The sequence below is a fragment of the Thermoanaerobacter sp. X514 genome, assembly GCF_000019065.1.
Classification (GTDB): Bacteria; Bacillota; Thermoanaerobacteria; order Thermoanaerobacterales; family Thermoanaerobacteraceae; genus Thermoanaerobacter; species Thermoanaerobacter pseudethanolicus.
On sequence record NC_010320.1, the window covers coordinates 1,377,672 to 1,493,014 of the forward strand.

Consider the following 115,343-nt stretch of genomic DNA (forward strand, 5'->3'; position numbering starts at 1 on the left):
TAATGAAAATATTGCAAAAGAATCTTATCTTAAGCTAGTTGATTTTTTTAATAAATTAAGAGAGGTGCGCAAATCCTCAGAAGCAGAAGAAAAGAAATTGAAAGACTTTAAAGCTGTAAGTCCCATAGGTTTAGAAGATAATGACGTGGCTTTGCTTTTAAAAATAGATGATAATACCCTTATAAACATGGAATCGGTTGTGTTGTCGACTGAAAAAGCGATTATGGCAAGGCAGATTACGGAAGATGCTTTGCCTACTGTTTTAAACGATGCCAAGAGTGTTGTAGAAAGTTCTGATATTTCTGAAGAAGTAAAACCAGTAGCTGTTAAGATTTTATCTTCTGTTATTGTTCCTAATATGATATATAATGCCTATGAGACAAACCTTGCTAAAAAAGAAGCAGAGGAAAGAGTACAGCCGGTTATGTATAAAAAAGGACAAAATATCGTAGTCAGTGGAGAAGTGGTGACACAACAACAAATTGAGGTTTTGAAATCTTTAGGTCTCTTAAAAGGTAGCAGTAAGATTGACTATGGAATGATAATAGGCTTATTTTTGATTTTAGGCTTGTCACTTTTTTTATCAGTGTATTATATTATAAAATTGGACAAAAAGATTACTACAAAAAAAATGTACATTGAATTGTTGTGCTTAACAGGTATTTTTTATCTTTTATTAGCTGTTGCCTTTAAAGAGATTGAACCGCTTTTAATTCCTGCTGCTACTTTGCCTATGCTAATTTCTGTTTTAATAGATCCTTATATTGCTATTATGATTGACATAATTTATTCTCTTTTAGTAGGCTTAATGGTGGGTTTTAACCAAGAATTTATTTTTATGTCATTGCTGGGAGGATTGATTGGTGCAGTAAAACTTTCTCATTCTAAGCAACGTTTAGATTTTGTAAAAGCGGGTCTTTACGTCAGTGGGGTAAATCTTGTAAGTATTGTAGGAATAGGGCTTTTAAATAGCAATGATATAATTTCTGTATTAAAAAGTAGTTTATGGGGAATTGTCAGTGGAACTTTTAGTATAATTTTGGTTATTGGTACTTTGCCTTTTTGGGAAGCAGCTTTTGATATCTTAACTCCTTTAAAACTTTTAGAGCTATCAAATCCCAATAATCCGCTTCTTAAAAAACTTATGATGGATGCTCCTGGTACTTATCACCACAGCATAGTAGTAGCAAATCTCGCAGAAGCTGCTTCTGATGCTATTGGAGCAAACAGTTTGTTAGTTAGAGTGGGGGCTTATTACCATGATATAGGTAAAATTAAAAGACCTTATTTTTTCAAAGAGAACCAGCTTTCAGGAGAAAATTTGCATGACAAAATTTCTCCTGATTTAAGTACATTAGTAATAATTTCCCATGTAAAAGATGGTATAGAATTAGCTAAAAAGTATAAACTTCCTCAACAAGTCATCGATTTGATAAAAGAACACCATGGTACTTCCTTAGTGAAATACTTTTATACTAAGGCTTTACAGAATGAAGAGGAATCTTGCGAAGAAGAATCTTTCAGATATCCAGGTCCAAAGCCTTCTACCAAAGAGTCTGCCATTTTGATGTTGGCAGATTCTGTAGAAGCAGCTGTGAGATCTATCCCGGAACCTACTGAGGAAAATATAAAAAATATGATTGATAAAATCGTCGCAGATAGATTAAATGATGGTCAGTTGGAAGATAGCGATTTAACTTTAAAAGATATTAAAACTATAAAAAATTCTTTTTTGACTGCTTTAACTGGTATGTTTCATAAAAGAATTGAGTATCCTGATATTGAACCAAATCAAAATAAAGAGGTGTTAGAATGAACATTTTGATAGACAACAGACAAGATAAAGTTGATGCAATAAATTTGGAAGAATTGGTGGAAAAAGTTATAAAAACAGTATTAGAGGTAGAAGAGGTTATTGATAATGTTGAAGTAAGTGTGTCTTTTGTGGATAATGAGGAAATTAGAAAATTAAATAAATATTATAGAGGTATAGATAAGCCGACGGATGTTTTGTCATTTCCTTTAGCAGAGTTTGAAGATACTTATGGGGAAGTTGAGGAAATAGAGGAAGATTCAGAAGAGGTACAGCCAATAGGAGATATAGTTATTTCTTTAGAAAAAGCTTTAGAGCAGTCAATGGAATATGGACATTCCTTTGAAAGAGAAGTAGCTTATTTAACAGCTCACAGCATGCTGCATCTTTTGGGTTATGACCATGAAACTGAAGAAGAAAGAAAAATTATGAGGGAAAAAGAAGAGGAAGTTATGGCAAGGCTTAATATTGGGCGGTGATTTTGTGAAATCGAGAAATTTAATTGACAGCTTTAATTATGCGATAGAGGGCATTTTACATGCTTTTAAGACCCAAAGAAACATGAAGGTTCACTTTGCCATAGCGATATTGGTATTATTCTTTTGCCTTTTTTTTGACCTTTCAAGAGTAGAATTTGTGGTAATTTTATTTACAATTTCTTTAGTTTTAATTTCTGAAATGATAAATACGGCTATTGAAACCACAATTGACATGATGGTTAAAAATTATAATCCTTTGGCTAAGGTCGCGAAAAATGTAGCTGCAGGGGCAGTTCTTATATCCGCAATAAATGCCATTCTTGTAGCTTATTTAATATTTTTTGATAGGGTAAATCCTTGGACAAAAATAATTTTATTAAAGCTTAGAGAGTCACCCATTCATATCACAGTTATAAATCTTTTAGTTGTAGTGTTTTTGACTGTAATTTTAAAGGTACATTTTAAAGAAGGAACTCCTATGAGGGGAGGAATGCCCAGCGCTCATAGTGCTATTGCTTTTGCTACTGCGACAGCTATAACTTTTATGACAGCAAATGCTTTTATTGCCACTTTAGGTTTTTTACTTGCTCTTATGGTGGCTGAAAGCAGAGTAGAAGGTAAAATCCACTCTTTTTCTCAGGTATTTTTTGGAGGTTTATTTGGGATATTGATTACAGTGTTGATTTTTCAAATAATCAAATAAGGAGTGATGATATGGGCCATAAAGCTGGTTTTGTAGCATTAGTTGGTAGAACTAATGTAGGTAAATCTACTCTTTTAAATGCAATTTTACAAGAGAAGATTGCTATTACTTCTCCCAAACCCCAAACTACTCGAAATACCATTCGTGGGATTTTGACAACAGATGAATACCAGGTTATTTTTGTTGACACTCCTGGCATTCATAAACCTAAATCTAAATTAAGCGAATTTATGATTGAGGTAGCTAAAAGAACATTGAAGGAAGTTGACCTTATTTTGTATATGATAGAACCAGATACGGAAGTAGGACCTGGAGATAGATACATAATCGAACATTTAAAAGAAGTAGATACACCTGTCATACTTGTAGTCAACAAAATAGATTTGGTGCCTGAGAAAAGAGTAGAAGAGACTATAAAAATTTTTAAAGAGCAATATGAGTTTAAAGATGTAGTAGCTATTTCTGCTATTGAAAATAAAAATATAGATTTGTTAAAAGAAAAAATTGTATCACTTTTGCCAGAAGGCCCCAAATATTATTTGGATGATTATATAACAGATCAGCCCGAAAAATTAATAGTGGCAGAAATAATTCGAGAGAAGATGTTACACTTTTTAGAGGAAGAAGTACCTCACGGTGTTTATGTGGAAGTAGAATCTATTAAAGAGAGGGAAGATAAAGATATAATAGACATTGAAGCATATATTTACTGTGAGAAAGAGTCCCACAAAGGAATTATTATAGGCAAAAATGGGCAAATGCTAAAAAAGATAGGTCAAAGTGCGCGACTTGATTTAGAAGAATTTTATGGAAAACAGGTTTTTCTTGACCTATGGGTAAAGACGAGGAAGGGGTGGAGAGACAATACAACGTTACTTAAAAAATTAGGATATGCCATTGACAAGAAAACTTACGAATAGTAAAGTATTTAGTGAAAACAAAAGGAGGTTATGTCATGAACATAGCAAAAATGATTGACCACACTCTACTGAAGCCAAATGCGACAAAAAGTGAAATAGAAAAACTTTGTAATGAGGCAAAAGAGTATGGATTTGCTTCTGTCTGCATAAACCCCTGCTTTGTAGACCTTGCCTATAGTATGTTGAAAGATACAGATGTTAAAGTTTGCACAGTGATAGGTTTTCCATTAGGTGCAAATACTATCGAAACCAAAGTATTTGAAGCAGTTGAAGCGGTTAAAAAAGGTGCGACAGAAGTTGACATGGTATTAAATATAAGCATGTTGAAGAGTGGAGATTACGACTATGTAAAAAAAGAAATTGAAGAAGTTGTGAAAGCGGTAAAATCCTATGGAGATATAGTTGTAAAAGTAATTTTAGAAACCTGTTATCTCACTGTTGAAGAAAAAGTAAAAGCATGTCAGCTCACAAAAGAAGCAGGTGCTGATTTTGTTAAGACTTCTACTGGTTTTGGGCCAGGTGGAGCGACGGTAGAGGATGTAAAATTAATGAGACAGGCAGTTGGTGAAAACTTTGGTGTTAAAGCTTCTGGCGGTGTAAGAACTGCTGAAGATGCTAAGGCGATGATTGAAGCAGGAGCCAATCGGATTGGGGCAAGTGCAGGCGTTAAGATTGTGGAGGAATGGAATAAACTAAAAATGAGTTGATAAAAATGCGCTTGTTAAAAACAGAAGCAATAGTATTAAAAAACAATTTAATAGGTGAAACAGACAAAATAGCCACCCTTTTTACTAAAAGCTATGGTAAACTTCAGGCAGTGGCAAAAGGGGCAAGGCGCTCAAAGAGCCGATTTGTGAATGCAATAAGGCCTTTTGTTGTTGCCAATTATGTTATTTTTGAGGGGCAAAATTATTACTATATTGACCAATGGGAGTTAATCGAAGCTCATAAAAATATAGAAAAAGACTTAGCTAAATTTTCTGTAGCTTCGTATATTGCCGAAACTATAAACAAAATTTTAGAGGAAAATCAAAAAAGCGAGAGGCTGTATCTGTTTTTAAAACATTCTTTAAAAGCAGTTGACGAGCTACAAATAGACCCTTTAATTTTTATTTCTTCTTATAACTTAAAATTAGTTTCTTTATTGGGATATATGCCTCAACTTGATAATTGTGTTGTCTGTGGAAAAAGAGAGAATTTAAAATATTTTTCTAATTCCTGCGGGGGTGCAGTGTGTATAAACTGCAAAAATAAATGTTTTGACGCCAAGCCATTACATGAAGTAACATTAAAAGCTATAAAGTATTTTCTTAAAGGAGATTATGACAAGCTTCAAAATATTAAAGTTTCAGGAGTTATAAAAGAAGAAGTGGATAAAATAATAACAGCCTATATGAAAGAACATCTTGAAATAGAGTTTAAATCAAAAGATTTTATTAACAATTTACAAAATATGTGAAAGGAGGGTTTAACGTGTTAGATGAAGAATTAGAAAAAATAGATATGATAGTAGAGAGAATGGGAGTAAGTTATAAAGAAGCAAAAGAAGCATTAGAGAAGTCAGGTGGCAGTGTTGTAGACGCATTGATATATATAGAAGAGAATAGAAAAAGTTGGACTGAGACCTTTACAGTCGCAGGTTCAGAAGTTATGGATAAAATAAAAGAATTAATTAAAAAAGGTAATGTTACAAAAATAAGAATAAAAAAAGACGATAAAGTTCTTTTGGAGATTCCTGTAACGGCAGGGGCTATTTCTGCAGTTATCATTCCTCAGTTGACATTAGTAGGAGCGGCAGTAGCGCTTTTAGCTAATTGCACAATTGAAGTTGAAAAACATGATAAAAGCGTAACCGTATTAAAAGAAGAAAAGAAAAAAGATTGACAGAAACTTGTCTCTTTGGTATTCTTAAATAAGTAAAGTTAAAAACCTTTCTTCCCAAAAGGGATGAAGGGTTTTTGCATAATTGCGAGAGAAAAAGGAGTGTTATTAAATGCCACAAGCAGTTACAATGGATAAAATAGTTGCCCTTGCAAAAAACAGAGGATTTGTTTTTCCAGGGTCTGAAATATACGGAGGACTTGCTAATACTTGGGATTATGGACCTCTGGGAGTAGAACTTAAAAACAATATTAAAAGGATGTGGTGGAAAAGATTTATTCAACAAAGTCCTTATAACGTAGGGATTGATTCTGCAATTTTGATGAATCCAGAAGTGTGGGTTGCATCAGGTCATGTTAGCAGTTTTAGCGATCCTTTAATGGACTGTAAAGAGTGTAAATCAAGATTTAGAGCTGACCAATTGATTGAAGACTACATTAAAGAAAAGGGATTAAATATTTCTATTGAAGGTTGGACAAATGAACAAATGATGGAATTTATAAAAGAACATAAAGTATCTTGTCCAAAATGTGGTGCCCATAATTTTACTGATATTAGGAAGTTTAATCTCATGTTTAAAACCTATCAAGGTGTTACAGAAGACTCTAAATCAGAAGTGTATTTGCGACCTGAAACCGCACAAGGAATTTTTGTGAACTTTAAAAATGTTCAAAGGACAACTCGTAAGAAAATACCTTTTGGAATAGGACAAATTGGTAAATCTTTTAGAAATGAAATTACTCCTGGTAATTTCATATTCAGAACGAGAGAATTTGAACAGATGGAATTAGAATTTTTCTGTAAACCGGGAGAAGATATGGAATGGTTTAGTTACTGGAGAAAATATTGCATGGATTGGCTTTTAGAATTCGGCTTAAAAGAAGAAAATTTAAGATTTAGAGACCATAAAAAAGAAGAACTATCTCACTATAGTACTGCCACCACAGACATAGAATATAATTTTCCCTTTGGATGGGGAGAGTTGTGGGGAATAGCTAATAGAACAGATTTTGATTTAAGGCAACATATGGAACATTCGGGAGTTGACCTGTCTTATATGGACCCTGTAACAGGAGAAAAGTACATACCATATTGCATTGAGCCTTCTGTTGGGGTAGATAGGTTAATGTTGGCATTTTTAATAGATGCCTATGAAGAAGAAGAGTTAGAAGATGGAGAAACTAGAGTGGTTTTAAGGCTTCATCCTGCTCTTGCTCCCATTAAGGCAGCAGTGCTTCCATTATCCAAGAAATTATCAGAAAATGCCTATAAGCTTTATGACCAGTTGAGAAATAAATTCGTAGTAGATTACGATGAGACAGGAAGCATAGGTAAAAGGTATAGAAGACAGGATGAGATAGGCACGCCTTTCTGTATTACTTATGACTTTGATTCGGAAAATGATCACTGTGTAACCATAAGAGATAGAGATACTATGCAACAAGTGAGAATAAAAATTGAAGAAGTAGAGAAATATCTTGAAGAAAGGTTAAATTTTTAAGGGAATCAGGATTTTTAACTGATTTCCTTGTTTTTTTATGTTACAATAATTTGTGATATAATAGGAAGGAAACGAAAAAGAAAGTTGGTTATCTTATAAACTTGTGATATAATTATACTAAAGTAATAAACCGATAGAAAACGTTTATGAAACGACAGAGGAAAGTATAAATTGTCAAAAACTTTAAAGGGGTGATAAAGATTCAACTGACAAACCGCCAGCATATAATTATTGACATTGTCAAGAAACATCAACCCATTACAGGGGAACAAATAGCTGAGAAATTAAATGTCACAAGAGCGACTTTAAGACCGGATTTGGCAATATTAACTATGTCTGGGATCTTAGAGGCGAGGCCAAAAGTGGGATATTTTTATACAGGAAAATCACCCCTCAGTTTAGTAGAAGATTATATAAAGAGCATAAAAGTAAAAGATATCAAGTCTTTACCTGTAGTGGTAGAGGAAAGTACATCAGTGTATGATGCCATTGTAACACTTTTTTTAAAAGACGTCGGGACAATTTTTGTACAGGATGGAGGATTTTTAACGGGCGCTGTTTCAAGAAAAGACTTTTTAAAAATCGCAATAGGCAACACTGATATTTATAAGGTCCCGGTGGGAATAATTATGACCCGTATGCCTAACATAGTTACAACTTATGATGATGAGCCTGTGTATAATGCTGCTGTTAAAATTATAGAGCACGAAGTAGACAGTCTTCCTGTAGTTGAACCTGTAGTGGGAAGTGATGGAAAACAAGGATACAAAGTGACAGGAAGAATTTCGAAAACTAATATAACTAAATTGTTTGTAAAGCTTGGGGAAGGTTAGGGGGATTTCTTGAATGGAAGAAGGAGTATCAATTTACTTGGTTTCAGATTCTAATGTAGATACAGCAGAAAACATTGCGAGTATTGCTGCTGCTCACTTTGATACTTTTATAGAAAAAATAAAAAAATATCCGTATGTAGGTGATAAAAATCAAATAGAAGAAATTATTATGGAAGCAGCTAATGATGCAAATAGCATAATAATCCATACTATGGTGGTCCCGGAATTAAAAGATTATCTTCTTAAAAAAGCACAGAAATTTGGCATAAAAATAGTAGATGTAATGGGACCAGTGATAAATGCTATTGAAGATAGTACTGGTATATCCCCCCATACCAATTTAGCAAAAAATAATAAAGAAGATTATTTGAAAAAAATCGAAGTAATAGAATTTGCCGTAAAATATGATGATGGTAAAGATGCAATGGGTATACTATTGGCAGATGTAGTTGTTATAGGGGTTTCTAGAACATCCAAAACACCTTTGTGCATGTACCTTGCTCATAAATATATAAAAGCTGCTAATTTACCTTTAGTGCCAGAAATTGAACCACCTCAAGAATTATTTGAAATCAACCCTAAAAAAATATTTGGGTTGACTATAGATCCTGAAGTTTTGGTAAAAATAAGGAAAGAGAGATTAAAATCTCTTGGCCTTGATGCTAATGCTATATACGCTACTGAAGAAAGAGTTAAAAAAGAGATAAAATATGCTGAGGAGGTGATGAAGAGATTAGGGTGTACTGTAATCGATGTTACAAATAAAGCTGTAGAAGAAACAGCTAATGTGATATTAAACGTATTAAAAGGAGGAGAGATTTCATGAGTAAAAAGTATGTGTATTTATTTAGTGAAGGCGATGCTTCAATGAGAGAACTCTTAGGAGGAAAAGGCGCAAATCTTGCTGAAATGACAAAGTTGGGTTTACCTGTTCCCCAAGGATTTACAGTCACCACTGAGGCTTGTACAAGGTATTATCAAGATGGTAAGACTATAGCTCCAGAAATTGTTGAACAAATCTATGAATATATGGCTAAATTAGAAGAAATTACAGGTAAAAAATTTGGAGACCCAACAAATCCTTTATTAGTATCTGTAAGGTCTGGCGCGAGAGTTTCAATGCCAGGTATGATGGATACTATTTTAAACCTTGGTTTAAACGACGAGACAGTAGAAGGCCTTGCTAAAGCTACAAACAATGAAAGATTTGCCTATGACAGCTATAGAAGATTTATTCAAATGTTCTCAGATGTTGTAATGGGAATTGACAAGAATAAATTTGAAGCTATTTTAGATGAAATAAAAGAGGAAAATGGTGCAAAATTTGATACAGATTTAACAGCTGAAAACCTCAAAGAGGTAGTAAAAAGATTTAAAGAACTTTATAAAAAAGAAATGGGAGTAGACTTCCCACAAGATCCAAAAGATCAACTTCTAGAAGCTGTAAAAGCAGTATTTAGGTCTTGGGATAATCCAAGGGCTATAGTGTACAGAAGACTTAACGACATACCAAGTGATTGGGGTACAGCAGTAAATGTCCAATCAATGGTATTTGGCAACATGGGCAATGACTCAGGTACAGGTGTTGCTTTCACAAGAAATCCTGCAACTGGTGAAAAAGCTTTATTTGGCGAATTCTTGATGAATGCTCAAGGTGAAGACGTTGTTGCAGGTATTAGAACGCCTCAGCCAATTTCAACTTTGAAAGAGACTATGCCAGAAGTATATAACCAATTCGTAGAAATTGCTGAGAAATTGGAGAAACACTACAAAGACATGCAGGACATAGAGTTTACTATAGAAAGAGGTAAACTCTACATGCTACAGACAAGAAACGGAAAGAGAACTGCTCAAGCAGCTTTGAAAGTAGCTGTAGACTTAGTGGCTGAAGGCTTAATAGATGAAAAGACAGCAGTCTTAAGAGTAGATCCGAAACAATTGGACCAGTTATTGCATCCAACCTTTGAGCCAAATGCGTTGAAAGCTGCTAAGCCTGTTGCAAAAGGTTTACCTGCTTCTCCTGGTGCTGCATCAGGAAAAGTATATTTTACTGCTGATGAGGCAATAGAAGCTGCAAAATCAAGAGGAGAAAAAGTAATTCTTGTAAGAACAGAGACATCTCCAGATGACATTGAAGGTATGTCTGTAGCACAAGGAATACTTACAACTCGTGGCGGTATGACATCTCATGCAGCTGTTGTGGCAAGAGGTATGGGTACAGCTTGCGTAGTAGGTTGTGGCGATGCAAAGATAGACGAGCAAGCAAAAGTAATGAGAATTGGCGATATAGAAGTTCATGAGGGAGACTACATATCTATAGATGGTAGCACAGGTAATGTGTACATTGGTGAAATAAAGACTGTTACACCTGAGCTAACTGGAGATTTTGCAACTCTCATGAGCTGGGCAGACAAATATAGAAAATTAAAAGTAAAAACTAATGCAGATATACCAAGAGATGCAAAAGTTGCAGTTCAGTTTGGTGCTGAAGGAATAGGCCTTTGCAGGACAGAGCATATGTTCTTTGATGAAGATAGAATTCCTGCTATGAGAGAAATGATTGTCTCAAAGACAGAAGAACAAAGAAGAAAAGCTTTAGAAAAACTATTGCCTATGCAAAGGTCAGACTTTGAAGGTTTGTTTGAAGTTATGGGTGAATTCCCTGTTACTATACGCCTTTTAGATCCACCACTGCATGAATTCTTACCTCATACAGATGAAGAAATTAAAGAACTTGCAGAAAACATGGGTATAACTTTTGAAGAGCTAAAAGCAACAGTAGAAAGCTTAAAAGAGTTTAACCCAATGTTAGGTCATAGAGGCTGTAGATTAGCTATAACCTATCCAGAAATTGCTGAAATGCAGACAAGAGCTATTATAGAAGCTGCTATAAACGTAAAGAAGAAAACAGGCAAAGACGTAAAACCGCAAATTATGATACCACTTGTAGGTGAACTTAAAGAGCTTAAATACCTCAAAGACATAATAGTAAAAGTAGCTGACGAAGTTATAAAAGAAAACAATGTTGAGATAAAATACCTTGTAGGAACAATGATAGAGGTACCAAGAGCAGCTCTTACAGCTGACCAAATTGCTAAGGAAGCAGAATTCTTCTCCTTTGGTACTAATGACTTGACTCAGATGACTTTCGGTTTCTCAAGGGATGATGCTGGCAAGTTCCTTGAAACCTATTATGAAAAGAAGATATATGAATTTGATCCATTTGCTAAGCTTGACCAAGAGGGTGTTGGCAAGTTAGTAGAAATGGGTACTAAACTTGGAAGACAGACAAGACCTGACCTTGAAGTAGGTATATGTGGTGAGCACGGTGGAGACCCATCTTCTATTGAGTTCTGCCACAAAGTAGGTCTTGATTATGTCTCTGCTTCACCTTACAGAGTACCTATTGCAAGACTGGCTGCTGCTCAGGCGGCAATAAAATACGATAATAAATAATTAATTTCAAAGGCAGCAAATCAAAATTTGCTGCCTTTGAGCATTGTTTAAGGTTATTGTTTTTTGACCATTCATGTTATAATATTAAGTAAAATTGGTAACTTTAATAGTAGGAGGAGAGTTAAATGGATAGAAACACGGCCTTAGCGCTTGTCAAAGAATATGTATCAGATGAGACTTTAATAAATCACATGATAGCGACAGGTGCTATAATGGGAGGGTTAGCTGAAAGATTAGGGCAAGATGTTGAAAGATGGGTAGTTACAGGGATATTACATGACATAGACTACCAAGAAACTAAGGACAATCCAGAGTTGCACAGTATAAGGGGTGGAGAAATTTTAAGAGAACATGGTCTTGATGAGGAAATAGTACATGCAGTTATGGCACATAATGAAATTCATGGCATTGAGAGGATAACTCTTCTTGACAAAGCCCTTTTTGCTGTAGATCCTTTATCGGGTTTAATTACTGCAACAGCTTATGTGATGCCTTCTAAGAAGTTAGAGGAAGTCCAATTAAAATCATTAAAGAAGAAGTTTAAAGACAAGACTTTTGCTAAAGGAGCAAACCGTGACCAAATCAAAACTTGTGAAGAATTTGGAATTTCTTTAGACGAATTTTTAGAGATTGCTCTTAATGAAATGAAAAAAATCGCACCACAGATAGGATTGTGAGGAATGGGAATGAGCGTAAAAGAAAGACTTTTAGAATTAATGAGAGAAGAGAATTATAAACCTTCTAAAATAGAAGAAATAATGAAAATATTAGGGATAGACTATAGTCAAAAAAGCATTTTAGAAAAAATATTAAAAGAGATGGAAAAAGAAGGCCTTGTTTTTAAAACAAAACGAGGTAAATATGCTCTTCCTGAAAGATTAGATTTAGTAAAAGGTAAGATTGAATTTCATTCAAGAGGCTATGGCTTTTTAATTCCCGAAGATAGCAATATAAAGGACATATTCATACCTGTAAGTGGCATGAACGGTGCAATGCATGACGATACTGTTTTAGTGAGAGTTACAAAAAGGGTGGATGGAAAGAGCGAAGAAGGAGAAGTTGTAAAAATTCTCAAAAGGGCAAATACAACTATTGTTGGAACTTACGAAAAAAGCAAAAATTTTGGCTTTGTAGTGCCAGACAACAAAAAGATCCATCAAGATATATTTATTCCTAAAGGAGAAGATAAAGGCGCTAAAACAGGCATGAAAGTTGTAGCCAGAATTACTAAATGGCCTGAAGGAAGGCGAAGTCCTGAAGGGGAGATTATAGAAGTATTAGGATACAAAGGTGACCCTGGCATAGATGTAATGTCTATAATACGGGCGTATGATATTCCTGAAGTTTTTCCTAAAGAGGTTTTAAAAGAAGCAGAAGAGATACCGACAGAAATTCCTGAAGAAGAGAAAAAGAGAAGAGTTGATTTGACTGATTTAGATTTTGTCACAATTGATGGAGAAGATGCAAAAGATTTGGACGATGCAGTATGTGTACAAAAACTTCAAGATGGCAATTATCTTCTGTATGTGAGTATTGCAGATGTGAGCCATTATGTGAAAGAAGGTTTGAATTTAGATAAAGAAGCATTAAAAAGAGGTTGTAGTGTATATTTCATTGATAGAGTAATACCAATGTTGCCACCTAAGTTATCTAATGGTATTTGCAGTCTAAATCCGCAGGAAGAAAGACTGACTCTCACTGTTAAAATGAAAATAAACTCTCAAGGAGAAGTTGTAGACCATGAAATTTTTGAAAGCATTATAAAAAGCAAAGAGAGAATGACATATACAAATGTTTACAAACTTTTAGAAGAAAATGATGAAGAATTAAAAAAGAGGTATCAGTACCTATTGGAAGATTTTAAACTAATGAAAGAGCTAGCTCTTGTTTTGCTAGAGAAAAGGAAAAGAAGAGGCAGTGTAGATTTTGATTTTCCTGAAGCTAAAGTAATAGTAGACGAGAAAGGTAAACCAATAGATGTTGTAAAAGTCGAAAGGAATATAGCTCATAGGATAATTGAAGAATTTATGTTAGTAGCTAATGAAACGGTAGCTGAGCATATGCATTGGGTAAATGTACCATTTGTTTATAGAATACACGAACATCCGGATATAGAGAAATTAATTGCTTTCAATAAATTTATTCACAATTTGGGATACCATATAAAAGGAATTGAAGGAGGACAAATACATCCAAAGTCTTTGCAAGAGTTAATAAGACAAGTGAGAGGAAAGAGTGAGCAAAGAGTTGTAGAAACTTTGCTTTTAAGGTCTTTAAAAAGAGCAAGATACAGTCCAGAAGACATTGGCCATTATGCTTTGGCGACCCAATATTATACTCACTTTACTTCCCCCATAAGGCGATATCCTGACCTTATAATTCATAGGATAATCAAAGAATACATAAATGGAAAATTAACAAAAAAAAGGCAACGCCATTACAACAGAATTTTAAATGACATTGCTTTAAAATCTTCTGAGAGAGAAAGAGCAGCAGAAGCTGCAGAAAGAGAAATAGAAGAATTAAAGAAAGTAGAGTACATGGCAGATAGAATAGGGAATGTTTATAAAGGGATAATTTCCAACGTGACAAATTACGGATTTTTTGTAGAACTTGACAACACTGTGGAAGGGTTAGTAGATGTTGCTTCATTGGAGGATGACTATTACCATTTTGATCCAGAAAGATATGTTTTAATTGGTGAAAAGAGCAAAAAAGTTTACTCTATAGGTAAAGAGGTTTATGTAAAAGTTGTTCATGTAGATGTGGATAGGAGAGAAATAGACTTTGTTTTAGCAGAAGAAGAAAAAGATAATTTAGAGATTGGCTTAACCGAGCATAAAAGCTGAAACATATATTGACACTATTTAAAAATGTGTTATAATATAATAGCGATGAGGGTGCCCTATTTGTGACACACAAGTAGGGCAATTTTCTCCTAAAGAGGGTGTTTAAAATTTGGCGAAGGAAGAAATTAAAATAATCGCTCAAAACAAAAAAGCTTACCATGATTACTTCATTGAAGAAACTTATGAAGCAGGAATAGTGCTTAGTGGAACTGAAGTTAAATCTATTAGGATGGGGAAAGTCAATTTAAAAGATAGCTTTGCAAGAGTTGAAAACAACGAAGTTTATCTTTATAATATGCATATAAGTCCTTATGAAAAAGGCAATATATTTAATAAAGACCCCTTAAGGACTAGAAAATTACTTCTCAATAGACATGAGATTAATAAACTAATTGGTTATGTGACAAGGAAGGGTTACACTTTAATTCCTACAAAGCTTTATTTAAAGCGAGGCCTTGTCAAAGTCGAATTAGCTGTAGCGAGAGGTAAAAAACTCTACGATAAGAGAGAAGATATTGCGAGAAGAGATGCAAAAAGAGAATTAGAAAAACACTTTAAAGAAAAACAATTAGGCATATAACATGGGGGTGTACTGGTTTCGACGGGGGCAGTCGAGGTAAAAGTAGCGAGCCGAGTTGTCCGCCAGCTCGTAAAAACGGTGGAGTAAAAATAAACGCAGACAGAGAATTAGCTTACGCTGCCTAATTTAAGGTAGCCGTCCAACCTGAAATGCCCACGTTTCAGGATTGGGCGTCAAAAGAGTGGGGAACTGGTTTTGCTCAGGCTTCGGGGCAAAACCGGAACTTATGAAGCTACCGAGGCGGTTATCCTGTCGCTGGGAGAACCGCTGAGGGAAAATTAAAACAGCGACTGCGCTCGGAGAAGCTTTTACTGTGATGCCTTCGGACCGGGGTTCGACTCCCCGCACCTCCACCAAAAATAAATATGGGGCTGTAACTCAGTTGGGAGAGCGCCACAATGGCATTGTGGAAGTCGTGGGTTCAAGTCCCATCAGCTCCACCAGAAAAATCAAGGGTTCTAGGTATCCGGCAAGGTACCAGAACCCTTTTTTGGTGCTCAATTGGTGCCCGTATGGAGGTGTCAAGATTATGATAGACCTGGGAAAGGCCAGACTACGTTTTGAAGAACTAGGGCTTCTGAGCGCAGATTCTTTACTTGATTCACTCCTTGAAAGAGTGCAACTTTAGTTGGTGTAATTCCATTTGAAAATCCTCCTGTGTGGATAAGTTAACGGACCTAATATAAGCGATACTCAGCAGATGTTAGTACATGCTGCGATGTATACGAAACTTAACTAGTTACAATTGTGGTGGTAGGTAAAGTAATATGGCTAAAAGTATCAAGGTTGCTAACAGAAATTAATATTTCTGACATAAGCTTTTTCAAAATCTAGGGCCTTAAAACTAAATTTATCTTTCTGATTCAATCCTTAATCTATAGACAGCCTTTTATATCATGTAAAAAATGAACATATTTATATTCACATTCAAATAAAGTTTGAATTTTCAGACAATTTATTTTAAACAGCCCTTTTTCAGTCCTATAATAGTTAATTTTACTGGCCCTGAAACTATTATCCCTTAGTTCATTGCTAAAAGCTTCTAAATCGTAATAAAATCCATCCATTTTTTAACACACCACCCAGAATCAATTCGGGTTGAAATTGTTTAACTTACCATATATTATATAGGTAAGAAAAGGAAAAGTAAAGGGAGGCAAGGGGAGGTATGAGGAGAAAAATTATTAGTTATTTTTTCTATAGTTACTCTTTTAGTATATTCATGGTGTATTAGTGTGCTAGGAAATGATGGAAGTATGGGACCATGTGGAGAAAAGGATGCGATATATTATCATTCTGTAGTTGTAGATAAGTAAAAAAGTAAAGCAAAAATGTATTTCAAAAAGGCTAGAAGCACATCTTAAAACTTTTATGTAAAAAGTTTTGAGATGTGCTCAACATAAAAATTGCTTAGGAGGAGGTGAAAATATGCAGAAGATAACATTTTCTTCTGTTACCCCGATGGGATGGTGCCTTGGATTTTTCGAATGTGGGGTAATAGACAAGTAAACAAAATTACCTCCAAGGGGCTGTTTTGCCCTTTGGAGGAAAAATCCAATTATAATTAGTTAGTAATTATAAACTGTAATAATTTAGTAATTATAAACCGTAATAATGACGATATTAATGAGGATCTAAAAACGTATCTATATCTACTTGTTATTATTTAAATTGCTTTTTGCTTAGCTTCACTTTTTTGTCAATAATATCGTGGTAAATAGCTCAATAAAGTATTTGAGAAAATATTGCAAAAAATTATTCAAAAGACTTTGGTTAATGAGTAATAAAGAATTCACTAAACAATGTTTACTATTCCAAGGAGGTAATATGAATGAAGACGATAAAGAAGTATATCTTAAAGTACAAATTTTTGATTCTAGTAAACGCTGTACTTGTAATTTTTGTATCAGCCCTTAAAGCCTTGCAGGCAATACTTTTTAAAACAATTGTTGATACTTCCGTTGGAAATTTAAGTTACAGCATTTCTACATTAATATGGTATTCGGTGGGGTTTTTGGTAGCTGTATTTACGGCTGAGACCTTATCAAAAGCAGCTTCTGCAGCTTTTAACAAAAAAGTGATGATAGACTACAAACAATCCATTATAGAAAGCTTTATCAATTCCAAGAGAAGAGGAAAAATTACAAGTTCTGAATTAATATCCTTGCTTAGCAATGACGTGAGAATGATAGAGAATAATTATCTCACAAGTTTGATTAGCATTATGGAGGATATTTTGCTATTTGTCGTGTCTTTATATCTATTATTGCGTATAAACGTTTATCTCACTATAATCATTTTTATTTTTGGATGGGTTCCAGTGATTATACCTCAACTTTTCACAAAGATAAATCAAGAGCTAAAAGCAGAGTACCTCAAAAAACTTGAGAGATTCACCAACAGGATAAAAGAGATGGCTCAAGGATTTGAAGTAATAAAAGCCTTCAACATAGAGGGTAAAATACTCGATATGGCATCAAAAGATAACAAAGAAGCAGAAATGGCAGGGTATAAATCTGATGCATTTCAAGGATTTCAAGGGGCATTGTCTATTGTTTCAGGATTTGCAATGTTTTTTGTGAATATTCTTCTAGCGACCTATTTAGTCATAAAAGGTTACATAACAGTAGGTTCTATGATTGCTGCTGTACAGCTTATGAACTATATAGTAAATCCTTTGATTTCCGCATCTGTATATGCAACAAAAATAAAGTCTGTTGAAAAAATAGCAGATAAGATTCAAAAAGAAATAATAGATGCCAGCAAAGAGGAAATTTCACAAGGGGATAAGCAGTTTGAATTCAAAAATTCCATAGAAATTAAAAGCTTAACCTATTCTTATGATGGAAAGAGGAATGCTCTATCAAACATAAATATCAAATTAGATAAAGGGAAAAAGTACACTCTAGTTGGAGAAAGCGGATGTGGGAAAACTACTTTACTAAAAGTCTTATTAAACCACATTACTGATTATGAGGGGCAAGTACTTATTGACGGAGTAGATATAAGGTCCTTTGACCCGGCCTCTTATTACAAAAAAGTTAGTATTATACAGCAAAAGGTTTTTATGTTTAAAGACACATTAAGGAATAATATTTGCCTGTACAGCGACTGTACGGAGGAAGAGCTAAATGAGGCATTAAGACAATCTGGTCTAGTTCAGGTTGTTGAAAAACTTCCAAATGGACTTAATACAGTAATAGGTGAAGGCGAAGTAGAATTATCCGGAGGGGAGATGCAGAGAATAGCTATTGCAAGAGCTCTTATCAAAAAAGCGGAACTATTGCTCATAGATGAGGCTACAGTAGCTTTAGACAAAGTTACCGCGAGTGATATAGAGAGGACGCTTATAAATTTAGATGCGACAGTACTTGCTGTAACCCATAAATTAGACCCGGATATACTGAAAAGGTATGATGAAATATTTGTGATGAAAGATGGAGAAATCATTGAAAGAGGTACATTAGATTGAGCTATTAGAAAAGAGAGGATATTTCTATTATATGTATAATTATGGGATTGATGAAAAAGAGGAAATGGAGACCATAGAAGAAGCTGTATGAAATAATCAAGTTGTAGAGATGACTTCTCTTGTCTAAAAGAAAAAAGTCCTCCACAAAAAGGAGGGCTTTTTATCTATTGTCTGTTAAAAAATATTGTTTCACTGTTATCATAAACAGAAGTGTGAAAAGTTTTTGTAATTATAACTATATCTCCTCTTAGGATGCATGGAGATCGAAGAAAAGAAATATTTCTAAATATTCCAATTTCATTCACGACTTTTTATTACAAGCATGTTATTTTCCTTAGAAATTTCTAAATTATAAAATTTCCTGCACGACTCTATAGTTGTTTCTATAAGTTTTTCCTGACCAGTCATTTCAAATAAATGTATAGATTTAACCAGAAAGTCTTTGTATTCTTCTTTGCCAAGATTGTACTCTGCAATTGCTTTTCTAAAGTATAAAAGCCCCAAGCCACTTAAAGTGTTATTTTTTATACAGGTTTCTATGCCTAGATTTGAATAATGTAAAGATTCTTTGTAAAGAGAAAGAATATGGTAATTGTAAGATATGTTGTAATAAATTTTTATTTTTGTTTCCCATTCTTCTGGAGATAAATTTTCTAAGCAGAATAAAAGCATTTCAAGGCTTTTTTGCACATTCTCTGTTTTTTTGATAATTAAAGACATATTCATTAAAATTCTAATTTCCATGTCACTGTAGACAAAATCGGTATAATTAGAAAGAGAAAAATTAGGAATAGTAACTTCCATTGCTTTTTGAAGTTTTTCCATGGCTTTTTCATGATCTTTGTTAATTGTTTTTTCAAAAACAGATTCAGCAAGGAGTAAAAGTTGATTTAATAATTTAGAGTAATATAAACTCATATTGCCTTTTTCAAGTAGTTTCTTTAACCTATCAACATCTTCTTTCAAGCTCTCAAAATTTCCGCTTTCAAGCTTATTTTCAAGAGAGCATTTTATGTCAAAGAAAGTAGGAAAATCTTTTAATCTGTATTTCAAGAGCAACTCATTTAAATCTTTTTTATAAAGGTGTGATAATAATTCTAAAGTTTCCTGTTTGGGTAGAACCTTACCGTTTTCAATTTTTCTAAGAGTATCTCTATTAATAAAGCCATGCTTAGAAACATCGATTTGAGAAAGACCTAGAGATTTGCGGATATTTTTAAGTTCCTCACCAAAAGCTTCTAAATCATAATAAAACCCATCCATTTTTTAACACCCCATGCCGATTCAAATCGGCTTGAAATTATCCTGGTTATTATCTATTATATAGTTAAAAGAAGGAAATGTAAAGGGCAGGTGAAGATGGAATGAAGAAGAAATTGCTGGTTATTTTCTTTATTGTTAATATCTTATTTACATCTTGTTTCTTGAGTTCCTTAGGAGATAGAGGGGTAGTACCATTAGGAGAAGAGGATGCAATAGACTTACATTATATAGTTTTTCATAATACAGTATAACTCCATGAAATACGAATTTCAAAAAAATTAGATGTTAATCTGTGAATCTGACAATTTTTAAAATTTTACACAATTTTGTTCAATATATACACAAAAAAGGAAGAGGACTATCAAAAGGTATAGACCAAATAAAAAATTGTGATAAATGTGTATAACTCATAATTTAAATTCGTGATTAGTTCATTAAAAGCCCCCCTGAATTTTATAATATTTCAGAAGGAGATGAATGGTGATGAACAAGAAAATAACATGCCTGTTTGTAATTCTTTTGATAGTTACTTTTACTACTTCTGCATATGCGGCAATTACTACGATTGTATATCAGTCAGGTCCAAATCTAGTTAAGTCTACGGAGTACTATCAATACAAATACGTTGGTTACATTCAATTGACCTCAGCTTATAATGATAATGGTTGGAGTAGATTACGAGGCTATATAAGGTATTATATTCCTAATACAGATAAAGATACTGGTAGATGTTATACTGACTGGTCACTAAATGGAGAACTCGTCAGTAGAGAGATTACTTTTTATGATACCTTAAATCCCTTTGCTGAAAAAGTACGGTTTGAATATGGATTTGACTCTGTACCATATGGTAGCGGAATTTTACCATTTACTATATCTACACCAATGGTGGAAGTTTTTGAAATAAAAATTGGTAAATAAGACAAACCACTTGTTTATTACACTTGGCAGATAAGAGTGTTTTAAAAGGGGGGCTTTTTATAGGGCTTTCCGGTTCGGAGAAGACAACATTGTATATGTTGTAGTTCATATAATGAGAGGAGAATTAAAAAATGAAAAACAAATTTATACTTTTCACACTGACTTTTATTTTTTCTGTAGCATTTATCATTTTTTCTTTGTTTACATATTTCAGAGCAGATACGATTTTAAAAAATCCTTTGGGGCTTAGTGAGAATTTTGTCGAACTTCAAATTTCTCCTCCTTTTGACCCTCAACTGGCCTTAGACGTTGAAATAGCCCATAAAGTCAAAGAGGAAATGTATAAAATTGTTAAAAATAAAAATATCGTAATGGTATATTGGGACATAGAGGATGTTGGACTTGGTTTATATGATCCAATAAACTTTTATAAGTCAAACTTATTGAAAGAAGGGGACATGTTTTCTGCTGTGTCTGTTAAAGACATAATCATAAAGGAAGATTCTTATTCTTATGATTACAATGTAAAAAGATTAGGTAGAAATTATATTGAAGACATGATAGAAGGCAAAAAACTAAACATATTAGGAGTATACGACTCAAGACATCCCCTGTATGACAAAACTCATGAGTATATATACAACTATTTTAGCAAGGCTAATAATATTTTTGGCTTTTATTATTTTGATTCTAATTCAAAAGAAGAAGTAAATCAAATTGTTAGTGATATTCAAAAAATGCTGCAAAAATACGGGTATTTATATGACATTACTGATGAAGGGTTTTACAGGGGCAATCTTAAAAATATTATCTCTTCAATGCTGCTTTCTAAAATTTATTTGCCTGTGTTTATAGCCTTTATTTTCGTATGCGTAAATTTGTATTTTTTCTATTATATACTTTTACGTAATCAGAAAAAAGTTATGATTATACATTCAATATTTGGAGCAACAAATGTAAAGCTTTTGGTAAGGTATACAAGAGAAATATTGAAGTACTTATTTTTAAGCTCTGTGCTAGTCACAATTTTTTACAAACTATTTTTTGCCAGTACTGTTTATGATGTTTCGATCAAAACACTATCAATTGTCGTATTGGCAAATGTCTTGTTGGGATATGCAATATGGTTTTTGGCTTTTTTAACTGTTGACTACAGGTTAAACCGAAAGGATGGAGTATATGATTACGCAATTTAAATTGGCTTTTAAAGATATTAGGAAAAATAAGTGGAAAATTCTTTTATTTATTTTCCAAATGACAATTTTTTTGTTTTTTACAATTATAATTTTAGAGCAGTCTGTACAGTTAAGTCACTACAGCAAGATGCTAAAGATTATAAAAAATAACAATATAATCTTTTTTAAAGATTACTTAAACAACTGGGAACCTCCTTTTATTGACAAGGAGATATATTATTTTTTTGAAAATCTTTTTGATAGGAGTGGTAATGCGTACTCCGTAATGGAAAATGCAGGTACTGTAGAATTTTCACAAGAACATCCCGATGCAAAAATAGTTATAGGGGTGGGGAATTTTGATAAAATTTTTGGAATTGATAAATACAAAGATACAGAAAAACCCTCATACGTTTTTATAGGTTCTGATGTAAAAAGCATCAGGATTGGAGATGAAATTAAATTGGGAATTTTTAATAGGCAAACGTACAAGGTTGATGGCAGATTAGAAAAGGGAGAGGGTTATATAAATAAAGGCAGATATAGAAGTTTAGACGACAAAGTGCTTGTTTTGACTTCATCAAGAGAAGTAGCAACATTGTACCAAGTAGGAGGGTTTCTTGAGTTAATACAAAATATTCATATTACAAAATCGGAGGAAGGCGAGATTGATAAAATTGTAGAAATGGCAAATAAGACCAAAAAAATTACTTTAATTCCTGAAAAATTGAATTTAAGAAATATAGTTGAAAAGGGCTATAATGAGGATTTCATAAATTTTATATTTTTTTCAAGCTTTCTTATAAGCATGGGGATATTCATAATAGTTGGATTGGTTTCTTTCCTTTATATAATGATAAATCGCAACTTTACAGAATATGTTGTTCATCAAATATACGGAGCTACTAAAAAAGATTTGTATTTGCGCATAACTATTTTTGTGGTTTTGGTTGTCATTTTGCCATTAGCTATGTTTTTAGCTATACCTAATATGCTTTTATTGCCAAGCACTAAGTGGGTATGGTGGTTTGTCTTTACGTTTTATTTTATAACAATATTATTTGTATCCATTTTGTCTGTTGGGAGATTGAACAAAAAAGACTTAACAGCATTTTTAAGGAGGGATAATTAAGCATGCTCATAAAAACAGAAAATGTAAAAAAAGAATACATGAGTGGAAAGAAGAAGAATCTGGTTTTAAAGGGAGTAAACTTAGAAATAAATGCGGGAGAAAAGATTGCTATAGTAGGACCTTCAGGCTCTGGCAAAACAACAGTTCTTAATATAATAGGATTATTACTTCCCGCAACAGAAGGGGAGGTTTACTTAGCTGGGAAAAGAGCATCAACTTTAAAGGAAAAAGAAAGGGCAAAACTCAGAAATAAATTTTTTGGTTATGTATTCCAGGAATTTCTTTTGGTAGAAGAAGACACGGTATTTCAAAATATAGAAATACCTCTTTTGTACTCTTTGACAAAGAAAACAAAATCGGAGAAAAGAAAAATGGTTGAAGAAGTTTTGGAAAAAGTGGGTTTGGAAGTTAAAATAAACGAAAAGGTCAGGAACTTATCAGGAGGAGAAAGGCAAAGGGTGGCAATAGCAAGAGCTATAATAAATGACCCTGAGGTAATCCTTGCAGATGAACCGACAGGTTCGTTAGATGCAGAAAACGGGGAAAAAATCATGGACATTCTGGAAAGTTTGGTAGACAAGGGTAAAACTTTATTGATTGTAACACATAATGAAGCTATTGCAAAAAGATGTGACAGGATATTCAGAATAAAGGATGGATATGTGGAGATAGAAGAGTAACACAGTTTTGGTTATTTTTAATACCCATGCCAATTCAAATCGGCTTGTAATTGTTTCCTTTACCATGTATTATATAGATAAGGAAAGGAAAAGTAAAGCTACTTTTATATTCATATTTTCGGATGTTTCTTTTTTATCAATAGATAAAAATGGTTTAAGAGAAAAAACAGTTTTATTATTTAAAGGGTATCGAAGTTAGATTCAATAAGAGGAAGATTTAAATAAATGCAAAATTTAAAGGGTAATATACAATTTTTCTTGGCAGTACCATTATTTTCAAATCTTTTTACCTCTTTAATGGCGCCTTTTTGGGTAGTATATTTTAACAGAATTAATTTGGATTTTGCACAAATTTCACTGCTCATAATTATAAATCATGTAGCGGTTACATTATTTGAAATACCAACTGGTGCTCTTGCTGATACATAATCAAACAGGAGGGACGGTTCCTTCTGTCTGATTTTTTCAGATAAAAGGAACCGTCCCCCTTGTTTGACTGTGGGAAGAAGATGCAATTGACTTGCACTCATAGAGATGGGACAAAAGATCTAAAGTTTCCTGTTTGGGTATGACTTTACCGTTTTCAAATTTTCTAAGTGTATCCCTGCTGATGAAAACTTGTTCAGTAACATCGCTTTGGGAAAGCCCCAGAGATTTGCGAATATTTTTAAGTTCTTCACCAAATGCTTCTAAATCGGAATAGAAACCATCCATTTTTTAACACCCCATGCCGATTCAAATCGGCTTGAAATTATGTTGGTTATTATCTATTATATAGTTAAAAGAAGGAAATGTAAAGAGCAGGTGAAGATGGAATGAAGAAGAAGATATTAATTATGTTCTTTGTTGTAAACATTTTATTTACATCTTGCTTTTTTAGTCCAGTAGGAGAAGGGAAAGTAGTTCCACTGTGGGAAGAAGATGCAATTGACTTGCACTCCTATGACTCCATTGGGATGAAATGATGGGGTGAATCGATTTAGTTTTCTTTTTAAAGTACATAAAACGCCAGAGACAAATGCAGGTGACAGTTCCTTTTATCCGATTTCTAGATTCCAAACAAAAAGAACCGCCTTCTTTGTTTGGATTATTTGTGTTAAAGTCCAAATTTTCGGATAATTTATTTTAAAAATCCCTTTTCAAATCTTATACCACTGTATTTTACTCTCTTAGAAGCCATTTTACAAATTTAGCCTATTGTAACTTACAGTTACAAAATTAAAAATTTTCACTGGTGATATAGTTTTTTTGCTTGGAATATTGACGTACATTAGTGTAACTCCAGCTTATGTGAATGATAAAAAAGAGGTGCTCCAATATCTAGTAGCAGAAGAAAGAGAACCAAGGATACATGGAGATATAAATAATCCATGGGGTGGATAGAAGCTTAGAAATTGAAAAGTATTTTTCATATCCAATGCTTACTATCGTAGAAGATACTATTATAAATAGAAAAGATGCAAAGCAAAAGTAGATTTCAGGCAGGTTGAATGCACATCTTAGAACTGTGATATAAATACAAATAAAAAGTTTTAAGATGTGCTCAGCATAAAAATTGTTTAGGGGGAGGTGTCAATGGTGAGAAAGATAAATTTCGACCCCATCGTTAATCCAGCATTTTGTGGTTTAGCGAAAATATGCGGCGTTGAAATTAAGTAAAAATTAGGTGAGATGTGTAGTTTGAAAGACTACATATCTCACCCTCCTTTTTTCCTTGATCATAATTGGATTATAAGAAGGAGCGTGTTTTCGATGTATTATGAAAAGGCTAATGTTTATATTACTAATGACAAGAAAATATTATTTGATTTGAATAAATATGATATATACGAGATTGATGATGAAACTTTCAACTTATTTGAAGAAATATATTTTGAGGTAGAAAAAGGAGTTTTATTTGATGAAAACATTAATGAAAGCACTCCTAAAAAGAAAGAAATATATGAACTGTTGTTTAGATTTCGGAATTATAACAGTAGTGGAGAAAGAGAGACTACCCAGATAAGGATCCACACGAGCAATGAGTGTAACCTTAAGTGCAAGTACTGTTATGCAAACCATGGGGACTATAACCAAGGGCAAGCTATAATGACAGAAGAAATAGCGGAAAAAGTAGCTGATTTTATAAAGTTAAATTTTCCAAAAGTTAAAGTTATAGTATTTTTTGGAGGAGAACCTTTACTTGGATTTAAAGCTATAGGAAAGATATGTGAAAAAATGGGAAAAGAAACACATTACATTGTTAACACTAATCTTACGATTTTAAATGAAGAAATAATAAAACTAATTAACGAGTATAGTATAAATGTTACAGGAAGCATAGATGGTCCAAAGGAAATACATGATCTTAATAGGGTATATAAAAGGAACGGAAGAGGAAGCTTTGATATTGTTAGGCACAATGCTAGGAAACTTATGGAGGAAACAGAATATTTCGATACGGTGGATGCCGTATATACTCTTCCAGCTCAAAAAAAGTATTCTAAACATCAGATCGCAGAGTACCTTTACAAAGAATTTAAAGTAAAATATATTGCTATTGGCGATGTGATTACAGAAGATGAAACGCTTAAAGTAGAAAAGGAAAAGGTCCAAGATATAGAAAAAGAAGTTGAATATGTGTTTGACAATATAATCGCTGATAGGTTTATTTATCTAAATGAATACTCTCTTCCATTAATATCATTTTTCTCCAAATCATATAATGATAATTTTTGTACTACAGGTATCTCAAATATTACGATAACAGCCAGCGGGGATATATGGCCATGCCAATTGTTCATTGGGAGAAATGAATATCATATGGGGAAAATAGATTTTAACGACATTACAAACTTCGATTTTAAAAAATTCAATAAGGTGTCAGATAATTTTTACAAAATAAAGAAATCTAGATTTTCAGAATGTCAGAAATGTATTGCTAGATATTGGTGTGTAAAGTGCTTGGGAGCTATACAAAAAAATAACTTAGAAGAAAATATCATAACAAGTGAGTGTATAAATATACGGAAAATAACAGAAATAGTCTTAGAAAAATTAGGATATTACATTTTAAATGGCAATTTTGAAAAACTATACGGCAACCTAAGGAAAACAACAAAAGGAATTGAGGATAAATTTTTAAATGTTGTGTGAAAAGGAGTGAAAGACCTGTATGAGAGAATTTCTATTCAAGTATAAAAAAGAGTTTGTGCTTGCAGTATTTTTCTTAGTAGCTTCTGTATTGATAAATATTTACTTTGCTTTTATTTATAAAAAACTCATAGATGTAGCAACTACACGTGATTTGGTGAAATTTTATTCTGTTGTCAAATTCGCAGTAATGTTTACCATATTGGAAGCAGTAGTTGGATGGTTAAATAGAACAACTCGATTTCATTACATGAAAAAAACTTTGATATACCTAAAAGACAGGTTATTTAGAGCAATCATTAAAAAGGATGTGGAACATTTTAATGAAGTTAATACAGGTAAGTACATTTCAATTATTTCAAATGATGTAAAGATTGTAGAAGAGGATTATTTTAACAATTTCTTTAGGCTTTTAGGCAGTGCAGTAGGATTTGTGGCTGCATTAATTTCTCTATTTATATTAAGTTACAAAATAACTGTGATGATAATACTCATGGCAATTCTTAGTGTAATAATTCCTCGCATTTTTGATGATAAGATTGCTAAAATGAGAAACGATTATTCTGAGAGCTTAGAACTTTTTACTATAGAATCTAAAGATACTCTTACAGGACTTGAAGTGATAAAGAGCTTCGGGATAGAGGATAAAGTACATGAGAAGTTTTCAAAAGTTAATGAAGATGTGGAAGATAAAAAGCTTAAATACAGCGTGCTTTTAAATACCTCTGACACCATGTCAGAAATTTTAAGTAGCTTTATTTTCCTCTCTGTATTTGCAGTAGGTTTATACTTTAATATAAAAGGAGAGATGACTTTAGGAACGATGATTGCCTGTGTACAGCTTACCAATAACATAATTATGCCAATATACAGTATGGGTCAAAATCTCAACAGGATACTCTCATTAAAGAGCATATCACAGAAGATAAATGAAGTATTACAGGAAAAGGAAGAGAGGAATGATTATATACCAGTAAAATCTTTTAACGACTCAATAGAATTTAAAAACGTATCTTTTAGCTACACAGGGGAGACAAAAGCTTTGGATAATATAAACTTTACAATCAAAAAAGGAGGAAAGTACGCATTAGTAGGGACAAGTGGAGCAGGGAAATCCACAATACTCAAGTTATTGTTAAAACAATATGAAAACTATGAAGGAGAAATAAAATTAGATGGGATAGAATTAAGAAGAATAGACAAGAAAGACTTATTCAAGATAATAACCCTATTACATCAGAATGTATTCATATTTGACGGGACAGTAAAAGACAACATAACCCTATTTAATGACAGATACACGGATGAAGAAGTAGTAAGAGCGGCGAAGATAGCAGGATTAGGGCCGTTATTAGAGAAATTGCCAGAGGGGATATTAAGTGATGTAGGAGAAGGGGGAAAACTTTTATCGGGAGGGGAGAGGCAGAGGATAGCGATAGCTAGGTCAATAATAACAAATGCGTCAATACTGGCACTGGATGAAGCGACAGCGGCGTTAGACAATGAGACGGCGTATATGATAGAGAAGACGATACTAGATATGGACATAACAGCGATAGTTGTAACACACAGGTTGTGGAGTGAGCTACTCAAAAGGTATGACGAGATAATAGTATTAAGGGATGGAAGGATTGTGGAGAAAGGAAGGTTTGATGATTTAATGAAGATGAAAGGGTATTTTTACAGTTTGTTTAATATAGAGAAGCTGGATAAAGTAGAGGAGCGTATAGAAGAAGAGGGAATATATGTGGTGTAAGGTAAAGTGTTTTATAGAGGAGGATGAGCCAAAGTGAAGGCATTTTTGTTAAAATATAAAAAAGAATTTGTAATTGTAGTATTTTTTGCAATTCTTGCTGCTCTGATGAATGTTTTTGTAGCATTTATCTTAAAAATGTTTTTTGATGTAGCTACAATAGGCAGATTAGAGAATTTTTATACTGCCGTTGAAATAGCATTGGTTTTTGTGATTTTCAACAGCCTTGTACTCTGGTTGGCTCAAATATCTAAATTCGACTATATCAAAAAGAGCTTAATACATTTAAAAAATGTACTCTTTGAGAAAATTATAGGAAAAGATTTAAATCAATTTGATGAAGTAAATACCGGTAAATATATTTCAATTGTTTCCAACGATATAAACATGATAGAAGAAAATTATTTCAACAACTTTTTTGAACTGGTAAGCAGTGGAGTGGGATTTTTAGCAGCACTAATTGTTTTATTCATACTTAGTTATAAAATTACCTTTATAATAATTGGTTTGACAGTTTTAAGCATGTTAATACCGAGAGTTCTGGATAGAAAGATAAGCGATTTAAGATGAATTTTCTCACACAGTTTAGAAGAATATACGAGTATGGCAAAAGATATCCTCGCGGGGTTTGAGGTAATAAAAAGCTTTGGCATAGAAGGAAAGGCAAAAGAGAATTTTGAAAATGTAAATGAAGAAGTAGAGAAAAATAAGCTCAAATTCAATTTAGTACTGAATATGGCAGATGTAATTGGGTATTTTTTAGCTTTGGGTTTAATGTTAGTAGTGTTTAGATTAGGTATGTGGGAAGAAGATGCAATAGAACTACACTCCTATAATTCCATTGGGATGAAGTAATGAGTGAATCGATTTAGTTTCCTCTTTAAAGTACATCAAACGCCGGGGATGGTTCCTTTTGTCCGATTTTTAGGTTTCAAACAAAGAGAACCGTCCCCTTTGTTTGGATGATTTATGTTAAAATCCAAATTTTCAGATAATTTATTTTAAAAATCCCTTTTTAAATCCTGTACCACTGTATTTCACTGTTTTTGAAGCCATTTTACAAATTTAACCTGTTGTAACTTACAGTTACAAAATTAAACTTGAATTCGGCAAGTAGCAAGCAAATTAAAAATTCAATTTCCATGAATGTAAAAAAAACGGTGTTTTGTTATAAGTTTTGCACTTTGATAACTGCATATTTACATTGAAAGAATAAAAGCTATATCCTTTTTTACAGTTAATTTACTCTTTTAAGGTATAGCAAAGCTAACCGTCTACTTGATATGGCGGTTTCTATCATTTGGTATATTTTTTGGTATATTCTATGTGTTTACTATGTTAAGCAAAATACCATTAGTGCTTTTCGTATATACGTTATCACAGTTTTAAGAAACGGATTATTAGGATAACGTATATGCCTATAACGTCCTTTCCCAACAAGATTACCAGGTACATTATATAATATTCGCCTTATTGTGGTTATCTCATGATGACTCATAAACTCTGGCAAGATAGTCCTTTTGAACCAATTATGGAGATTGTAAGCGATCATTTTGATAAGCAAAAATATTTCGTTGCAAAATTTGTTTCTTTGACTGTTTTTTGAAAAAGCAAATCCTTCTTTTAGTTCATCTATTTTGTTTTCAATGTCGCAGCGTTGGTTGTATTCATGAAATATTTCTTCAGGTGTCATGTACTCAATATTTGTTACTATAGCTTGATATTCATATTTGAATTCGTCTATATCCATACAAATCTGCCCTGTTTTGGGCTGTGGCAGTTTTTTGCGTATAATCACAATTCTGCGTACTTTATCCCATTTAGGCATTTTTGCATATATTTCATTTACACTAAAGGTTTTATCTATTTCAGTCCAAGGATAAAGGTGTTCTCTTTGATTGACATAGTCTATAAAGCATCTGATCCATGCCTGATTTTTAGCTTTCATTACATATTCATAACCTTTAGATTCAAAATACAGCATATTATCGTAGTCAAATGCTCCACGGTCAACGCGTACTCGCTTAATTATCCAATTTTCAGGAAGCTGTTCTTCGCAAGATTTTACAAAATCTAAGAAACCATGATTTGTGTGATGTTTACCTTCTTCAAGAGTAACATTAACAAGTTCATCAGTATTAGCAATAATGCCGATTTTCTCTTTGAAAGATGGTCGACCATGGTACCTTGGATTATAACCTACTGAAGCACCTTCCTGCTCTCCAAATATAGTACAAACTGTATCATCAAAATTCATAATGACTTCACGTTTCGTTCCTTTAGATTGCAAGGAAAGCAAAGTCTTGTTAATAAGTCTTAATTCTTCAAGAGAACTTTCAGGCAAAGCTTTAATTAAGTCTCTGCATACTTTTTCGCTGGGAACTTTATGCCCTTTAATTTCTGTGTATGCATTATCATATCTTAGTTGGTCCATGTGAAGAAAGCGGGTATTCCCTTGAATTACAGAATCAATCATAAAGTCAATAATCTCGGCTGGTTGAAAAACAGCATTTGGTGCTTTTTTAAAGGATAATATGCTTGAAAGAATTTTATTAAAGCCGATTTTTTCTTTAAATGCTTGGATATAGGTGAAAGTTACATTGTTTGATACTGTAAAATTATCAAAAGTTGCTGGCAAAATATATTTTGAAAACCCCTTTTCTTTTGTAAGATTAAGTGTTAAACTCATATTATGGAGATTCTCCTTTCTGTTAATGTTTTTGTTTGACACTTAAATTTTATCAGAAAAAGGGGAATCTCCATATATTTTTTGTAAAAAATTTTTCACTTAATTTAGCCCTCAAATGGCTCTATTTGGGCATTTCGTAAATTCACTTGCCGAATCCAAGTTTAAATTTAAATAATTAGGGTATATTCAAAAGTAGCTAAAAAGGTAGGTTTTCTTCTTTCTTAAAAATATTTCTATGTTGTATATAAAAGAATAATTCGACAAATATGAGGGGAAATTCTACATAAAAGATAAAGAATTCAAGAGTGATAGGAAAAAGTATGTCTCCAGAATCGCTTAAATGAAGGCTTTTGAATTTTGCACAAGTCTATTTCAAAAAGCAAGGAGGTGAAAAATAAATGAAGGTACTTTCACCAGCAAAGTTAGAACAAAATGGATTAAAGGTAATTCCACCACTTTGTGGACCTTGTTCCCATTTGGGTGGATGTAGAAGTATTGAGATATACTAAAATAAAAGATACAAACTATTCTTGAATAAAAAATGCTGTGCTCATAAGAGAGTAACCAATATGTGCCTTATGAGCACAGCAAGGATTTCTTTTTTGTGGGTTTTGGTTTTGATAATTACTGCTTTTGACACGAAGCAAGAAGCTTTCTCTTTTCTCAAATCCTTCTCTATAATCTTTTCCCTACCAAGTATTGTAAGGTTTAATATACCTCAAAATTAGAGGTTTATCTGACATAATTTATAGACTTTAGGGGTGTGAAAAATGAAATTTACAAAATTTTACTCTTTTTTAGATGTAAACCAACATCATTATTTGTTAAATACCATAAATTCTGCGTTGATAGAGCTGGATGATGAACACTACGAGAAACTTAAAAAAGCTTTTTATCTAAATAATCCAGATGTCATTGAAACCGATGAAAAAAATGTACTAGCAGACAATGGTTTTTTAATTGAAGACACAATAGATGAGTACTTGAGTATTCGAAACAAGTATCTTTTCTCTAAGTATAACGTTTCTTATAATTTGAAGTTAGATATTGCTGTTACTAATAAATGTAATTTTTCTTGTGTATATTGTTACGAAAATTTTTCTGATAGTAAGATGTCATTTGAACTTAATGATGAAATAAAAAGCAAATTCTGTAATAATTTGAGAAAATATTTAAATCATATGATAATGAATTATAAAGTAAAATCGCTTCAAGTAACTTGGTATGGTGGTGAACCTTCACTTGAATGGTCCTTAATCTTTACATTAAATAATGAGTTTATAAAATTAGGAAATGAACATCATATACGATATAAAAATGTGATTGTTACTAACGGTTTTTTAATTGACGAAAGTATAGCTACTAAATTATCGCAACAAAACACAGAATATGTACAAATAACTGTTGATGGACCCGAAATAATTCATGATAAGAGAAGATATCTTGCTAATAAAAAAGGGACCTATTCAAAGATTTTAGATGGGATATACAATCTTCTGAAAAACGGAGTAAATACAGTTGTAAGAGTAAATATTGATAAAGGTAATATAGATTATATTGAGATATTAATAGAGGAATTATATAGTAGATTTCAAACGTTTGTAGGAAAAGGTTTGCTTTCACTTGATTTAGCAAGAGTATTTGGGCATCGAGATTCTTTTTCACTTTCGGAGTTTTATAGCAAACGTAAAATTATTATGAAAAAAGCAGTAAAATTAGGATTTATTAACCCATCACTTGAAAGTGGTGGTGTAAGAGCATATTGTAATGCAGAAACTGATGTACTTAGTAATCTTACTATTGATGTTTTTGGGAATATATACAAATGTTGGAATTATGTTTTTGTCAAGGATTCTAGCTATTGTACTTTAGATGAGCTTATTGAAAATAATTTTGAAATATTACCTCAAAACAAAAATAGATTGGATTACGTGGAAAAAGTGTCACTTCTAAATGCTAACAATGGGCAATGCTTAAAATGTAAATATATTACATACTGTGCTGGTCTATGTCCAGATGTGAGAAAAAAAATAGCAAACGGAGAAGAAGAAAATATTTATAAAAATGAAAAATGCAAATCAATAGTAGAAGATTTAATAAAAGAGCAGATTAAATTAATTTATAATACAGACTAAATAAAGGGGTTTTATTATGGAAGCAATAAAAAAGTTTAAAGTTTTGTGGGAGATAATTCCTAAAAAAGATAAAATTTATTATATTGCTTACACCATAATTTCAATAATTCATTCATTATTGTTTGTTCTTTTGCCTTTCTTGTATAGAGATATTATAAACGCAGTTACTACAAGAGTTTATCCTGAAGAAAAAGTGTTTTTTTACATCGCTCTCACGATACTTGGGTATGCATCAATAAGATTGTGGAGTTTGATGAATGTATACATAAAAGAAAAAATGACTAAAAATCTTTTAGATAAGCTTTTTTCCTCTATACTTAAGATGGATTTAAAATTTTTTATAAGAAAAGATGCAGGTTACTGGGCGAGTATATTTTCAAATGATGTGAGATTTGCCTCACAGCTTTACAGCGATTTTCTTTACACTCTTCCGGCAGAATTTATCGTGTTTATTGCTATACTGGCAATTTTATTTGTCTACTGCAAACCGCTTTTAATTATAGTTACTGTTATTCTTTTTGCAGTAACCCTTATAAGTTTATTGAGAGAAAAATATGTAATTCCTCATTATGACAGAGCGCAAGAGAATTTAAGGATAACAAGTGACCATATAAATGCGTACTTAAAGGGGATAGAGGACCTCATACACTACAGAGGGGAGTCTTTTTTGAAGAAGAAATTTTTAGAGGATTTCAGCTCTTATATTGACAATATCAAAAACTATCTCTTAAGAGATTTTCTAAATGGATATTCTATAAACCTTTTTAATGAATTTGGGAAACTTGCAGCTATAGGTATGTCTTTACTGTTTTTTGTAAGGGGAGACTTTAGTTTTGGCACAGCAGTAATGCTAATAACGTTTTCTACAATGTCTTATGATAAAGCTAATTATATTGTTGAAAACTTGAAATGGCTTCAGAATTTTCCACCTCATATAGAAAAAATACAAGAGGCAATTGAATTACCGGAAGTAGAGATGGAAGATAAAGGCACAGGTAATTTTGAAGAATTGATTTTAAATAATGTTAGTTTTAGCTATGATGGAAAGCTTGTTTTAAAAAACTTTAGTATGCAGGTGAAAAAAGGTGAGATAGTTGCTTTAATTGGCAGGAGCGGGATAGGAAAATCGACTGTTTTAAAGATTATAACGGGATTTTTAAAACCTCAAAAGGGAGAAGTAATTTTTTTACAGGGGAAGCCTAAAATAGGCATGTTATTTCAAGGAGGGCGATTATTTAACCGCACTCTTAGAGAAAACTTGCTTATAGCAAAACCAAATGCCTCTGAAGAAGAATTGGTAGAAGCCTTGAAAAAGGCAGGACTGTTGGAGTGGTTTGAGAAACTGCCAAAAGGGTTTGATACACAAATAGGACAGACAGGAAAGCTTATTTCAGGAGGAGAACGGTCGAGATTGTCACTAGCAAGGACGATTTTGTTTGATCCGGAAATTCTTTTACTTGATGAGCCTTTGGTAGGTGTAGACCAAGATAGAAAAGAAGAAATACTTGATACACTAAAAGAACTGCTAAAAGGCAAAACCTGCATTTTAGTTACTCATGATAAGAGTTTATTGAGAATTGCTGACAGGACAATATATATAATGGAAGAGGAAGATGCAGTATGACTAATATAAAATGGGTGTTTCGTTCAATAAATAAAACTCTTTTGATAAGCTTTTTTGCTGTTTTTTCCGTATATTTGCTATCTGAAACAGGACTTTTAATATTGCCATTACTTTATGGGCAGATTTTAAATACAGTTGAAAGCACAAGGATTTTTCCATTACATCTTTTTATGATGCTCTTAGGCTTTACTGTTTTGCTTCTGACACTTAGGTCTTATACAAGTTTTATAAACAGCAGGCAGCAGGCTAAAATTCACGAAAACCTCTGTTTAGTTGCAATCAAAAAAATATTTAATCTTCCTCCTTCCAAAGTTGCGGAAAAAGGGTCAAAATATTATACAGACACGGTTTTGGAAAGGACGAGAGAGGTTTCTACTCTTTTTGACATTAAAGCTATGACAGGAATTATTAATCTCATAAAGCTTTTTGTAATAACAGTAATAATATTTTTTATAGATAAAATTGTGGGAGTTGTCTCAGTTGTCCTTATCCTCATATCTATCTGCATCTATAAATATGGAAATGAATATTTTATGAAACACAATAAAGAATTGATAGAGAAGAAAATGGAGTATCTGAGCAACGTAGAAGACACTATAAAAAACAAAGAGGAGATACATGTATTGAATGCTTTTTCCTATGAGTTAAAAAGAAATGATATTTTTACAGAAGAATTAAGGAAAATGGCGTCTAAAATTTTTGCTAGAGATTTTATTCACTTTTTTATAGAGCTTGATTTTGTAAGGATTTTTTATGAACTATTGGTCTTTACATGGGGCCTTTATCAGGTGTACATTGGAAGCTATCAAATAGGTGCAGGAATAGTGCTTATTGGGTACAGTACAATGATTACAGGGCCAATCGTATATTTAAATTCAATTCTTTTAAATATAAAAAACAGCCTAAATGCAGTTGATATTCTAAAGGAATTAGAGGTAAAAGAAGAAGGGGTAATTGTACCTGAAGGAGAAATTGAAGAAATCATTTTTGACAAAGTTAACTATACAGTAAATGGTAGAGATATTTTTAAAGATTTTTCTTTTAGTATTAAAAAAGGTGAAAGGATTGCCATTTTAGGACCTTCTGGTAAAGGGAAAAGCACGCTTGTTACACTTATTTTAAAAGACATCAAGCCTACATCAGGTAAGATACTCATAAATGGGAAGGACATAAACTTTATTTCTAAGGACTGGCTCTATCAGCAGATTGCAGTGCTTTCTCAGAATTCTACTTTGTTTCCGGCAACAATTGAAGAAAATATAAAATTAGGGGAGGACTTTTACAGGAGGGAGGAGTTAGAGGGGATTTTAAGAATAGTGAAACTTCCTTTTGATTTGGATTATACAATTGAAGAAAATGTTTCAAATGTTTCTCAAGGTGAAAAAGAGAGAATTTTACTGGCAAGGCTTATAGCTCACGACAAAAACTTTATTATTCTTGATGAACCTCTTGAGGGAGTGGACATTGAGACTAAAAAAGAAATCATAAGCTTTTTAAAGGAGTATCTTAAAGATAGGACAGCTTTAGTGATAACACATAGAGATGAAATTGCACAAAACCTATGTGAGAGGGAAGTAAGGATAGATGAGAGATAATAGCAATTTTTTTATTGTCTAAACCTTATAAAAAATGGCATTCACAAGGTCGGGGGTTCAAGTACCCTTGGCTCCACCAAAAAAGTACTGAAAAATGGGAGCACTTAGGGTTCATTTGCCTAAGTGCTTTTCTTTTTTACTACAAAATTGTTGTAATGGCCTAAAAAGATATAAAAGTTTATGCATAAGTGTCATGGTAAAAATAGGATTTGCAGGATTTATAAATAATTATGACTAAAAATTTATAAAATTGTAGCCGTGGCCACAGTTTTATTTATGTATTGTGATATAATTACAAAAAATAAATCCATTTTAAAGGGGGATAGTTTATGATTAAGTTAATTGGTATTTTAATCATTATTGTGGGATTTGTCTTGAAGCTCGATACTTTAGCAGTGGTTTTAATTGCTGGTATTGTGACTGGCCTGGTGGCAGGGGTACCTTTTCATAAAATTGTAGAAATTTTAGGAAAAGCTTTTGTAGACAATAGATATATGTCTATATTTATTATCTCATTGCCTGTAATTGGAATACTTGAAAGGTATGGTCTCCGTGAAAGGGCTGCATATGTAATAGGAAAGATAAAAGCAGCTACAGTGGGAAAAGTAACTTCTTTATATTTAGCACTTAGGACATTGGCAGCGATGTTCGGCTTAAGGCTTGGCGGACATGTACAATTTATACGACCTTTGATATTACCTATGGCAGAAGGGGCAGCAATGAATAGATATGGCGAAATAAAAAGCGAAGACCATGAAACAATTAAGGGGTTAGAAGCTGCAGTAGAAAACTATGGTAATTTCTTTGGGCAGAATGCTTTTGTTGCAGCAGGAGGTGTTTTGCTAATTGTTGGTGTATTAAAAGAATTAAACTATACTGTAGAAGCTTTAGATATCGCAAAAGCGTCAATACCTATCGCGTTAATAATAATGGTAGTTGGTACTTTGCAGTTTTTCTATTATGACAGAAAATTTGACCAAAAGTATGGGATAAGAACGAGGTCCAAAAAAGAAAATAGGTAAAATGCTTAGGAAGGAGGAGTATTGAATGCTTAAGGATTCTTTAACTGAAATCCTATACATTATGATGGGCATAGTTTCTTTTTACTCAGCGTATGCTACACTAAAAGAAAAAAATCATCCTTCAAAAATCCCTACTGCTTTATTTTGGGGGTTATTAGGAATAATTTTTACATTTAGTCGAATAGGCTTATTGTGGGGTAATAAAAACATTTATATACCTGATATATATACAGGATACATGGTTATTGTATTGACTCTATTATCTGCATTTCGATTAGTCAAAATTGGAAAATTTGACGAATCAACCTCAGAATTTAAAGAACAAATGTCACAAAAAATTGGCAATCTAATTTTTGTTCCAGCTTTGGCTCTTGGCATAGTTACATTTATTGTTGCTCAAATATGGACAAAACAACTTGGCTCTCTTGTTGCATTTTGGATATCGACTGTAGTTGCAGCAATTTTAGCATTGGTGATTACAAAAGGGAAAGTTAAAGAAATGGCTGATGATGGTAGAAGATTACTTGAAGTAGTAGGACCTATAAGCATTTTACCGCAACTTCTTGCTGCTTTAGGAGCTGTTTTTACAGTTGCAGGTGTAGGTGAAGTAATAGCAAGTGGGATAAAGACAATTATTCCTCAGGGTAATATACTTTTAGGGGTAATTGCTTATTGTGTAGGAATGGCTCTATTTACAATGATAATGGGCAATGCTTTTGCAGCATTTGCGGTTATTACAGCAGGAATTGGAATCCCTTTTGTAATAGCTCAAGGAGGGAATCCGGTGATAGTAGCGGCTTTAGGTATGACAGCAGGATATTGTGGAACTTTAATGACACCAATGGCGGCGAATTTTAATATAGTTCCGACTGCAATATTGGAAATGGAAGATAAGAAATATGGAGTTATAAAATATCAAGTTCCTGTAGCTATTGCCATGCTCATTATTCACATAATACTAATGTATTTTTGGGCGTTTTAATATTTTTATGAAAGGGTGATATGATAATGAAAATACTAGTAACAGCTTTTGATCCTTTTGGGGGGGAAAATATTAACCCTTCTTATGAAGTATTAAAAAACTTGAAAGATAATATAGAAGGTGCGGAGATAATTAAGATTCAGGTTCCTACTGTTTTTTATCTTTCTGTTGAGAAAGTAATAGAAAAAATAAAGGAAGTTAAGCCGGATGCAGTTCTAAGTATTGGACAGGCTGGCGGGCGATATGATATAACTGTTGAAAGAATAGCGATTAATATTGATGATGCTAGAATTCCAGATAATATAGGGCAACAACCAATTGATACCCCGATTGACCCTGAAGGTGCTCCAGCTTATTTTGCTACTATTCCCATAAAAGAGATAGTAGAAGAGATAAAAAAAGAAAATATACCGGCATCAATTTCTAATACAGCAGGTACGTTTGTGTGCAATCATTTAATGTATGGAATTCTCAATTATGTTCACAAAAACGGATTAAATATTAAAGCAGGCTTTATTCACATACCTTATTTGCCAGTGCAAGTTTTGAATAAGCCTTATACTCCTTCCATGTCTTTAGGGGATATGGTTAAAGCTATAGAAACTGCTATAAAAGTAATTGCAAAAAAAAGTAGATAGCAGTTATTTAGGAGAAACAAAAAAATTATTTGTATATGGGGAGAGATTATTACTTTCTATGATGATGGCAGCGTTTTGCCAAGTATTGATGAATTAGAGTTGTATTTTGGAGATAATCATGAAATTATGTATCTGAGAGAAAAAAGATAAGTGTTTTATGAGGATGGCAAGAAAGAATATGTAGATATTTATGTATATAAAAAGGACATAAAAAACGAGCCTCATATTTATATTGCAACGTGTGATTGGAGGGTATTTTTACTAAATAGATGAAACTATTTTAGGCATGGGGATTTTATGCTCCATGCTTTTTTGATATAAAAGATCAAAATATAGAAATATAATTTTGAAAATAGTATAATAAATTTTAAGGTTGACTTTTTTAATTAAACATATTGTAAAAATAGTAAAATTGTTGGTGCAATTTTTATTGTTTCAAACAGGAGAGAAGTGGGGAGCTGAAAGGGGATGACTATAAGTTCGGTATATAATGAAATGTTTGATATAAATCGACAGAAAGATATGAGAAAATTTTTCCTTAATATAGCTATACAGGGATATAAAAAGAGTTTTTTGAAAAATGAAACTATAACAATTAATTATAACAAACCATATATTGCCATAATAACGAAAGGGTTGATAAAGCAATTTATTTCAAATAAAAATGGAAAGATAAAAGTCCTTTATTTGTTGCAACCAGGGGAAATATTTGGAGAATTTTCCTATTTAGGAGGAGGATTTGATTTAATTGAAGGTCAAGCTATAAAAGATAGTGAAATATCTATTATTTTTGAAGATAAATTAAGTTCTATTCTGGAAACAAATCCTGATATGTATAAATATATTGCTCATAGCATGAGCAGAAAATTTAGAATTGTTACTATGCAGATGAGCGATTTAATTTTCAAAGATTCAATGGGAAGACTGTGCGATTTTCTAATTAGATTATTCTATCAACAAGGCAAGAAGATAAAAAAAGGTTATATAATAGATATTCCTTTAACCCATGAGAATATTGCCAATTTAATAGGATGTGATAGAGTAACGGTTACAAAAGGACTAAATAAGTTAAAAAAAGAAGGTTTAATTGAGATAGATGGAAAAAAGATTATAATAAAAGACCTTCGCTACCTTGAAAAGTATATAGATTCATAACATTTAATCGTGAAATAATAAGTTGCGAGCCCCGTCACTTATTAGGGGGTTCGCAATAAAAAGTATAATTATTTAACCGTTTCAATTATAGCTTTTACAAAAGCTACTAAATCGTTAGGAGTTCTGGAGGTTATTAAATTTCCATCTACAACTACTTCTTCATCTACATACTGGGCTCCTGCATTTATTAAATCATCTTTTATTGAGAAAAAGCTTGTAACTTTTTTTCCTTTTAAATTGCAGGCGGAAGCCATAATCCATGGTCCATGGCAAATAGCTGCTATGGTTTTTTGCAGTTTGTCCATTTCTTTGACAAAATTAATAGTGTCATTACATCTTCTCATATGATCAGGTGAATAACCGCCGGGGATTATTACCGCATCGTAATCTTCGGCTTTTACATCTTTAGAAGCATGGGTGCTTTTCATTGGATATCCATGTTTTCCTGTATATACTTTGTCTTTTTCTGGACCTATTAAATGTACTTCATATCCCTCTTCTTTGAGCCTATAGTATGGATATAGTAGTTCTGGCTCTTCATACATATTCTCAATTAAGATAGCAATTTTTTTCATAAGAATTCACCTCTTAGAATTTTTATAGTTAACATTATTATAACATTTATGGCAACCTATGTCAAGAATTAAAATTGTAAACAAAATTCTCTATTGTTTCAAAAACCTCTCGAGTACTGCTTCATCTTCTCGAGAGCTTCATCTAATAATGAGGAGATTCTTTTAGCATATTCTTTTAAAACTTTTCCTGCATAAGTTAATGAGTTTTTTATTTATTCTTTCAAATAATTTTATGTTATGGACGATGAGTCATGCAAAGTTTTTTGGCGGCTTTTGACATACTTCCTTCTTGGCAGACAGTTAAAAAAATTTTTAATTGGCGTAAGTTCACATTATCACCTCATAAGTTTGTACTTATGGGTATTATAAAATTATACTATTTTACTTATAATGATACAAGAGGTACAATATTAATTATGAAAGAGGTGATAAATATGCTATTGAAAGAAGGTAAAATAGGAAAGATTAAGTTAAAAAACAGACTAATTATGTTACCGACTGTTACAAATTTATCAAACGAAGGCTTTGTAAGCGAAAGAGAAGTGGAATATTATAAAAGAAGGTCAAAAGGTGTTTCATTGGTCATTGTAGGTGCGAGTTACGTAAACAAATTAGGAAAATTTTTCATAAATCAAATTGGAATAGATGACGATGATAAAATAGAAGGCCTTAAAAGATTATCGGAAGTCATACGTCAAAACGGTGCAAAAGCTGGTATTCAACTTGCAATGCACAATCCAAAATACAAACCTTCAGATTTTACAAAAGAGCAGCTTCAAGATTTTGTACAAAATTTTGTAGAGGCAGCAATAAGGGCGGAAAAATCTGGTTTTGATGCTGTGGAGTTGCATTTTGCTCACGGATGGTTTGTAAATCAATTTTTATCTCCTGATACAAACAAAAGGACTGACGAATACGGAGGAAATTTTGAAGGAAGGACAAAGTTTGCACTTGATATATTGCGAGAAGTTAAAAAAACTATTCCGGAGATGACGGTAATTTGCAGGATTAATGGCAGTGATTTTACAGATAGAGGCTTTACAATTGAAGAGAGTGTAAGATTCGCAAAACTGTTAGAATACCATGGTGCTGATGCTTTAGATATATCCTCAGGTGTATCTTCCACATCGGAGTACCATATCTCTCCTATGGGAATTGGAGATAAGCCTTTGATTGGAATTGTAAAGAGGATAAAAGAAAATGTAACTATACCTGTTATAGCGATTGATAAGCTCGGCAGTGTTTATGATTGGGAAAAAGTTTTAGAGGATGGCATAGCTGATTTTATAGGGATAGCTCGTGGTTTCATAGGAGATCCGGATTTGGCGGAAAAATTGATAAAAGGACACGAAGAAGATATAAGGTATTGCATTCACTGCAATCAGGCGTGTATTGCATACATTCAAAAAGGACTTTCTGTTTCTTGCATGATTAATCCAGAGGTAGGAAGAGAAAAAGAATTTGAAGTAAAGACCGATAAACCATTAAATATAGCTGTAATTGGCGGCGGGCCAGCGGGCATGTCTGCGGCCAAATATCTCGCAAAAAAAGGCCATAACGTTACTTTGTTTGAAAAAGAAAATAAACTTGGTGGACAACTAAATGTAGCAAAAGTGCCTCCTCATAAACAAGAGATAGGAAAAGTTATTGAATATCTGGAAAATGATTTAAAGAAATACAATGTCAAAGTACATTTAAATAAAAAAATAAGTTTACAGGAAATAAAAGAAATGCCTTATGATAAAATTGTCATTGCTACAGGCTCAAAGCCAGCTAAAATCAATTTGGATGCGGATATAAATCCCTACATGGCTATTGAAGTATTGGAGGGAAATATTCCAAAAGGAAGAGATATTGCAATAATTGGTGGAGGCCTTACTGGACTTGAAACAGCCGAATACCTTGCTGAAAAAGGGAAAAAAGTGACAGTTTTAGAAATGAAAGAAGAAGTTGGCGAAGGGATATACCCAATGGTTAAAAAACTGATTTTAAATAGATTAAAAGAACTTAAAGTTGATATAATCACAAATGCTTTAATAAAAGAAATATCTGGGGGGAAACTCATGTATACTTCCAAGGACACATATAAAGTAGTCAAAGTGGAGGATGTAGTTTTAGCAGTTGGAAATTTACCTGATACTGAATTTGAGGAACTAAAAAATGAGAACAGATATTATTTCATTGGTGACTGCAAAACTGTTGCTTCTGCAGTAGAAGCGATAAGGGATGGAGCAGAGCTTTCACTCATTATATAGAGGGAGGATATGAGGTTTATTAAGCTTACCCATTTAATGGTTAGATAAGTAAGAAATGGTAATATAAGCCATGAGATGCTCTTGTTGTGATGAGAAAATTAAAGAAAAACTAAGATATTAAGAGAAAATAAAAGATAATAGAGGGAGCATTCCTGTAATGAATAAAAAATAAGGGAGAATGGACTTTGAAAAAATAAGTACCTCCTGATAAAATACAAAGTATGATATTTATTAAAAGATATGTAGTGGAGTTTGGATATGGAGTAGATTTACATGGACAGGATGTCAATAAAGCTGCTCAAAAAGCAGTAAAGGATGCTATATCTCATAAGGCATGGTCATTTAATAGCAAAAGGTGGAAACCTTAAGTACATGATGGCTGAACTGTTTGGAAAAGAAACGGGTATGAAAAAGTTAATATTGTTGAAAGGGTAATAGCAGCTGCGCAATATATCAATATATCTAATAAAATTCAATAGGGGGGTGGTTTCTTGTGTTTGGGTATGCCGGCAAGATATTGAGAGTTAACTTAACAGAAAGGAAATTCAAATTTGAAGATCTTAATTTAGAACTTGCAAAGAAATACATAGGCGGAAGAGGGCTTGCAAGCAAGATATTTATGGATGAAGTTGATCCAAATGTTGAACCCCTAAGTCCAGAAAATAAGTTAATAATTGCAACAGGACCACTTACAGGAACACCAGTTCCAACTGGTGGAAGATACATGGTAATCACTAAATCACCGTTAACAGGAACTATTGCATGTTCAAATTCAGGTGGATATTTTGGTGCAGAATTAAAGGCAGCAGGGCTTGATATGATTATTTTTGAAGGAAAGGCAGAAAGCCCAGTTTATGTTGCAATTGAAGATGATAAAGTTGAAATCAGAGATGCATCACATCTATGGGGAAAGCTTGTTTCTGAAACAACCGATGAACTTAAAAAAGAATATGGTGATAAATCAAAGGTTCTTTGCATAGGACCTGCGGGTGAAAAGCTTTCTAGGATTGCAGCGGTTATGAATGACTATGATAGAGCAGCAGGACGTTCTGGTGTTGGTGCTGTTATGGGGTCTAAGAACGTGAAGGCGATAGTTGTAAAGGGTTCCAAAGGGATTAAATTATACGATAAAGAGAAGGTTAGAGAAGTTGCTAGAAATAAAACAAAGATGCTTCGCGAAAATGGAGTTACGGGTGAAGGGCTACCAACTTATGGAACGGCAGTTCTTGTCAATATAATCAATGAACACGGAATTTTTCCAGTTGCTAATTTCCAAAGGGCCTATACAGAACATGCTGATAAAATAAGCGGAGAAACTATGACAAGGGAAATACTTGTGAGAAAGAATCCTTGTTATGGGTGTCCAATAGCTTGTGGAAGATGGATAAGATTAAAGGATGGCCGTGAGGTAGGAGGTCCTGAATACGAAACTCTCTGGGCATTTGGTGCAGACTGTGAGGTTTATGATATAAACGCTATAGCTGAAGCAAATTATTGGTGCAATGAATATGGTCTTGATACTATTTCAACTGGAGCTACTATTGCAGCTGCTATGGAATTATATGAAAAGGGATATATAAAGGATGATGAAATAGAAAAAGATGGATATTCCTTAAAATTTGGTGATGCAGAAGCTGTTGTTGGATGGGTTAAAAAGATAGGTGCAAGGGAAGGATTTGGAGATAAGATGGCAGAAGGTTCATATAGACTTTGCGAAAGCTATGGTGTGCCAGAACTTTCGATGTCAGTTAAAAAACAAGAACTTCCCGCTTACGACCCAAGAGGAGCTCAAGGACATGGACTTGAATATGCGACTTCTAACAGAGGTGGTTGTCATGTAAGAGGATATATGATATCTCCTGAAATATTAGGTATACCTCAAAAGCTTGATAGATTTTCTCTTGAGGGAAAAGCTGAATGGGTTAAAACATTCCAAGATTTAACTGCTGTTATAGATTCGCTGGGACTGTGCCTATTTACATCTTTTGCCCTTGGTGCTCAAGATTACGTTGACCTTGTAAATGCAGTTTGCGGAACTGATTATACTGCAGAAACATTATTAGAGGTAGGCTCAAGGATATACACATTAGAAAGGCTGTTTAATTTGAAGGCAGGAATCGATCCAAAAGAGGATAAACTGCCAAAGAGACTTTTAGAAGAGCCTATTCCTGAAGGCCCATCTAAAGGACATGTTCATAAATTATCAGAACTGTTACCAAAGTATTATGAGGTAAGAGGATGGGACGATAATGGATATCCAACGAAAGAAACTTTACAAAAATTGGGAATTTGAAAAATTATTAAGGCCCGTAAAAGGCTAATGCCTTTTAGGGCCCTTGTATATATATTAAAAATCAATAGCATGGAGGATAATATGTGAGCTTCAAAAAATTATACATTGAGTTGACAGATAAGTGCAATTTAAACTGCAAGATGTGTTATAGACGCTCATGGGCTGAAAAACCAAAGGATATGGAGAAAAAGGTTCTATATAAGATACATAGTGAAGTTGTAAATAAAAAATTAAATGAAATCGTCCTTGGTGGCATTGGCGAACCAACGTATTCACCCCTTATATATGATGCTATCTCATTATTTTCAAGCTTTAATTTAACAATTACAACTAACGGAACGCTTCTTGATGATAAGTTAAAAAGTCTTATTGTTGATAATGTAAATAAAATCGTTGTTTCTATTGATGGACTTGAGGATAAATATAAAGATATTAGAGGATTTAATTTAAAAGAAGTTTTAGAGAACTTGAAGGATATATATTTGATAAAAAGAAAGAATAATAAAGAATATCCGCACGTTGTAATTCAATTTGTTGCATCAAAAGATAATATAGAAGATATTTTTAGTGTATTGGATATAGCAGAGACGGTAAGTGCATACCAAGTTATTATTTCAAATGTCATTCCTCAAACTGAAGATTATAAAGATAAAATATTATATACGAGGTATGAAAATAAATTTTTAAAGGATTTATTTGAAAGACTAAGAATACATTCGTTTAGAAAAGGCATAAATCTTACTCTGCCGAATATTGAACTAAAAACGGAACGATATTGTAATTTTATTGAGGAAGAAGCAGTAGTTGTTGGCTCTGATGGATATGTTTATCCGTGCTATAGGTTTTCCCATACTACTACTGAGTATGTTTTCGGAAGAAAAAAGAAGGTTTTTAAACACTCATTTGGAAATATATTGGAAAAAAGCTTAGATGATATTTATGAAAGCAATGAATATAAAAATTTTAGAGCGAGAGTTTATAATAATAGATATCCTTCGTGCCTCGATTGCGATCTCGTTGATGGGTGTGATTTCGTTAGAACTTCCGAATATGACTGTTATGCTATAAAACCTTCATGTGCAGATTGCCTTTGGAGTAGAAGGTTTGCTATATGTCCTTAATTGAAGGGGTGATATATTGATTAAAGTAAAATTATTTGCAACCTTTAGAGAAGGAAGACAAAAGGAAGTAAATTTTGATTACTTTGAAGGAATTACCGGAAGGTTTATAATAAACAAACTTAACATAAAAGAAAAGGATGTAGCAATATTTTTAGTAAATGGACTTGATGGGAAGCTTGATGATCCTCTTAGTGATGGAGATGTGATTTCCCTTTTTCCACCTGTTGGTGGTGGTTGAGGGAAAGGAGTGTCTTTATGGGAAGATACGACAGAAATATGAATATGCTATCTAAGGAAGAAAATGAAAAACTAAAGGACTTCAGGGTTTGTGTATTGGGATGTGGAGGATTGGGTGGGTATGCTATTGAAATGCTTGGTAGATTAGGTATAGGATATATAACTGCAGTTGATAAGGATGTTTTTGAGGAAACGAATTTAAACCGCCAGATTTTAAGTGATATGAATTCATTGGGTAAAAGTAAAGCATTAATGGCGGTGGAAAGAATGAAACTTGTCAACCCAGAAGTTTTTGTAAATGCTATTGTAGATGAATTTAATTTTGAAAATGGAAAAGATATCATAAAAGGACATGATATTGTAATCGATGCTCTTGATAATATTGAGGGAAAGCTTACTTTACAGGATATCTGCGAGGAGCTTGGCATTCCATTTGTTCATGGTGCTATTGCGGGCTGGTATGGGCAGGTTACTACAGTTTTTCCTGGCGATAAGACGCTTAAGTTTTTGTATAAAAAAGAAATGAGGAAGGGAATTGAAAAAGAACTTGGCAATCCTTCGTTCACTCCTGCTCTTGTTGCTTCCATTCAAGTTAGTGAAGCACTAAAAGTTTTGATAGGAAGAGGAGAAGTATTAAGACGTAAGGTGTTATTTATAAATACCTTTGAGCAAGAATATGAGATTATAGTTCTTTGAAATTGGTGTACTATTGTAACGAAAGGACGAAATAAACTTAATATTTTATTACTTATTCTCCGAGTCTATAATCCTAAGGCAAGAGCTATGGATTATAGGCCGATAGGGTAGTGCTGGAAACGGTGCTGCCTCCCGCCTGGAAAGGAGAATAGGAAGGCTGCTATTCTCCTTTCGCATACTAAAACGAAAGGAGTTTTTTTATGAAGGTTCTTTGTCAATAGTTGGGGTGGGTATTTTTTCTGAATGTTGTTATTGTAGGTCCTAAGAGTGATCCTGCAAAGGTACATCAAGCGGGTTCCCGCGGCGAGGGCTAAAGGTGGCTTGTTTCCGAAGGTAATATGAGGTTTCAAATGCTTGTAGAAGAGCTGTGAGAAACCTGAACTTGCGAGAATGTTTTATAATAGTAAAAGTGGCTTTCTACAGATTTAGAGCATAGTCGCAGAAAGGGCAACGATAAGTATGATGATTTTTTAGGAGAGGGCTTTTCAGGTGCCCACTTATGTTTATACACTTTACGTTGTAGCTTCTGGTAGTCCTCAAGGTCTTTGCCGAAACTGCGCAAAAAGAGAGGAGGAGTGCTGCATACAGGACATTCATCGACATCTACTTCAGGAGGCTTAATGTGCCTGACATTCGACAACTACCAACTTCGACTCCAAGGGGAGGGAATCTTTCTTTTTTCTCAAATTTTCTCAAATCTTTTGGTATCAAATGTTGTAAGGTTTGATAGCCCTTAAAGGAGGAAGCATATCTGACAAACTGTCAATACCCTAGGAGGTATTAAAATTGAAGATAATAGGTGTTATAGGAACAAAAGATACAGGTAAAACCACTCTTGTAACAAAAATTGTTAGAAAATTAGTGGATGAGGGGTACAGGGTTGCCACCCTGAAACACACCCATACAGGCTTTGATTTTGCAGATAAAGACACTGGTAAACACAGAGAAGCAGGGGCAGAGCTTGTAGTCGGTAGTGGAGAAGAAACCTTTTTTCTTCTTGGTAGGAAAATGGTGCTTGATGAACTTGTAGGTACTATCCAGCTTCTTGGGGATTTCGATTTCCTGGTTATCGAGGGTTTTAAAGAGATGCCCCATGCAAACATTTCTACTTCCACTGAAAATGAATTCACGATAAGAAAGGTGGATCCATTCTCCCTTAAGGAGGAAGAATTGGATGAACTCATTGAAGTCATAAAGAACAGAAGTTACTGTTTGCTGCAGGGGCTTAACTGTAAAAAGTGTGGTTTTGAATCATGCAGGGACTTTGCAATGGCAAAGGTCCAGGGAGCTGCAGATGATATAAACTGTAAGAGCCAGCCAAAAAGGGCTCTTCTGAGAATAAATGGTCACCCGGTACCTATGAATCCATTTGTACAGGAATTTATATCAAAAACAGTTCTTGGTATGATCGATGCACTTGACATGAAAAACCACGAAATTGAGAAGGTTGAGTTAATTATAAGAAATAATTATGAATAATGCACCATAAACGCATAGATGAATTGAAATTATTAGTTTAGGATAATTACCACAGACTTAAGGATCTTATGACAGGAAGAGTAATGTGAAGTGTTATTAGTCTTTTTAACCAATGCTGGTGTTCTTACTATAAATAATGTTGGGGTGGACAAAAATTATGTATCTAAGATCGCTTGACGAAGCTAATTAATCGAGATAAAAAAATTATTAAAGTAAGGAGAATAACTCTCCGAGCCTTTATGTCTAAGGGGCGAAGAGCCCTATGAGATAAAGGCCGATAGGGTATTGATGGAAACATCAATGCCTCCCGTGTTGGAAAGGAGAGGCAATGCATTTGCATTTATGCAAAGCAAGAATGCGTAAGGTAAAGTAATTGTGTCCTTGCTTTGCGAAAACGATGCAGTGCCTTCTCCGGAAGGCATTTTTTTGTACCTTTGTTAGGGACTAATTTCAATGGTAAAAGCTAAAGAATGGAATCTTTCCAGTTTTAATGGGTAAGGTTTAAACAAAAACTAATAGTGATGATGGAGGATGAATACCATGGCAAGAATATCAAAGAAGTTTTTGATGATCCTTTTATATTCTATTTTGTTGTTTAGTTTATTTTCTCTGAACGGTTGTACAGGTTCTAAAACTTCAGAGAAGATTTCCCCAGGTAATCGAGATGTAATTTTGGCGACAACAACAAGCACGCAGGATAGTGGGCTTTTGGATTACCTTTTACCGATCTTTGAGAAAGAAACAGGATACAAAGTAAAAGTGGTTGCCGTGGGGACAGGACAGGCTTTGGAGATGGGAAAAAGGGGGGAAGCAGATGTTCTTCTTACACATGCTCCTGCGGCAGAGAAAGAACTTGTGGACAACAAGGATGTTATAAACTATCAGTTGGTAATGCACAATGATTTCATTGTGGTTGGTCCTTCAGAGGATCCAGCGCAAGTTAAGAATGCGGTTTCAGTAGAAGCAGCCTTTCAGGCGATTGCTGAAAAAGGTGTACCGTTTGTTTCGAGGGGTGATGATTCGGGTACACACAAAAAGGAATTGAGTTTATGGAAAGCAGCAGGGATTGATCCCAAGGGAAAGTCGTGGTATATAGAAAGCGGCACAGGAATGGGACAAACGCTCCTTATTGCTAACGAAAAACGGGCGTATACACTAACTGATCGGGGAACATACCTTGCATACCGCGATAAATTAGATCTTACCATTGTTCGAGAAGGAGATAAGGGTCTTCTTAATATTTATCACGTCATGCAGGTTAACCCCGAGAAACATCCTGGGAAACACATAAACAGCGATGGAGCCAAAGCTTTTGTGGAGTTTATGATTTCGCCCAGAACGCAGGAACTTATTGGCAAATTTGGGGTAGACAAATACGGAGTGCCGCTCTTTTTCCCCGATGCCCAAAAAGGGGAAGTAGAATAAGGAGTTGAATAAAAGTGGAACTTATTTGGGAAGGCCTGAAAGGAGCATTCAAATTTCTTTTTCATGGGGATCCAGAAATCAGAGAAATTACTCTTCTTTCTCTTAGGATTGCTGCGTGGGCTATAGGGATAAGTTCAGCCATTGGCCTTCCACTTGGGATTGCACTTGGAGTAAGCACGTTCCGTGGCAGGGATTTTCTTCTGACTTTAGCCAATACCGGCATGGGACTTCCACCGACAGTTGTGGGGCTTTGGGTAGCTATTGTGCTATGGCGTACCGGCCCTTTAGGAGGACTAAAGCTGATTTATACTCCTACTGCCATCATCATTGCTGAAGTAATTCTTACCGTGCCTATTATTATAGCTTTGGTAGCTGCAGCTGCGTCGGATAAAAAAGCTAAATTACACGATTTTTTTCTTTCTTTAGGGTTGAACCCTCTTCAATATATGTGGCTTTTACTTCGGGAAATTCGTAGCTCAGTTTTAACAGCAATCATTGCCGGTTTTGGACGTGCAATTTCGGAGGTAGGAGCAGCAATGATGGTAGGAGGGAACATCGCTGGGGAAACCCGCACGCTTACCACCGCTATTGTTCTTGAAGTATCTAAGGGTGAGTTTGACCGCGCGTTAGCGATAAGTTTTGTACTTCTTGCCTTATCGTTTTCTATTACTGCCTTTATTACCCATCTTCAGTATCAACAAAACTTAAAGTAGAAGCGGGAAAAACAAGAAATAATTAGATTAAAGAAAGGAGGTAGAGGAGTATGAATTATATGTTTGAACGCAAAGCTACCGATTTTCGGGATATAGAGAATCAAACGCCGGTTATTATAGCCGAAGATATTAGTGTACGGCGCAATGAACGCTTTATCCTGCGAAACATAAGCCTCGTTTTGCATCAAGGGGAACGTTTGGGACTTGCGGGTCCCAATGGTTCAGGAAAAAGTACGCTCCTTAAAGTCTTATCCTTACTAATTCCACCGTCTTCTGGGAGGCTTACAGTTCTTGGCTTTATAGGAGACGGGCGGTCTTCAGTGACTGTTCGCCGAAAGATGTCTATCGTCTTTCAACAACCGACGACGCTCACAGGGAGTGTTTTGCAAAACGTGAGTATTCCCCTGCGCATGCGAGGACTTTCTGCCCGAGAGGCAACCAAGCGGGCATATGAGTGGCTTAAGTGTTTTGATTTAGAAAAGCTTGCTTTTCAGCGGATACATACACTTTCTGGGGGAGAACTTGCACGTCTTCAGCTAGCAAGGGCGTTTGCTATGGAACCGGAAATTTTGTTCCTTGATGAACCTTTTGCAGCAGTGGATGCTACTTCACGGAGTCCACTAAAGGCCCTTCTTCGGGAGATTCTGGCAAAAAACAAGGTTTCACTGCTTCTTATTAGTCATGATTTTCGTGACCTTCTCGATCTTACTGAGCGCACGCTGGTTCTTTTGGATGGGCACATTGTTGCACAAGGTAAAACCCAAACTTTGCGCATACAATCTCCACTCGTGCGTGAGATTTTTCCGGAGTAAAGTTTTTCGGGATACAAAGGTTGCTCAATATGTCTCTACTCTATACCATACTTATTTAAGCAGTTTGCGAAAAAAGTTTTTTATTTCAAGTAGAAGGAATACTAATTACTATACTTTTATTATAAATGAAGGCAGGATAAAAAAATAAATTAGTGGGGGAAAGCAAGAAAGGGGATGATAAATTAATGATTAAAGTTGCTATTTTGACTGTTAGTGACAAGGGTTTTAGAGGAGAGAGAATTGACACAACATCATCTGCTATAAAAGAAGTTTTAGATCCAGCGATATATTCTATTGAAGAAATAAGAATCGTTCCAGATGAAATAGAAGATATAAAACGTGAACTAGTAAGATTTTGTGATGAATTAAAAGTTGACCTTGTTTTGACAAATGGAGGAACTGGATTTTCAAAGAGGGACGTAACACCAGAAGCAACGATGGCTGTGGTTGAGAAATTGGTTCCTGGAATTCCAGAAGCAATGAGGGCAAAGTCTTTAGAAATAACTCCACATGCTATGCTATCCCGCGCTGTTGCAGGAATTAGAAAGAGCACTTTAATCATAAATCTTCCAGGAAGCCCTAAGGGGGCTGTTGAAAACTTAAATGTTGTTTTACCTGCTCTTAAGCATGGAATTGAGATTTTAAAGGGTGAAGCTTCAGAATGTGCAAGAAAGGACGATTAAAATGGAACTTTTAAAACTTGTTACAGTAAAAGAGGCAAAGGAGATAATAGAAAAAAATATTAGTTTTAAACCTGGCATAGAGAAAATAAGTATTTTAAATTCGTTAGGAAGAATTTTAGCAGAAGACATATATGCACCGGAAAATGTTCCCGATTTTAGAAAATCAACCGTTGATGGATATGCTGTGATTTCGAGTGATGTTTTTGGAGCGAGTGAGAGTTTACCTGCAATTTTAAAGCTTGTTGGAGAAGTCAAGATAGGAACGGAACCAACCCTGGATATAATGCCAGGAGAGTGCATGTATGTTCCAACAGGGGGTATGCTTCCTAAAAGTGCCGATACTGTTGTTATGATTGAATACACAGAAAAACTTGATGATGAAACTATTTTAGTCAATAAACCAGCTGCGCCCTTTCAAAACATAATTGAAATTGGAGAAGATGTAAAAAAAGGTGAACTCATTTTAAAAAAAGGCACAAAATTGAGACCCTACGAAATAGGGGTTTTATCAAGTCTTGGAATATTAGAGGTGGAGGTTTATAAAAAAGTAAAGGTTGGAATTATTTCCACAGGCGATGAGATAGTGGACCCTAAGGAGAAAATTAATAAAGGACAGGTCAGGGACATAAATAGCTATCTGTTATACTCTCTGTGTCTTGAAGAAGGAGCAGAGCCTATTCTATACGGCATTGTTAAAGATGATTATGAAAAATTAAGAGAGAAATTGCAAGCGGCAATAAGTGAATGCGATTTGGTTTTGATGTCGGGTGGCAGTTCAGCCGGCAACAAAGATGAAACTCTCAGGGTTATAAGTTCATTTGAAAATTCGAATATTTTTATTCATGGAGTTGCTATACGACCTGGGAAACCTACGATTGTTGGAAAAGTAGGTGATAAATTCATATTTGGACTTCCAGGGCATCCACTGGCCTGTGCGGTAATATTTAAAACCCTTGTTATTCACTATTTGGACAGGATAAGGAATTTTGAAAGAGAAGAATATCCGGTTGAGTGCAGGTTTGCCGTAAACTATCATAAGGCTGAGGGTAGAGCAGAATTTTTACCTGTTAGTATAAAAGAAGTGGAAGGAAAATTAATTGCGTATCCCACTTATTATGAATCAGGACTTATATCTCGTTTTGCAAAATCCTTTGGATATGTTTACATCGAAAAAGAATTAGAGGGCATATCTGAAGGACAAATAGTTAAAGTTTATAAATTTTAGGAGGGTGCTATGAGGCAAAATATCTATCTTTCAAATATAAGCTTGAATGAGGCAATAAATATTTTTCTTGAAAAAATAAAAGATTTTAAGGTTGAAACAGAATATGTAAAAACTTATGAAGCAAATGGTAGAATTACAGCAAAACCTATATTTGCCAAAATTTCATCGCCCTTTTACAACAGTTCTGCTGTTGACGGGATTGCAACAGTAGCAAAAAAGACATTTACTGCAACAGACAAAAATCCTGTAAGGCTTAAAGAAGGAGTTGATTATGTAGTTATTGATACAGGTGATCCTATTCCAGATGAATATGATTGCGTAATTATGGTTGAAGATTTAATTTGGGTATCTCAAGATGAGGTTGAGATAATAAAGCCTGCTATTCCATGGCAAAATATACGACAAATTGGTGAGGATATAGTAGAAGGACAACTTATACTTCCTCAAAGCCATAGAATAAGACCTGTTGATATTGGTGCTTTGATTGCAGGAGGAGTATTTGAAGTTGAAGTTTATAAAAAGCCTAAAGTTGCAATCATTCCAACAGGAACAGAGCTAGTAGAACCAGGGGAAGAACTTAAAGTTGGAGATATAATAGAATTTAACTCGAGAGTTTTTGCCGCGCAGGTTGAAGAATACGGCGGAATTCCAACAAGATTTGATATTGCAAAAGATGATTTTGAGAAATTGAAAGCTGCTGTTGATAAAGCTTCAAAGGAATACGACATTATCCTATTAAATGCTGGTTCATCTGCAGGACGTGAGGATTATTCTAAAAAGGTTATTGAAACCTTAGGTGAAGTCTATATTCATGGAATTGCTATAAAACCTGGAAAGCCAGTTATACTAGGAAAGGTAAACAATAAGCCTATTGTTGGAATACCAGGTTTTCCTGTTTCAGCTTATTTTATAATGGAAAACATAGTTAAGAAGCTTATCAACTTTGTTCAAGGATATGATATAAAGGATAAGAGATATATAGAAGCAACTCTTTCAAAAAGAATTATGTCATCTTCAAAATATCTTGAGTTTGTAAGAGTAAAACTTGGTTTTATAGACGGTAAATACATCGCAGCGCCAATTGAACGGGGAGCAGGTACTACAATGAGCCTTGTAAGGGCTGATGGGGTTTTGGAAATACCTGAGGAGCTTGAGGGTTATGAAAAAGGGACAAGGGTTAATGTAAACATATTAAAAAGCGAAGACGAGATTAAAAATACAATTCTTTGTATAGGAAGCCACGATTTGATACTTGATATTGCAGCAGATCTTCTTGCCAAAAGAGGAAAATTCACGCTATCTTCAGCCCATGTCGGAAGCATTGGGGGAATACTCTCATTGAAGGATAGGGAAACACATTTTGCAACAATTCACCTTCTTGATGTGGAAACGGGTGAGTATAATAAATCTTATGTGAAAAGATATATTCCAAACAGAAAAATTGCCCTTATAAAATTTGTAAAAAGAATTCAGGGGCTTATGGTTAAAAAAGGTAATCCACTAGAGATTAATTCTTTGGAGGATATTGTAAAAAAAGGTGCAAGGTTTGTGAACAGGCAAAAGGGATCTGGTACAAGGATTTTGCTTGATTATGAATTAAAAAGATTGGGTATAAATCCCAAAGACATCATAGGTTATGATAGGGAAGAATATACTCATATTTCGGTTGCAGCACAAATAGCTAAAGGAAATGCAGATGCTGGACTTGGGGTATTTTCTGCTGCTAAGATTATGGACCTTGATTTTATTCCGATAGCAAATGAAGAGTATGACATTGCAATTCCCGTTGAGTACTTAGAACTTGAAGGGGTAAAGCAGTTTTTGGAGGTTATAAATTCAGAAGAATTTAAAAATGAGCTTGATAAGCTTGGAGGGTATGACTATAGCAATTTAGGAGAAATTATCATTATCGAGTAAAGGAGAATTTTTATGAGAGATAGGTTAGGAAGAAATGTTGATTATTTAAGAGTTTCTGTTACGGATAGATGTAACTTAAGGTGCATTTATTGTATGCCGGAGGAGGGAATACCCAAAAAAGATCATAATGAGATTCTAAGGAACGAAGAGATTTTAAAAATAATTAGGATTTCAGCAGAACTTGGCATTAAAAAGGTAAGGTTTACAGGAGGCGAGCCACTTGTAAGGAAGGGAATTGAGAACATAATTTATGAAACATCAAAAATAAAAGGCATTGAAGACATTGCACTTACAACTAATGGAACAAAACTTTATGAAATGGCAGATACTTTAAAAGAAGCAGGACTTAAAAGAGTTAACATAAGCCTTGATAGTCTTAAAAAAGATCGATACCGTATGATTACAAGGCTTGGGAATATTGATGATGTATTTAGGGCTATTGACAAAAGTTTATCTATTGGACTTGAACCTGTAAAAATTAATACGGTTGTAATAAAAGGTATAAATGACGATGAAATTTTTGATTTTGTGAAGCTTGCCGATGAAAACCCGCTTCACATCCGATTTATTGAAATAATGCCGATAGGTGAAGGAGCAAAATTCAAAGATAACTATATATCGTCGGATGATTTAATAAGTAGCATTCCCGGACTGACTCCGGTTGAAACAGAACCGGGTAACACTGCAAGGGTTTTTAAAAGAAAAGGAGCAAAGGGAACGGTTGGTTTTATTACACCTTTGTCATGTAAATTTTGTTCAAGTTGTAATAGGATTAGACTTACTGCAGCTGGAACTATAAAACCTTGTCTGCATTCAAAATATGAAGTAGATATTAAAAGTTTTTTAAATGATGAAGACAAGATAAGAGCAATGCTGGAACATGCAATCTTAAGTAAGCCGGCAGGGCATAATCTTGAAAAGGAAATAAGCCAGAATCAAAAAATGATGTTTCAAATAGGAGGATAGTATATGAATTTAACACACATTAATGAAGAAGGTAGAGCAAGAATGGTCGATGTTAGCGATAAAGATGAGACAAAAAGGGAAGCTGTTGCAATAGGAAGCATTTATATGAAAAGTGAAACTTTAAGAAGAATACATGAAGGAACTATTAAAAAAGGAGATGTCCTAGCAGTTGCACAGGTTGCTGGTATTATGGCTGCGAAAAATACATCTCATATGATTCCAATGTGTCATCCTATCATGATAACCGGGTGTGATATTAGTTTTAGTTTGGATTTTGAAAATTCAAAGATTGACATTAAAGCGGTAGTTAAAACTGTTGGACAAACAGGGGTTGAGATGGAGGCATTGACTGCAGTTACGGTTGCAGCTCTTACGATTTATGATATGTGTAAAGCAATAGATAGAGACATGGTTATAAGCGAAATAATGCTTGTGAAAAAAAGTGGTGGAAAATCAGGCCTTTATGAAAGGGAGGTTTAATAATGGCAAAGGTGGTGTCAGTTAATATTAGCGAAAAGAAAGGAACTGTAAAAAAGCCTATAGAAAAGGGATATTTTAGAGAAAACCACGGGCTTGAAGGAGATGCTCATGCTGGAAGGGGACACAGGCAGGTCAGTCTTCTTGCAGAGGAGAGTATAGAAAAAATGAAAGCAAAAGGCATTTGGGATTTGGCTGCAGGAAAATTTGCAGAAAATATAACAACGGAAGGAATTGAACTTCACACTTTGCCGGTAGGGACAAAACTTAAAATAGGAGAAGAGGTTATTCTTGAAATATCTCAAATAGGGAAAAAATGTCACGAAGCTTGTGAGATCAGAAAGATTACAGGCGATTGTATAATGCCAAAAGAAGGTGTATTTGCAAGGGTGTTAAAAAGCGGGTTTATAAAGCCCGGAGATGAAATTATAGTTATAAATGGATAAAATTACTGTAACTCCGAGAGATAATTTTTGTCTTTTAAAAATTTTAAATTATATGTCAAGGAGATAAGCAGCAAATATGGCAGGTATGTATATAAAAGGAAGCTATTACTCTCAACAAAAATGATGAAGAAATTATGAAAAGTTTAAAGTGTTATAAATGAAAAGGAATGTTTGGTTATTGGCGATTTTTGCATTGTTAATGTTCCTTACCAATGGATGCGTTAATGCGGGCAAGAGTTCAAAAGAGACTCCAAAAATGAAAAGTGCAAGTTACACAGGACAAAAACTTTACATTTATGCACCAACATCACTTAAAAAACCTATGGATGAAGTTATTTTTAGCTTTGAAAAGAAAACAGGAGCTAAAGTAATACCAAATTATGGAGCTTCCGGTGAACTTTACTCTCAGATAAAAAGTGGACAGCCTTGCGATATTTATTTTTCTGCTGATTGGCTTTATGTTGATAAACTAAAAAGTGATGATATGCTAAAAACTTCTCAGAAATTCTTGGAAGATGTTGTAGTGCTTATAGTTTCAGAAAAAGGCAAGAACAAGGTTCAAAAAGTGGATGATTTGTTAAAACCGAATGTAGTAGTGGGAGTGGCTGATCCTAAAGCTCCTATCGGTGTTTATACCGAAACAGCACTTAAGAAAAATGAAATTGTGGGATAAATTAATTTTGTCGGGAAATCTTAAAGCTCGACCTGCAACTGTTAATCAGGTTGCGATGATGGTTAAAAATGTTGAGCTTGATGCCGGTTTTGTTTACTCAAGTGTAGCTAGCGTTAAGAACACTTTTGTAATTGCTTTTTTTGCTTCAATTTTAGCACCTTTTTGGCTTTGGGATTTGGATATTACCATCTTTTTTCTAAGAATTCTTTTATATATCGTTTTGCCAATCTTATAAATGATTTGCCTGTTGCTGTGCTCCATACAGTAGCCGGAGCTGCTCTGCTTTTGGCATTTGGACGCAATGTTTTGGGATTTATCAGCAATACTGGTCTTGCTTTCATGATGATTTCGGTTGTATTAGCTATGTTTTTTGTATCATATCTATTAGCTGCAAGAGCAATAGCAAGTGGAGCAGATCAAATAGAACCAGAACTAGTAGACGTAGCGCGCACCTTGTGGGATATACTCTTCAAAGTTTACTTGCGAATTATCCTTCCTCTTTTGAAAGAGGCTATATTTTCAGGACTAGTACTTACCTTTGCTCATTCTTTAAGTGAGTTTCCTGCTGTAATTATGTTTGGTGGAAATATTCCAGGTGTTACTCAAGTTTTAGCTTCTCATGTATTTACTAAAATTGAGGAGGGCGAACTTGATATGGCTGTGACAGCTAGCGCTTTTTGTGCCGTAATATCCCTAATACTTGTTGGATTGCTTAATTTAATAAAGAAGGAGGAGTATCAAAAATGCTTGAAATTATTGAGATGACTAAAAGTTTTAAAGAACGAAAAGTGCTAAAAGATGTGACATTCAAAATATCTTCTGAAATTAAAGTAATAATAGGATTGAATGGAAGTGGTAAATCTACATTGCTTAGAATCATAGCTGGAATAATAAAACCTGATAAAGGGCGAATAATTATTAACGGCTAAGATGTAACCATGCTGCCGCCCGAACACAGAAAGGTAGGATATGTGCCGCAGCGCACAGCCCTTTTTTTGGTCATCTGACAGTAAAAGATAATATCATATATCCATTGAAAAATGGACGAGGATCTAAGGAAACAGCAGAAAGAATGATTGAGATATTGGGGCTAAAAGACTATTTGTATTATAAGCCACGACAACTTAGTGGAGGGTATAAAATGCGAGTTTCGTTAGCTCGAGCTTTAGTATATGAGCCGCAAATTATGCTTCTGGACGAACCTTTTAGTGAAATTGATGCTGTGCAGCTAAAGAAAAGCTTTTACCTGAGTTTTATAGACTGCTGAAAAGCAGAAATATACCGTTACACATGATATCCATGAGGCAGGGTTAATAGGAGACAGCTTTGCAGTTGTGAATGATGGAGAGCTTATTCATATTGATTCAGCATCTAAAGCCTTTGAGCTTATAGAAGATAAGGTTTTTCAAAAATCATATTTTTCAGGACACGGCAAAAAATGATCTATATGAACATGAGAGAGGAGGCAGAAATATGGAAGGAATAGTTTTGTCGATAAATATAAGTGAAAAAAAGGGTGAGCCTAAAACACCTATATCAGAAGGTTTTTTTAGGAAGGATTTTGGGCTTGAAGGTGATGGACACGCAGGTGTAGATATATACCGGCAAGTAACATTTTTGGATATAGAGACTATTGAGGAAATGAAAGTTTTAGGAATAGAAGGTTTAAAACCTGGTATGATTGCCGAAAATATTACAACTAAAAACATAAAACTTTACCGATTTCCTATTGGTACAAAAATAAAAGTTGGAGAAGTGTTTTTGGAGATTACAATGATAGGGAAGAAATGCGAAAAGCCAGAAAATTGTTCATTGAAAATAGAAGTAGATAAATGTTTAGCAAAATCGCGTATAGTTTTTGCAAAAGTTATAGAAAGTGGAAAAATAAAAGTGGGCGATATAATTAAAGTGCTAGACTATAAAGATGAGTAGAATGGAAGATACTCAGATTAATGTAAAAAGTATACATTTCTCTAAGACTTTTAATTTTTAATATAGTTAAAAAAGGGTTCTTTGTCAAGAGTTGGGGCAGATATTTGTCCGTGTCAAGATTTTGTAGGTAAAAATTTTTTTAATTATAAATTGCAATATAGAGAATTGCAGAATGCCATTGACAGAGCCTATTACCTGGCAGAAGGCGAAATAATCACTGAAGATTATTTTCCCGAGAATATAGAGAGAAAAAATTGTGAGGAAGACATAAATGTGACTGCAGTACTTCCTTTTGATGTTATTGAGGAGAAGAATATAAAAGAAGCATTAAGGCTTGCAAAGGGCGACGTTGTCAAAGCGGCTAAGATGCTAAATTTAAGCAGAGCGACTATTTACAGAAAAATAAAGAAATACAAAGTAAATTTGAAAGAACTTTCATCTCTAGTTGAGACAAAATAGTTTAAGTCTCAAAATGAGACGCAATATATGTCTCATTTTGAGACTGTTACTTTTATGTCCCCTAGGATTATGGGGGTTTTTATTTTGGCATAAAACTTGCATAAATACTGAGTATGAGGCAAAAACTACTTAAGTAAAAATGGAGGTGATTTAAATGGTTATAAAAGGTGAGTATGTAAATATAAAAGGCAGTAAAATTCATTATTTAGAAATAGATAAAGAGAGTAGCAAAGATACAGTGATATTATTGCATGGCAAAAGATACAATGCTTATGATTGGATAAATTCAGGGATAGCTGAAAATTTATCTAATCAAGGATTTAAGGTGATATGCTTTGAGTTTCCCGGATATGGTTCTTCCGAAGAGTGCGAGTTAGAAAAGGAAGAGGTTTTATTAGAATTTGTAAAAAAATTAAATATATCTTCTTTTCACCTTGTAGCTCCCTCTTTTAGTGGGGAGATATCTATAAAATTTGCTCTCAAATATGGCGATATGCTTAAAAGCTTGACAATTGTAGATAGCATAAATGTAGATAAATACAAAGAAAAATTAAATGAAATATATGTAAAAACATTGATTGTATGGGGGAAGAAAGATGAAATTGCACCCTATGAATTTGCGGAAATATTGAAAAATAATATTAAAAACAGTACATTGTTTGTGTTTGAAAATTTGGGACATACCTGCTATTTTGATGATGCAAAAAAGTTCTCTGAGGTGTTGATAAATTTTATAAGAGCATAAATTAAAGGGGCTGTCTTTAGGATGGCCTTTTTTTATGTTGACAAATACAAAATTTCGTGTATAATGTATACATGATACCCCTAAACAGAGGGGGAGTATTTTTAATGGAGGTAGAATTATGAGAGTAGCAAGAATCGATGAAAATATATGCGACAGGTCACCTTTTTGTCCAGCAGCAATGAGCTGCAGATTTAAGGCTTTTAAAGTTACGTTTGGAGGGTCATTTAGGATAAACATAAGCATCGATGAAGAAAAGTGCACAGGGTGTGGTGTTTGTACGAGATATTGTCCTCATGGAGCAATTGAGCTTGTTGAAAAAGAAAAAGCTTCATAAAAATAAGGCACAAACAAGTGCCTTATTTCAGACTGTAGACAAACTCTTTATGATATGTTGGCATTTTGCATAAGTGTAGCGACTTGATAGAGCAGTAACTAAACTTAGCGAGGCTGAGAGGCGAAAGCGGGGCCGAAGCCAAGGATGGCGGAGGCGGGCACTAAGTCAAGGATGACGAATGTGCCCGGAACCCCGCTTGAGCCCGAGGACGAGCGCTAGTTTAGTCTGCGATATCACCGGAGCAAACGATGCAAAATGCCAACAAAAATAGAACTTTGTCAACAAACTGAGATAAGGCACACTTAAGTGCCTTATTTTACATTTGCCTTTTCTACTAATTTAATCCTATGCATTGTAGAAGGATGAGAATAAGAAAACCATTCTATAAAAGGCGGCGGAGCTACATCCAATAAACTTTTTTTAGCAAGGTCAATCTGAAGTTTTATTACAAGTTTTTTGTCGCGAAGGTACTCTACAGATAGTAAATCTGCTTGTTTTTCCATCTGCCTTGATATGTAATTTTGTATTGGACTTGTGTCAAAATTTATAAGTAGTATAAACAAATATATCATCGCTAAAACAGCAGGAGTCATTCTTTTACCATAAGGGAGAAATAGGCTTGAGTGAATTAAAATATTAAGAAAATAAAGGCCTATTACAAGTCCTACTATGCCTATTAACATACTTTTTAATACGTGATTTTCTTTCCAATGACCTGCTTCATGAGCTATAACTGCCTTTATTTCATCCTCTGGATAATTTTTTAATAATGTATCATACAATACAATCCTACTTGTCTTTCCAAATCCATAAAAGTAGGCATTGGCAAGAGTAGTCCTTTTACTTGCATCCATTTCTTGAATCTTATCTATTTTTATTCCCGCATTTTTTGATATTTCCTTTACCATGTTTATTATTTTTTGGTCTTTGATTGGGGTGAATTTATTAAATAAAGGTGCTATAAAAGTAGGATAGACGTAAATTTGCACAAACATAATTATCGTCAAAAAGACTGCAGCACTTACCCACCAGTTATTAGGCCATTTATTTAGAGCCACAAATAAGAGCAATACTCCCATTGACGAAAAAACAAAGTCTAAAGCCGCACTTTTAAAATAATCACTCCACCAAGAAGCCATTGTCTGTACAGAAAAACCCCATTCAACTTGAACAGAATGGCTTAAAAGGCTAAAGGGTAGAGATATTAACCTTAAAATTACCCATAAGGCAATGAAATATAAAAAGACATTCACATAGTATTTACCTGAAGCTAATTTTTCAGTATAATATGAAAGCTTGATAGCATTATTCCCAAATACAAACCATATCAAAAAAGCTGCTTTTGTCAAAAAAGAAGTTATGTAAATCAATCGATTTATTCTGTGATACTTTTGCGCTTTTGATATTTCTAAAGGAGAAAAATATTTGTAGACTTCACGAGGTATATTTCCTGGAAATAATGTATAATAAAGGTATAAAGCAGAAAATATTGTGGTAATTAATATAAGTGTCAGCCACAATTTATTGAATTTTATAAAAGACATAGTCTTCAATCCTTTCACAAAGTTTTACCTAACAATATTATATCTCATTAGAGGAAAAAATAGTTTTGCAAATAAAATTATTTGCTTTTTTGTATAAATACTTATATTATATATTTGTAAAATGTAGTAAAATGCGAGGGATATATATGAAAACACTTCTTGTAGGAATCAATGCAAAATATTATCACACCAATCTTGCTATAAGAAATATAAGAAAGTTTTGTCATCCTTATGATATAGAAATTTTTGAGACTACTATAAATGACAGTACAGATTTTATGCTAGAAAGTGTTGTAGAAAAGGAACCAGACGTAGTAGGTATATCTTGTTACATATGGAATATAGAAATAGCATTAAATTTGGCTGAAAATATAAAAAAAATACTTCCGAAAGTAATATTGGTTTTGGGGGGACCTGAGGCTTCTTATGATGTAGATAATCTTTTGTCAAAAGGCTTTATAGATTACATAGTTTTAGGGGAAGGGGAAATTGCTTTTAAAGAATTATTGGAAGCGTTAGAAGGAAAAAGGGATATAAAAGAAGTTGCAGGAATTAGCTATAAGGTTGATGGGCAAATAGTAATTCAACCACAAAAAGATTATGTCAACTTAAATGAAGTTCCCATATCTTATGAGGAAGAGGAAGATTTGAGCAATAAGCTTGTGTATTATGAGACCTCAAGAGGTTGTCCTTTTAAATGTGCTTATTGTCTTTCTTCTATTGACAATAAATTGAGATATGAAAGCCTTGAAAAAGTCGAAGGGGATTTGAAGTGGTTTGTAGATAAAAATGTGAAAATATTAAAACTTATTGATAGGTCTTTTAATTCAAATAGAAAGAGAGCAAGAGAGATTTTAAATATTATGAAAAAAATAGGTGGAGATACTGTATTTCACTGCGAAGTTAACCCTGAGCTTGTGGATAAAGAGTTTATAGAAGAATTAAAAGGGTTGGAAAAAAGAATACAGTTTGAAGTAGGAGTTCAGACTACAAATAAGAATAGCTTAAAAAAAATATCTCGTATTACTGCAGTTGAAAAAGCCTTGAGAGGAATAAAACTGCTTAGAGAAGCGGGAATAAAACTGCATGTAGATTTGATAGCGGGACTTCCTGAAGATAGTTTTGAAACTTTTAGTAAAGCTTTTGATGATGTGTATAATTTAAAACCTGATGAAATACAGTTGGGATTTTTAAAAGTATTAAAAGGTACTCCTTTAATGAGAAAAGTGGAGGAGTTTAAAATAGTTTATGATAATAAGCCCCCCTATGAGATCTTGTATACAAAGGATGTTAGTTATCAAGAGTTAGTCATTTTAAAAGGTATAGCATTCCTTTTGAACAAATACTATAATTCCGGAAAATTTAAAAAAACTCTTGAATATTTGGAGAATAAATTTGAAAGGCCATTTGACTTTTATCTTGAATTTTATAAGTACTGGAAGGAAAACGAGCTATTATATAAAAATCATTCATTAAAAGCCTTATACGATATTTTATATAAATTTTCTATTGAAACACTCGATGTTGATGAGGATTTAATAAAAGACGTTATAAAATTTGATTTTTTGTATTTTAATGCTGCCAAAGATTTACCTGATTGTGTAAAAGAAAAATATGAGAAAGGTCAAGAGATTTTTAAAAAGTATATTAAAGATGAAAATTGGTTAAAAGAAAATCTTCCACAAGCTGTTGGACTTTCCAGCCTTGAATTGTCAAAAAAAATAGTTTATGAATTTTTTAAACACGATGTGACAGCAGATTTTAAAAAAGAAAATTTAATAATAATTTTCCTTCATGGAAAAGAACAAACTTATTATGCAAAATTAATTTTGTGAATTTGTTTTTAAAGGTAAATGTGATAAAATTTGTATAGTAATTGAAAAATGAGGAGGCATATTTATGAAACCTTTAGTAATCGCCCATAGAGGAGATTCAAGAAATGCTCCAGAAAACACATTAGCATCTTTTAAAAGTGCTTTAGAAATGGGAGCTGACGGTATTGAATTGGACGTGCAGCTTACTAAAGATGGACAACTAGTAGTTATTCACGATGAAAGGGTAGACAGGACTACAGACGGAATTGGCTTTGTTAAAGATTTTACTTTAAAAGAGCTTAAGAGGTTAGATGCTGGCATAAAATTTGACAAGAAGTTTGCAGGTGAGAGAATACCAAGTCTTTATGAAGTTTTTGAACTCATTGGACATAAAAATTTTATTGTAAATATAGAGATAAAAAGTGGAATTGTACTTTATCCAGGAATTGAAGAAAAGCTTATCAAAGCGATAGAAGATTATGACTTTGAGGATAGAGTAGTTATTTCTTCTTTTAACCATTATAGCTTAAGGGATGTAAAGAGAATGGCACCGGAGCTTAAAATTGGGCTTCTTTATCAATGTGGGCTTGTAGAACCATGGCACATGGCAATACGAATGAAAGCGTATTCTCTGCATCCTTTTTATTTTAATATAATACCTGAATTAGTAGAGGGATGTAAAAAGAATAATATAAAATTATTTCCTTGGACTGTTGATAGGAAAGAAGACATGGAAATGATGATAAAAGCAGGTGTTGATGCGATTATCACTGACGACCCACAAACTTTGATAAATCTTTTAGAGAAGGGAGAATAATATGTCCTCGCGATTGAATTATTTGAAGATATTTAATTTAGGCCTTGGTTTTATGGTAATTTCCATGATTTGGGCAGCATATAATGCCTATATGCCCATTTTTCTTGGTAATTTTACAAAAAGCAATACTTTAATTGGGTTTGTAATGAGTTGGGACAACATTGCTAACCTTTTTATACTTCCATTTTTTGGAGCTTTAAGCGATAATACGCGAACAAGAATAGGCAGGCGAATGCCATATATACTTGTAAGCATGCCTCTTGCTGGCGTTTTATATGCTTTGCTTCCACTTCAGACAAAACTTTTATCGCTTCTCGTTATAGATTTGTTGTTTAATATTGTTGTAGCTACGTATAGGACTCCTATGGTAGCTTTAATGCCAGATATTGTAGAAGAAGAGCACAGAAGCAAAGCTAATGGAGTCATAAATTTTATGGGAGGATTAGGTTCATTAATAATATTTTTTATTGGATCTCAGCTTTATAAAATAAACAAAGCATATCCCTTCTTTTTGTCAGGGATTTTATCATTAATTATACCTATAGTTTTATTTTTAACAATTAAAGAACCTAAAATAGTTGTTAATGAGGAAAAAAAAGAAAAACAGAGTATTTTAAAGGCACTTGCTACTGTGGTAAAAGATCAAAATAAAGCACCCTTTTATACTCTCCTGTCAATTTTTATGACAATTGCAGGTTTTTCTGCAGTTGAAACTTTTTTCACAAGGTATTGCAAAATAGCTTTAAGGATAGACGAAAGTGTTTCTTCTTTTGCAATGGGTTTTTACGCTTTGGCATTTTTAGTTTTTGCTTTACCTGCTGGATTTATAGCTACAAAAATAGGAAAAAGAAAAACTATGATGATTGGAGCTTTTGGACAAGGAATTTTATTTTTAATATTTATGATAGTACGTGATTTTAGGACAATCCAAATTTTGATGCCTTTTGCTGGAATGTTTAATGCTTTATTTACAATAAATTCTTATCCTCTTGTAGTGAGCTATACTTCAGCTGAAAAAATAGGAACATATACAGGGCTTTATTATTTCTTTTCATCCCTGGCAGCAATAGTTACTCCTTCCTCTTTTGGAGCTATTATGGATTTTATAGGATTTAACAAGTTATTTTTAGCAGCGTCTATATGTTTATTTATATCTTTTGCTTTTCTATGGATAATTGGTGAAAAATATGAAAACACAATGTTGTGAAAATATAGCTTTTTTGTGGTATAATCTTAATTGAAAATAAAAATAAAAATTATAGGGTGATGAAATGAAAGAAAAGATAAAATTAATAAAGGGGAATATTGTGGATCAAGAAGTAGATGCTATTGTAAATGCTGCAAATTCTTCTTTATCTGGAGGTGGTGGAGTAGACGGAGCTATTCATAGAGCGGGTGGCCCTTCTATCGCTGAGGAGTGCAGAGTTATAAGAGAAAAACAAGGGGGTTGTCCTACAGGTCATGCGGTTATAACTGGAGCAGGTAATTTAAAGGCTAAATATGTGATTCACGCTGTAGGACCTATTTGGAGAGGTGGCAATCATAATGAAGATAATTTATTAGCAAGTGCTTACATAGAAAGCCTCAAATTGGCGGATGAATATAATGTAAAAACTATAGCTTTTCCTTCTATAAGCACAGGAGCTTATGGTTTTCCTATAGAAAGAGCGGCAAAAATAGCTTTAAGAGTAGTATCTGATTATCTTGAAGGTAGCGATATAAAAGAAGTGAGATTTATACTTTTTAGTGATAAAGACTATGAAGTGTATTCAAAAGCTTATGAGGAACTGACTTAAAGAGAGATAGACCCTCAATACGGGCCTATCTCTCGATTTATTTTACTATTTTTTCTGCCACAAGTAATATCATCAATACACCTACAGCTAGTCTATAATAAGCAAAAGGTTTTAAAGAATGCCTGGTAAGATAAGGTAAGAATTTATCGACGACAAATAAAGCTGTTAAGAATGACGTGATAAAGCCTACTGCCAGGGCTTGCCATTCCAATAAAGACATGGCGCTAAAGCCCTTCAAAAGAGAAAGAGTCGTTGCAGCAAACATTGTAGGTATTGCTAAAAAGAAGGAAAATTCCGCTGCAGCTTTAACTGACAATCCTGCGAGCATACCTCCCATTATAGTAGACGCCGACCGTGACATTCCTGGAAACAGGGACATAACTTGTGCTATACCTATTAACAAAGATTTTTTTGTATCTACTTTGTCCATGTTGTCAATTTTATATCTTTTTCCGAAAGTATCTTCTATGACTATCATCATTATTGCACCTGCGATGAGGGCAATTGCTACAGTGAAGGGCGAAAATAAATGCTCTTCAATGTATTTGTGAGTAAGTAGTCCTATGACAGCTGCTGGTATAAAGGCTATAAAGATTTTGAACCACAAATTAAATCCCCAACTTCCGGGTTTCAAATTTTTAAGAGAAGCAAATATTTTTTTTCTGTAGTAGAATACAACTGCCAAAATAGCACCCAACTGAATGACGATTTCAAACATGGTGGCGAAGTTGCCTGTAAAATGTATAAATTTTCCTACGATGATAAGATGTCCCGTGGAAGAAATAGGTAAAAATTCAGTTAATCCTTCTACTATTCCCATTATAAAAGCTTTGATTAATAGTTCCATTATCATACCCCTTTGTCTTAAATTTTGTAACCTCTATTATTTTATATGATTAATAAAGACTAATCAATCAAAAAAATGTAAATTTAAATTTATTTTTAATTTGCAAAATATGATATAATGTAATCAAGATATGCGAGGTGATTTGCATGGTGATGGAAGGGACTTTTTCGTTTATTGTTGCTATTTTAATATTAGTTTTTATTTTATGGCTTTTAGGTAAGTCTCTGAGATTGATGTTAAAGTTTGTACTAAATGCCTTAGTGGGTTTTGTGATGCTTTTATTTTTTAATTTTTTTGGTGTTCTATTTGGGGTTTACTTGCCTGTCAATATAATTACCTCTTTTATTACAGGAGTTTTTGGGATAGTTGGTATAGTAATTTTGTTAATTCTTAAATATTTATTCCATGCCATTTAGGTTTAAGTTCCTTTTTAGGAACTTTTTTGTTTATTATTTTTTGTTTTGGGTATTATATTAGTGAATCTTACAATTGGAGGTATGTTATGGACATAAAAAAAGCTGTGCTTGACAACTTAAAAGGAAGAACAAAAGAGGAAATCAAAGGGTTTATACAGGAGGTTGTTGACAGCAAAGAGGAAAATGCAATACCAGGATTGGGGGTGATTTTTGAGGCGACGTGGGAAAAGTTGAGCAATGAGGAGAAAGACAGTATGATGAATTTGATAATGAGGGGAATATCTTAAAAGCCGAGGTTTAGTCCTCGGCTTTGTAATTATAATAAAAATATTGTCACAAAATATGCTGCTATAAGACCTGCTATTGCAGGTACCATGTTTTTTTTAGCGATTTTTTCGGCTTCTACGTCTATTACTGTAGAAACAGCTACGGTACTCCAAGGTATTATTGTACCACCTCCTGTCCATATTGCGGCTATCTGCCCTATAGAAGCTAAAATTGCCGGGTTTAGATTTAAAGTTGAAGAAATTGTTTTAGCAATAGCACCTATTAAAGGAAGGCCTGAGAATCCAGAACCAGATAAACCAGTCAGAACTCCTAATGAAAATTCTAATAAAGAAACAGTGTACTTATTTAATGGAATGTGCTGAGATAAATACATTCCTAAATCTACAAGATATCCTTTTGCATGAGGACTTATAACTTCCTTTGCCATGCTTGTTTCTCCAAGGAGAAAAAAAGCGCTGATGACTATAATTGGGGAAAAGGTTCTCATTCCAGTTATAAAACCTTCTCTTAAATATTCGCGGGTTTTGTCTAAAAAATTTTTTTGTACTATTGTAGAGGCAATTAAAACTATTATAGATGTTCCTCCTATCAAAGCAGTGGCCGCGTTAGAGTGAATTCTAAATAAGAGCATCAGAATTATATCCAAAATAAAAAGTACTACTGCGATTATTGAAACCACAAAACTACTAAAAGGAGGAGAAGGTTTGTCAATGCTATTAACATCTAAATGATTGTTTTGCTGTTGTATTTTACTTTGCTGCAATGTGCTAAAATAAAGTATAAGAATGCTTACAGTTGAGGCTGTAGCCCAAATAGGTAAGCTTGTCAATATCAATGTATGAATTGGTATACCTGCTGCCCTGGCTGTTATAGAGGGAGCTCCTTGTATGAAAAAGTCTCCCGATAATGCTGCTCCAAAGCCGAAAATTGAAACAATAGCGGCAAGGCTTACTTTGTCAATACCCGACTTTAAAGCGGGGTTGATGAGGACTGTACCGATTAAACCGACTGCAGGTGCAGGCCATATAAAAAATGATAAAAACATCGTTAAAAAACCTATTATCCAAAAAGAAAAAGTAGGAGTTTTTAAATATTTTATAAAAGGTTTTGTTATGATTATATCTGCGCCTATGTCATCTAAAGCTTTTGACATAGATATTATAAGAGATATTATTACTATGATTTGCCACAGCCTTTTTCCTGACACAAAAATTGCAGTGTAGAGTATTTGAACGGCTTTTAAGATATTTCCAGTTGATAGAAATCCAATTAAAAATATTGCTAATATTATGGGTAGAATTATATCTTTTCTCATTAAAAGTAAAATCAATATAATTAAAATCATTATTAGATATGCTATGTGGGATGCAGTCAAGGTAACCATTTCAACACCTCTCAATATTTTTCATAGTTTTATGATAGCTATATTTTGAGTTTTTATACCTTTTATAAAGTGGTATAATTGTTATGAGGTGTTATAATGAACAAGATTGCAATGATTGCTTTATTAACTTTAAATGTATTTTCTTTTGTTTTAATGGGTATTGATAAATATAAAGCGATGCATAAACTTTGGAGAATAAGTGAAAAGACCTTTTTCTTTTTAGCACTATTTGGTGGTTCAATAGGCGTATGGATTGGCATGTGTTTTTTTAGACATAAGACAAGACATAAATTATTTGTATTTGGCATACCGATGATTATTCTTTGTCAAATTGTTTTAGTTGCTGTCATAAAATACTGGTAAAATAGTGCATATAATAAAAACTTTTAAGGGTCTGTGCAAAATGTCAGCATATTATTCACCTACTAGCTTTTGACACACACCTTTTAAGGAAAATTGTTTTTTTATAAGAGTTTATTTGCTATAATATAGTTGAGAAATTAACAAATAGGAGGGGACATCGATGAAAGCAATGACTATAAAACCAGGAGTAAGTAAAATTGGCGCAGTACATTGGGAAAGAAGATTATTCGACTCTTTAATACCCCTGCCAGATGGTACGAGTTATAATGCCTATTTGGTAGAAGGAAAGGATAAAATAGCCCTTTTAGATACTGTAGATCCGATGACTTCAGAGATTTTGATGGAACAGTTAAAGGATGTAGAAAAAATTGATTATATAATAGCACATCATGCCGAGCAAGACCATTCAGGATGTATTCCTTTAGTCCTTGAGAAATATAAAGAGGCTAAGGTGATATGTACCCCTAAAGCAAAAACTTATTTGATGGATTTACTTTTAATACCTGAAGACAAATTTATTACTGTAGAAGACGGTGAAACTTTAGATTTAGGAGGAAAGACGTTAAAATTCATACATGCCCCGTGGGTACATTGGCCAGAAACAATGTTTACTTACCTTGTAGAAGATAAAATCCTTTTTACGTGTGACTTTTTAGGTTCCCATCTTGCAACTTCTGAACTTTATGCAACAGATGAGTGCAAAGTGTATGAGGCAGCAAAAAGATACTATGCAGAAATAATGATGCCTTTTAGAAACTTTATAGAAAAGGACTTAGAAAAAATAAAAGATTTGGATATAGATATAATTGCTCCTAGTCATGGTCCTGTGTACAATAACCCTAAATTTATCTTAGATGCTTATAATGAATGGGTTTATGCAAAACCTAAAAATATAGTCGTAATACCTTATTCTACCATGCACGGCAGTGTGAAAAAAATGGTGGAATACCTACAGACTGTTCTTGTGGCAAAGGGCGTCATTGTAAAGCCTTTTGATTTGTCTGTTACAGATATAGGTGAATTGGCTATGGCATTAGTGGATGCTGCTACAATAGTTATAGGTACTCCAACAGTACTTACAGGTGCTCATCCAATGGTGGTTTATGCTACTTATTTGGCCAATGCTTTAAAGCCGAAGACAAAGTTTGTTTCAATTATAGGCTCTTATAATTGGGGTAGCAGGGCACAAGATCAGCTTTCTCAAATGATTACCAATTTAAAAGTAGAGGTTATTTCACCAGTTTTCATAAAAGGATTCCCAAAAGAAGAAGACTTTAAGGCTCTTGATAAGTTAGCTGAAGAAATAGTGAAAAAACATGAAGAGGCTGGAATTTTATAATTTAAAAGCACTCGTGATTAGTGCGAGTGCTTTTTTATGTCTTCTATCAAATTTTTTACATTTTCTTTGATTATATCTCTTATTTCACGAAATTTATTTAAAACTTCTTCTTCTGTGCCTGTTGCTCTTGCAGGGTCTTCTAAGTCCCAATGGAGGCTTTTTATTGAAGGAGGCAAAGCAGGACATTTATCTCTTGCATCACCACATAAAGTTATCACATAATCTGCTTTAAAAAGGATATTTTCATCCAATAAATCGGAAGTTTGATTGCTTATGTCAATTCCTATTTCCTTCATAACTTGTACAGCTTTTGGGTTTAAACCGTGAGCTTCTACACCACCACTATATACTTCAAAATCATCTTTTCCATAATATTTGCCAAAACCTTCTGCCATTTGACTTCTACAGGAATTGCCAGTACATATAAAATACAAAATTTTTTTATTTTTTGACACGTAACATCCCCCTTTTTGTTTATTCACAAATTATTATAAATGATTGTAGATTATAAAACAATCCGCTTTTTGTTAAGAATATGTTAAATTCTTTTGAGTAAAATAAAGTAGAGGTGATGTTTAATGTTGAATTATCCATACGGGCAAAATTCCATAGCGCCTGGTATAATTGTTACACCAGACAATGGAAATGCAAATTTAAAAGTACCGACAGATACATTTAGTATATATGTAAATGGGGAATATGTGGGAGAAAAAATCCTTATTGCACAAGGAGATTTAGGGGAAAACTCTGTAAAAGAGTACCTTATGAATCAAGGTTTTACGGATTTTAGCTATACAACTGATGGGAAAAATATTTATATAGACACATATGAAGAAAATGCTAAAAATATGATAAATTATTTAAAAGTGTATTTAAGAATAAGGTAAAAGGGACTAAAATGGGTCCCTTTTTAAATTTTGTTATATTGCAGATAAAAACAAGGGAAAATAATAGTGTAAAGGTATTAAGCAGGGTTTTTCCTTGCTTTTTAAATGAAAGCATGTGATTTTCGTCATTTAAAATTTTAAAATGTATGATATAATTATATAACACCCTCAACTAAAAAATATTATACAACAATAATTATTATTAAGGAGGATTTATATGAAGGTAGGTTTAATTGGATTAGGACGAATGGGATTTAATCTTGCTTTAAATATGAGAGACCATGGGCATGAGGTAGTGGTATATAACAGGTCACCTGAGAAAATAAAAGAGGCTGAAAAGGAAGGAATAAAAGGAGCTTATACAATTGAAGATTTAGTAAAAAACCTTGAAAGAAGAAGAATAATATGGCTTATGGTACCTGCAGGAGACCCTGTTGACGAAATGATAGAAAAATTAGTTCCCTTGCTTGAAGAACATGACATCATAATAGACGGCGGCAATTCCTACTATAAAGATACTTTAAGAAGGTATGAGATGCTTAAAGAAAAAGGAATTGATTTTGTAGATGTGGGCACAAGTGGAGGAATTGAAGGAGCAAGACATGGGGCTTGCACCATGATAGGAGCAGAAGATGAGGTCTTTAAATATATTGAACCTCTAATTAGGGATATAAGTGCGGAAAACGGTTATTTACATACAGGAAAAAACGGTTCAGGACATTTTGCAAAAATGGTTCATAACGGCATAGAATACGGAATGATGCAGGCTATAGGAGAAGGGTTTGAGGTTTTAGAGAAAAGTCAGTTTGATTTTGATTTAAAAGAAGTGGCCAGAGTTTGGAGTCATGGGTCAGTGATTCGCGGATGGCTTATGGAGCTTATGGAAAAAGCTTTTGAAAAAGACCCTAAATTGTCTGGGATAAAAGGAGTAATGCACTCTTCTGGAGAAGGACTCTGGACGGTAGAAGAAGCTTTAAACCTCAAAGTGCCAGTGCCTGTAATTGCACAGTCTTTATTTATGAGATATCGTTCAGAGCAAGAAGATACATTTGCAGGAAAGGTTGTAGCTGCTTTGAGAAATGAGTTTGGAGGACATGCGGTGGAAAAGAATTAACACGAGGTGGTTTATATGGTTAAAAATAATATATCTAATATAATGGTTATATTTGGCGGGACAGGGGATTTAACTCACAGAAAACTTATGCCTGCTTTGTACAATTTGAAATACCAAAAAATTCTTCCTGAAAATTTTGCTGTTGTATCCATAGGAAGAAGAGATAAAACAGAGGAACAATATAGGAAGGAAGTATTAGAGTCTGTTAAAAATTATTCGAGATTTGACATTGATGAAAAAGTTTGGCAAGATTTAAGTGAAAGGATATATTATAAGAGATTTGACTTTGTATATGATAATGGCTATATGGAATTAAGTTCTTTTTTAAAAGAACTTGATGAAAATTACAATACAAAGGGCAATAGGGTATACTATCTTGCAGTAGCTCCAGAATATTTCGGTATAATTGTTGAAAAACTCTATAGGCATGGTATGGTAAATAATGAGACTTCCTGGCAAAGGGTGGTCATAGAAAAACCTTTTGGAGAAGATTTGGAATCGGCACGGAAATTAAATAAAATGATAACTGATGTTTTCACGGAAAGGAATACCTACAGGATAGACCATTATCTGGGAAAAGAGATGCTTCAGAACATAATGGTAATTAGATTTGCTAATGTATTTTTTGAACCTGTGTGGAACAGAAGGTATATTGATAATGTTCAGATTTCTTCAAATGAAATAGTTGGAATAGAAAATCGCGGTGGGTATTATGAAAAAGCCGGGGCGTTACGGGATATGGTACAAAATCACATGATGCAACTTCTAACTTTAACGGCAATGGAACCGCCTGTAAATCTCGATACAGAATCTATAAGAGATGAGAAGGTAAAAGTTCTGAAGTCTTTGGAGATATTTACTCCAGAGGCTGTTGAGAAAAATGTTGTGAGAGGGCAGTATGCAGGATATAGACAAGAAGACAAAGTTTCCCCTACTTCTAATACAGAGACATTTGTAGCTTTGAAAGTGCATGTGGAAAATTTTCGCTGGGCAGGAGTACCTTTCTACATTCGCACGGGCAAAAGAATGCCGGAAAAGTCTACACAAATTGTAATACAGTTCAAACCGTTGCCAGGAATCTTGTATTTTAAAGAATATAAAAATTTATTGCCAAATTTATTAGTTATAAAAATTCAACCTGAGGAAGGTGTAAAGCTTCAATTTAATGCAAAAGTTCCTGGGGCAGGAGATATCACCATACAACCTGTAGATATGGATTTTTGTCAAAATTGCCAGATTTCAAATAATTCTCCAGAAGCTTATGAAAGACTTCTTTACGATGTCATGAGAGGAGATTCTACTTTATTTACGCGATGGGATGAGGTAGAATATTCTTGGAAGTTTGTAGATGCTATTGCTGAAGCATGGAAAGACAAAACGCCTGACTTTCCTAATTATCAGCCAGGGACCTGGGGACCTAAAGAAGCAAATGAGCTGTTACTAAGGGACAATAGAATGTGGTGGAATGTATAAAAGAAGGGGGTAAATTAAATGAAAATATACGATATTTCAATGGAAATTCACGAAAATATGACTGTTTACAAAAATAAAGAAGAGAAAAGGCCTAAACATACTATTACTGTTGATAGTGGCGATGTGAGAGAGTCCTGTATTAGCATGGACATGCATACAGGAGCGCATATTGATGCTCCTCTACACATGATTAGGGGAGGAGATACAGTAGAAAATATAGACCTCAATAAGGTTATAACTAAATGTAAAGTATTTGACTTTACAAATATATCTGATAAAATAACATCGGAAGACCTTGCAAGTAAAGACATTCAAAAAGGAGATTTTATAATATTTAAAACAAGAAATTCTTTTAGAGAGGATTTCGATTTTGAATTTGTCTATTTAGATAAAAGCGGTGCCCAGTTTTTAAAAGAAAAAGGTGTAATTGGTGTAGGTATTGATGCATTAGGAATTGAGAGAAATCAGCCGGAGCATGAAACTCACAAGATTCTTTTAGGAGCAGGTATAGTTATTCTTGAGGGACTACGGTTAAAAGATGTAGAAGAAGGAGAATATTTCTTATATGCTGCGCCTTTAAAAATTAGAGGTGCCGAAGCCTCCCCTACAAGAGCTGTTTTGATAAAGGAAGAGTAAAAAATCATGAAGTTAAAATGGTCTAAGGGCAAAAATTTTGTTTTTGGAAAAATCTCATATGATGAAGAGAATACAGATGAATATATAGAGCTTTTATTTGAAAAATTCGGCAAAGAATTTTTTGAAGAAGTATATTTAGAGTATCAAAAAGGTACGACTATTGACGTAGCTTTTAAAGAAGTGCTAATCAAGCATAATAAGCTAAAACCCTTAAATATAAAAAAATTGAAAATAAAAAAGCAATAAGTCAGATTTACTGGCTTATTGCTCTATTGCATTTTTATAGGGCGAAGGGTACAATATAGCTAAGAAAACTTTTACGTAAGGAGATTTTGTATGAGAGAATACAGTGTATTTGATATTATGGGGCCTGTGATGATTGGGCCCAGCAGTTCTCATACAGCAGGGGCCGCAAGGCTTGCGAAAATTGCTCGTGAAATTGTGGAAGAGGATATATCAGAAGTGGAATTTGTATTGTATGAATCTTTTGCCCGTACATATAGGGGACATGGTACGGATAAGGCTCTTGTGGCAGGGATATTAGGTTTTGACCCAGATGATGAGAAACTGTCTCATTCTTTTGAAATAGCAAGACAGCAAGGGATAAAGTTTAAATTTACTGAAAGTGACGAAGAATCACCACATCCCAATACTGTAAAAATGATAATAACAGGTAAAAGTGGACAGAAAAACAGCATTTTAGGATGTTCTATTGGTGGAGGAAATGTGCTTTTAAAAGAGATAAATGGCATAGAGGTAGAGTTTACTGGTGAATATGAAACGTTGATTACAAATCACATAGATAGACCAGGGATAGTGGCAAATGTCACTAAAATTTTTGCAGATTATAAAATAAATATAGCTTTTATGAGAGTGTACAGGCATTCAAAAGGTGACAAAGCTATTATGGTCATAGAATCAGACCAAAAAATACCTGATGCTGCAAAAGAAACCATAAAAAACATTGATGGAATTTTAAATGCCATAATAATAAATCCTATGTAATGGAGCCATGAGATGCTCTTGTTGTGATGAGAAAATTAAAGAAAAACTAAGATATTAAGAGAAAATAAAAGATAATAGTGGGAGGTATAAAATGTATCAATTTAATCATGGTTATGAACTATTAGAACTTACAAAAAAATTTAACTTACCAATATCGCAAATTGTGGTGCTAGCGGAGCAAGAAAAGACAGGAGAAGGCCTTGATACAATTTTTCAAAAGATGAGAAATAACCTCAAAGTAATGAAAGAAGCTATTAATAAAGGTTTAAATGAAGATTTAAAATCAGTAAGTGGTTTATCAGGTGGAGATGCAAAAAAACTATATGAAAGAATAATCATTGGCAATACTCTTTCTTGTGAAACAATGGCAAAAGCTGCTGCTTCTGCTCTTGCAGTGACAGAAGTAAATGCTTCTATGGGTAAAATTGTTGCTGCTCCTACTGCAGGTTCCAGTGGAGTTATTCCGGGAGCTCTTATTACAGTGGCGAGAAAATTTGGCAAAAGTGATGATGATATGACAAGAGCTCTTTTCACTGCTACCGGCATAGGTATTATAATAGCTAAAAATGCTACTTTATCTGGAGCTGAGGGGGGATGTCAAGCAGAAGTAGGTTCTGCTTCAGCGATGGCTGCAGCAGCTTTAGTAGAACTTATGGGGGGAACACCAGAACAGTGTTTGACGGCAGCTTCTTTTGCTATAATGAATTTGCTAGGGCTTGTATGCGACCCAGTTGCAGGGTTGGTAGAAATCCCTTGTGAAAAGAGAAATGCCCTTGGGGCGCTTAATGCTATGATATGCGCTGATTTTGCAATAGCAGGAATGGACAGTGTCATACCCTTTGACGAAGTGGTAGAAGCTTTGTATAAAGTAGGAAAAGCCATACCTTACGCTTTAAGGGAAACTGCAGAAGGGGGACTTGCAAAGACTCCTACAGGGATAAGGCTTAAAAAAGAGATATTTGAAAAAGTTGAACGGGGGGATTAAAGTGGAGGTTTTAAAAGATAGAAGCGAAATTGAAGATAAGTATAAATGGCGACTTGAGGATATATATGAAAATGAGAATTTGTGGGAAGAAGACTATAACAAGACTAAAGAGCTTTTAAAAGAAATTGTAAAGTTTAAAGGCAAAATTAACACTTCAAGAAATTTATTAGAGGTACTAAAACTTAATGACCAAATTGGGATGACAGCCAGCAAAATTTTTGCCTATGCCCGTATGAGAAGAGACGAAGATAATACTAATCCCAAATATCAAGCTTTGACTGACAAGGCCATGAGACTCAATGTTGAAGTTATGAGTGCTACTTCTTTTATAGCTCCAGAGATTTTATCCATTGATACACAAAAATTAATGGAAATGATAGAAGGATTAGAAGAATTAAAGATTTATAAGCAATATCTTGAAGATTTAATTAGGTTTAAACCTCATGTACTTTCACCGGAAGAAGAAAAAATATTAGCAGAAGCAAAAACATTGGCAGAGTCTGTTTCAAATATATACACCATGTTGAATAATGCTGACATGAGATTTCCTATTATTAAAGATGAAGAAGGCAAAGAAGTAGAAGTAACTCATGGCAATTTTGTACGCTTCATGCAGAGTAAAGACAGAAACGTCAGAAAAGCCGCATTTAACGCCATGTATGACACATACAAAAAATTTATAAATACTTTTGCTTCTACAATGGCAGGAAATGTAAAGAAAGATATTTTCTACGTGAAGACACGGAAATATAATTCTTCATTGGAAGCCTCACTATTTGAAGATAATGTAAGTTTAGAGGTTTATAACAATCTTATAGAGACAGTACATAGTAGACTTGATGTATTACATAGATATGTGAGGCTTAAAAAGAAGCTTTTAGGTTTAGACGAACTTCACATGTATGACTTGTATGTACCTTTGATACAGGAATATGATAAGAAATTTACGTATGAAGAGGCAATAGAGCTGGTACTCGAAGGGCTAAAGCCGCTGGGAGATGAGTACATAAATTTACTCAAACAAGGGTTTAATTCCCGTTGGGTAGATGTTTATGAAAACCGAGGTAAAACTTCTGGAGCTTATTCATGGGGAACTTATGGCACCCATCCTTATGTACTTTTAAACTATCAGGGCAAATTAAATGATGTATTTACAATTGCCCATGAAATGGGACATTCTTTGCATACGTATTATTCAAATGCGACACAACCATATGTGTATGCAGGATATAAGATTTTTGTGGCAGAAGTAGCTTCTACTTGTAATGAGGCTCTACTGATGGATTATCTTTTAAAAAATTCAAAAGACGAAAAAGAAAGACTTTATCTTTTAAATCACTTTTTTGAGGAATTCAGAGGAACAGTCTATAGGCAGGTTATGTTTGCTGAGTTTGAAAAACTCATACACGAAATGGCAGAAAGAGGAGAACCTCTTACAGCGGAAGTGTTAAACAAAAAATATTATGAATTAAATAAGCTCTACTATGGAGATGACATAGTAGTAGATGAAGGAATAAGCTATGAGTGGGCGAGAATCCCACATTTTTATAGAAATTTCTATGTCTATAAATATGCTACTGGATTTTCTGCGGCAATAGCTATTTCTCAGATGATACTAAATGAGGGGGAAAAAGCTGTAGAAAGATACAAGGAGTTTTTAAAGAGCGGGAGCTCTGATTATCCTTTAAACCTTTTAAAGAAGGCAGGAGTGGATTTAACTACTCCAAAACCAGTAAACGATGCTTTGGATGTTTTTGAAAAATTGCTTGATGAGTTTGAAAAAATGCTATAATGAATCAAGAGGGCAGTAAAAGAGACTGTCCTTTTTTGTTTTTTAATAATCAGTAGAACCAGAATTTGAAGACATGTACCTCTTTTATTTTGATAAAGAGCCAGAAGAAGTTTAAGCTGAAATATTGTTTTACTCATTTTGCTTAACTTTTTCTTTTTAATGATGTATAATATTAAAATAAAAAAGTGTGAGGTGTGAACTTTGGATTTTATAACAATTGATTTAAAAGAAAGGTCTTATCCTATTTATTTTGCCTATGATTCTTTTGATAAATTAGGAGAAATAGTAAAGAAACATGTAAGAAGTAGTAAAACATTTATAATAACTGATTTTAATGTTTATCCTTTGTATTTTGAAAAACTCAATGAAAGTCTTAAAAAAAGTCGTTTTGATGTGTCATATGAAGTTATTCCTGCAGGGGAAACAAGTAAAACAATGGAAATGGCACAAAGACTTCTTGAAAAAGCTTATGATAGTGGACTTTTAAGAGACAGTTCAGTTATAGCTCTTGGAGGAGGCGTTGTAGGAGACATAGCTGGATTTGTCGCAGCAACTTACATGAGGGGAATAGACTTTGTGCAAATTCCCACAACCTTATTGGCTCAGGTTGATAGTAGTGTTGGTGGCAAAGTAGCAGTCAATCTAAAAAAAGGCAAAAACATAGTAGGAGCTTTTCATCAGCCTAAAATGGTATATATAGACGCTGCTGTTTTAAACACGTTAGATAAAAGAGAGATACTTGGAGGATTAGCTGAGATAATCAAATATGGAATTATATGGGATTTTGATTTATTTGAATACATCGAAAATAACCTGCATGAAATTTTAGATTTAAAAGAAGACAAATTAAAACATATAGTCAAAAAATCTTGTGAAATAAAAGGGAAAATCGTATCCCTTGATGAAAAAGAGGAAAACCTACGTTCAATATTAAATTTTGGCCATACCATAGGGCATGCCATTGAAGCTTTGACCGGTTATGAGTGGTATATTCATGGAGAAGCAGTCGCTATAGGGATGGTATACGCTTGTAAACTTGCTCTAAATTTAGGATATATTGATGAAAAATATTTTGAAAGGATTTTTTCTTTAATACAAAGGACAGGATTACCCACAGATTATGAGGATTTGCATAAAGAAGACATTATAAAAGCTATAAAACTTGACAAAAAAAATAGAAGCAGCAAAATAAATTTTGTTCTTCCTTGTGGTTTTGGAAAAGTTGAAGTCATAAGTGTTAGAGAAGAAGAAATTTTAAAGGTTTTAAAATAAGCGGGTAACCGCTTTTTTCTTTATCTTTTTTAGACTTTATGAAAAATTTACTTGACTTTACTTATGCAAAGTATTAAAATATCACCAATATTATAAATTGCAAGGGGGTGTTGGATGAAAGTTGGCTATTTGGGTCCTAAAGGAACATTTTCTGAAGAAGCTGTTATAAAATACACGCAAGGTGTTGAAAATTGTGAAGTTGTAGAGTTTAACACCATTCCGGAGGTAATAAATTGCATAAGCAATGGCTTGTGCGAAGAGGCAGTAATTCCTATTGAAAACTCTATTGAAGGTTCTGTAAATGTTGCTGTAGATATGCTGATAAACGACGCAAATGGGATAATGATAAAAGGAGAGGTAATAATACCTATTTCCCATTGCTTGATTTCGGATGCTCCAGTTGAATTTAAAGATGTACATTGTATACTTTCTCATCAGCAGGCAATTGCTCAGTGCAGGGAATATATATCTAAAAAATTTCCCAATGCGGAAGTAAAAGCTACAGACAGTACTGCCCAAGCAGTCTTAGGTGTCAAATCTAAACCCGGAGTAGTGGCGATAGGTCCTGAAAGAGCAGCTGTTATTTACGGCATGAGAATAATTGATAGAAACATACAAGATGTGAAAGAAAATTATACGAGATTTTTAATTCTTTCTCAAAAAGATTGGGTTGTCACAGGTAAAGACAAGACCTCAATAGTATTTTCTGTTCCCAATGTTCCAGGCAGTTTATATAACGCTTTAGGTGTTTTGGCCAACAAAAAAATTAATATGACAAAAATAGAATCTCGACCTTCAAGGAAAAAACTTGGGGAATATGTTTTTTGGGTGGACATTGAGGGGCATAGAGAAGATGAGATAGTAAAGGATGCCTTAGAGGAGTTAAAAGGTAGAACGGATTTTTTAAAAGTATTAGGTTCATATCCTAAATTTAAGTAGAACGGTAGAATGGAGGAATTGAAAATGGTAATTGTTATGAATATTGATGCCACTGATAAGCAAATCTCTGATATTACAAATCTTTTAACATCTCTCGGTTTAGGTTACCACATTTCAAAAGGTGAAGAAAAAATAGTCATAGGTGTTATAGGTGATAAGAAAAAATTAGAAGGTAAGGCTATAGAAATGATGGAGGGAGTAGAAAAAGTCATTCCTATTGTGGAGCCTTACAAACTCGCCAGCAGAATTTTCAAACCAGAGCCTACCATTGTGGAAGTAGAGGATGTAAAAATAGGTGGAAACAACATAGTTATAATGGCAGGACCTTGTGCAGTAGAAAGCAGAGAACAACTTTTTGAAAGTGCTATGGCGGTTAAAAAAGCGGGAGCTCAATTTTTAAGAGGAGGGGCATTTAAACCGAGAACATCTCCTTATTCTTTCCAAGGTCTTGAAGAAGAGGGTTTAAAGATGCTTAAGGAAGCAAAAGAACTCATTGGACTTAAGATTGTGACAGAGGTCATGGATGTACATTCAGTTGAACTAGTGGCACAATACGCGGATGTTCTACAGATAGGTGCGAGAAATATGCAGAATTTCCCATTGCTTAAAGCAGTGGGTAGAATTAACAAGCCTGTTTTATTGAAGAGGGGACTTGCTGCAACATTAGAAGAGTGGTTAAGTGCTGCTGAGTATATTTTAAGTGAAGGCAACAAAGACGTTATCCTCTGTGAAAGAGGAATAAGGACTTTTGAAACTTATACGCGAAATACTTTAGATTTAAGTGCAGTTCCAGCTATAAAAAAATTGAGTCATTTGCCTATAGTTGTTGACCCCAGTCACGGCACTGGGAAATGGCACCTTGTAGCTCCTATGGCTAAAGCTGCTATAGCAGCAGGAGCTGATGGACTCATTATTGAGGTACATCCAGACCCCAAAAATGCATTATCCGATGGGGCTCAATCCCTTACTCCTGAAAATTTTGAGACTTTGTGTCAAGACATAAAGGTTATCGCTAAAGCAGTAGGGCGTGATTTTGTATGATAAAAAATGCGGTTATTGTAGGATTGGGTCTTATAGGAGGGTCACTGGCAAAAGCGTTAAGTAAATATACTGATATAAAAGTTATGGCTGTTGATATAAATGAAAATAGTTTACACAAAGCGTTTGAAGAGGGAGTAATTTCTTATGGCGTGACACACCTTGATTTTCAAGTAGATGCTGATGTAGTTTTTATATGCACGCCTGTTGGAAAAATTGTTGAAAAGACTAAAAATATACTTCCTTATTTAAAAAAAGGTTGCATTGTAACTGACGTTGGAAGTACAAAAAAAGTTATAATGGAAGAAGTGCAAAAATTTTTGCCCGATGAAATTTTTTTCATCGGGGGCCATCCTATGGCTGGCACAGAAAAAGCAGGTTATGACAACGCTGATGCAGATTTATTTGTCAATTCAAATTATTTGTTGACACCTTTTGATACTACAAATGATGAGGTTTTGGATCTGTTTATAAAAGAAGTAATAATAAAAATAGGTGCAAAACCGATGATAATGGATTATAATAAACACGACACTATTGTGGGAGTTATAAGCCATGTACCTCATATCATTTCTGCTATACTGACGAATTTTGCTTATAACAAATGTAATGAAGCCTTTAAATACGCAGCTGGTGGTTTTAAAGATACTACGCGAATTGCATTATCTCAAACTGAGATATGGAAAGATATAATTTGCACAAACAGGGAAATTATTTTAGATTTATTAAAAAATTATAAAGAAGTCTTGACTGACTTTATTAGTTATTTAGAAAATGATGATATTGAGAGTATACAAAAATTTCTTGAAGATGCGAGAAAATATCGAAACACTATAACTTGAGGTGTTGTTATGGATATTGAAGTAAAGAAGAAAAGATTTTTAAAAGGTGTTATCTCTGTCCCAGGAGATAAGTCAATATCTCATAGAGCTGTAATGATTGGGTCAATTGCAGAAGGAATTACAGAGATTGAAAATTTTCTTTTAGGAGAAGATTGTATATCTACTATTAACTGTATGAAAAATTTGGGTGTTGACATTGAATTAAAAGGCACAAATGTTAAAGTTCAAGGAAAAGGACTTTATCTAAATAAAAGTGAAAAAATTCTTGATGTAGGAAATTCGGGTACTACTATTCGGCTTTTGATGGGTATTCTCGCTGGTCAAAAATTTGAGACAACGCTTACAGGCGATGATTCTATAAAGAGACGCCCTATGGGAAGAGTGATAACTCCTCTTAGTATGATGGGAGCGAAAATAGAAGCAAGAGAAGGAAATTTTGCACCTCTTACGGTTTTTGGAAACAAACTTAAAGGCATATATTACAAAATGCCAATTGCCAGTGCACAGGTTAAGTCCAGTATAATGTTGGCAAGCCTTTACGCCGATGATAAAACGACTATTGAAGAGCCCTACCCTTCAAGAAATCACACGGAACTCATGTTTAGTTCTTTTGGTGCTAAAGTGGAGGTAAATGGCACAAAAATAACTTGTTACCCTGGCTACAAATTACAAGGGCAGAAAGTTATTGTACCAGGGGATATATCGTCAGCAGCATATTTTATTGTTGCTGCAACTCTCGTTCCAAATTCGGAGGTTACTATAAAAAATGTAAATGTAAATCCTACAAGAACCGGTATTATTGATGTGATAAAAGAGATGGGAGGAGACATTGTCTTAACAAATGAAAGAACTATAAACAATGAAAAAGTAGCGGATATAACAGTTAAGACTTCAAGGCTAAAAGGAATTGAAATTGGAGGAAGTCTTATTCCAAGGCTTATTGATGAAATTCCAGTAATAGCAGTTGCAGCAGTCTTCGCAGAAGGGAAAACAGTGATAAAAGATGCCGAGGAGTTAAAAGTAAAAGAAAGCAATAGAATAAATACAATCACTTCAGAATTAAAGAAAATGGGAGCTAAAATTTTTGAAACAGAAGATGGGATGATTATAGAAGGCACGGGATTTTTGAAAGGGAATACAGTGGAAAGTTACAATGACCACAGGATTGCCATGTCTTTATGGGTTGCTGGACTTATGGCAGAAGGAGAAACTAAGATAAAAAATGCTGAATGTGTAAATATTTCGTATCCGGATTTTTATAAAACCTTTGATATGCTTTAATATCATTGGTGATGAATAATCAAAAAATGTAAGTTTTACAAAAAAAAGCAGAACGATGTTATTTTTTTGTCAAACTTTGCTCTTGAAATCCTATATATTGTGTGTTATTATAATAATACAACAATATATAGAGGTGATTAAAATGAAAAACCAAGTGGCAGAGGATAAAAAACAGCTAAAAGAAAATAAAGCTGATCAAAATAATGTAAATGTGTTTGCATGTCCGGATTGCGGTGCTAAATTGGTTCATGAAGGAGGATGTGTTTTTTGTCCTTTCTGTGGCTATAGTGAGTGCCAGTAAGTACCTATCTTTCCACCAGTTTAATATGGACACAAATTAGATATCCGGTTATAATTTAGTTAAAAATATGCCGAATCCCCGATAAGGGGTACGGGGGAACTAAAGTGGGGTGAATCCACTTTCGTGGTAGGGTGGCCCTCACCCGAACCCGTCAACTAACCTCGGAGGCGAAAGGGGGAACAACATGTTTAATATTCACATCAAGGTCAAACCTCTCATCGCATCAGTTATAGGCGGATTGTTTATTTTCCAATCAATATTTGCCGCAACTTACACAGTTAAACCCGGCGATACCTTATGGGGTATAAGCCAAAAATATGGAACTACCTATACTAAGTTGATGTCTTTAAACGGCCTTCAAAGTACCGTAATATACCCAGGACAAGTTTTACAAGTGCCGGGCAGTGATAACACATATGTTGTCCAAAAAGGTGACAGCTTGTACTTAATTGCTTTAAAATACGGCATTACTGTTGATATGCTCAAATCTGCAAACGGATACAAAAGCGACATAATATATCCTGGACAAGTCTTTATTATACCCCGTGATACTTCTTCTAATAGGACATATCAGGATGTCAGCAGAGGTTCTATTGAAAGGGGTGTAATACCCTACACAAAAGAGGAATTTGACCTCCTTGCGCGACTTGTTACCGCGGAAGCAGATGGAGAACCATACCAGGCTAAAGTAGCAGTTGCGGCCGTAGTAATAAACAGAGTTAAAAGTGGTATTTTCCCTAATACTATAAAAGACGTGATATATCAAGTCGATGCATACGGAAATTACCAATTTACTCCTGTGTTAAATGGGTGGATAAATAGACCTGCCTCAGCTGACGCTATAAGTGCAGCAAGAGATGCGTTAAGTGGTGTTGACCCAACAAACGGAGCCTTGTATTATTTTGACCAAAGTTCTACTAATGCGTGGTTGTGGTCACTTCCTATAGCGGCAAGAATAGGTAATATGGTTTTCTGTTACGGCAGGTAAAACTTCCGATGAGAGGGTCAAAAACGGGTACAATTTAAGTACCCGTTTTTGACTTAGAAAAACAATTTATACAAAGTAGAAAGACCAAAGGCGATGAATATGAAAGAAGATAGATATTTTAAATATTTTGAAGGGATTCTTTTATTAAAATAAATGCCTACAATTATCCCTAATACATCTGCTAAAAATATTCCAAGAGTAGTGCCTATTAATATGTACAGAGGACTGTTGTATGATGCAGTCAAAGCTATAGCAGCCAATTGCGTTTTGTCTCCAAATTCTGATAGTACATATGTACTTATAATAGTTGCAACAGGACCGTATTTTGAATTTTTTATTTTTTCCTGTTTTGTTTCTTCCTCTATTAAAGTTGAAATTCCAAAAAACAAAAATAATAAAGCAGCTAAAAGTTTTATATAAAAAATGGGAATGTATTCGGTGATATACGAACCAAATATCACAGCCATGCCATTGTTTATTAAGGCAGCGATAAATATACTTATAAGAACAGTCCTTACTTTAAAAAGAGTAGCAAAAGCCATTGACATGAGCTGTGACTTATCTCCCATCTCAGAAGTAAAGATAAGGACAAATGATGTGACAAGTGCCTCCATTTTATTGCCTCCCCAACTATTATATTTGCTCTATAAATAAATTAGGACCTTTACATAATATGTAAAACATATTATGTAAAGGTCTCGTTCTTTAAGGTAAAGCCAGGGTTTCCCGATATGTTGACTTTACCACATATAAGCTATGCGAACTACTCCCCTTTACTCAATATATTGTAAAAAATTTATCATAAAATGTCAACTTATTTGATTGTAACATGTCTGTCAAAATTTTGAAGGTTGCTGAGTTTTTGCATAGTTATATTTTTAGACTAAAATTTTACACACATTATTGTAACCTTTTTAAAAAAGTGCTATTTTAAAATTGTGAGATATTTAGGAGGCGATTGTATGTACTTAGTAAACTATACTTCTGATGACTTAGAATGCTATTATTTCTAATGGAGCAATAATAAAGGGAGAATGCTATATTAGGAATTATTGTAATATCAATATAAAAACTATTTCAAGAAGATAAACTAAACCTTTATCAGGATATCCTAAAAAAATAATGTTTTCCTCTTTTACTCCTAAGTATTTTAAGGTAGAGAGAGTTTCTTTTTGTCTATCGTATCCAAGACGCAAAAAATCATGAGGGGTTGGAAAAGGAATGTCATAATTTTCAATAACTGCCCTTTTAAAGGAATCTCCATTAGTTATTATTACGACTTTTACTTCACCACCATATCTCATAGTGTCTTGAATAAGGCCAGCTGAAGCCAATGTTTCATCATCAGGGTGAGGTGCAAAGACTAATACTCTTTGATAAATTTGAGGAGTTGGATAAAGTTTTTTAACAGGAGTTTTGCACAAAGGCTATAAAAGTATTAAAGTAATTATTGCAATGTATTTCATTTTTTTATTCATTATAAGGCACCTTCCTTGTATATTTGTAGTCTCAAAATTTATTATTTACATTTTTCAAATTATTATGGTATAATAATTACAAGAAAATGTTCGGATATCGAACTAATTTTTTAGATAATTAGTTCAGATAATGAACTAATGGAGGCGAGATATTGAAAGACTATACTAAAGGCACTTCAGGGTTAATTAAAAATATCAATAAAGCCAATGTTTTAGATGTTATTAAAAAGATGCAACCCATATCGAGAATAGAGGTTTCTAAAGTTTTAAAAATGAGCAAATCTACTATTTCTGCCATTGTAGATGAGTTGATTGAAGAAGGTTTGGTAATAGAAAATGGTTACGGAGAAAAAGGTACAGTAGGGAGAAAGCCTATACAGCTTTCTTTTAATCCTGATGCTAGATTTGTTATAGGGATAAGCGTTGAATCTACAAATTCGATAGGAATTCTGACTAATTTAGAGGGGAAAATTTTAAAAAAGATAAAATGGGAAACTGGCATTAAAGAACAGGCTTTTAATGGAATTGTGAAAGGGATAAAAGAACTTGCTGAGGAAGATAAAAATATAATAGGAATTGGTATTGGTCTTCCAGGAATCACAGATATACAAAAAGGAATTGTTGATGCACCAGGATTGAAATGGAGTAATTTTGATTTAAAGAAAAGGTTGAGTGAAATTTTTAATTATAACATCTACGTGGACAACAGTGTAAATTATGCTGCACTGGGCGAGAGATGGATTGGTTGTTGCCGTGAAATAGAGAATTTTGTGCTTATAAACATAGGAAATGGTATAGGCTCGGGAATATATGTAAATGGTACTTTATTACGAGGCAATAGTTACGCTGCAGGGGAAGTAGGGTACATGGCCATAGGAGAGGATGCTTTTGAAAGAGTTTATTCTTACGAGGATTATGGTTATTTTGAAAGAAAGGCTTCTTTGTCTGCTTTAGTTGAATCAGTTTCTAAAAGTTTGCCTTATGTAAAAACTATGGAGGGTGTAGTAAAAGAATATAAAAAACAAAATCCTGCTTGTGTACAAGCTGTATCTCAATTTATTAAAAATTTAAGCATGGGTATTGCCAATATTGTAAGTATCTTAAACCCAGAAGTGATAATAATTGGAGGAGACATTTTAAACTATGAAATTGATATACGCCAGGAGCTAAAGGAGAAAGTGAAAAGGATTGTGCCTTTTGATTTTGACATTAAAGTAGCTCAACTTGGTGAAGATGCTTCTGCTATTGGGGCGGTAGCCGATGTGCTTTTAAATACAAATAATTTAATTTTACTATAAGGAGGCCATAAGATGAAAGTAATTATAACTGTAAATTATGAGGAAATGAGTAAAAAGGCAGCAGAAATTGTGAAAAAGCAAATCAAAGAAAAACCTAATACGGTTTTAGGGCTTGCTACAGGTTCTACGCCTCTGGGGATGTATAAACATTTAATTGAGATGTATAAAAGAGGGGAAATAGATTTTTCTAATGTCATTACTTTTAATTTAGACGAATACATTGGTTTATCTCCAGACCATCCTCAAAGCTATCATTATTTTATGTTCCACAATTTTTTCAATCATATTAACATTAAAAAAGAAAATGTTCATATTCCAAATGGTATAGCCGAGGATTTAGAAGAAGAATGTAGAAAATATGAAGAAGAAATAGAAAAAGCAGGAGGAATTGATTTACAGATATTAGGAATTGGTATAAATGGACATATAGGGTTTAATGAGCCAGATGAAAGTATAGAGACAAAAACACATGTGGTTACTTTGACTGAAAAGACGATAAATGCTAATAAGAGATTTTTTAAAAGCGCAGAGGAAGTGCCAAGAAAGGCGATTACTATGGGACTTGGAAGTATCATGAAAGCAAAGAAAATTGTCCTTTTGGCATCTGGAAAAAATAAAGCAGAGGCAATAAAAGAAACTATAAAAGGACAATTGACTACTAAAGTGCCTGCTACTGTTTTAGCTTTACATCACGATGTAACTATAATAATTGATAAGGAGGCTGCTTCACTTATACCCGATGAAGATTTAAAAGAAATAGAAGTAATTGTTTAATAGGCGAAAGCCTGTTTTTTTATATTTTCAAAAGATAACTGTATAATTTATAATGTAAGGAAAAAATGGTTATAGATAGGTAAAAACATGAATAGCGGTGTTTTATTATATATGAACGCTATTGTATTGTAGTTATAATTGTAATATAATATTTGATAGTTATACCCTATAGGGGAGGGAGGTGTAGATGTGCCAATTTACACTGCATTTTTAGCAGGAATTGTTTCTTTTTTATCACCCTGTGTTTTGCCTTTAATTCCCGCTTATGTGTCATATATTTTTGGAAATAAAAAGAATAATTTAATAAATTTGCTTCTCTTTGTTTTGGGATTTAGCATAGTGTTTGTTTTAATGGGGGCGACTGCAAGCCAACTAGGAAAGCTTTTTTTAGCCTATAAAGACATTTTTAGGAAAGTAAGTGGGATAATAATTGTGCTTTTTGGACTTCAAATGACTGGGATTTTTAGACCAATATTTTTAAACAAAGAAGTCAAATTAATAAATATGGAAAAGGTACAGACCGGTTATATAGGGTCATTAGTATTGGGTATAACTTTTGCAGCAGGATGGACACCTTGTGTAGGTCCAATTCTCGCTTCGATATTGTTGTATGCTGGGTCTGTCAGTACTTTAAGTGTAGGCGTGATATTGCTTTTTGCATATTCTATGGGGCTTGGCATACCTTTTATAATTACAGCCTTATTGATTGACAAGTTTAAAAGTATGTATAAAAGGATTAACAAAATATTGCCTTATATAGAGGTAATAAGTGGGGTTATTCTCATAATATTTGGAGTTCTCTTATATTTTAACATGCTAATCAAGATAAGTGGATATTTTTATTAAGAGGTGGTTAGTGTGAAAAATAAAAGTTTAATTTTTACTATAATTGCTGTGATAGTTATAGGGGCACTTATTTTTGTGTTGAATAATTACACAAAAAGTGTGCAGCCTGCACCTTCTCAAGTGGCAGAAAATAATTCTCCTAGCAATAATGAAGATCAAAATACAAGTTCAAATGTAAATTCAAATACAACTGAGCAAAGTGAGCCTAAGATAGGGAATCAAGTAGGAGATATAGCACCAGATTTTACGTTAAAAGATTTAGATGGCAATACTGTGACCTTGTCGAGCTTAAGAGGAAAAAAAGTTATACTAAACTTTTGGGCAACAACTTGTCCTTATTGCATAATTGAAATGCCAGCTTTAAATCAGTTTATAAAAAGCCATAAAGATGATACGGTTTTACTTGCAATAGATTTGGGTGAAAGCCCATCAAAAGTAAAGCAGTATTTAGAAGGAAAAGGATATGAATTTACTGTACTACTGGATACTGACTTAAGTACTATTTACGATTATCAGGTTCAATTTATACCTATGTCCTATTTTATAGATAAAAACGGGATTATAAGAGCAATTAGCAATGGGGCTATGACATATGACGAAATTGAAGAGTATTATAAATCAATTTCTCGATAAATGAAAATGTACAAAAGCAAGTAGAAGGAGTGTATACACAAATGAAACCAGTAAATGTCACAGATGAGACTTTTGCAGAGGAAGTATACAATTCTAATAAACCTGTTTTAGTAGATTTTTGGGCTAAATGGTGTAGACCCTGTTTAATGATGGCTCCAGTGTTAGAGGAGTTTGCGGAAGAATACGCAGATAAGATGAAAGTGGCAAAACTGGATGTAGATGAAAATCCAGTAATCGCTTCTAAATATAGAATTATGAGCATACCTACGATGGGAGTTTTTGTAAATGGAAAAATGGTAGACAAAGTTATAGGTTTTATGCCTAAAGAGCATTTAGTTGAAAAGCTGTCAAAATATTTAAAATAGCTACTAAAAAAGGAGTATCTTTTTGTGAAAGATACTCCTTTTTTAGTAAAACATTATGCTATCACGTTTAAAACTTGCCGGTCATTTACTACTTTTATATAATTTACTTCCGGGTCTTCGGTGCCTTGTATGCTTAAGTTAGCTTCTTTCATTTTATCTACATATTCTATAATTTTTAATGTTATTCTTTCCCCTGGGCAAAGCACTGGAATACCTGGAGGATAAGCCATCAAAAACTCGGCACTTATTTGCCCTACACTTTCTCTTAAAGGTAGTGCAACAGTGGAGGAGCCAAAAGCATATCTTGGTGATACTACTTGTTCTGGTATTTCTGGTATATCTATAGGTTTCGCTATTTCAATGTTTTCATTGTATAATTCATCGCTTATTTCTCTTAAAGCCCTTAAGAGATAATCGACTTTTTCCTTTGTATCACCAATAGAGAATACACATAAAACATTATACATATCTGATAGTTCAGGTTGTATATAATATCTTTCTGCCAATATTTTCTCTAACTGATGGCCGCTTATTCCAAGGCCTTTAGCTGTTATTGTAACTTTTGTGGGGTCAAAGTCATAGGCACCATCTCGGCCAACAATTTCTTCACCAAAACAGTAGAGTCCTTTTATATTGTTTATCTCTTTTCGAGCGTACTCTGCTAATTCTATTGTTTTATCTAATAATTCTCTTCCTTCTGTAGCCATTTGCATTCTTGCAACATCTAAGGAAGCCAACAATATATATGAAGGACTTGTTGTCTGGAGTAAACTCATTACTTGTTTTACTCTATTAATATCAATTCTATCGCCTTTAACGTGAAGCATCGAGCTCTGCGTCATTGAGCCAATAATCTTATGAGTGCTCTGTGCACAGATATCGGCTCCTGCTTCCATCGCTGAAATAGGCAATTTTTCGTTAAATTTAAGGTGTGGTCCGTGAGCTTCATCCACCATGAGTATAGCGCCATAATCATGAACAATTTCAGCAATTTTTACTATATCCGTAGAAACTCCGTAATAAGTCGGGTTTATTATTAAAACAGCTTTTGCATCGGGATGTTCTCTTAACGCTCTTTCTACTGTTTCTGGGGTGACATTTAATGCAACACCGATATTTTTATCAATTTCTGGTTGCATATAAACAGGTATAGCACCACTTAATATAATTCCTGACGTTACAGATTTATGAATATTTCGAGGAACGATAATTTTTTCTTCTTCTCCCATTACACTTAAAATCATTGCTTGAATTGCACCAGATGTTCCGTGTATAGAGAAAAAGGTAGCGTCGGCACCAAAAGCTTCTGCTGCTAATTCTTGGGCATACTTAATTGGTCCAGTAGGTTTGTGCAAGCTGTCTACTTGCTGAAACACTGTTACATCCATTGACAATACATTTTTGCCCACAAAGTCTAAGAACTTTTTTGCCATTCCCACACCTTTTTTATGGCCTGGCACGTGAAAAGGGATAGTATTGTTATTTACATATTCCATTAAGGCATCAAATAAAGGAGTTTGGGTTTGATCTAACTTTTTCAACGCATCTAACACCTTCTTTCATAAGTTTTGGCTCAGAATAAAAGCCTAAAACCTTGATATAAGTAATTCAAAGGTATAGGCTTTGCAGAGCATCGCTGCTCCTTAAAAATAATTTCAATTCATTATAAGACATATTGTTGTAAATTTCAATAATAAGTTTGCTTTAATTTAAAAAATTTTTTAGAGAAATTTTAAACTGCTAATCTATTTTTAATTACACTATACTATATAGTATGAGAAAAACCCTGAAATGTCAAATGCATTTTGTGATAAGTAGAGGTTTTCTATATAAATTTTTATTTGCGATTTTTACTATAGAAATTTATAATAATAAACAAAATGGTATGACAATATGGGATTTAATGAGGTGTGGAAATGTTTAGTAAAGATGTTGTGCAAAAAGTAAAAGACTTGTCATTAGAAAAATTAAAAAACATGAATTTTGATGTGGATCAATATTTAATTGAGGAAGCAACTGGCGAAGTACAAAGTTTAATAGATTACAAAATGATTCACCAAGTATGTGATAATTTTCATATTGATGAGAGAGAAAATAAAATAATCTTTAAAACTGGAGATTATTTGTTTGGGGATTATATAGTAAAAAATTTAAAAGAAGCGGAATATATAATTTTAGCAATCATTACACTGGGAGATAGAATAGATAAAAGGGTAAATGATTATTTTTCAGAAAGTAATTACACAAAAGGAATGATTTTAGATGTTATTGCAGGCGTGTTCCTTGAAATATTGACGAATAATTTTTGGGAAGAGGTAAGAGAAAACGCGCAAAAGTATGGTAAAGAAGTTACAGATATTTTTTACCCAGGAAATAAGTGGGACATAAAAAATCAGGCTGTGATTTGTAAACTTGTGGACAGTTCAAAAATCGGTGTAAATATTAATCAGAGTTTTATCATAACACCCCAAAAAACAGTGTCTTTTGTATGTGGAGTAGGGGAAAATGTCAAAAGACCTGTAAAAAAATCAGTCTGTGACGATTGTGAAGCCAAAGATTGTATTTATAGAAATGTTCCTGGTGAATCTAAATATAAAGTGACTGTACGTTTTAGTAGTAATACAAAAGTTATTGAAGCAAATGAAGGAGAAAATTTGTTTCATATTCTTGTAAGAAATGGAATAAAACTTAACAATTTTTGTGGTGGTAGTCGGATCTGTGGTCAATGTAAAGTTATATTAAATGAGAAACTTGATATCTCTGATGATGAAAAATACTTTTTGACAGATAAAGAAATAAAAAACAATGTTCGGCTTGCGTGTTTTGTTGAGATAGATAGGGATTTAGAGGTCAAAGTACTTTCTGAAGAGCAAAAAGCAAAGATATTGACGAAAGAAAATGATTTGTTAAGTATTGAGTCACACCCTCGCATAAAAACTTCTACAGTAGATATTAGAAGACCAACTTTAAACGACCAAGGAGACTATGTTAAAAGAATTAAAGAAGCTGTGGGTGGAGAAATAGAAATTCCTTTAGGGCTTTTAAGTAATCTTCCTGAAGTTTTAGAAGAAAATGATTATAAGGTAAATATTACTATTAGAAAAAATGAAATAATTTCTATTAAAAAAGCTGCTTCAAAACAATACAACTATGGTATAGCATTAGATATAGGAACTACTACTATTGCTGCTTATTTGTATGACTTAGATGAAGGTAAGGAAGTAGATGTGTATTCATGTTTAAATCCACAGAGAACTTTTGGGGCTGATGTTATAACGAGAATAACTTATAGTATTTCTAATTCTCAAGGATTATATCAGTTGCATTCAGCTCTAATAAATAAAATAAATGAGATTGTAGAAGAGTTTTGTGTAAAAAATTCTATAGACAAAAGCGATATACATGAAATTGTGGCAGTAGGTAATCCTACAATGATACATTTTCTTTTAAATGTATCTTCCAAGAATATAGCAGTATCTCCGTATGTGCCGACTTTTACCTCAAAGATAGAAGTAAAAGCAAAAGAAATTGGCATAAACATAAACAAGGAAGGATACGTAATAACATTACCGCTTATATCTTCTTATGTAGGAGCAGATACTGTGGCAGCGGTTTTGGCAAACAAAATTGACCAATCTCAGGAACTATGTTTGCTTGTAGACATAGGAACCAACGGCGAAATGGTATTGGGGAATAAAGATAACCTTATTGCTTCTTCGGCAGCAGCAGGCCCTGCTTTTGAAGGAGCAGGAATAACTTTTGGACTAAATGGTGTAGAAGGAGCTATAGACCATGTAGATTTTAGTAAAAGACCTTTTTATACTACAATAGGGAATAAAAAAGCTAAAGGAATATGTGGCTCCGGTATTGTAGATATTATTTCTGAACTTTTGAAGTACGGTATTGTTGATATTACTGGCAGATTTTTGTCTAAAGAAGAAGTTAAAAATGTACCTGTTGATATTGCAGAAAGGATAACTGTTTACAAAGGTGAACCGGCATTTTTAATAGAAAATGGAATATATGTGACGCAAAAAGATATAAGGCAAATACAACTGGCAAAAAGCGCCATACTTGCTGGCATTAACATCATGATAAAAGAAATGGGCATTGATGTAAATGAAATAAAAAAAGTTTTTTTGGCAGGAGGATTTGGAAATTATATTCTTCCTGCGAGTGCAATAGCAATTGGGCTTTTACCAAAGGAACTTCAAGGCAAAATCCTTCAAGTAGGCAATAGTGCTGGAGTTGGTGCGATAATGGCATTGCTTTCTGATAAAGAATTGGAAAGATCTATACATCTACAAAGTAAAATAAGCTATATAGAACTATCAACTCATGAAGATTTTCAAAATGAATTTGTAAAAGGAATGTATTTTTAATAAAAGTGGAAATTAGAATATAAAAAATGTATGGAAATTATAACAAAGGAGTGTTTACAGATGACAAAAGAATACCTTAAGAAAAAGCTTGATAAAATAGATGGAAAGGGGTATAAAGCTTACAAAGACCTTGAAGGAGAATATGAGTTTGAAAAATTTATACTGTATATTGACCATGTTCAGGGAGACCCTTTTGCACCTCCTTCTAGGATAAGGGTTAAAGTGCCTCAAAATATAGCTGATTTTGAGTTTTCTATGTATAACAATCCTTCGAGGCAAGTTGCTTTAGAAGATTTTTTGACAAGGTCAGTTTTTGAAGTTATAAAAAGTTTGCCTTCTTTAAAAGGTACAGGACATAGTGGTGATATTTACATAGACAAAGGTGGTCAACAAATAATTAAAAGAAGTGCAATGGTAGTTAACAAAGATTATGTAGAAGCAAGATTGAGCATAGGACTTCCTGCTTTTGGTAGACGAATAAATGGCAGTGGTGCCCAAAGAATATTTCTTGAATTTTTACCTCAAATTGTAGAGAAAAGTCTTTTAAAAAAGAGCCTCAACGTACAAGATATATGGCTATGGGTTGAGACAGTGGAAGACCAAGATTACCTTAGAAGTCAACTAAAAGAGAGAGGGCTTGTGGCTTTTGTGGCTGATGGTGCGATTCTTCCTAGAGAAAGCGGCATAAGTGATAGACCTTTAAAAGGCGGTAATGTAGTACCTTTTGAGTCGCCGAATAGCTTGAGGATTAAGTTTCAACTTCCAAATCGAGGAGAGATAACGGGGATGGGAATACCCGAAGGAGTTACGCTTATTGTGGGTGGCGGTTATCACGGCAAGTCTACCTTGTTACAAGCTATTCAAAAAGGGGTATACAATCACATACCAGGTGATGGCAGAGAGTTTGTTATAACTGTAGCTGATGCAGCAAAAATAAGAGCAGAGGATGGCAGAAGGATAGAAAAAGTAGACATAAGTCCTTTTATAAATAATTTACCAAATAACGTAGATACCACAAGGTTTACTACCGAAAATGCCAGTGGCAGTACTTCTCAAGCAGCAAATATTATTGAGGCGATAGAAATAGGCACTAGCTTACTGCTTTTGGACGAAGATACTTCAGCTACTAATTTTATGATAAGGGATGCGAGAATGCAAAAACTGATTGCAAAAAAAGAAGAACCTATAACTCCTTTTATTGATAGAGTAAAACAGCTATATAAAGATAATGGCATTTCTACGATTTTAGTTATGGGTGGAAGTGGAGATTATTTTGATGTGGCAGACTGTGTAATTAAAATGCACAACTACAGACCCTACGATGTCACACAAGAGGCAAAGAAAATTGCTGAACAATTTAAAACAAATAGGGAAGTTGAGGAAAATAATGAGCCTATAGTTATAAAACCAAGAATTCCTCTTAAAAAAGGGCTTGAGGTAAAAGGCAAAAAGATAAAGTCAAAAGATGAGGATACTATTAGATTTGGATACCAGGAGATTGAATTGGATTATGTGGAACAATTAGTGGATAAAAGTCAAACAAATGCAATAGGGGAGGTAATACGCTATATTGCTAGTAAATATGTAGATGAAAAAAGCAGTATAAAGGAAATATTAGAAAAGGTATATAAGGATATATACGAAAAAGGACTGGACGTGGTATCTTCTTTTTATGGTAAGCATCCGGGCAATTTGGCATTGCCAAGACTTCAGGAAGTAGCTGCTGCATTAAATAGATTGCGAAGTTTTACTGTAAGATAAAAATAACCTCCTCAGCCACACCGGATTCGCTTGAGGAGGCTAATCCTTCATTTCTAATTGGTGCCGAAGGTGGGAGTCGAACCCACACGGGGTGTAAGCCCCACTGGATTTTGAGTCCAGCGCGTCTGCCAATTCCACCACTTCGGCGAGTTATTACATTTGATATATTATCACAGGTCAGTAAAAAATTCAATACCCTTTTTATATTTTTGTGTAGGTGTTTTTATTTGTAATCTATTCAAATTCGACATTATTTTTTAAAAGCCTTCTTATTTTCAACATATGGAAGAATTTTCTACGGAGATTTTTTTAAAAAAAGCAGGATTTTTAATGATTAGTGTAGAATATTAGGTTATGTAAAGAACGCAGGAATACTTAGTAAAGTATTTTAAAAAGATGACGATATAACTTATTGGATTGGTGTCTCTTACTTTATATACATAATCTAAAAAAACGTAATTTTTAATGTCTTCCTAAGTTGAAACACTTGGGAAGAAGGGAGAGGAGAAGCTATAATGAATAACAAAAAAGTAATTAGCGTTTTACTTTCTTCAACTTTAGTTTTGTCATTAGCTAATAGTGCTTATGCTGCTACAATTTTAAAGTATGGAATGCGCAGCCCAGAAGTTAGGCATCTACAGCAAAATCTCAATAAGGCAGGTTACTTTGTTACTGCTAATCCTACTGATTATTTTGGACCAGCTACTAAGAATGCTGTTATGCGTTTGCAGAAGGATTATAATTTAGTACCGGATGGTATTTATGGGCCGTTAACAGAAAAAGCTCTTATGGATAAATTAAATGCTATTTCTAAGGCAACAACTCAAACTTCTAATACTTCACTGCAAACTCAAAGTACAGTGACAAGGACTTTGAAGTATGGAATGCAAGGGAACGATGTAAAAGAGCTTCAAAATGCTCTTGCAAAATTAGGATATTTTAATACTACACCGACAGGCTATTTTGGTTCGATAACACGGGATGCAGTTATAAAATTTCAAAAGGCAAATAATTTGACTCCGGATGGAATTGTGGGACCTCTCACACAAAAAGCTATTTCGGAGAAGTTAAATGTAAGTTTACCTTCCAGAGGAGATGTAAATAGAAGTACTAACACGACACAGAACTCCAGCAATTCAAACCAAACTCAAAGTACAGTGACAAGGACTTTGAAGTATGGAATGCAAGGGAACGATGTAAAAGAGCTTCAAAATGCTCTTGCAAAATTAGGATATTTTAATACTACACCGACAGGCTATTTTGGTTCGATAACACGGGATGCAGTTATAAAATTTCAAAAGGCAAATAATTTGACTCCGGATGGAATTGTGGGACCTCTAACACAAAAAACAATACAAGGTTTATTGGCTGGAAAAGACCAGCAAGCATCTCAACCTACAGACTCACCAAAAATTCAGTATCCCAGTGGGTTTTCAAGGAATATGAAAAAAGGGGATACTGGCGATGATGTAAAATTATTACAAACATTACTTAAGGAAATAGGCTATTATACAAAAGATATTACAGGAACTTATGATGATAATACATTAAATGCAGTAATGGATTTTCAAAAATATTATTCTTTAGCTGTTGACGGAATTGCTGGTATAAATACTATCACAAAAGTAATAGAAATAAACAATCAGGTGAAAGCTGTAAAAGGTTTTTATGTCCAAGGAAAAGGCGGATATGGCCATGGAGTGGGTATGACTCAATTTGGTGCAAAGGGTATGGCGGAACAAGAATATAAATATGATGAGATAATTAAATACTATTATACAGGTGTCAATATAGAAAAACGTAATACGGATAATGTTAATATCAAAGTAAAGATTTCTTTAGATTTAGGAAGTCCAGATATAAACATTACCAGCGACCAGCCGTATAGTGTAGTATACAAAACAAAAGATAACGATACAGAACAAATAGTAGAAAACCAAATAGCGTGTCCAGCACAATCTACAACATCTTTCAAATATATGGATGGAAATATTGTAATTACCAATGATAAAGTAATAGATGATAGTACTCAACTTCCACAAACGATAGTAAGCATAGATGCTGTTAGAGTAATACCAAGTGACACGGGAGTACTGTCATACATAAATAAAGGTAATCCACTTCCTTATGCAGGCGAATTTAAGATATATCCAAATAATAGTTCTAAGAATTTGGATTTAATAAACATATTGCCTTTAGAAGAATATTTAAGAGGTGTAGTACCTGCAGAAATGCCTTCTTCTTGGCATGAGGAAGCTTTAAAAGCTCAAACATTAGCAGCCAGGACATACGCGTTAAGACGGATTAGTGATAAAAAGATTTTTGATGTATATGATTCTACATTATCACAAGCATATAAAGGACTTTCTGTAGTAAATGATAAGGTCGATAATTTGATAAAAGCTACTAAAGGTGAAGTTGTAACTTACAATGGTGGCTTAGCAGATACTGTGTACAGTGCATCTGCAGGAGGATATACAGTGGATTCGACTTTTGCATGGGGTGGTAGCGATGTTCCTTATCTAAAAGGAAAACCCGATCCTTATGATAATTCTAAATATGCTACATACTGGTGGAATGTAAATATTACAAGAGATCAAATATCGTCAGCATATCCTCAAGTAGGTGTTGTTTTAAATGTAGAGATTACAAATAAGATGTTTGATAGGCCAGTAGAGCTCAAAATTACAGGAACAAAAGGTACTATTGTAGTAAAAAATAAAGATTTCAGAGATGCCATAGAAAAGGCCGTAGGTAAAAAGTTATTTATCTCAGAGTATTATACTATTAGTTTACAAAAATAAAAAATAATATAAAGAGGGAGCCTTTTAAAATAGAAAGAAGGCTCCTTTTTATCTGGAACCATAATTTAAAAAGAATTGCTTTTTGTCTAAAAATAAAATATATTATAGTTACAAAGTTTTTTAGGCTGGTGATGTTATGGAGGAATTAAATAGAGAAGAATATAAAGAACGAGCTATTTTAGTAGGAATTGTTTCTACACCTGAAGATGAGGAAAGTATGGAGGAATTAAAGGAGCTTGCTTTAACAGCTGGAGCTGAAGTAGTAGGAATAATGACACAAAAGCGCAATACAATTGACAAAGCTCACTATATTGGTAAAGGAAAGCTGGAAGAATTAAAATTCTTTGTTGAAAATCAAGAAGTTGACCTTGTCATTGTCAATGATGAACTTACCGGTACACAAATTAAAAATATAGAAGACTTTTTAAATGTAAAAGTTATTGATAGAACAAATCTTATCCTTGATATATTTGCAAAAAGAGCAAAGTCAAGAGAAGGAATGTTACAAGTTGAATTAGCTCAATTAAAGTATCGCTTGCCCCGACTTGTAGGTCTTGGTGGACAACTTTCAAGATTAGGTGGTGGAATAGGTACAAGGGGTCCTGGTGAGACAAAATTAGAGACAGATAGAAGGCATATAAAGAATAGAATAAAAGCGATAGAAAAGAAGTTAGAAGAAATAGAAAGGCATAGAAGTTTACAAAGGGAAAGGCGTAAGAAAAACCGTATTCCTGTGATAGCGATAGTAGGGTATACAAATGCAGGAAAATCCACGCTGCTTAATGCTTTAACTAATGCGGAAGTGTACGTAGAAGATAAATTATTTGCAACCCTTGACCCTACTGCGCGAAGACTTGTTTTGCCTTCAGGGAGAGAAGTGATTTTGATTGATACTGTAGGTTTTATTAGAAAATTGCCCCACGACCTAGTGGAAGCTTTTAAATCTACATTGGAAGAGGCTAAATATGCAGATCTATTGCTTCATGTAATTGATGTGACTTCGCCAGATATGGAGGAAAAGATAAAGGTTGTAGAAAAGGTTCTTTCAGATTTAGATGTTATTAATACTCCAAGAATAAATGTTTTTAATAAAATTGACCTTTTAGATGTAGTGCCAAAAGGGAATGAAAAAGAAATTTACATTTCTGCTAAAAACAAAATAGGACTTGATAAATTATTGCAGGCAATAGAAAAAGAGATTTTTAAAGACGTAGAAATAGTTAATTTCCTCCTGCCTTATGATAAAACCAAAGAATACAATTATTTAAAAGAAAAAACAAAAGTCATTGAAGAAAGTTATGATGAAAAAGGGATAATAATAAAAGCGGAGGTACAAAAAGAAACAAAAGAAAGATTTAAAGATTTTATCATCGTTTAATAGCATTGTATTCTGCTTTTTCTTGAGCTTTTACATTTTTAACTATTTGAACAATTTTTTTATAAGCTTTTTGCGTACCATAAATGACTAAAGGCCTTCCTATAACAGGAAATTTTAAGGCTATAGAAGTAAATCCTCCAATCTTCATGATCCAATTGGTAGCAGCAGTAGTGTCAATTAACAGAAGACCTTCATTTGTGTTAAAAATATGATAATACAAATCTTTGAGAGCTGGTTCAATCAATTTTTTAGCATTTTTTACTCCCATAGAGTATATATTGTTTCCATACTCATCTGTGCCAATTGGGACAATGTGACCAGGGTCGTTTTGACCATTTAATTTATCAAACAAAGGTATGTTTTCTATTTCTTCTCGAGAGGGAATTTTGTCCATTGACAGTTTTCCGGTATGTATATAAGCGGCTATAACAGAAGTATGTGTTCCACCATAACAGTGATAAATTATATACATTTAAAACTCTCCTTCCTTGTTTTGTACATTAGATATTTTTTATTAATTTGAAGATTTTTATACTGGTAAATTAATTTTATGATGGGAAAATTAAATTTTGATGTATAATTGTGGAGATATGCGGAAAAATAAAAATAAAATTAAAAATTTGAGAAGGAATTTAAGAGTTTTTAAAGAATATTATATTAAGAGAAAAAATAAAAATTTTAGGGGGCTTGGAAATGTTAATAAGAGATTGCGCTGGAGGAGTTGTATTTAAAGGAGATAATGTATTCATCCTCAAAAATGAGAAGGGGGAGTGGGTGTTACCAAAAGGGGTTATTAGAAATAATGAATTGCCTATTGATGTGGCCATAAGAAGAGTCTGTGCTGAAACAGGTCTTAAATCTGTTGAAGTCCTTTCTACTGCTGGTGAAACCAGCTACGAATTCTATTCTGTTACCCGTCAACGTCCTGTCTTTAATAAAATCATTTGGTATCTCATGACTACCGCCGATGAGGAATTTAATATTAGCAAGGAAGATGGTTTTGTTGATGGAGGATTTTATCCTATAGACAAGGCTTTGGAGATGATTACCTATAGTCAAGACAAATCACTTGTAAACGTTTCTTACTTTAAATATAAGACGTTGACGAAGGCTCTGGCATAAAGCGGAAAAGCTTTAATAAAGCCTAATAAAGCCTAATAAAGCCTAATAAAGCCGGCAACGGCTTTATTTTTTGATTATAATTTGGTATAATGACAAAGGGGTGCTATTTTGGCTAAAAGTTATAAAACACTATATTCTTACGGAGTTGCTGAAATTGAAATAAAGCGTTCCAAATTTATTGGACATGCTAAACCAGTTTCTTCAGAGGAAGAGGCAATAAAATTTATAGAGGAAATTAGGGCAAGTCACAGAATGGCAACCCATAACGTTTACGCTTATGTTATTGGAGAAAATGATGAAATTCAGCGTTTTAGTGATGATGGAGAGCCTTCTGGCACAGCAGGCATACCTGTATTAAATGTAATAAAAAAAGAAGGATTAAAAAACGTTGTTGTTGTAGTTACAAGGTATTTTGGCGGAATATTGTTAGGAGCAGGAGGCTTAGTGAGAGCTTATACAAAAGGGGCAAAAGTAGGTATTGATGCTGCTGGAATAATAGAAAAAATACCTGCGAAAAGTGTTATACTCACTTTTGATTATACTTTCCTGGGAAGAATTCAAAATGAGCTTTTAAAAAAAGGTTATTACATTAAGGATATTATATATTCAGATAGAGTTTCTATAGTATTACATATTGAAGAAGACCATCTATTAGAATTTCAAACTTTTATAAATGATTTGACAAGTAAAAGGTGTGATATAAAAATTGAGGAAGATGTATACCTTTTTAAAAAAGGCGATGAATATTATGGGACATAAACTTTATCCCTTATAAAAGGAAGAGAGAAAAGTAAATGGGGGCGCATTAATTAAGACCCTATTGAATTTAGGAGGTTAAAAAGAATGGAGTGGGATTATTCCTACATAGATTACGTGGAAGAAGCTATGAAAAGAAAGGTGTGGGCTGTAGTAGGAGCACTCCCTCGAGAGAGTAAATATGGCTATCAAATTTATCGAACTCTTAAATTGAACGGGTATACAGCTTATCCTGTTAATCCAAAATTTCAAGAAGTAGATGGAGATCCTTGCTATGAGTCTTTATCGAGCTTACCTGTAATACCAGAAGTTGTAGATATGGTAGTTCCTCCTAATAGAGGTGGACAGTACCTAGAGGAAGCGGCAAAATTAGGTGTGGAATTTATTTGGTTCCAACCGGGGGCAGAAAGTGAGGAACTGGTGGAAAAAGCTAAAAACCTTGGGCTAAAAGTTATTTATAATACCTGTGTAATGTTGGAAACCGATAAGAGGAAGTAAGAGGAGAGCCATCTCCTCTTATTTGATTATTTGCGAGGTTTTGAGAAAAATTCGTATATTCCCATACAGAATAAAAAAACAGCGAATATTTTTTTTAATATAAAGGCTTTTGTGATTGCTGCTATAATAGCTCCAACAAAACTTCCTATCATTCCACCTATTATTATAAGCAATATGATTTTATACTTTATGTTTTTACTTTTAAAATGGTATATTAATGCGATAATTGCTGTAGGAATAAAAGAAAAAAGATTAACGCTTTGAGCAATGTGTTGCTCGGTTCCAATAAAGATTGTCAAGGCAGGAATGAGAATTGTCCCTCCTCCAATTCCCATTCCTCCTACAATTCCTGAAAAAAGTCCTATTAGAAATAGTTTCATGATATCCACATCCTGACGGAAGCTATAAGCATTATTATTCCAAAAATTTTTCTTAATAAAGGTATGGAGAGTTTATTAAGAAAATATGCGCCAATAATTCCTCCTATCGTACTTCCTATAGCTATGTTAATAGTTAAAGGGATGTCGATTATTTTATTTTGCAAATACACTAAGCTACTGACTAGAGTGATAGGAAGTATAATTGAAATTGCTGTAGCATGAGCCTTATGGTCTTCTATGCCAAGCAAAAATACCAATGCTGGGACTATTAAAGTGCCTCCTCCTGTACCTAAAAGACCGTTTACGATACCAGTTATAAAGCCTATAGAGAAAAGTTTTAGTTTATCAGTCATTTTTATCACCTTTTACAGCTTGATATTATTATTTTTTCACTAAATTCTTTTGATATTCTAATTTCCATTTGACATGTTTAGCTTAGAAAGTTTAAAATTTTTATAGTAATGTGCAAATGGAGGTAAATTTTATGATTGCCAACAATGTTTTTGAGCTGATTGGAAAAACGCCAGTTGTTAAGTTAAATAAAATTGTTGAAAAAGAATGGGCGGAAATTTATTTAAAATTAGAATTTTTTAATCCGGCAGGCAGTGTTAAAGATAGGGTAGCTTTTTCCATGATAGAAAAGGCAGAAAAAGAAGGAAAATTAAAAAAAGGAAGTGTAATTATTGAACCTACCAGCGGAAATACAGGGATAGGGTTAGCGATGGTAGGGGCAGCAAAAGGGTATAAGGTAATAATAGTTATGCCCGATACTATGAGTATGGAAAGAAGAATGCTTTTAACGGCATATGGGGCAGAAGTAGTTCTTACCCCTGGCAAATTGGGGATGGAAGGCGCTATAAAAAAAGCGGAAGAATTAGTAAGGCAGAATAAAAACTATTTTATGCCACAACAGTTTGAAAATTTTGCAAATCCGTTAATTCATGAAGAGACTACTGCCAAAGAGATAATTGAAGATTTTAACGAAGGACTTGATGTTTTTGTTGCAGGTGTAGGTACGGGAGGAACTATTACAGGAGTAGGAAAAATATTAAAAAATAAATTTTCTAATATAAAAATTATTGGAGTAGAGCCCTATTCAGCAGCAGTACTTTCTGGTAAAGAGCCTGGTCCTCATAAGATTCAAGGGATTGGGGCAGGCTTCATTCCTAAGGTGTTAGATAAAAATGTCATAGATGAAGTAATTGCTGTAAAAGATGAAGATGCCTTTGAGGTGACTCGTCTTTTAGCAAAAAAAGAAGGCATACTTGGAGGAATTTCTACAGGTGCTTCCTTATGGGCAGCAATTGAAGTTGCTAAGAAATTAGGCAAAGGTAAAAAGGTTTTAGCAATAGCTCCTGACAGTGGAGAGAGGTATTTAAGCACACAACTTTTTAGAGAGGATTAGATTTACAAGCCTTATATTATTGTGTTAAAATATTTTAGACACAGTAAAGGAGGTTTTTTTATGTCAGGGCATTCAAAATGGGCTAATATAAAACACAAAAAAGAGAAAATGGACGCTAAAAAGGGGAGAATTTTTACAAAGCTTACCAAAGATATTATAAAAGCGGCTAAAGAAGGCGGTGGAGACCCTAACACTAACAGTAAATTAAGAGATGCTATAGAAAAGGCAAAAGCTAATAATTTGCCAAATGAAAATATACAAAGGGCTATTAAAAAAGGTACCGGTGAATTAGGAGGAGCTAATTTAGAAGAAGTAATATATGAAGGATACGGTCCTTCTGGTACTGCCATAATTGTTGAAGCTTTGACTGACAATAAAAACAGAACTGCTGGTGAAATAAGGCATATTTTTGATAGGCATGGTGGTAGTTTAGGAGCAGCTGGTTCTGTTACGTGGATGTTTGACAAAGTCGGAATTATAATTGTTGAAAAAGATAATTCTATTGATGAAGACGAGTTAGCGATGGTTGCAATAGATGCCGGCGCGCAAGACTTTTCTGCAGAAGATGAAGAATTCGAAATAATCACTGAACCTTCAAATTTTCAAGAAGTAAAAGAAGCGATTGAAAAAGCGGGGTATAAGATTTCAGAAGCAGAAGTTACTATGCTTCCTAAAAATACTATACAACTAAGTCCTGAAGACTATGAGAAATTCGAAAAATTAATTGACAAATTAGAGGAAAATGACGATGTACAAAACGTTTATCACAATGTGGAAATAGAAGACGAAAATGACGAATAAAAGAAAGAGATAGAAGAGGCTACATTTCTTCTATCTCTTTCTTTTCTTTTTCTGTTAAAACTTTATGTAAGTCTAAGTTGATTATTAATCTGTCGTTTAAATTGATAATAGATGTTATATACTCTTTCCCAATTCCTTTTATTATGTCTGGAGCTTCTTGGATGGAACTATCGTCTATATGTAAAACTTCTGTTACTGAGTCTACGATGAAACCTACTGGTCTGTTAGTGACATTTACTACAATAATCCGATTGTTGTCATTTTTTTCTGATAAAGGCAAATTAAAACGCTTTTTTAAATCTACAATAGGAATAACTGTTCCTCTTAGATTAGTTATGCCTTCTACAAAAGAAGGGGCATCAGGTACTTTAATAATCGTCTGAAGCCGTATAATTTCTATTACCTGATTAATGTCTACGCAAAAGTCTTCATTGTTTAATTTAAAAACTACAATTTGATTTGCCACTTTATCATCTCCTCCCTTATAGATATTATTCGATATTTTTTGACAAAATCCTGCAAAGAGAATAAATTTTTTAAAATTGGTTATAATTACATAAAACAGGAGGAGATGTTATGAAAAAGTTAATTTCCTATAAATTGGTTATGATATATTTGTTAGCTATATTTATAGGAGTGATGGTTGGGTATTTAATTAACGTTAAAGATAGGGAGCAGCAAAAAACAGAAAAAAATATAACTTATGAACAGAAGATTACTTCTCAGCAAGAAGCTCTTGCCAAAAAATTAATTTCTCAAAGTAAACTTATATTTGAAACTAAATATCTTGAAAATGGAGAAATAGTGCGTGAAGTTCAAAATTTAACCCCTTCTCTTTATGGAAAAAGCAAGGAAGAAATTGCAAAGATATATAGTAGTTGGAAAGTTAAAAGTTTTGATGAAGAGGAAATAGTTCTCTATAGAGAAAAAGAAGGGTTGCCTGCAGATTATTATATAATTTCTAGTATAAATGGATATGTGGTTTTATTAAAAAGTGACGGAAATGGCAATAAGGAAATTGTAGAGAAAACCGACATACCACTGGACAGTTTAACACCTTTTGACAGAGAAAGAGTGATGGAAAATATAATTACAAAAGACAAAGATGAAGCATACCAAATATTAGCAAATTTAAGCTCTTAAGTTCTCCTATGTTTTTAGGAGAACTTTTTCTTGTTTATAAAGGTCATTGATGTTAAAATAAATAAAAGGAGAGGGGATATAATGAGGGTATTAGGGATAGATCCTGGAATTGCCATAATGGGCTATGGTATAATAGATTACAAATCCAATAAGTTTACTGTTATAGACTACGGTGCAGTTACTACAAAAGCTGGTATTGATAAGGCTTTGCGCCTACACGATATATATAATGGAATTATATCACTTATAAAATCATACAGCCCTGATGTAGTGGCTATAGAAGAGCTTTTTTACAATAAAAACGCAAAGACTGTCATAACTATTGGAGAATCCAGAGGAGTTTCTATTTTAGCCGCTGTCAATTCGGGAATAAAGGTTTTTGAATATACTCCTTTGCAAGTTAAACAAGCAGTGGTAGGGTACGGAAGAGCAGATAAACATCAAGTTCAACAAATGGTGAAGGCTTTATTAGATCTTGAGGAAATTCCTAGACCTGACGATGTAGCTGATGCCTTGGCAGTTGCTATATGCCATTGTCACAGTAACAATATGATTGAAAAGCTGGGGTATTCAAGATGATTGAGTATGTTAGAGGGATAATTGAAGATATTGGACAAGATTACGTAGTGATTGACTTTATGGGTATAGGTATAAAGGTTTTTGTTCCCTTTTCTACTTTAAAAGTTTTACCTTCTAAAGGAAATATAACCAAGCTTTATACATATTTACAGGTAAGAGAAGATGGTTTTCAAATTTTTGGCTTTAAAACAAAAGAAGAGCTAGATTTGTTTGAAAAATTATTGTCTGTTAGTGGTGTAGGGCCTAAAGGAGCTTTGTCTATTTTGTCCGTGGTTTCTATTGACAATTTTGTAAAAGCAGTTAACGCAGGCGATTATAAAGCTCTTACAGTAGCTCCGGGAATAGGCAAAAAGACTGCTGAGAGAATTATTTTGGAATTAAAAGATAAGCTTCCAAAAGAAATAGTTTTTGAAGGTGATAATAATTTTTCAAATGAGGCTTTAGAAGCTTTATTAGCGTTGGGTTACACCAAGAGTGAAGCTATTTATGCTTTGGCAGATATCACCTGTGATAGCGTAGAAGATGCTGTAAAGCAAGCTTTGAAAAAATTAATGAAATAGGGTGAATTAAATGGAGGAAAGAATACTAACTCAAAATTTTACACAGGAAGATGCCTCCGAATACAGTTTGCGTCCTAGGTGGCTTTCTGAGTATATAGGTCAGCAAAAGATAAAAGAGGAATTAAAAATTTACATAGAAGCCGCTAAGATGAGGAAAGAGCCCCTTGACCATGTCCTATTATATGGTCCTCCTGGCCTTGGGAAAACGACTTTAGCCACAGTAATTTCTAATGAAATGGGAGTAGGAATAAAAATAACCTCAGGTCCTGCTATAGAAAAGTCGGGAGATTTGGCAGCAATTTTGACTAATTTACAGGAAAATGACATACTTTTTATAGATGAGATTCACAGGCTTAATAGAAGTGTGGAAGAGATTCTATATCCTGCAATGGAAGACTTTGAATTGGATATAGTAATAGGAAAAGGTCCAAGTGCCAGGTCTATAAGGCTTAGCCTTCCACGTTTTACTTTAATTGGTGCTACCACAAGAGCTGCGCTTATGACTTCTCCTTTGAGAGACAGATTCGGGGTTATAAACCGTTTGGATTACTATTCTGTGGAGGAATTAAAAGAAATAATTAAAAGGTCAGCGAATATTTTAAACATTGGAATTGATGAAAAGGCCGCTTTGGAGATTGCTAAAAGGTCACGGGGGACTCCCAGAATTGCCAATAGACTTTTAAAACGGGTGAGAGATTTCGCACAAGTAAGAGGAAATGGATACATTGATTTTAAAACTTCCAAAGAAGCTTTAGACGTATTAGGTGTAGATGAGATAGGATTAGAATACATTGATAGAAAGATTTTGGTTTCTATTATAGAAAAGTTTGGGGGTGGTCCTGTAGGAATCGATGCTATTGCTGCATCAATAGGAGAAGATGGGGATACAATAGAGGATGTTTATGAACCTTATCTTTTGCAAATAGGTTTTTTAAACAGGACTCCGCGAGGGAGAGTTGTTACAAAATTGGCTTATGATTACCTTAAATATCCTTATATAGAACAGGGGAGGATAGAAGGTGTTTGATAGTTTTGGCAAAATGTTGATATTTATGGGAGCTATATTAATTTTAATAGGGGTGCTTTTTTCTGTGGGTTCAAAAATTGGCTTAGGACGTTTGCCGGGAGATATAGTTTATCAAAAAGGAAATTTCACTTTTTATTTTCCTATTATGACGAGCCTTTTATTAAGTCTGTTTTTAACATTAATTTTTTGGCTTTTTAGAAGATAATTTTTTGTCTATTGAAAAAAATTTGATTTAAAGGTATAATCAGTACCATGTTCGTATGCTATAGATTTATAAAATAAGTTTTTTATGGACAAATTATAAACAAAACAATAAAAGGATGGAGTAAGATATGAAGCGCAGTGAGTTTTACTTTGAACTACCAGAAGAATTAATTGCACAAGAACCTTTAGAAGACAGAGCAAGTTCTCGATTAATGATTTTAAATAAAAAAACCGGTGAAATAGAACATGATATTTTTAAAAACATAACAAAATATTTAAAACCAGGGGATTGTTTAGTACTCAATAACACTAAAGTAATTCCTGCACGCCTTATTGGAAGAAGAGAAGACTCGGGTGGAAAAATAGAATTTGTTCTTTTAAAAAGAATATCCAATAATGAATGGGAAATATTAGTAAAACCCGGAAGGCGAGCCAAAATAGGGTCAAAATTTGTGTTTGGAAATGGAGAGTTAATAGCAGAAATTTTGGATACTACAGAAGTAGGGGGAAGGATAGTAAGATTTTATTATGAAGGAGTATTTGAAGAAGTATTGGATAAATTAGGCGAAATGCCTGTTCCCCCTTATATCAAGAAAAAATTAAAAAATAAAGACAGATACCAAACTGTTTACGCAAAATATGAAGGTTCTGCAGCTGCTCCTACTGCAGGGCTTCATTTCACAGAAGAGTTATTAGAAAAAATAAGGCAAATGGGAGTAAAAACTGTTTTTATTACTCTTCACGTAGGGTTAGGTACTTTTAGACCTGTAAAGGAAGAAGTAATTGAAAATCATAAAATGCATGAAGAATTTTACATTGTTACAAAAGAAGCAGCTGAGGAAATAAATGAGACTAGGAAAAGTGGAGGAAGAATCATAGCAGTCGGTACGACTTCTACTCGAACTCTTGAAACAGTTGCTGATGAAGATGGTTATATAAAAGAAAAAAGTGGTTGGACTGATATTTTTATATATCCTGGTTACAAATTTAAAGCTATTGACGGCATGATAACAAATTTTCACTTACCTGAGTCTACTCTAATTATGATGGTGTCAGCTTTTGCTGGTAAGGAAAACATAATGAGGGCTTATAAAATAGCCGTTGAAAAGAAATATAGATTTTTTAGCTTTGGAGATGCAATGCTTATAATTTGAGCAGAATAGGAGGATATAATGGCAGCGATTAAATATCGGCTCATCAAAAAAGATAGCAGAACAAATGCGAGATTAGGAATATTAGAGACTCCCCATGGTGTTATAGAAACGCCTGTGTTTATGCCAGTAGGAACACAAGCAACTGTAAAAGCAATGACTCCAGAAGAATTAAAAGAAATTGGAGCGACAATTATTCTAAGTAATACTTATCACCTCTATTTAAGGCCAGGACATAAAATTATTGAAAAAGCTGGTGGACTTCACAGATTTATGAATTGGGATAGGGCAATTTTAACAGACAGTGGAGGATTTCAAATTTTTAGTTTAAGTTCTTTGAGGAAAATTAAAGAAGAGGGAGTAGAGTTTAGGTCTCATATAGATGGTTCTAAACACTTTTTTACTCCTGAAAAAGTAATAGAAATACAAAATGCCTTAGGTTCGGATATAATAATGTCTTTTGACGAGTGTGCACCTTATCCTGCAGATTATGAGTATGTCAAAAATTCTATGGAGCTTACCATCAAATGGGCTGAAAGAGGAAAAAAAGCTCATAAAAATACTGAAAAACAAGCTCTTTTTGGCATTGTCCAAGGAGGGATTTATGAAGATTTAAGAAAAGAATGCGCTCAAAGATTAGTAGAGATGGACTTTCCTGGATACTCTATAGGTGGATTAAGTGTAGGAGAACCAAAGAATGTAATGTACGACATTGTAGATTTAACTACAGAATATTTACCTGAAAACAAACCGAGATATCTTATGGGGGTGGGAAGTCCTGATGACCTTATAGAGGGAGTAATACGAGGAGTTGATATGTTTGATTGCGTACTTCCGACGAGAATTGCTAGAAATGGGACAGTTTTCACAAGCAAGGGCAAATTAATAGTAAGAGATGCTCCTTATGCGGAGGACTTTTCTCCTTTAGACGAAGAGTGTGATTGTTATACTTGCAAAAATTATTCAAGAGCCTATATAAGGCATTTGTTTAAGGCTAATGAAATTTTAGCAGCAAGGCTTGCAACTATACACAACCTATATTTCCTTATTAAATTGATGGAGAGGATAAGGGAAGCTATAAGGCAAGACCGGCTGCTTGAATTTAAAAAACAATTTTTTAAAAAATATGGTTATAAGGAGGAGTATTGATGAATCCCGAAACGACTTACGTAATTGTTCAGATGCTTATTTTTGTTGCAATCTTTTACTTTTTATTGATTTTACCTCAACAAAGGCGACAAAAGAAAGAGAGAGAAATGCTGGATTCTTTAAAACCAGGTGATGAGATTATTACAAAAAATGGTTTTTATGGTAAAATTCTAAACATAAAAGATGATGTGATAACATTAGAAATGGGTGCAGATAAGGTAAGGCTTAAGATTGCAAAGTGGGCAGTAGGTGGAGTTGTAAGTTCTGCCAGTGACAAAAGCGATAAAGAAGAGAAATGATAAGATGCGGTTTGCCGCATCTTTTTTATGTACTATGTTTAAGATAAAAAGCATACATATTAGTAAGAAAACTGTGGGGGTGAGACTTTGAAAGGAAGGTTTGGTGTGGAAAAGGGAACTGGCATAAATATTACTGGAATTTTTACAGGGGTTTTAATAGCATACATTATCACTCTTAGTTTTTTCATAATTTACGCTTTGCTTTTGACTTTTACAGCCGTATCTGAACTAACTTTACCTACCCTTACTTTGTTGATAACTATAACAGGCATAGTTTTATCAGGTGCTTTATCAGCAAGGCATACTACTAGCAAAGGATGGTTAAATGGAGGAATTGCTGGTATTTTATATGTAACTGTTATGTTGATTTTGGGAGCATTTTTTGTAAAAGAATTAGAGCCTACTTCTTCTTGGGCAGTAAAATACGCTTGGGGAGCTATTTTAGGAGCTTTAGGTGGTATGATAGGTATCAATTTATAGCTTTAATTCCTTCTCTTTATGTGTTATAATAAATCAGGAAGAGGAGGGAAGAAAAATGAAGCGTGTTATAACAATTAACAGGCCAACGTTAAAAAATAGCTTAAAAAAGCCAGGTTGCGGCGAATGCCAGGCATCCTGTCAGTCTGCTTGTAAAACCTCTTGTACTGTAGCAAACCAAGAGTGTCAATATTAATACATATTACTCAAATGGCAGTAAAGTGTAATTACTGCCATTTAAACTTGCAATGGAGGTTAAAAAATGTCAGAGCTAATGCATAAATTTAAAAGACTGGGAATGAATATTGTAGTAGATCCGGTAAGTGGCTCTATCCATGTGGTAGACGATATTATTTATGATATTTTGGACTTTTATGAAAATCGCTCAAAAGAAGAAATTGTAAATTTACTTCAGCATAAATATAAAAAAGAAGATATACTGGAAGCTATTGCAGAAATTGATGAATTAAAAGAAAAAGGGTTATTATTTTCAGAAGATATATATAAAGATATTCCAGTGTCGAGAAATGATTCTGTTATAAAAGCGATGTGTTTGAATGTTGCTCACGATTGCAATTTAAGGTGCAAATATTGTTTTGCTTCTACTGGGGATTTTAAAGGTAGCCGCAAGTTGATGGATTTTGAGACGGGCAAAAAAGCAATTGATTTTTTAATAAAAAGTTCTGGGAAAAGGCGAAACATTGAAGTTGATTTTTTTGGCGGTGAACCCCTTTTAAATTTTGAGGTAGTCAAGCGGTTAGTAGAATATGGAAAAGAAAAGGCGAAAGAAAATAAAAAAGTAATTAAATTTACCATAACAACCAATGCGGTTTTGCTGGATGATGAGAAAATAAAGTATTTTAATGAAAATTTTTCTAATGTGGTACTTAGTTTGGATGGAAGAAAAGAAGTAAATGACAGCATGAGGATACGTGTAGACGGCAGTGGAAGTTATGATACAATAGTTCCAAAAATAAAAAAATTCGTTGAATCAAGAGGGAAAAAAGAATACTATGTGAGAGGGACTTTTACAGCAAAAAATTTGGATTTTGCTAATGATGTGTTG

At 33.6% G+C, this 115,343-nt stretch carries 116 protein-coding genes, 2 tRNA genes, 1 other RNA gene, 4 pseudogenes and 3 riboswitches (2 of these 126 cut by a window edge); of the genes and pseudogenes, 106 read left to right on the top strand and 17 right to left on the bottom strand.

What is annotated here, in order from left to right; genetic code table 11:
• The 17 genes and pseudogenes from TETH514_RS06785 to TETH514_RS06865 form a co-directional block, all read left to right on the top strand.
• On the top strand, positions 1 to 1,816 hold the 3' portion of the coding sequence (locus TETH514_RS06785) for an HD family phosphohydrolase (protein ID WP_009052246.1). It extends 251 nt beyond the left edge of the window; 1,816 of the gene's 2,067 nt are visible here — the last part of the coding sequence; its start codon lies beyond the left edge, outside the window; it ends in the stop codon at positions 1,814 to 1,816.
• Positions 1,813 to 2,292: an rRNA maturation RNase YbeY gene (ybeY, locus tag TETH514_RS06790; protein WP_003867917.1), complete on the top strand. Its 480-nt coding sequence runs from the start codon at positions 1,813 to 1,815 to the stop codon at positions 2,290 to 2,292. The genes TETH514_RS06785 and ybeY overlap by 4 nt, the downstream gene beginning before the upstream one ends.
• Before the next feature lie 4 nt (positions 2,293 to 2,296).
• Positions 2,297 to 2,995 (top strand): diacylglycerol kinase, encoded by a 699-nt coding sequence (locus TETH514_RS06795; RefSeq protein ID WP_003867916.1) that lies wholly within the window; start codon positions 2,297 to 2,299, stop codon positions 2,993 to 2,995.
• 11 nt (positions 2,996 to 3,006) lie between these two features.
• Positions 3,007 to 3,915, top strand: a complete 909-nt coding sequence (era, locus tag TETH514_RS06800; protein WP_003867915.1) for a GTPase Era — start codon at positions 3,007 to 3,009, stop codon at positions 3,913 to 3,915.
• Positions 3,916 to 3,950: 35 nt separating this feature from the next.
• On the top strand, positions 3,951 to 4,622 hold the full coding sequence (gene deoC, locus TETH514_RS06805; protein WP_004403811.1) for a deoxyribose-phosphate aldolase: 672 nt from the start codon (positions 3,951 to 3,953) through the stop codon (positions 4,620 to 4,622).
• A 5-nt stretch (positions 4,623 to 4,627) separates the two neighbouring features.
• Positions 4,628 to 5,374 (top strand): DNA repair protein RecO, encoded by a 747-nt coding sequence (recO, locus tag TETH514_RS06810; RefSeq protein WP_009052247.1) that lies wholly within the window; start codon positions 4,628 to 4,630, stop codon positions 5,372 to 5,374.
• A gap of 14 nt (positions 5,375 to 5,388) precedes the next feature.
• On the top strand, positions 5,389 to 5,799 hold the full coding sequence (locus TETH514_RS06815; RefSeq protein WP_003867912.1) for a DUF4342 domain-containing protein: 411 nt from the start codon (positions 5,389 to 5,391) through the stop codon (positions 5,797 to 5,799).
• A 109-nt stretch (positions 5,800 to 5,908) separates the two neighbouring features.
• Positions 5,909 to 7,297: a glycine--tRNA ligase gene (locus TETH514_RS06820; protein WP_003867911.1), complete on the top strand. Its 1,389-nt coding sequence runs from the start codon at positions 5,909 to 5,911 to the stop codon at positions 7,295 to 7,297.
• 191 nt (positions 7,298 to 7,488) lie between these two features.
• On the top strand, positions 7,489 to 8,130 hold the full coding sequence (locus TETH514_RS06825) for a helix-turn-helix transcriptional regulator (RefSeq protein ID WP_003867910.1): 642 nt from the start codon (positions 7,489 to 7,491) through the stop codon (positions 8,128 to 8,130).
• 13 nt (positions 8,131 to 8,143) lie between these two features.
• Positions 8,144 to 8,956, top strand: coding sequence for a pyruvate, water dikinase regulatory protein (locus TETH514_RS06830; RefSeq protein ID WP_003867909.1), 813 nt, complete (start codon positions 8,144 to 8,146; stop codon positions 8,954 to 8,956).
• Positions 8,953 to 11,586, top strand: coding sequence for a pyruvate, phosphate dikinase (ppdK, locus tag TETH514_RS06835; RefSeq protein WP_003867908.1), 2,634 nt, complete (start codon positions 8,953 to 8,955; stop codon positions 11,584 to 11,586). The genes TETH514_RS06830 and ppdK overlap by 4 nt, the downstream gene beginning before the upstream one ends.
• Positions 11,587 to 11,711: 125 nt before the next feature.
• Complete coding sequence (locus TETH514_RS06840; protein ID WP_003867907.1) at positions 11,712 to 12,263, top strand: HD domain-containing protein; 552 nt, start codon at positions 11,712 to 11,714, stop codon at positions 12,261 to 12,263.
• A gap of 9 nt (positions 12,264 to 12,272) precedes the next feature.
• Positions 12,273 to 14,435, top strand: coding sequence for a ribonuclease R (gene rnr, locus TETH514_RS06845; RefSeq protein WP_009052248.1), 2,163 nt, complete (start codon positions 12,273 to 12,275; stop codon positions 14,433 to 14,435).
• Positions 14,436 to 14,544: 109 nt separating this feature from the next.
• A complete protein-coding gene (smpB, locus tag TETH514_RS06850) occupies positions 14,545 to 15,015 on the top strand; it encodes an SsrA-binding protein SmpB (RefSeq protein WP_003867905.1) in 471 nt (156 codons plus the stop codon).
• A gap of 3 nt (positions 15,016 to 15,018) precedes the next feature.
• Positions 15,019 to 15,371, top strand: a transfer-messenger RNA (tmRNA) gene (ssrA, locus tag TETH514_RS12320).
• A gap of 11 nt (positions 15,372 to 15,382) precedes the next feature.
• Positions 15,383 to 15,458 (top strand) — tRNA-Ala (locus TETH514_RS06855).
• Positions 15,459 to 16,846: 1,388 nt separating this feature from the next.
• A pseudogene (locus TETH514_RS06865) lies at positions 16,847 to 18,578 on the top strand (ABC transporter ATP-binding protein).
• A 206-nt stretch (positions 18,579 to 18,784) separates the two neighbouring features.
• Here TETH514_RS06865 and TETH514_RS06870 read toward each other — a convergent pair.
• Positions 18,785 to 19,750 carry a helix-turn-helix domain-containing protein gene (locus tag TETH514_RS06870; protein ID WP_009052250.1) on the bottom strand — a complete coding sequence of 322 codons (966 nt, stop codon included), beginning with the start codon at positions 19,748 to 19,750 and terminating at the stop codon, positions 18,785 to 18,787.
• Between the two features lie 483 nt (positions 19,751 to 20,233).
• Between TETH514_RS06870 and TETH514_RS06875 the strand changes: the two genes are divergently transcribed.
• From TETH514_RS06875 to TETH514_RS06900, 5 genes are all read left to right on the top strand, one after another.
• On the top strand, positions 20,234 to 20,671 hold the full coding sequence (locus TETH514_RS06875) for a hypothetical protein (protein WP_003867901.1): 438 nt from the start codon (positions 20,234 to 20,236) through the stop codon (positions 20,669 to 20,671).
• A gap of 131 nt (positions 20,672 to 20,802) precedes the next feature.
• Positions 20,803 to 21,867 (top strand): hypothetical protein, encoded by a 1,065-nt coding sequence (locus tag TETH514_RS06880; protein ID WP_003867900.1) that lies wholly within the window; start codon positions 20,803 to 20,805, stop codon positions 21,865 to 21,867.
• Positions 21,851 to 22,978, top strand: coding sequence for a hypothetical protein (locus TETH514_RS06885; RefSeq protein WP_003867899.1), 1,128 nt, complete (start codon positions 21,851 to 21,853; stop codon positions 22,976 to 22,978). Before TETH514_RS06880 ends, TETH514_RS06885 begins: the two co-directional genes overlap by 17 nt.
• A gap of 2 nt (positions 22,979 to 22,980) precedes the next feature.
• On the top strand, positions 22,981 to 23,658 hold the full coding sequence (locus TETH514_RS06890; protein WP_009052251.1) for an ABC transporter ATP-binding protein: 678 nt from the start codon (positions 22,981 to 22,983) through the stop codon (positions 23,656 to 23,658).
• Between the two features lie 225 nt (positions 23,659 to 23,883).
• Entirely contained in the window at positions 23,884 to 24,087 is a 204-nt protein-coding gene (locus tag TETH514_RS06900) for a hypothetical protein (protein ID WP_009052252.1), read from the top strand.
• 96 nt (positions 24,088 to 24,183) lie between these two features.
• On the opposite strand, the pseudogene TETH514_RS06905 reads toward TETH514_RS06900, so the two are convergent.
• Positions 24,184 to 24,372 (bottom strand): annotated as a pseudogene (locus TETH514_RS06905) (helix-turn-helix domain-containing protein); the annotation flags it as partial.
• Between the two features lie 101 nt (positions 24,373 to 24,473).
• On the opposite strand from TETH514_RS06905, the gene TETH514_RS12725 reads away from it, so the two are divergent.
• From TETH514_RS12725 to TETH514_RS12905, 5 genes and pseudogenes are all read left to right on the top strand, one after another.
• Entirely contained in the window at positions 24,474 to 24,623 is a 150-nt protein-coding gene (locus TETH514_RS12725; RefSeq protein WP_009052254.1) for a hypothetical protein, read from the top strand.
• Positions 24,624 to 24,906: 283 nt separating this feature from the next.
• Positions 24,907 to 25,041, top strand: coding sequence for a hypothetical protein (locus TETH514_RS13035; RefSeq protein WP_012268693.1), 135 nt, complete (start codon positions 24,907 to 24,909; stop codon positions 25,039 to 25,041).
• A gap of 369 nt (positions 25,042 to 25,410) precedes the next feature.
• Entirely contained in the window at positions 25,411 to 26,793 is a 1,383-nt protein-coding gene (locus TETH514_RS06910) for a radical SAM protein (RefSeq protein ID WP_009052256.1), read from the top strand.
• Between the two features lie 19 nt (positions 26,794 to 26,812).
• The gene (locus TETH514_RS06915) at positions 26,813 to 28,546 is read left to right on the top strand and encodes an ABC transporter ATP-binding protein (protein ID WP_009052257.1); all 1,734 of its coding nucleotides are present in this window, start codon (positions 26,813 to 26,815) and stop codon (positions 28,544 to 28,546) included.
• A 33-nt stretch (positions 28,547 to 28,579) separates the two neighbouring features.
• Positions 28,580 to 29,398 (top strand): annotated as a pseudogene (locus TETH514_RS12905) (ABC transporter transmembrane domain-containing protein).
• A gap of 478 nt (positions 29,399 to 29,876) precedes the next feature.
• On the opposite strand, the gene TETH514_RS06930 reads toward TETH514_RS12905, so the two are convergent.
• The gene (locus TETH514_RS06930; RefSeq protein ID WP_003867561.1) at positions 29,877 to 31,232 is read right to left on the bottom strand and encodes an IS1380-like element ISTps2 family transposase; all 1,356 of its coding nucleotides are present in this window, start codon (positions 31,230 to 31,232) and stop codon (positions 29,877 to 29,879) included.
• A gap of 770 nt (positions 31,233 to 32,002) precedes the next feature.
• Here TETH514_RS06930 and TETH514_RS06935 point away from each other — a divergent pair.
• From TETH514_RS06935 to TETH514_RS06965, 7 genes are all read left to right on the top strand, one after another.
• On the top strand, positions 32,003 to 33,367 hold the full coding sequence (locus TETH514_RS06935; protein ID WP_009052259.1) for a radical SAM protein: 1,365 nt from the start codon (positions 32,003 to 32,005) through the stop codon (positions 33,365 to 33,367).
• A 16-nt stretch (positions 33,368 to 33,383) separates the two neighbouring features.
• Complete coding sequence (locus tag TETH514_RS06940) at positions 33,384 to 34,991, top strand: ABC transporter ATP-binding protein (RefSeq protein ID WP_009052260.1); 1,608 nt, start codon at positions 33,384 to 33,386, stop codon at positions 34,989 to 34,991.
• On the top strand, positions 34,988 to 36,586 hold the full coding sequence (locus TETH514_RS06945; protein WP_009052261.1) for an ABC transporter ATP-binding protein: 1,599 nt from the start codon (positions 34,988 to 34,990) through the stop codon (positions 36,584 to 36,586). The genes TETH514_RS06940 and TETH514_RS06945 overlap by 4 nt, the downstream gene beginning before the upstream one ends.
• 329 nt (positions 36,587 to 36,915) lie before the next feature.
• Entirely contained in the window at positions 36,916 to 37,608 is a 693-nt protein-coding gene (locus tag TETH514_RS06950; RefSeq protein WP_009052262.1) for a DUF969 domain-containing protein, read from the top strand.
• Positions 37,609 to 37,633: 25 nt separating this feature from the next.
• On the top strand, positions 37,634 to 38,590 hold the full coding sequence (locus TETH514_RS06955; RefSeq protein ID WP_003868799.1) for a DUF979 domain-containing protein: 957 nt from the start codon (positions 37,634 to 37,636) through the stop codon (positions 38,588 to 38,590).
• 26 nt (positions 38,591 to 38,616) lie between these two features.
• Positions 38,617 to 39,228 carry a pyroglutamyl-peptidase I gene (gene pcp / locus TETH514_RS06960; RefSeq protein ID WP_012268696.1) on the top strand — a complete coding sequence of 204 codons (612 nt, stop codon included), beginning with the start codon at positions 38,617 to 38,619 and terminating at the stop codon, positions 39,226 to 39,228.
• Between the two features lie 468 nt (positions 39,229 to 39,696).
• Positions 39,697 to 40,383: a Crp/Fnr family transcriptional regulator gene (locus TETH514_RS06965; protein ID WP_003868797.1), complete on the top strand. Its 687-nt coding sequence runs from the start codon at positions 39,697 to 39,699 to the stop codon at positions 40,381 to 40,383.
• 68 nt (positions 40,384 to 40,451) lie between these two features.
• Here the strand turns inward: TETH514_RS06965 and TETH514_RS06970 are convergent, their stop codons facing one another.
• On the bottom strand, positions 40,452 to 40,958 hold the full coding sequence (locus TETH514_RS06970; protein ID WP_009052263.1) for a type 1 glutamine amidotransferase domain-containing protein: 507 nt from the start codon (positions 40,956 to 40,958) through the stop codon (positions 40,452 to 40,454).
• A 235-nt stretch (positions 40,959 to 41,193) separates the two neighbouring features.
• Entirely contained in the window at positions 41,194 to 41,289 is a 96-nt protein-coding gene (locus tag TETH514_RS13150; protein WP_100067114.1) for a LysR family transcriptional regulator, read from the bottom strand.
• Positions 41,290 to 41,392: 103 nt separating this feature from the next.
• Here TETH514_RS13150 and TETH514_RS06975 point away from each other — a divergent pair, with 103 nt between their 5' ends.
• The 24 genes and pseudogenes from TETH514_RS06975 to TETH514_RS07080 all read left to right on the top strand — a co-directional run bounded on the left by TETH514_RS06975 (position 41,393) and on the right by TETH514_RS07080 (position 61,846).
• The gene (locus tag TETH514_RS06975) at positions 41,393 to 43,213 is read left to right on the top strand and encodes an NAD(P)/FAD-dependent oxidoreductase (RefSeq protein WP_038016623.1); all 1,821 of its coding nucleotides are present in this window, start codon (positions 41,393 to 41,395) and stop codon (positions 43,211 to 43,213) included.
• 221 nt (positions 43,214 to 43,434) lie between these two features.
• Positions 43,435 to 43,539: pseudogene (locus TETH514_RS12330) on the top strand (Lin0512 family protein); the annotation flags it as partial.
• Positions 43,540 to 43,706: 167 nt separating this feature from the next.
• Complete coding sequence (locus TETH514_RS06980; protein WP_009052265.1) at positions 43,707 to 45,506, top strand: aldehyde ferredoxin oxidoreductase family protein; 1,800 nt, start codon at positions 43,707 to 43,709, stop codon at positions 45,504 to 45,506.
• Between the two features lie 83 nt (positions 45,507 to 45,589).
• Entirely contained in the window at positions 45,590 to 46,627 is a 1,038-nt protein-coding gene (locus TETH514_RS06985; protein ID WP_003868639.1) for a tungsten cofactor oxidoreductase radical SAM maturase, read from the top strand.
• A gap of 16 nt (positions 46,628 to 46,643) precedes the next feature.
• Positions 46,644 to 46,865, top strand: a complete 222-nt coding sequence (locus TETH514_RS06990) for a MoaD/ThiS family protein (RefSeq protein WP_003868640.1) — start codon at positions 46,644 to 46,646, stop codon at positions 46,863 to 46,865.
• A 17-nt stretch (positions 46,866 to 46,882) separates the two neighbouring features.
• Positions 46,883 to 47,560: a HesA/MoeB/ThiF family protein gene (locus tag TETH514_RS06995; protein ID WP_003868641.1), complete on the top strand. Its 678-nt coding sequence runs from the start codon at positions 46,883 to 46,885 to the stop codon at positions 47,558 to 47,560.
• A 45-nt stretch (positions 47,561 to 47,605) separates the two neighbouring features.
• A riboswitch (molybdenum cofactor riboswitch) is annotated at positions 47,606 to 47,723 on the top strand.
• Between the two features lie 623 nt (positions 47,724 to 48,346).
• Complete coding sequence (mobB, locus tag TETH514_RS07000) at positions 48,347 to 49,039, top strand: molybdopterin-guanine dinucleotide biosynthesis protein B (protein ID WP_003868642.1); 693 nt, start codon at positions 48,347 to 48,349, stop codon at positions 49,037 to 49,039.
• A 215-nt stretch (positions 49,040 to 49,254) separates the two neighbouring features.
• Positions 49,255 to 49,378: riboswitch (molybdenum cofactor riboswitch) on the top strand.
• A 201-nt stretch (positions 49,379 to 49,579) separates the two neighbouring features.
• On the top strand, positions 49,580 to 50,464 hold the full coding sequence (locus tag TETH514_RS07005) for a substrate-binding domain-containing protein (RefSeq protein ID WP_009052266.1): 885 nt from the start codon (positions 49,580 to 49,582) through the stop codon (positions 50,462 to 50,464).
• Positions 50,465 to 50,478: 14 nt separating this feature from the next.
• Positions 50,479 to 51,177 carry an ABC transporter permease gene (locus tag TETH514_RS07010; protein WP_003868644.1) on the top strand — a complete coding sequence of 233 codons (699 nt, stop codon included), beginning with the start codon at positions 50,479 to 50,481 and terminating at the stop codon, positions 51,175 to 51,177.
• A 50-nt stretch (positions 51,178 to 51,227) separates the two neighbouring features.
• Positions 51,228 to 51,989, top strand: a complete 762-nt coding sequence (locus tag TETH514_RS07015; protein ID WP_009052267.1) for an energy-coupling factor ABC transporter ATP-binding protein — start codon at positions 51,228 to 51,230, stop codon at positions 51,987 to 51,989.
• A gap of 185 nt (positions 51,990 to 52,174) precedes the next feature.
• The gene (locus tag TETH514_RS07020; protein WP_009052268.1) at positions 52,175 to 52,672 is read left to right on the top strand and encodes a molybdenum cofactor biosynthesis protein B; all 498 of its coding nucleotides are present in this window, start codon (positions 52,175 to 52,177) and stop codon (positions 52,670 to 52,672) included.
• A 1-nt stretch (position 52,673) separates the two neighbouring features.
• Positions 52,674 to 53,897: a gephyrin-like molybdotransferase Glp gene (gene glp, locus TETH514_RS07025; protein ID WP_009052269.1), complete on the top strand. Its 1,224-nt coding sequence runs from the start codon at positions 52,674 to 52,676 to the stop codon at positions 53,895 to 53,897.
• Positions 53,898 to 53,906: 9 nt separating this feature from the next.
• Complete coding sequence (locus tag TETH514_RS07030) at positions 53,907 to 55,814, top strand: molybdopterin biosynthesis protein (protein ID WP_009052270.1); 1,908 nt, start codon at positions 53,907 to 53,909, stop codon at positions 55,812 to 55,814.
• 12 nt (positions 55,815 to 55,826) lie between these two features.
• Entirely contained in the window at positions 55,827 to 56,780 is a 954-nt protein-coding gene (moaA, locus tag TETH514_RS07035; protein ID WP_009052271.1) for a GTP 3',8-cyclase MoaA, read from the top strand.
• A 3-nt stretch (positions 56,781 to 56,783) separates the two neighbouring features.
• A complete protein-coding gene (gene moaC / locus TETH514_RS07040) occupies positions 56,784 to 57,260 on the top strand; it encodes a cyclic pyranopterin monophosphate synthase MoaC (protein ID WP_009052272.1) in 477 nt (158 codons plus the stop codon).
• 2 nt (positions 57,261 to 57,262) lie between these two features.
• On the top strand, positions 57,263 to 57,703 hold the full coding sequence (locus tag TETH514_RS07045; protein ID WP_003868651.1) for an MOSC domain-containing protein: 441 nt from the start codon (positions 57,263 to 57,265) through the stop codon (positions 57,701 to 57,703).
• 256 nt (positions 57,704 to 57,959) lie between these two features.
• On the top strand, positions 57,960 to 58,376 hold the full coding sequence (gene modA / locus TETH514_RS07050; RefSeq protein ID WP_232195799.1) for a molybdate ABC transporter substrate-binding protein: 417 nt from the start codon (positions 57,960 to 57,962) through the stop codon (positions 58,374 to 58,376).
• A gap of 162 nt (positions 58,377 to 58,538) precedes the next feature.
• Positions 58,539 to 59,141, top strand: a complete 603-nt coding sequence (locus tag TETH514_RS07055; protein WP_003868653.1) for an ABC transporter permease — start codon at positions 58,539 to 58,541, stop codon at positions 59,139 to 59,141.
• Positions 59,120 to 59,305 carry an ATP-binding cassette domain-containing protein gene (locus TETH514_RS13040; protein WP_003868654.1) on the top strand — a complete coding sequence of 62 codons (186 nt, stop codon included), beginning with the start codon at positions 59,120 to 59,122 and terminating at the stop codon, positions 59,303 to 59,305. Before TETH514_RS07055 ends, TETH514_RS13040 begins: the two co-directional genes overlap by 22 nt.
• Before the next feature lie 104 nt (positions 59,306 to 59,409).
• The gene (locus TETH514_RS13045; RefSeq protein ID WP_342897040.1) at positions 59,410 to 59,643 is read left to right on the top strand and encodes an ATP-binding cassette domain-containing protein; all 234 of its coding nucleotides are present in this window, start codon (positions 59,410 to 59,412) and stop codon (positions 59,641 to 59,643) included.
• A 206-nt stretch (positions 59,644 to 59,849) separates the two neighbouring features.
• Positions 59,850 to 60,308: a hypothetical protein gene (locus TETH514_RS07065; protein ID WP_003868655.1), complete on the top strand. Its 459-nt coding sequence runs from the start codon at positions 59,850 to 59,852 to the stop codon at positions 60,306 to 60,308.
• An 81-nt stretch (positions 60,309 to 60,389) separates the two neighbouring features.
• Positions 60,390 to 60,767 carry a helix-turn-helix domain-containing protein gene (locus tag TETH514_RS07070; protein WP_012268702.1) on the top strand — a complete coding sequence of 126 codons (378 nt, stop codon included), beginning with the start codon at positions 60,390 to 60,392 and terminating at the stop codon, positions 60,765 to 60,767.
• A 154-nt stretch (positions 60,768 to 60,921) separates the two neighbouring features.
• Positions 60,922 to 61,512: an alpha/beta fold hydrolase gene (locus TETH514_RS07075; protein WP_009052273.1), complete on the top strand. Its 591-nt coding sequence runs from the start codon at positions 60,922 to 60,924 to the stop codon at positions 61,510 to 61,512.
• A 118-nt stretch (positions 61,513 to 61,630) separates the two neighbouring features.
• Positions 61,631 to 61,846, top strand: coding sequence for an ATP-binding protein (locus tag TETH514_RS07080; RefSeq protein ID WP_003868791.1), 216 nt, complete (start codon positions 61,631 to 61,633; stop codon positions 61,844 to 61,846).
• 311 nt (positions 61,847 to 62,157) lie between these two features.
• On the opposite strand, the gene TETH514_RS07085 is transcribed toward TETH514_RS07080, so the two are convergent.
• The gene (locus TETH514_RS07085; RefSeq protein ID WP_009052274.1) at positions 62,158 to 63,390 is read right to left on the bottom strand and encodes a M48 family metallopeptidase; all 1,233 of its coding nucleotides are present in this window, start codon (positions 63,388 to 63,390) and stop codon (positions 62,158 to 62,160) included.
• 146 nt (positions 63,391 to 63,536) lie between these two features.
• Between TETH514_RS07085 and TETH514_RS07090 the strand changes: the two genes are divergently transcribed.
• The 4 genes from TETH514_RS07090 (at position 63,537) to TETH514_RS07105 (ending at position 67,817) form a co-directional block, all read left to right on the top strand.
• A complete protein-coding gene (locus TETH514_RS07090; RefSeq protein WP_003868822.1) occupies positions 63,537 to 65,225 on the top strand; it encodes a B12-binding domain-containing radical SAM protein in 1,689 nt (562 codons plus the stop codon).
• A 64-nt stretch (positions 65,226 to 65,289) separates the two neighbouring features.
• The gene (locus TETH514_RS07095; RefSeq protein ID WP_003868821.1) at positions 65,290 to 66,021 is read left to right on the top strand and encodes a glycerophosphodiester phosphodiesterase; all 732 of its coding nucleotides are present in this window, start codon (positions 65,290 to 65,292) and stop codon (positions 66,019 to 66,021) included.
• A 1-nt stretch (position 66,022) separates the two neighbouring features.
• Positions 66,023 to 67,228, top strand: coding sequence for an MFS transporter (locus TETH514_RS07100; RefSeq protein WP_009052275.1), 1,206 nt, complete (start codon positions 66,023 to 66,025; stop codon positions 67,226 to 67,228).
• Between the two features lie 64 nt (positions 67,229 to 67,292).
• Entirely contained in the window at positions 67,293 to 67,817 is a 525-nt protein-coding gene (locus TETH514_RS07105; protein ID WP_009052276.1) for an O-acetyl-ADP-ribose deacetylase, read from the top strand.
• A 37-nt stretch (positions 67,818 to 67,854) separates the two neighbouring features.
• Here TETH514_RS07105 and TETH514_RS07110 read toward each other — a convergent pair whose 3' ends face one another.
• Entirely contained in the window at positions 67,855 to 68,664 is an 810-nt protein-coding gene (locus TETH514_RS07110) for an undecaprenyl-diphosphate phosphatase (protein ID WP_009052277.1), read from the bottom strand.
• A gap of 146 nt (positions 68,665 to 68,810) precedes the next feature.
• Between TETH514_RS07110 and TETH514_RS07115 the strand changes: the two genes are divergently transcribed.
• Together TETH514_RS07115 and sspI are read left to right on the top strand one after the other, a co-directional pair.
• Positions 68,811 to 69,080 carry a pro-sigmaK processing inhibitor BofA family protein gene (locus tag TETH514_RS07115; protein WP_009052278.1) on the top strand — a complete coding sequence of 90 codons (270 nt, stop codon included), beginning with the start codon at positions 68,811 to 68,813 and terminating at the stop codon, positions 69,078 to 69,080.
• Between the two features lie 86 nt (positions 69,081 to 69,166).
• On the top strand, positions 69,167 to 69,367 hold the full coding sequence (sspI, locus tag TETH514_RS07120; RefSeq protein ID WP_003868635.1) for a small acid-soluble spore protein SspI: 201 nt from the start codon (positions 69,167 to 69,169) through the stop codon (positions 69,365 to 69,367).
• A 29-nt stretch (positions 69,368 to 69,396) separates the two neighbouring features.
• Here the strand turns inward: sspI and TETH514_RS07125 are convergent, their stop codons facing one another.
• Positions 69,397 to 70,752 (bottom strand): hypothetical protein, encoded by a 1,356-nt coding sequence (locus tag TETH514_RS07125; RefSeq protein ID WP_003868634.1) that lies wholly within the window; start codon positions 70,750 to 70,752, stop codon positions 69,397 to 69,399.
• A 96-nt stretch (positions 70,753 to 70,848) separates the two neighbouring features.
• Here TETH514_RS07125 and TETH514_RS07130 point away from each other — a divergent pair, with 96 nt between their 5' ends.
• Both TETH514_RS07130 and TETH514_RS07135 read left to right on the top strand, forming a co-directional pair.
• Positions 70,849 to 71,115 (top strand): DUF1294 domain-containing protein, encoded by a 267-nt coding sequence (locus TETH514_RS07130; RefSeq protein WP_003868633.1) that lies wholly within the window; start codon positions 70,849 to 70,851, stop codon positions 71,113 to 71,115.
• Positions 71,116 to 71,275: 160 nt separating this feature from the next.
• Complete coding sequence (locus TETH514_RS07135; RefSeq protein ID WP_009052279.1) at positions 71,276 to 72,454, top strand: FprA family A-type flavoprotein; 1,179 nt, start codon at positions 71,276 to 71,278, stop codon at positions 72,452 to 72,454.
• A 17-nt stretch (positions 72,455 to 72,471) separates the two neighbouring features.
• On the opposite strand, the gene arsC is transcribed toward TETH514_RS07135, so the two are convergent.
• Positions 72,472 to 72,909: an arsenate reductase (thioredoxin) gene (arsC, locus tag TETH514_RS07140; RefSeq protein WP_003868630.1), complete on the bottom strand. Its 438-nt coding sequence runs from the start codon at positions 72,907 to 72,909 to the stop codon at positions 72,472 to 72,474.
• Between the two features lie 123 nt (positions 72,910 to 73,032).
• Between arsC and TETH514_RS07145 the strand changes: the two genes are divergently transcribed.
• The 15 genes from TETH514_RS07145 to TETH514_RS07210 all read left to right on the top strand — a co-directional run bounded on the left by TETH514_RS07145 (position 73,033) and on the right by TETH514_RS07210 (position 87,007).
• Positions 73,033 to 73,341 (top strand): hypothetical protein, encoded by a 309-nt coding sequence (locus TETH514_RS07145; protein ID WP_003868629.1) that lies wholly within the window; start codon positions 73,033 to 73,035, stop codon positions 73,339 to 73,341.
• Between the two features lie 217 nt (positions 73,342 to 73,558).
• Complete coding sequence (gene gnd, locus TETH514_RS07150; protein ID WP_009052280.1) at positions 73,559 to 74,455, top strand: phosphogluconate dehydrogenase (NAD(+)-dependent, decarboxylating); 897 nt, start codon at positions 73,559 to 73,561, stop codon at positions 74,453 to 74,455.
• A gap of 15 nt (positions 74,456 to 74,470) precedes the next feature.
• Positions 74,471 to 75,928, top strand: a complete 1,458-nt coding sequence (gene zwf, locus TETH514_RS07155; RefSeq protein ID WP_003868627.1) for a glucose-6-phosphate dehydrogenase — start codon at positions 74,471 to 74,473, stop codon at positions 75,926 to 75,928.
• Positions 75,929 to 75,946: 18 nt separating this feature from the next.
• The gene (locus tag TETH514_RS07160) at positions 75,947 to 76,564 is read left to right on the top strand and encodes a cyclase family protein (protein WP_003868626.1); all 618 of its coding nucleotides are present in this window, start codon (positions 75,947 to 75,949) and stop codon (positions 76,562 to 76,564) included.
• Between the two features lie 6 nt (positions 76,565 to 76,570).
• On the top strand, positions 76,571 to 76,810 hold the full coding sequence (locus TETH514_RS07165; protein ID WP_003868625.1) for a hypothetical protein: 240 nt from the start codon (positions 76,571 to 76,573) through the stop codon (positions 76,808 to 76,810).
• A 90-nt stretch (positions 76,811 to 76,900) separates the two neighbouring features.
• Positions 76,901 to 77,569, top strand: coding sequence for an L-serine ammonia-lyase, iron-sulfur-dependent subunit beta (sdaAB, locus tag TETH514_RS07170; protein ID WP_003868624.1), 669 nt, complete (start codon positions 76,901 to 76,903; stop codon positions 77,567 to 77,569).
• A gap of 91 nt (positions 77,570 to 77,660) precedes the next feature.
• Positions 77,661 to 78,554 (top strand): L-serine ammonia-lyase, iron-sulfur-dependent, subunit alpha, encoded by an 894-nt coding sequence (gene sdaAA, locus TETH514_RS07175; RefSeq protein ID WP_009052281.1) that lies wholly within the window; start codon positions 77,661 to 77,663, stop codon positions 78,552 to 78,554.
• 1 nt (position 78,555) lies between these two features.
• Entirely contained in the window at positions 78,556 to 80,346 is a 1,791-nt protein-coding gene (pepF, locus tag TETH514_RS07180) for an oligoendopeptidase F (protein ID WP_012268703.1), read from the top strand.
• 201 nt (positions 80,347 to 80,547) lie between these two features.
• A complete protein-coding gene (gene aroB / locus TETH514_RS07185) occupies positions 80,548 to 81,618 on the top strand; it encodes a 3-dehydroquinate synthase (RefSeq protein ID WP_009052283.1) in 1,071 nt (356 codons plus the stop codon).
• Positions 81,619 to 81,732: 114 nt separating this feature from the next.
• Complete coding sequence (gene pheA, locus TETH514_RS07190) at positions 81,733 to 82,557, top strand: prephenate dehydratase (RefSeq protein WP_003868619.1); 825 nt, start codon at positions 81,733 to 81,735, stop codon at positions 82,555 to 82,557.
• Positions 82,558 to 82,581: 24 nt separating this feature from the next.
• A complete protein-coding gene (gene aroF / locus TETH514_RS07195; RefSeq protein WP_003868618.1) occupies positions 82,582 to 83,598 on the top strand; it encodes a 3-deoxy-7-phosphoheptulonate synthase in 1,017 nt (338 codons plus the stop codon).
• Positions 83,595 to 84,437 (top strand): prephenate dehydrogenase/arogenate dehydrogenase family protein, encoded by an 843-nt coding sequence (locus TETH514_RS07200; RefSeq protein ID WP_003868617.1) that lies wholly within the window; start codon positions 83,595 to 83,597, stop codon positions 84,435 to 84,437. Before aroF ends, TETH514_RS07200 begins: the two co-directional genes overlap by 4 nt.
• 9 nt (positions 84,438 to 84,446) lie before the next feature.
• Positions 84,447 to 85,718, top strand: coding sequence for a 3-phosphoshikimate 1-carboxyvinyltransferase (gene aroA / locus TETH514_RS07205; RefSeq protein WP_003868616.1), 1,272 nt, complete (start codon positions 84,447 to 84,449; stop codon positions 85,716 to 85,718).
• Between the two features lie 142 nt (positions 85,719 to 85,860).
• On the top strand, positions 85,861 to 86,019 hold the full coding sequence (locus TETH514_RS12915) for a hypothetical protein (protein WP_009052284.1): 159 nt from the start codon (positions 85,861 to 85,863) through the stop codon (positions 86,017 to 86,019).
• 58 nt (positions 86,020 to 86,077) lie between these two features.
• A riboswitch (cyclic di-AMP (ydaO/yuaA leader) is annotated at positions 86,078 to 86,204 on the top strand.
• Entirely contained in the window at positions 86,204 to 87,007 is an 804-nt protein-coding gene (locus TETH514_RS07210) for a cell wall hydrolase (RefSeq protein ID WP_003868614.1), read from the top strand. It overlaps the preceding riboswitch by 1 nt.
• Positions 87,008 to 87,060: 53 nt before the next feature.
• Here TETH514_RS07210 and TETH514_RS07215 read toward each other — a convergent pair whose 3' ends face one another.
• Together TETH514_RS07215 and TETH514_RS07220 are read right to left on the bottom strand one after the other, a co-directional pair.
• Complete coding sequence (locus TETH514_RS07215) at positions 87,061 to 87,621, bottom strand: TMEM165/GDT1 family protein (RefSeq protein WP_003868755.1); 561 nt, start codon at positions 87,619 to 87,621, stop codon at positions 87,061 to 87,063.
• Positions 87,622 to 88,056: 435 nt separating this feature from the next.
• Positions 88,057 to 88,431, bottom strand: coding sequence for a PIG-L family deacetylase (locus tag TETH514_RS07220; protein ID WP_003868754.1), 375 nt, complete (start codon positions 88,429 to 88,431; stop codon positions 88,057 to 88,059).
• A 206-nt stretch (positions 88,432 to 88,637) separates the two neighbouring features.
• Between TETH514_RS07220 and TETH514_RS07225 the strand changes: the two genes are divergently transcribed.
• The 5 genes from TETH514_RS07225 (at position 88,638) to trxA (ending at position 92,401) form a co-directional block, all read left to right on the top strand.
• A complete protein-coding gene (locus TETH514_RS07225) occupies positions 88,638 to 89,783 on the top strand; it encodes an ROK family transcriptional regulator (protein WP_003868753.1) in 1,146 nt (381 codons plus the stop codon).
• Between the two features lie 12 nt (positions 89,784 to 89,795).
• Positions 89,796 to 90,557, top strand: a complete 762-nt coding sequence (gene nagB / locus TETH514_RS07230; protein WP_003868752.1) for a glucosamine-6-phosphate deaminase — start codon at positions 89,796 to 89,798, stop codon at positions 90,555 to 90,557.
• Between the two features lie 189 nt (positions 90,558 to 90,746).
• Positions 90,747 to 91,403 carry a cytochrome c biogenesis CcdA family protein gene (locus TETH514_RS07235; RefSeq protein ID WP_003868751.1) on the top strand — a complete coding sequence of 219 codons (657 nt, stop codon included), beginning with the start codon at positions 90,747 to 90,749 and terminating at the stop codon, positions 91,401 to 91,403.
• 12 nt (positions 91,404 to 91,415) lie between these two features.
• Positions 91,416 to 92,036, top strand: coding sequence for a peroxiredoxin (locus TETH514_RS07240; protein ID WP_003868750.1), 621 nt, complete (start codon positions 91,416 to 91,418; stop codon positions 92,034 to 92,036).
• A gap of 29 nt (positions 92,037 to 92,065) precedes the next feature.
• Entirely contained in the window at positions 92,066 to 92,401 is a 336-nt protein-coding gene (trxA, locus tag TETH514_RS07245) for a thioredoxin (RefSeq protein ID WP_341852832.1), read from the top strand.
• Positions 92,402 to 92,454: 53 nt separating this feature from the next.
• Here trxA and TETH514_RS07250 read toward each other — a convergent pair whose 3' ends face one another.
• The gene (locus TETH514_RS07250; RefSeq protein WP_009052285.1) at positions 92,455 to 93,942 is read right to left on the bottom strand and encodes an aminotransferase class I/II-fold pyridoxal phosphate-dependent enzyme; all 1,488 of its coding nucleotides are present in this window, start codon (positions 93,940 to 93,942) and stop codon (positions 92,455 to 92,457) included.
• A gap of 375 nt (positions 93,943 to 94,317) precedes the next feature.
• On the opposite strand from TETH514_RS07250, the gene TETH514_RS07255 reads away from it, so the two are divergent.
• Together TETH514_RS07255 and TETH514_RS07260 are read left to right on the top strand one after the other, a co-directional pair.
• Positions 94,318 to 96,783: an ASKHA domain-containing protein gene (locus TETH514_RS07255; RefSeq protein ID WP_003868747.1), complete on the top strand. Its 2,466-nt coding sequence runs from the start codon at positions 94,318 to 94,320 to the stop codon at positions 96,781 to 96,783.
• A 60-nt stretch (positions 96,784 to 96,843) separates the two neighbouring features.
• Entirely contained in the window at positions 96,844 to 98,544 is a 1,701-nt protein-coding gene (locus TETH514_RS07260) for an ABC-ATPase domain-containing protein (RefSeq protein ID WP_003868746.1), read from the top strand.
• A gap of 58 nt (positions 98,545 to 98,602) precedes the next feature.
• On the opposite strand, the gene TETH514_RS07265 is transcribed toward TETH514_RS07260, so the two are convergent.
• A tRNA-Leu gene (locus tag TETH514_RS07265) sits at positions 98,603 to 98,691 on the bottom strand.
• 368 nt (positions 98,692 to 99,059) lie between these two features.
• On the opposite strand from TETH514_RS07265, the gene TETH514_RS07270 reads away from it, so the two are divergent.
• Both TETH514_RS07270 and hflX read left to right on the top strand, forming a co-directional pair.
• Positions 99,060 to 101,348 carry a peptidoglycan-binding protein gene (locus tag TETH514_RS07270; protein WP_009052286.1) on the top strand — a complete coding sequence of 763 codons (2,289 nt, stop codon included), beginning with the start codon at positions 99,060 to 99,062 and terminating at the stop codon, positions 101,346 to 101,348.
• 136 nt (positions 101,349 to 101,484) lie between these two features.
• The gene (hflX, locus tag TETH514_RS07275) at positions 101,485 to 102,726 is read left to right on the top strand and encodes a GTPase HflX (RefSeq protein WP_003868532.1); all 1,242 of its coding nucleotides are present in this window, start codon (positions 101,485 to 101,487) and stop codon (positions 102,724 to 102,726) included.
• Here hflX and TETH514_RS07280 read toward each other — a convergent pair.
• Complete coding sequence (locus tag TETH514_RS07280) at positions 102,716 to 103,198, bottom strand: DUF3189 family protein (RefSeq protein ID WP_003868531.1); 483 nt, start codon at positions 103,196 to 103,198, stop codon at positions 102,716 to 102,718. The two genes, hflX and TETH514_RS07280, sit on opposite strands and share 11 nt — an antisense overlap.
• A 221-nt stretch (positions 103,199 to 103,419) precedes the next feature.
• Between TETH514_RS07280 and TETH514_RS07285 the strand changes: the two genes are divergently transcribed.
• The 3 genes from TETH514_RS07285 (at position 103,420) to TETH514_RS07295 (ending at position 105,102) form a co-directional block, all read left to right on the top strand.
• The gene (locus tag TETH514_RS07285) at positions 103,420 to 103,848 is read left to right on the top strand and encodes an NUDIX hydrolase (RefSeq protein ID WP_009052287.1); all 429 of its coding nucleotides are present in this window, start codon (positions 103,420 to 103,422) and stop codon (positions 103,846 to 103,848) included.
• A gap of 108 nt (positions 103,849 to 103,956) precedes the next feature.
• Positions 103,957 to 104,607, top strand: a complete 651-nt coding sequence (locus TETH514_RS07290; RefSeq protein ID WP_003868529.1) for a YigZ family protein — start codon at positions 103,957 to 103,959, stop codon at positions 104,605 to 104,607.
• 84 nt (positions 104,608 to 104,691) lie between these two features.
• Positions 104,692 to 105,102, top strand: coding sequence for a CoA-binding protein (locus TETH514_RS07295; protein WP_003868528.1), 411 nt, complete (start codon positions 104,692 to 104,694; stop codon positions 105,100 to 105,102).
• A gap of 26 nt (positions 105,103 to 105,128) precedes the next feature.
• On the opposite strand, the gene TETH514_RS07300 is transcribed toward TETH514_RS07295, so the two are convergent.
• Positions 105,129 to 105,482: a sulfite exporter TauE/SafE family protein gene (locus tag TETH514_RS07300; RefSeq protein WP_009052288.1), complete on the bottom strand. Its 354-nt coding sequence runs from the start codon at positions 105,480 to 105,482 to the stop codon at positions 105,129 to 105,131.
• Entirely contained in the window at positions 105,479 to 105,835 is a 357-nt protein-coding gene (locus tag TETH514_RS07305; protein WP_003868526.1) for a TSUP family transporter, read from the bottom strand. The genes TETH514_RS07300 and TETH514_RS07305 overlap by 4 nt, the downstream gene beginning before the upstream one ends.
• Before the next feature lie 131 nt (positions 105,836 to 105,966).
• On the opposite strand from TETH514_RS07305, the gene cysK reads away from it, so the two are divergent.
• Together cysK and TETH514_RS07315 are read left to right on the top strand one after the other, a co-directional pair.
• Positions 105,967 to 106,887, top strand: coding sequence for a cysteine synthase A (cysK, locus tag TETH514_RS07310; RefSeq protein WP_003868525.1), 921 nt, complete (start codon positions 105,967 to 105,969; stop codon positions 106,885 to 106,887).
• A gap of 60 nt (positions 106,888 to 106,947) precedes the next feature.
• Complete coding sequence (locus TETH514_RS07315; protein ID WP_003868524.1) at positions 106,948 to 107,688, top strand: YebC/PmpR family DNA-binding transcriptional regulator; 741 nt, start codon at positions 106,948 to 106,950, stop codon at positions 107,686 to 107,688.
• A gap of 19 nt (positions 107,689 to 107,707) precedes the next feature.
• On the opposite strand, the gene TETH514_RS07320 is transcribed toward TETH514_RS07315, so the two are convergent.
• Entirely contained in the window at positions 107,708 to 108,154 is a 447-nt protein-coding gene (locus tag TETH514_RS07320; RefSeq protein WP_003868523.1) for a chemotaxis protein CheW, read from the bottom strand.
• Between the two features lie 110 nt (positions 108,155 to 108,264).
• On the opposite strand from TETH514_RS07320, the gene TETH514_RS07325 reads away from it, so the two are divergent.
• The 11 genes from TETH514_RS07325 to scfB all read left to right on the top strand — a co-directional run.
• Positions 108,265 to 108,831: a hypothetical protein gene (locus TETH514_RS07325; RefSeq protein WP_003868522.1), complete on the top strand. Its 567-nt coding sequence runs from the start codon at positions 108,265 to 108,267 to the stop codon at positions 108,829 to 108,831.
• Between the two features lie 81 nt (positions 108,832 to 108,912).
• Positions 108,913 to 109,410: a crossover junction endodeoxyribonuclease RuvC gene (gene ruvC / locus TETH514_RS07330; RefSeq protein WP_009052289.1), complete on the top strand. Its 498-nt coding sequence runs from the start codon at positions 108,913 to 108,915 to the stop codon at positions 109,408 to 109,410.
• On the top strand, positions 109,407 to 109,970 hold the full coding sequence (gene ruvA / locus TETH514_RS07335; protein WP_003868520.1) for a Holliday junction branch migration protein RuvA: 564 nt from the start codon (positions 109,407 to 109,409) through the stop codon (positions 109,968 to 109,970). Before ruvC ends, ruvA begins: the two co-directional genes overlap by 4 nt.
• A 10-nt stretch (positions 109,971 to 109,980) precedes the next feature.
• Positions 109,981 to 110,997, top strand: a complete 1,017-nt coding sequence (gene ruvB, locus TETH514_RS07340; RefSeq protein ID WP_003868519.1) for a Holliday junction branch migration DNA helicase RuvB — start codon at positions 109,981 to 109,983, stop codon at positions 110,995 to 110,997.
• Entirely contained in the window at positions 110,990 to 111,202 is a 213-nt protein-coding gene (locus tag TETH514_RS07345; protein WP_003868518.1) for a DUF2905 domain-containing protein, read from the top strand. Before ruvB ends, TETH514_RS07345 begins: the two co-directional genes overlap by 8 nt.
• A 127-nt stretch (positions 111,203 to 111,329) precedes the next feature.
• A complete protein-coding gene (gene queA, locus TETH514_RS07350) occupies positions 111,330 to 112,355 on the top strand; it encodes a tRNA preQ1(34) S-adenosylmethionine ribosyltransferase-isomerase QueA (protein ID WP_009052290.1) in 1,026 nt (341 codons plus the stop codon).
• Between the two features lie 18 nt (positions 112,356 to 112,373).
• A complete protein-coding gene (gene tgt, locus TETH514_RS07355) occupies positions 112,374 to 113,501 on the top strand; it encodes a tRNA guanosine(34) transglycosylase Tgt (RefSeq protein ID WP_009052291.1) in 1,128 nt (375 codons plus the stop codon).
• Positions 113,501 to 113,800: a preprotein translocase subunit YajC gene (gene yajC / locus TETH514_RS07360; RefSeq protein WP_009052292.1), complete on the top strand. Its 300-nt coding sequence runs from the start codon at positions 113,501 to 113,503 to the stop codon at positions 113,798 to 113,800. The genes tgt and yajC overlap by 1 nt, the downstream gene beginning before the upstream one ends.
• 87 nt (positions 113,801 to 113,887) lie before the next feature.
• Positions 113,888 to 114,280, top strand: a complete 393-nt coding sequence (locus TETH514_RS07365) for a TIGR04086 family membrane protein (protein WP_003868514.1) — start codon at positions 113,888 to 113,890, stop codon at positions 114,278 to 114,280.
• A 55-nt stretch (positions 114,281 to 114,335) separates the two neighbouring features.
• Positions 114,336 to 114,473, top strand: a complete 138-nt coding sequence (scfA, locus tag TETH514_RS12345) for a six-cysteine ranthipeptide SCIFF (protein WP_009052293.1) — start codon at positions 114,336 to 114,338, stop codon at positions 114,471 to 114,473.
• A 66-nt stretch (positions 114,474 to 114,539) separates the two neighbouring features.
• Positions 114,540 to 115,343 carry the 5' portion of a thioether cross-link-forming SCIFF peptide maturase gene (gene scfB, locus TETH514_RS07370; RefSeq protein WP_009052294.1) on the top strand. The gene runs 582 nt beyond the window's last position, so only the first 804 of its 1,386 coding nucleotides appear in the window; the start codon lies at positions 114,540 to 114,542; its stop codon lies beyond the right edge, outside the window.

Excerpts from the sequence above, each read along its gene's own strand:
- ybeY (WP_003867917.1), top strand. The coding sequence starts at position 1,813 with ATGAACATTTTGATAGACAACAGACAAGATAAAGTTGATGCAATAAAT.
- era (WP_003867915.1), top strand. The coding sequence starts at position 3,007 with ATGGGCCATAAAGCTGGTTTTGTAGCATTAGTTGGTAGAACTAATGTA.
- deoC (WP_004403811.1), top strand. The coding sequence starts at position 3,951 with ATGAACATAGCAAAAATGATTGACCACACTCTACTGAAGCCAAATGCG.
- recO (WP_009052247.1), top strand. The coding sequence starts at position 4,628 with ATGCGCTTGTTAAAAACAGAAGCAATAGTATTAAAAAACAATTTAATA.
- TETH514_RS06820 (WP_003867911.1), top strand. The coding sequence starts at position 5,909 with ATGCCACAAGCAGTTACAATGGATAAAATAGTTGCCCTTGCAAAAAAC.
- TETH514_RS06830 (WP_003867909.1), top strand. The coding sequence starts at position 8,144 with ATGGAAGAAGGAGTATCAATTTACTTGGTTTCAGATTCTAATGTAGAT.
- ppdK (WP_003867908.1), top strand. The coding sequence starts at position 8,953 with ATGAGTAAAAAGTATGTGTATTTATTTAGTGAAGGCGATGCTTCAATG.
- TETH514_RS06840 (WP_003867907.1), top strand. The coding sequence starts at position 11,712 with ATGGATAGAAACACGGCCTTAGCGCTTGTCAAAGAATATGTATCAGAT.
- rnr (WP_009052248.1), top strand. The coding sequence starts at position 12,273 with ATGAGCGTAAAAGAAAGACTTTTAGAATTAATGAGAGAAGAGAATTAT.
- TETH514_RS06870 (WP_009052250.1), bottom strand. The coding sequence starts at position 19,750 with ATGGATGGGTTTTATTATGATTTAGAAGCTTTTGGTGAGGAACTTAAA.
- TETH514_RS06875 (WP_003867901.1), top strand. The coding sequence starts at position 20,234 with ATGAACAAGAAAATAACATGCCTGTTTGTAATTCTTTTGATAGTTACT.
- TETH514_RS06880 (WP_003867900.1), top strand. The coding sequence starts at position 20,803 with ATGAAAAACAAATTTATACTTTTCACACTGACTTTTATTTTTTCTGTA.
- TETH514_RS06885 (WP_003867899.1), top strand. The coding sequence starts at position 21,851 with ATGATTACGCAATTTAAATTGGCTTTTAAAGATATTAGGAAAAATAAG.
- TETH514_RS06890 (WP_009052251.1), top strand. The coding sequence starts at position 22,981 with ATGCTCATAAAAACAGAAAATGTAAAAAAAGAATACATGAGTGGAAAG.
- TETH514_RS06900 (WP_009052252.1), top strand. The coding sequence starts at position 23,884 with ATGCAAAATTTAAAGGGTAATATACAATTTTTCTTGGCAGTACCATTA.
- TETH514_RS12725 (WP_009052254.1), top strand. The coding sequence starts at position 24,474 with ATGAAGAAGAAGATATTAATTATGTTCTTTGTTGTAAACATTTTATTT.
- TETH514_RS06910 (WP_009052256.1), top strand. The coding sequence starts at position 25,411 with ATGTATTATGAAAAGGCTAATGTTTATATTACTAATGACAAGAAAATA.
- TETH514_RS06915 (WP_009052257.1), top strand. The coding sequence starts at position 26,813 with ATGAGAGAATTTCTATTCAAGTATAAAAAAGAGTTTGTGCTTGCAGTA.
- TETH514_RS06930 (WP_003867561.1), bottom strand. The coding sequence starts at position 31,232 with ATGAGTTTAACACTTAATCTTACAAAAGAAAAGGGGTTTTCAAAATAT.
- TETH514_RS06935 (WP_009052259.1), top strand. The coding sequence starts at position 32,003 with ATGAAATTTACAAAATTTTACTCTTTTTTAGATGTAAACCAACATCAT.
- TETH514_RS06940 (WP_009052260.1), top strand. The coding sequence starts at position 33,384 with ATGGAAGCAATAAAAAAGTTTAAAGTTTTGTGGGAGATAATTCCTAAA.
- TETH514_RS06945 (WP_009052261.1), top strand. The coding sequence starts at position 34,988 with ATGACTAATATAAAATGGGTGTTTCGTTCAATAAATAAAACTCTTTTG.
- TETH514_RS06950 (WP_009052262.1), top strand. The coding sequence starts at position 36,916 with ATGATTAAGTTAATTGGTATTTTAATCATTATTGTGGGATTTGTCTTG.
- TETH514_RS06955 (WP_003868799.1), top strand. The coding sequence starts at position 37,634 with ATGCTTAAGGATTCTTTAACTGAAATCCTATACATTATGATGGGCATA.
- pcp (WP_012268696.1), top strand. The coding sequence starts at position 38,617 with ATGAAAATACTAGTAACAGCTTTTGATCCTTTTGGGGGGGAAAATATT.
- TETH514_RS06965 (WP_003868797.1), top strand. The coding sequence starts at position 39,697 with ATGACTATAAGTTCGGTATATAATGAAATGTTTGATATAAATCGACAG.
- TETH514_RS06970 (WP_009052263.1), bottom strand. The coding sequence starts at position 40,958 with ATGAAAAAAATTGCTATCTTAATTGAGAATATGTATGAAGAGCCAGAA.
- TETH514_RS06975 (WP_038016623.1), top strand. The coding sequence starts at position 41,393 with ATGCTATTGAAAGAAGGTAAAATAGGAAAGATTAAGTTAAAAAACAGA.
- TETH514_RS06995 (WP_003868641.1), top strand. The coding sequence starts at position 46,883 with ATGGGAAGATACGACAGAAATATGAATATGCTATCTAAGGAAGAAAAT.
- TETH514_RS07005 (WP_009052266.1), top strand. The coding sequence starts at position 49,580 with ATGGCAAGAATATCAAAGAAGTTTTTGATGATCCTTTTATATTCTATT.
- TETH514_RS07015 (WP_009052267.1), top strand. The coding sequence starts at position 51,228 with ATGAATTATATGTTTGAACGCAAAGCTACCGATTTTCGGGATATAGAG.
- TETH514_RS07020 (WP_009052268.1), top strand. The coding sequence starts at position 52,175 with ATGATTAAAGTTGCTATTTTGACTGTTAGTGACAAGGGTTTTAGAGGA.
- glp (WP_009052269.1), top strand. The coding sequence starts at position 52,674 with ATGGAACTTTTAAAACTTGTTACAGTAAAAGAGGCAAAGGAGATAATA.
- TETH514_RS07030 (WP_009052270.1), top strand. The coding sequence starts at position 53,907 with ATGAGGCAAAATATCTATCTTTCAAATATAAGCTTGAATGAGGCAATA.
- moaA (WP_009052271.1), top strand. The coding sequence starts at position 55,827 with ATGAGAGATAGGTTAGGAAGAAATGTTGATTATTTAAGAGTTTCTGTT.
- moaC (WP_009052272.1), top strand. The coding sequence starts at position 56,784 with ATGAATTTAACACACATTAATGAAGAAGGTAGAGCAAGAATGGTCGAT.
- TETH514_RS07045 (WP_003868651.1), top strand. The coding sequence starts at position 57,263 with ATGGCAAAGGTGGTGTCAGTTAATATTAGCGAAAAGAAAGGAACTGTA.
- modA (WP_232195799.1), top strand. The coding sequence starts at position 57,960 with ATGAAAAGTGCAAGTTACACAGGACAAAAACTTTACATTTATGCACCA.
- TETH514_RS13040 (WP_003868654.1), top strand. The coding sequence starts at position 59,120 with ATGCTTGAAATTATTGAGATGACTAAAAGTTTTAAAGAACGAAAAGTG.
- TETH514_RS07065 (WP_003868655.1), top strand. The coding sequence starts at position 59,850 with ATGGAAGGAATAGTTTTGTCGATAAATATAAGTGAAAAAAAGGGTGAG.
- TETH514_RS07075 (WP_009052273.1), top strand. The coding sequence starts at position 60,922 with ATGGTTATAAAAGGTGAGTATGTAAATATAAAAGGCAGTAAAATTCAT.
- TETH514_RS07080 (WP_003868791.1), top strand. The coding sequence starts at position 61,631 with ATGAGAGTAGCAAGAATCGATGAAAATATATGCGACAGGTCACCTTTT.
- TETH514_RS07085 (WP_009052274.1), bottom strand. The coding sequence starts at position 63,390 with ATGTCTTTTATAAAATTCAATAAATTGTGGCTGACACTTATATTAATT.
- TETH514_RS07090 (WP_003868822.1), top strand. The coding sequence starts at position 63,537 with ATGAAAACACTTCTTGTAGGAATCAATGCAAAATATTATCACACCAAT.
- TETH514_RS07095 (WP_003868821.1), top strand. The coding sequence starts at position 65,290 with ATGAAACCTTTAGTAATCGCCCATAGAGGAGATTCAAGAAATGCTCCA.
- TETH514_RS07100 (WP_009052275.1), top strand. The coding sequence starts at position 66,023 with ATGTCCTCGCGATTGAATTATTTGAAGATATTTAATTTAGGCCTTGGT.
- TETH514_RS07105 (WP_009052276.1), top strand. The coding sequence starts at position 67,293 with ATGAAAGAAAAGATAAAATTAATAAAGGGGAATATTGTGGATCAAGAA.
- TETH514_RS07110 (WP_009052277.1), bottom strand. The coding sequence starts at position 68,664 with ATGGAACTATTAATCAAAGCTTTTATAATGGGAATAGTAGAAGGATTA.
- TETH514_RS07115 (WP_009052278.1), top strand. The coding sequence starts at position 68,811 with ATGGTGATGGAAGGGACTTTTTCGTTTATTGTTGCTATTTTAATATTA.
- sspI (WP_003868635.1), top strand. The coding sequence starts at position 69,167 with ATGGACATAAAAAAAGCTGTGCTTGACAACTTAAAAGGAAGAACAAAA.
- TETH514_RS07125 (WP_003868634.1), bottom strand. The coding sequence starts at position 70,752 with ATGGTTACCTTGACTGCATCCCACATAGCATATCTAATAATGATTTTA.
- TETH514_RS07130 (WP_003868633.1), top strand. The coding sequence starts at position 70,849 with ATGAACAAGATTGCAATGATTGCTTTATTAACTTTAAATGTATTTTCT.
- TETH514_RS07135 (WP_009052279.1), top strand. The coding sequence starts at position 71,276 with ATGAAAGCAATGACTATAAAACCAGGAGTAAGTAAAATTGGCGCAGTA.
- TETH514_RS07145 (WP_003868629.1), top strand. The coding sequence starts at position 73,033 with ATGTTGAATTATCCATACGGGCAAAATTCCATAGCGCCTGGTATAATT.
- gnd (WP_009052280.1), top strand. The coding sequence starts at position 73,559 with ATGAAGGTAGGTTTAATTGGATTAGGACGAATGGGATTTAATCTTGCT.
- zwf (WP_003868627.1), top strand. The coding sequence starts at position 74,471 with ATGGTTAAAAATAATATATCTAATATAATGGTTATATTTGGCGGGACA.
- TETH514_RS07160 (WP_003868626.1), top strand. The coding sequence starts at position 75,947 with ATGAAAATATACGATATTTCAATGGAAATTCACGAAAATATGACTGTT.
- TETH514_RS07165 (WP_003868625.1), top strand. The coding sequence starts at position 76,571 with ATGAAGTTAAAATGGTCTAAGGGCAAAAATTTTGTTTTTGGAAAAATC.
- sdaAB (WP_003868624.1), top strand. The coding sequence starts at position 76,901 with ATGAGAGAATACAGTGTATTTGATATTATGGGGCCTGTGATGATTGGG.
- sdaAA (WP_009052281.1), top strand. The coding sequence starts at position 77,661 with ATGTATCAATTTAATCATGGTTATGAACTATTAGAACTTACAAAAAAA.
- pheA (WP_003868619.1), top strand. The coding sequence starts at position 81,733 with ATGAAAGTTGGCTATTTGGGTCCTAAAGGAACATTTTCTGAAGAAGCT.
- aroF (WP_003868618.1), top strand. The coding sequence starts at position 82,582 with ATGGTAATTGTTATGAATATTGATGCCACTGATAAGCAAATCTCTGAT.
- TETH514_RS07200 (WP_003868617.1), top strand. The coding sequence starts at position 83,595 with ATGATAAAAAATGCGGTTATTGTAGGATTGGGTCTTATAGGAGGGTCA.
- aroA (WP_003868616.1), top strand. The coding sequence starts at position 84,447 with ATGGATATTGAAGTAAAGAAGAAAAGATTTTTAAAAGGTGTTATCTCT.
- TETH514_RS12915 (WP_009052284.1), top strand. The coding sequence starts at position 85,861 with ATGAAAAACCAAGTGGCAGAGGATAAAAAACAGCTAAAAGAAAATAAA.
- TETH514_RS07210 (WP_003868614.1), top strand. The coding sequence starts at position 86,204 with ATGTTTAATATTCACATCAAGGTCAAACCTCTCATCGCATCAGTTATA.
- TETH514_RS07215 (WP_003868755.1), bottom strand. The coding sequence starts at position 87,621 with ATGGAGGCACTTGTCACATCATTTGTCCTTATCTTTACTTCTGAGATG.
- nagB (WP_003868752.1), top strand. The coding sequence starts at position 89,796 with ATGAAAGTAATTATAACTGTAAATTATGAGGAAATGAGTAAAAAGGCA.
- TETH514_RS07255 (WP_003868747.1), top strand. The coding sequence starts at position 94,318 with ATGTTTAGTAAAGATGTTGTGCAAAAAGTAAAAGACTTGTCATTAGAA.
- TETH514_RS07260 (WP_003868746.1), top strand. The coding sequence starts at position 96,844 with ATGACAAAAGAATACCTTAAGAAAAAGCTTGATAAAATAGATGGAAAG.
- TETH514_RS07270 (WP_009052286.1), top strand. The coding sequence starts at position 99,060 with ATGAATAACAAAAAAGTAATTAGCGTTTTACTTTCTTCAACTTTAGTT.
- hflX (WP_003868532.1), top strand. The coding sequence starts at position 101,485 with ATGGAGGAATTAAATAGAGAAGAATATAAAGAACGAGCTATTTTAGTA.
- TETH514_RS07280 (WP_003868531.1), bottom strand. The coding sequence starts at position 103,198 with ATGTATATAATTTATCACTGTTATGGTGGAACACATACTTCTGTTATA.
- TETH514_RS07285 (WP_009052287.1), top strand. The coding sequence starts at position 103,420 with ATGTTAATAAGAGATTGCGCTGGAGGAGTTGTATTTAAAGGAGATAAT.
- TETH514_RS07295 (WP_003868528.1), top strand. The coding sequence starts at position 104,692 with ATGGAGTGGGATTATTCCTACATAGATTACGTGGAAGAAGCTATGAAA.
- TETH514_RS07300 (WP_009052288.1), bottom strand. The coding sequence starts at position 105,482 with ATGAAACTATTTCTAATAGGACTTTTTTCAGGAATTGTAGGAGGAATG.
- TETH514_RS07305 (WP_003868526.1), bottom strand. The coding sequence starts at position 105,835 with ATGACTGATAAACTAAAACTTTTCTCTATAGGCTTTATAACTGGTATC.
- cysK (WP_003868525.1), top strand. The coding sequence starts at position 105,967 with ATGATTGCCAACAATGTTTTTGAGCTGATTGGAAAAACGCCAGTTGTT.
- TETH514_RS07315 (WP_003868524.1), top strand. The coding sequence starts at position 106,948 with ATGTCAGGGCATTCAAAATGGGCTAATATAAAACACAAAAAAGAGAAA.
- TETH514_RS07325 (WP_003868522.1), top strand. The coding sequence starts at position 108,265 with ATGAAAAAGTTAATTTCCTATAAATTGGTTATGATATATTTGTTAGCT.
- ruvC (WP_009052289.1), top strand. The coding sequence starts at position 108,913 with ATGAGGGTATTAGGGATAGATCCTGGAATTGCCATAATGGGCTATGGT.
- ruvA (WP_003868520.1), top strand. The coding sequence starts at position 109,407 with ATGATTGAGTATGTTAGAGGGATAATTGAAGATATTGGACAAGATTAC.
- ruvB (WP_003868519.1), top strand. The coding sequence starts at position 109,981 with ATGGAGGAAAGAATACTAACTCAAAATTTTACACAGGAAGATGCCTCC.
- queA (WP_009052290.1), top strand. The coding sequence starts at position 111,330 with ATGAAGCGCAGTGAGTTTTACTTTGAACTACCAGAAGAATTAATTGCA.
- tgt (WP_009052291.1), top strand. The coding sequence starts at position 112,374 with ATGGCAGCGATTAAATATCGGCTCATCAAAAAAGATAGCAGAACAAAT.
- yajC (WP_009052292.1), top strand. The coding sequence starts at position 113,501 with ATGAATCCCGAAACGACTTACGTAATTGTTCAGATGCTTATTTTTGTT.
- scfA (WP_009052293.1), top strand. The coding sequence starts at position 114,336 with ATGAAGCGTGTTATAACAATTAACAGGCCAACGTTAAAAAATAGCTTA.